The sequence below is a fragment of the Fructilactobacillus sp. X8R4C1 genome (assembly GCF_059900905.1).
The window spans coordinates 288,358-403,068 of the sequence record NZ_JBWXVJ010000001.1; the positions used below are offsets into that span (position 1 = coordinate 288,358).

The 114,711-nt window shown below is 39.5% G+C and carries 121 protein-coding genes, 1 riboswitch and 1 other annotated feature (2 of these 123 cut by a window edge); of the genes, 87 read left to right on the forward strand and 34 right to left on the reverse strand.

Annotation, left to right across the window (positions count from 1 at the left end):
- Positions 1–1,359, reverse strand: the 5' portion of a protein-coding gene (locus tag AC6UDA_RS01300; protein WP_500710867.1) for a peptide ABC transporter substrate-binding protein. It extends 282 nt beyond the left edge of the window; only the first 1,359 of its 1,641 coding nucleotides appear in the window; its start codon is at positions 1,357–1,359; its stop codon lies off the left edge, out of view.
- Positions 1,360–1,725: 366 nt separating this feature from the next.
- On the opposite strand from AC6UDA_RS01300, the gene AC6UDA_RS01305 reads away from it, so the two are divergent.
- The 5 genes from AC6UDA_RS01305 to AC6UDA_RS01325 all read left to right on the forward strand — a co-directional run bounded on the left by AC6UDA_RS01305 (position 1,726) and on the right by AC6UDA_RS01325 (position 7,252).
- Positions 1,726–3,075, forward strand: coding sequence for a C1 family peptidase (locus AC6UDA_RS01305; RefSeq protein ID WP_500693319.1), 1,350 nt, complete (start codon positions 1,726–1,728; stop codon positions 3,073–3,075).
- Between the two features lie 57 nt (positions 3,076–3,132).
- Positions 3,133–3,389 (forward strand) — a binding site (T-box leader).
- 74 nt (positions 3,390–3,463) lie between these two features.
- Positions 3,464–4,303, forward strand: coding sequence for a MetQ/NlpA family ABC transporter substrate-binding protein (locus AC6UDA_RS01310; RefSeq protein WP_500710595.1), 840 nt, complete (start codon positions 3,464–3,466; stop codon positions 4,301–4,303).
- 9 nt (positions 4,304–4,312) lie between these two features.
- The gene (locus AC6UDA_RS01315) at positions 4,313–5,368 is read left to right on the forward strand and encodes a methionine ABC transporter ATP-binding protein (protein WP_500695430.1); all 1,056 of its coding nucleotides are present in this window, start codon (positions 4,313–4,315) and stop codon (positions 5,366–5,368) included.
- Positions 5,368–6,072 carry a methionine ABC transporter permease gene (locus AC6UDA_RS01320; protein ID WP_500695429.1) on the forward strand — a complete coding sequence of 235 codons (705 nt, stop codon included), beginning with the start codon at positions 5,368–5,370 and terminating at the stop codon, positions 6,070–6,072. The genes AC6UDA_RS01315 and AC6UDA_RS01320 overlap by 1 nt, the downstream gene beginning before the upstream one ends.
- 31 nt (positions 6,073–6,103) lie before the next feature.
- On the forward strand, positions 6,104–7,252 hold the full coding sequence (locus AC6UDA_RS01325; protein WP_500710597.1) for an ArgE/DapE family deacylase: 1,149 nt from the start codon (positions 6,104–6,106) through the stop codon (positions 7,250–7,252).
- A gap of 45 nt (positions 7,253–7,297) precedes the next feature.
- On the opposite strand, the gene AC6UDA_RS01330 is transcribed toward AC6UDA_RS01325, so the two are convergent.
- The 8 genes from AC6UDA_RS01330 to greA all read right to left on the reverse strand — a co-directional run bounded on the left by AC6UDA_RS01330 (position 7,298) and on the right by greA (position 15,867).
- Complete coding sequence (locus AC6UDA_RS01330) at positions 7,298–7,663, reverse strand: hypothetical protein (protein WP_500710599.1); 366 nt, start codon at positions 7,661–7,663, stop codon at positions 7,298–7,300.
- A 403-nt stretch (positions 7,664–8,066) separates the two neighbouring features.
- Positions 8,067–8,213: a hypothetical protein gene (locus AC6UDA_RS01335; protein ID WP_500695421.1), complete on the reverse strand. Its 147-nt coding sequence runs from the start codon at positions 8,211–8,213 to the stop codon at positions 8,067–8,069.
- Between the two features lie 68 nt (positions 8,214–8,281).
- Positions 8,282–8,950 (reverse strand): type II toxin-antitoxin system death-on-curing family toxin, encoded by a 669-nt coding sequence (locus AC6UDA_RS01340; protein ID WP_500710601.1) that lies wholly within the window; start codon positions 8,948–8,950, stop codon positions 8,282–8,284.
- 87 nt (positions 8,951–9,037) lie between these two features.
- Positions 9,038–10,126: a baeRF3 domain-containing protein gene (locus tag AC6UDA_RS01345; protein WP_500698945.1), complete on the reverse strand. Its 1,089-nt coding sequence runs from the start codon at positions 10,124–10,126 to the stop codon at positions 9,038–9,040.
- An 80-nt stretch (positions 10,127–10,206) separates the two neighbouring features.
- Positions 10,207–10,866: a TVP38/TMEM64 family protein gene (locus AC6UDA_RS01350; protein WP_500696383.1), complete on the reverse strand. Its 660-nt coding sequence runs from the start codon at positions 10,864–10,866 to the stop codon at positions 10,207–10,209.
- Positions 10,867–11,000: 134 nt separating this feature from the next.
- Positions 11,001–12,917, reverse strand: a complete 1,917-nt coding sequence (locus AC6UDA_RS01355; RefSeq protein WP_500710603.1) for an acyltransferase family protein — start codon at positions 12,915–12,917, stop codon at positions 11,001–11,003.
- A 157-nt stretch (positions 12,918–13,074) separates the two neighbouring features.
- Complete coding sequence (locus AC6UDA_RS01360) at positions 13,075–15,216, reverse strand: ATP-dependent Clp protease ATP-binding subunit (RefSeq protein ID WP_500710605.1); 2,142 nt, start codon at positions 15,214–15,216, stop codon at positions 13,075–13,077.
- 162 nt (positions 15,217–15,378) lie between these two features.
- Positions 15,379–15,867: a transcription elongation factor GreA gene (greA, locus tag AC6UDA_RS01365; RefSeq protein WP_500710607.1), complete on the reverse strand. Its 489-nt coding sequence runs from the start codon at positions 15,865–15,867 to the stop codon at positions 15,379–15,381.
- Between the two features lie 172 nt (positions 15,868–16,039).
- Between greA and AC6UDA_RS01370 the strand changes: the two genes are divergently transcribed.
- The 10 genes from AC6UDA_RS01370 (at position 16,040) to AC6UDA_RS01415 (ending at position 26,172) form a co-directional block, all read left to right on the forward strand.
- Positions 16,040–17,017, forward strand: a complete 978-nt coding sequence (locus AC6UDA_RS01370) for an LCP family protein (protein ID WP_500710609.1) — start codon at positions 16,040–16,042, stop codon at positions 17,015–17,017.
- Between the two features lie 93 nt (positions 17,018–17,110).
- Complete coding sequence (locus AC6UDA_RS01375; protein WP_500693331.1) at positions 17,111–17,776, forward strand: sugar transferase; 666 nt, start codon at positions 17,111–17,113, stop codon at positions 17,774–17,776.
- A gap of 12 nt (positions 17,777–17,788) precedes the next feature.
- The gene (locus tag AC6UDA_RS01380) at positions 17,789–18,574 is read left to right on the forward strand and encodes a DUF4422 domain-containing protein (protein ID WP_500710611.1); all 786 of its coding nucleotides are present in this window, start codon (positions 17,789–17,791) and stop codon (positions 18,572–18,574) included.
- A gap of 31 nt (positions 18,575–18,605) precedes the next feature.
- Positions 18,606–19,574, forward strand: coding sequence for a glycosyltransferase family 2 protein (locus AC6UDA_RS01385; RefSeq protein WP_500710613.1), 969 nt, complete (start codon positions 18,606–18,608; stop codon positions 19,572–19,574).
- A gap of 2 nt (positions 19,575–19,576) precedes the next feature.
- On the forward strand, positions 19,577–20,416 hold the full coding sequence (locus AC6UDA_RS01390) for a GT-D fold domain-containing glycosyltransferase (protein ID WP_500710615.1): 840 nt from the start codon (positions 19,577–19,579) through the stop codon (positions 20,414–20,416).
- Between the two features lie 167 nt (positions 20,417–20,583).
- Positions 20,584–21,702, forward strand: a complete 1,119-nt coding sequence (gene glf, locus AC6UDA_RS01395; protein WP_500710618.1) for a UDP-galactopyranose mutase — start codon at positions 20,584–20,586, stop codon at positions 21,700–21,702.
- 2 nt (positions 21,703–21,704) lie between these two features.
- Positions 21,705–23,129, forward strand: coding sequence for a flippase (locus tag AC6UDA_RS01400; protein WP_500710620.1), 1,425 nt, complete (start codon positions 21,705–21,707; stop codon positions 23,127–23,129).
- A 26-nt stretch (positions 23,130–23,155) separates the two neighbouring features.
- Positions 23,156–24,280, forward strand: a complete 1,125-nt coding sequence (locus AC6UDA_RS01405; protein ID WP_500710622.1) for a glycosyltransferase family 4 protein — start codon at positions 23,156–23,158, stop codon at positions 24,278–24,280.
- Between the two features lie 29 nt (positions 24,281–24,309).
- Positions 24,310–25,341: a glycosyltransferase gene (locus AC6UDA_RS01410; protein ID WP_500708455.1), complete on the forward strand. Its 1,032-nt coding sequence runs from the start codon at positions 24,310–24,312 to the stop codon at positions 25,339–25,341.
- Between the two features lie 87 nt (positions 25,342–25,428).
- Entirely contained in the window at positions 25,429–26,172 is a 744-nt protein-coding gene (locus AC6UDA_RS01415) for an SDR family oxidoreductase (RefSeq protein WP_500708456.1), read from the forward strand.
- 35 nt (positions 26,173–26,207) lie between these two features.
- Here the strand turns inward: AC6UDA_RS01415 and AC6UDA_RS01420 are convergent, their stop codons facing one another.
- Positions 26,208–28,016: a P-loop NTPase fold protein gene (locus AC6UDA_RS01420; protein WP_500708458.1), complete on the reverse strand. Its 1,809-nt coding sequence runs from the start codon at positions 28,014–28,016 to the stop codon at positions 26,208–26,210.
- A gap of 154 nt (positions 28,017–28,170) precedes the next feature.
- Between AC6UDA_RS01420 and AC6UDA_RS01425 the strand changes: the two genes are divergently transcribed.
- The 7 genes from AC6UDA_RS01425 (at position 28,171) to AC6UDA_RS01455 (ending at position 35,376) form a co-directional block, all read left to right on the forward strand.
- Positions 28,171–28,614, forward strand: a complete 444-nt coding sequence (locus AC6UDA_RS01425; protein WP_500693341.1) for an aggregation-promoting factor C-terminal-like domain-containing protein — start codon at positions 28,171–28,173, stop codon at positions 28,612–28,614.
- A gap of 113 nt (positions 28,615–28,727) precedes the next feature.
- Complete coding sequence (locus AC6UDA_RS01430; RefSeq protein WP_500706207.1) at positions 28,728–29,486, forward strand: NADP-dependent (R)-specific alcohol dehydrogenase; 759 nt, start codon at positions 28,728–28,730, stop codon at positions 29,484–29,486.
- 269 nt (positions 29,487–29,755) lie between these two features.
- Complete coding sequence (locus AC6UDA_RS01435; RefSeq protein WP_500706208.1) at positions 29,756–30,748, forward strand: NAD(P)-dependent oxidoreductase; 993 nt, start codon at positions 29,756–29,758, stop codon at positions 30,746–30,748.
- Positions 30,749–30,759: 11 nt separating this feature from the next.
- The gene (locus AC6UDA_RS01440; protein ID WP_500706209.1) at positions 30,760–31,749 is read left to right on the forward strand and encodes an NAD(P)-dependent oxidoreductase; all 990 of its coding nucleotides are present in this window, start codon (positions 30,760–30,762) and stop codon (positions 31,747–31,749) included.
- A gap of 18 nt (positions 31,750–31,767) precedes the next feature.
- Positions 31,768–32,373, forward strand: a complete 606-nt coding sequence (locus AC6UDA_RS01445) for a nitroreductase family protein (protein ID WP_500706210.1) — start codon at positions 31,768–31,770, stop codon at positions 32,371–32,373.
- Between the two features lie 130 nt (positions 32,374–32,503).
- Positions 32,504–34,210 carry a putative glycosyltransferase family protein gene (locus AC6UDA_RS01450; protein ID WP_500708461.1) on the forward strand — a complete coding sequence of 569 codons (1,707 nt, stop codon included), beginning with the start codon at positions 32,504–32,506 and terminating at the stop codon, positions 34,208–34,210.
- Positions 34,211–34,329: 119 nt separating this feature from the next.
- On the forward strand, positions 34,330–35,376 hold the full coding sequence (locus AC6UDA_RS01455) for an acyltransferase (protein WP_500706212.1): 1,047 nt from the start codon (positions 34,330–34,332) through the stop codon (positions 35,374–35,376).
- Between the two features lie 59 nt (positions 35,377–35,435).
- Here AC6UDA_RS01455 and AC6UDA_RS01460 read toward each other — a convergent pair whose 3' ends face one another.
- Entirely contained in the window at positions 35,436–36,563 is a 1,128-nt protein-coding gene (locus AC6UDA_RS01460) for a DUF3290 family protein (protein WP_500706213.1), read from the reverse strand.
- A 368-nt stretch (positions 36,564–36,931) separates the two neighbouring features.
- On the opposite strand from AC6UDA_RS01460, the gene AC6UDA_RS01465 reads away from it, so the two are divergent.
- From AC6UDA_RS01465 to AC6UDA_RS01485, 5 genes are all read left to right on the forward strand, one after another.
- Entirely contained in the window at positions 36,932–37,465 is a 534-nt protein-coding gene (locus AC6UDA_RS01465; protein ID WP_500708463.1) for a hypothetical protein, read from the forward strand.
- The gene (locus tag AC6UDA_RS01470) at positions 37,462–38,661 is read left to right on the forward strand and encodes a hypothetical protein (RefSeq protein WP_500710625.1); all 1,200 of its coding nucleotides are present in this window, start codon (positions 37,462–37,464) and stop codon (positions 38,659–38,661) included. Before AC6UDA_RS01465 ends, AC6UDA_RS01470 begins: the two co-directional genes overlap by 4 nt.
- Positions 38,662–38,722: 61 nt before the next feature.
- Entirely contained in the window at positions 38,723–38,896 is a 174-nt protein-coding gene (locus AC6UDA_RS01475) for a hypothetical protein (protein ID WP_500710627.1), read from the forward strand.
- A complete protein-coding gene (locus AC6UDA_RS01480) occupies positions 38,896–39,156 on the forward strand; it encodes a hypothetical protein (protein WP_500710629.1) in 261 nt (86 codons plus the stop codon). The genes AC6UDA_RS01475 and AC6UDA_RS01480 overlap by 1 nt, the downstream gene beginning before the upstream one ends.
- Positions 39,157–39,263: 107 nt before the next feature.
- Positions 39,264–41,099, forward strand: a complete 1,836-nt coding sequence (locus tag AC6UDA_RS01485; protein ID WP_500710631.1) for a putative glycosyltransferase family protein — start codon at positions 39,264–39,266, stop codon at positions 41,097–41,099.
- 52 nt (positions 41,100–41,151) lie between these two features.
- Here AC6UDA_RS01485 and AC6UDA_RS01490 read toward each other — a convergent pair whose 3' ends face one another.
- Both AC6UDA_RS01490 and AC6UDA_RS01495 read right to left on the reverse strand, forming a co-directional pair.
- Complete coding sequence (locus AC6UDA_RS01490; protein WP_500710633.1) at positions 41,152–41,292, reverse strand: hypothetical protein; 141 nt, start codon at positions 41,290–41,292, stop codon at positions 41,152–41,154.
- Positions 41,282–42,328 carry a zinc-binding alcohol dehydrogenase family protein gene (locus tag AC6UDA_RS01495; protein ID WP_500696413.1) on the reverse strand — a complete coding sequence of 349 codons (1,047 nt, stop codon included), beginning with the start codon at positions 42,326–42,328 and terminating at the stop codon, positions 41,282–41,284. Before AC6UDA_RS01495 ends, AC6UDA_RS01490 begins: the two co-directional genes overlap by 11 nt.
- A 131-nt stretch (positions 42,329–42,459) precedes the next feature.
- Here AC6UDA_RS01495 and AC6UDA_RS01500 point away from each other — a divergent pair, with 131 nt between their 5' ends.
- The 10 genes from AC6UDA_RS01500 to AC6UDA_RS01545 all read left to right on the forward strand — a co-directional run bounded on the left by AC6UDA_RS01500 (position 42,460) and on the right by AC6UDA_RS01545 (position 50,229).
- Positions 42,460–42,957, forward strand: coding sequence for a methylated-DNA--[protein]-cysteine S-methyltransferase (locus AC6UDA_RS01500; RefSeq protein WP_500699003.1), 498 nt, complete (start codon positions 42,460–42,462; stop codon positions 42,955–42,957).
- A 128-nt stretch (positions 42,958–43,085) separates the two neighbouring features.
- Positions 43,086–43,844 carry a hypothetical protein gene (locus AC6UDA_RS01505; RefSeq protein WP_500708474.1) on the forward strand — a complete coding sequence of 253 codons (759 nt, stop codon included), beginning with the start codon at positions 43,086–43,088 and terminating at the stop codon, positions 43,842–43,844.
- Positions 43,845–44,403: 559 nt separating this feature from the next.
- Positions 44,404–44,817: a helix-turn-helix domain-containing protein gene (locus AC6UDA_RS01510; protein ID WP_500710635.1), complete on the forward strand. Its 414-nt coding sequence runs from the start codon at positions 44,404–44,406 to the stop codon at positions 44,815–44,817.
- Between the two features lie 36 nt (positions 44,818–44,853).
- Entirely contained in the window at positions 44,854–45,615 is a 762-nt protein-coding gene (locus AC6UDA_RS01515) for a toll/interleukin-1 receptor domain-containing protein (protein ID WP_500708477.1), read from the forward strand.
- Between the two features lie 62 nt (positions 45,616–45,677).
- Entirely contained in the window at positions 45,678–46,217 is a 540-nt protein-coding gene (locus AC6UDA_RS01520) for a hypothetical protein (RefSeq protein ID WP_500708478.1), read from the forward strand.
- 132 nt (positions 46,218–46,349) lie between these two features.
- Positions 46,350–46,922, forward strand: a complete 573-nt coding sequence (locus tag AC6UDA_RS01525; protein WP_500710637.1) for an ROK family protein — start codon at positions 46,350–46,352, stop codon at positions 46,920–46,922.
- A gap of 54 nt (positions 46,923–46,976) precedes the next feature.
- Positions 46,977–47,864: a xylulokinase gene (locus AC6UDA_RS01530; protein ID WP_500710639.1), complete on the forward strand. Its 888-nt coding sequence runs from the start codon at positions 46,977–46,979 to the stop codon at positions 47,862–47,864.
- A gap of 409 nt (positions 47,865–48,273) precedes the next feature.
- Positions 48,274–48,756 (forward strand): CPBP family intramembrane glutamic endopeptidase, encoded by a 483-nt coding sequence (locus tag AC6UDA_RS01535; RefSeq protein ID WP_500708481.1) that lies wholly within the window; start codon positions 48,274–48,276, stop codon positions 48,754–48,756.
- A gap of 76 nt (positions 48,757–48,832) precedes the next feature.
- Positions 48,833–49,876, forward strand: a complete 1,044-nt coding sequence (locus AC6UDA_RS01540; protein ID WP_500710641.1) for a ketopantoate reductase family protein — start codon at positions 48,833–48,835, stop codon at positions 49,874–49,876.
- Between the two features lie 155 nt (positions 49,877–50,031).
- A complete protein-coding gene (locus AC6UDA_RS01545) occupies positions 50,032–50,229 on the forward strand; it encodes a hypothetical protein (protein ID WP_500695384.1) in 198 nt (65 codons plus the stop codon).
- A 79-nt stretch (positions 50,230–50,308) separates the two neighbouring features.
- Here the strand turns inward: AC6UDA_RS01545 and AC6UDA_RS01550 are convergent, their stop codons facing one another.
- Both AC6UDA_RS01550 and AC6UDA_RS01555 read right to left on the reverse strand, forming a co-directional pair.
- Positions 50,309–51,637: a replication-associated recombination protein A gene (locus AC6UDA_RS01550; protein ID WP_500710644.1), complete on the reverse strand. Its 1,329-nt coding sequence runs from the start codon at positions 51,635–51,637 to the stop codon at positions 50,309–50,311.
- 133 nt (positions 51,638–51,770) lie between these two features.
- Positions 51,771–52,715 carry an NmrA family NAD(P)-binding protein gene (locus tag AC6UDA_RS01555; protein WP_500710647.1) on the reverse strand — a complete coding sequence of 315 codons (945 nt, stop codon included), beginning with the start codon at positions 52,713–52,715 and terminating at the stop codon, positions 51,771–51,773.
- Between the two features lie 146 nt (positions 52,716–52,861).
- Between AC6UDA_RS01555 and AC6UDA_RS01560 the strand changes: the two genes are divergently transcribed.
- Positions 52,862–53,035 (forward strand): hypothetical protein, encoded by a 174-nt coding sequence (locus tag AC6UDA_RS01560; RefSeq protein WP_500693369.1) that lies wholly within the window; start codon positions 52,862–52,864, stop codon positions 53,033–53,035.
- Between the two features lie 47 nt (positions 53,036–53,082).
- On the opposite strand, the gene AC6UDA_RS01565 is transcribed toward AC6UDA_RS01560, so the two are convergent.
- The gene (locus AC6UDA_RS01565; RefSeq protein WP_500693370.1) at positions 53,083–53,604 is read right to left on the reverse strand and encodes an HdeD family acid-resistance protein; all 522 of its coding nucleotides are present in this window, start codon (positions 53,602–53,604) and stop codon (positions 53,083–53,085) included.
- A gap of 314 nt (positions 53,605–53,918) precedes the next feature.
- Between AC6UDA_RS01565 and AC6UDA_RS01570 the strand changes: the two genes are divergently transcribed.
- The 4 genes from AC6UDA_RS01570 (at position 53,919) to AC6UDA_RS01585 (ending at position 58,902) form a co-directional block, all read left to right on the forward strand.
- Complete coding sequence (locus tag AC6UDA_RS01570; protein WP_500710650.1) at positions 53,919–56,582, forward strand: YfhO family protein; 2,664 nt, start codon at positions 53,919–53,921, stop codon at positions 56,580–56,582.
- Between the two features lie 82 nt (positions 56,583–56,664).
- Positions 56,665–57,324 (forward strand): histidine phosphatase family protein, encoded by a 660-nt coding sequence (locus AC6UDA_RS01575; protein ID WP_500710652.1) that lies wholly within the window; start codon positions 56,665–56,667, stop codon positions 57,322–57,324.
- Between the two features lie 104 nt (positions 57,325–57,428).
- Positions 57,429–58,544, forward strand: coding sequence for a glycerol dehydrogenase (locus AC6UDA_RS01580; RefSeq protein WP_500710654.1), 1,116 nt, complete (start codon positions 57,429–57,431; stop codon positions 58,542–58,544).
- 1 nt (position 58,545) lies between these two features.
- Positions 58,546–58,902 carry an MmcQ/YjbR family DNA-binding protein gene (locus tag AC6UDA_RS01585; protein WP_500708394.1) on the forward strand — a complete coding sequence of 119 codons (357 nt, stop codon included), beginning with the start codon at positions 58,546–58,548 and terminating at the stop codon, positions 58,900–58,902.
- Here AC6UDA_RS01585 and AC6UDA_RS01590 read toward each other — a convergent pair.
- From AC6UDA_RS01590 to AC6UDA_RS01640, 11 genes are all read right to left on the reverse strand, one after another.
- Complete coding sequence (locus AC6UDA_RS01590; protein WP_500710656.1) at positions 58,883–59,668, reverse strand: energy-coupling factor transporter transmembrane component T family protein; 786 nt, start codon at positions 59,666–59,668, stop codon at positions 58,883–58,885. The genes AC6UDA_RS01585 and AC6UDA_RS01590 overlap by 20 nt on opposite strands.
- Positions 59,661–60,212, reverse strand: a complete 552-nt coding sequence (locus AC6UDA_RS01595) for a biotin transporter BioY (RefSeq protein ID WP_500708398.1) — start codon at positions 60,210–60,212, stop codon at positions 59,661–59,663. Before AC6UDA_RS01595 ends, AC6UDA_RS01590 begins: the two co-directional genes overlap by 8 nt.
- A gap of 444 nt (positions 60,213–60,656) precedes the next feature.
- Entirely contained in the window at positions 60,657–61,004 is a 348-nt protein-coding gene (locus AC6UDA_RS01600) for a type II toxin-antitoxin system PemK/MazF family toxin (protein ID WP_500693377.1), read from the reverse strand.
- Positions 61,004–61,270, reverse strand: coding sequence for an AbrB/MazE/SpoVT family DNA-binding domain-containing protein (locus AC6UDA_RS01605; protein ID WP_500693378.1), 267 nt, complete (start codon positions 61,268–61,270; stop codon positions 61,004–61,006). The genes AC6UDA_RS01600 and AC6UDA_RS01605 overlap by 1 nt, the downstream gene beginning before the upstream one ends.
- Positions 61,271–61,340: 70 nt before the next feature.
- Entirely contained in the window at positions 61,341–61,985 is a 645-nt protein-coding gene (locus AC6UDA_RS01610) for an amino acid ABC transporter permease (RefSeq protein ID WP_500710659.1), read from the reverse strand.
- Positions 61,982–62,632, reverse strand: a complete 651-nt coding sequence (locus AC6UDA_RS01615) for an amino acid ABC transporter permease (protein ID WP_500693380.1) — start codon at positions 62,630–62,632, stop codon at positions 61,982–61,984. Before AC6UDA_RS01615 ends, AC6UDA_RS01610 begins: the two co-directional genes overlap by 4 nt.
- Positions 62,629–63,492, reverse strand: a complete 864-nt coding sequence (locus AC6UDA_RS01620) for a transporter substrate-binding domain-containing protein (RefSeq protein WP_500710661.1) — start codon at positions 63,490–63,492, stop codon at positions 62,629–62,631. The genes AC6UDA_RS01615 and AC6UDA_RS01620 overlap by 4 nt, the downstream gene beginning before the upstream one ends.
- Before the next feature lie 17 nt (positions 63,493–63,509).
- A complete protein-coding gene (locus AC6UDA_RS01625) occupies positions 63,510–64,250 on the reverse strand; it encodes an amino acid ABC transporter ATP-binding protein (protein ID WP_500693382.1) in 741 nt (246 codons plus the stop codon).
- 201 nt (positions 64,251–64,451) lie between these two features.
- Positions 64,452–65,675, reverse strand: coding sequence for a DUF2075 domain-containing protein (locus AC6UDA_RS01630; protein WP_500693383.1), 1,224 nt, complete (start codon positions 65,673–65,675; stop codon positions 64,452–64,454).
- On the reverse strand, positions 65,668–67,077 hold the full coding sequence (locus tag AC6UDA_RS01635) for an MFS transporter (protein ID WP_500710663.1): 1,410 nt from the start codon (positions 67,075–67,077) through the stop codon (positions 65,668–65,670). Before AC6UDA_RS01635 ends, AC6UDA_RS01630 begins: the two co-directional genes overlap by 8 nt.
- Positions 67,078–67,100: 23 nt before the next feature.
- On the reverse strand, positions 67,101–67,862 hold the full coding sequence (locus tag AC6UDA_RS01640) for a pyrroline-5-carboxylate reductase family protein (protein WP_500693385.1): 762 nt from the start codon (positions 67,860–67,862) through the stop codon (positions 67,101–67,103).
- A 183-nt stretch (positions 67,863–68,045) separates the two neighbouring features.
- Here AC6UDA_RS01640 and AC6UDA_RS01645 point away from each other — a divergent pair, with 183 nt between their 5' ends.
- Positions 68,046–68,546 carry a hypothetical protein gene (locus AC6UDA_RS01645; RefSeq protein ID WP_500693386.1) on the forward strand — a complete coding sequence of 167 codons (501 nt, stop codon included), beginning with the start codon at positions 68,046–68,048 and terminating at the stop codon, positions 68,544–68,546.
- Between the two features lie 50 nt (positions 68,547–68,596).
- Here AC6UDA_RS01645 and AC6UDA_RS01650 read toward each other — a convergent pair whose 3' ends face one another.
- Positions 68,597–70,336, reverse strand: a complete 1,740-nt coding sequence (locus tag AC6UDA_RS01650) for a phospho-sugar mutase (protein ID WP_500710665.1) — start codon at positions 70,334–70,336, stop codon at positions 68,597–68,599.
- Positions 70,337–70,488: 152 nt separating this feature from the next.
- On the opposite strand from AC6UDA_RS01650, the gene AC6UDA_RS01655 reads away from it, so the two are divergent.
- The 9 genes from AC6UDA_RS01655 (at position 70,489) to AC6UDA_RS01695 (ending at position 78,674) form a co-directional block, all read left to right on the forward strand.
- Positions 70,489–70,761, forward strand: coding sequence for a GNAT family N-acetyltransferase (locus AC6UDA_RS01655; protein WP_500696433.1), 273 nt, complete (start codon positions 70,489–70,491; stop codon positions 70,759–70,761).
- A gap of 12 nt (positions 70,762–70,773) precedes the next feature.
- A complete protein-coding gene (galE, locus tag AC6UDA_RS01660) occupies positions 70,774–71,766 on the forward strand; it encodes a UDP-glucose 4-epimerase GalE (protein ID WP_500710667.1) in 993 nt (330 codons plus the stop codon).
- A 14-nt stretch (positions 71,767–71,780) separates the two neighbouring features.
- On the forward strand, positions 71,781–72,692 hold the full coding sequence (locus tag AC6UDA_RS01665) for a DMT family transporter (RefSeq protein ID WP_500693390.1): 912 nt from the start codon (positions 71,781–71,783) through the stop codon (positions 72,690–72,692).
- A 132-nt stretch (positions 72,693–72,824) separates the two neighbouring features.
- Entirely contained in the window at positions 72,825–75,554 is a 2,730-nt protein-coding gene (locus AC6UDA_RS01670) for an MMPL family transporter (protein WP_500710669.1), read from the forward strand.
- Positions 75,555–75,714: 160 nt separating this feature from the next.
- Entirely contained in the window at positions 75,715–76,653 is a 939-nt protein-coding gene (locus AC6UDA_RS01675; RefSeq protein ID WP_500693392.1) for a DMT family transporter, read from the forward strand.
- A gap of 8 nt (positions 76,654–76,661) precedes the next feature.
- The gene (locus AC6UDA_RS01680; protein WP_500708407.1) at positions 76,662–76,979 is read left to right on the forward strand and encodes a DUF7671 family protein; all 318 of its coding nucleotides are present in this window, start codon (positions 76,662–76,664) and stop codon (positions 76,977–76,979) included.
- Positions 76,980–76,995: 16 nt separating this feature from the next.
- On the forward strand, positions 76,996–77,928 hold the full coding sequence (locus tag AC6UDA_RS01685; RefSeq protein WP_500693394.1) for a DMT family transporter: 933 nt from the start codon (positions 76,996–76,998) through the stop codon (positions 77,926–77,928).
- Positions 77,929–78,016: 88 nt separating this feature from the next.
- A complete protein-coding gene (locus AC6UDA_RS01690; protein ID WP_500710672.1) occupies positions 78,017–78,280 on the forward strand; it encodes a hypothetical protein in 264 nt (87 codons plus the stop codon).
- Positions 78,281–78,356: 76 nt separating this feature from the next.
- The gene (locus AC6UDA_RS01695; protein ID WP_500710674.1) at positions 78,357–78,674 is read left to right on the forward strand and encodes a winged helix-turn-helix domain-containing protein; all 318 of its coding nucleotides are present in this window, start codon (positions 78,357–78,359) and stop codon (positions 78,672–78,674) included.
- 52 nt (positions 78,675–78,726) lie between these two features.
- Here AC6UDA_RS01695 and AC6UDA_RS01700 read toward each other — a convergent pair whose 3' ends face one another.
- Positions 78,727–79,044 carry a winged helix-turn-helix transcriptional regulator gene (locus tag AC6UDA_RS01700; RefSeq protein ID WP_500710676.1) on the reverse strand — a complete coding sequence of 106 codons (318 nt, stop codon included), beginning with the start codon at positions 79,042–79,044 and terminating at the stop codon, positions 78,727–78,729.
- Positions 79,045–79,199: 155 nt separating this feature from the next.
- On the opposite strand from AC6UDA_RS01700, the gene AC6UDA_RS01705 reads away from it, so the two are divergent.
- Positions 79,200–79,901: an ABC transporter ATP-binding protein gene (locus AC6UDA_RS01705; protein WP_500695365.1), complete on the forward strand. Its 702-nt coding sequence runs from the start codon at positions 79,200–79,202 to the stop codon at positions 79,899–79,901.
- Entirely contained in the window at positions 79,898–82,192 is a 2,295-nt protein-coding gene (locus AC6UDA_RS01710; RefSeq protein WP_500710679.1) for an ABC transporter permease, read from the forward strand. Before AC6UDA_RS01705 ends, AC6UDA_RS01710 begins: the two co-directional genes overlap by 4 nt.
- 107 nt (positions 82,193–82,299) lie before the next feature.
- Here AC6UDA_RS01710 and AC6UDA_RS01715 read toward each other — a convergent pair whose 3' ends face one another.
- A complete protein-coding gene (locus tag AC6UDA_RS01715) occupies positions 82,300–82,518 on the reverse strand; it encodes a P8 family protein (protein WP_500693400.1) in 219 nt (72 codons plus the stop codon).
- A gap of 59 nt (positions 82,519–82,577) precedes the next feature.
- Entirely contained in the window at positions 82,578–83,837 is a 1,260-nt protein-coding gene (locus AC6UDA_RS01720) for an MFS transporter (protein ID WP_500710681.1), read from the reverse strand.
- A gap of 252 nt (positions 83,838–84,089) precedes the next feature.
- On the opposite strand from AC6UDA_RS01720, the gene pyrF reads away from it, so the two are divergent.
- The 7 genes from pyrF (at position 84,090) to AC6UDA_RS01755 (ending at position 90,654) form a co-directional block, all read left to right on the forward strand.
- A complete protein-coding gene (pyrF, locus tag AC6UDA_RS01725) occupies positions 84,090–84,818 on the forward strand; it encodes an orotidine-5'-phosphate decarboxylase (RefSeq protein ID WP_500710684.1) in 729 nt (242 codons plus the stop codon).
- A 2-nt stretch (positions 84,819–84,820) separates the two neighbouring features.
- Positions 84,821–85,447: an orotate phosphoribosyltransferase gene (gene pyrE / locus AC6UDA_RS01730; protein ID WP_500706243.1), complete on the forward strand. Its 627-nt coding sequence runs from the start codon at positions 84,821–84,823 to the stop codon at positions 85,445–85,447.
- A gap of 146 nt (positions 85,448–85,593) precedes the next feature.
- Positions 85,594–86,622 (forward strand): alcohol dehydrogenase AdhP, encoded by a 1,029-nt coding sequence (gene adhP / locus AC6UDA_RS01735; RefSeq protein ID WP_500696445.1) that lies wholly within the window; start codon positions 85,594–85,596, stop codon positions 86,620–86,622.
- A gap of 130 nt (positions 86,623–86,752) precedes the next feature.
- A complete protein-coding gene (locus AC6UDA_RS01740; RefSeq protein ID WP_500695359.1) occupies positions 86,753–87,946 on the forward strand; it encodes an AbrB/MazE/SpoVT family DNA-binding domain-containing protein in 1,194 nt (397 codons plus the stop codon).
- 46 nt (positions 87,947–87,992) lie between these two features.
- On the forward strand, positions 87,993–88,877 hold the full coding sequence (locus AC6UDA_RS01745; protein WP_500710686.1) for an aldo/keto reductase: 885 nt from the start codon (positions 87,993–87,995) through the stop codon (positions 88,875–88,877).
- A gap of 120 nt (positions 88,878–88,997) precedes the next feature.
- Positions 88,998–89,858 carry a hypothetical protein gene (locus AC6UDA_RS01750; protein ID WP_500710688.1) on the forward strand — a complete coding sequence of 287 codons (861 nt, stop codon included), beginning with the start codon at positions 88,998–89,000 and terminating at the stop codon, positions 89,856–89,858.
- Positions 89,859–89,964: 106 nt separating this feature from the next.
- On the forward strand, positions 89,965–90,654 hold the full coding sequence (locus AC6UDA_RS01755) for a hypothetical protein (RefSeq protein ID WP_500693408.1): 690 nt from the start codon (positions 89,965–89,967) through the stop codon (positions 90,652–90,654).
- Positions 90,655–90,704: 50 nt separating this feature from the next.
- Here AC6UDA_RS01755 and AC6UDA_RS01760 read toward each other — a convergent pair whose 3' ends face one another.
- Positions 90,705–91,640, reverse strand: a complete 936-nt coding sequence (locus AC6UDA_RS01760; protein ID WP_500693409.1) for an aldo/keto reductase — start codon at positions 91,638–91,640, stop codon at positions 90,705–90,707.
- A 14-nt stretch (positions 91,641–91,654) separates the two neighbouring features.
- On the reverse strand, positions 91,655–92,038 hold the full coding sequence (locus AC6UDA_RS01765; RefSeq protein ID WP_500696451.1) for a DUF488 domain-containing protein: 384 nt from the start codon (positions 92,036–92,038) through the stop codon (positions 91,655–91,657).
- 136 nt (positions 92,039–92,174) lie between these two features.
- Between AC6UDA_RS01765 and AC6UDA_RS01770 the strand changes: the two genes are divergently transcribed.
- From AC6UDA_RS01770 to AC6UDA_RS01885, 24 genes are all read left to right on the forward strand, one after another.
- On the forward strand, positions 92,175–92,717 hold the full coding sequence (locus AC6UDA_RS01770; protein WP_500693411.1) for a hypothetical protein: 543 nt from the start codon (positions 92,175–92,177) through the stop codon (positions 92,715–92,717).
- A gap of 55 nt (positions 92,718–92,772) precedes the next feature.
- Complete coding sequence (gene fabZ, locus AC6UDA_RS01775; RefSeq protein ID WP_500706248.1) at positions 92,773–93,219, forward strand: 3-hydroxyacyl-ACP dehydratase FabZ; 447 nt, start codon at positions 92,773–92,775, stop codon at positions 93,217–93,219.
- A 14-nt stretch (positions 93,220–93,233) separates the two neighbouring features.
- Positions 93,234–94,211: a beta-ketoacyl-ACP synthase III gene (locus AC6UDA_RS01780; RefSeq protein ID WP_500710690.1), complete on the forward strand. Its 978-nt coding sequence runs from the start codon at positions 93,234–93,236 to the stop codon at positions 94,209–94,211.
- Between the two features lie 35 nt (positions 94,212–94,246).
- Complete coding sequence (locus AC6UDA_RS01785) at positions 94,247–94,510, forward strand: acyl carrier protein (protein ID WP_500693414.1); 264 nt, start codon at positions 94,247–94,249, stop codon at positions 94,508–94,510.
- A gap of 34 nt (positions 94,511–94,544) precedes the next feature.
- Positions 94,545–95,456: an ACP S-malonyltransferase gene (locus AC6UDA_RS01790; protein ID WP_500710692.1), complete on the forward strand. Its 912-nt coding sequence runs from the start codon at positions 94,545–94,547 to the stop codon at positions 95,454–95,456.
- Between the two features lie 3 nt (positions 95,457–95,459).
- On the forward strand, positions 95,460–96,203 hold the full coding sequence (fabG, locus tag AC6UDA_RS01795; RefSeq protein ID WP_500710694.1) for a 3-oxoacyl-ACP reductase FabG: 744 nt from the start codon (positions 95,460–95,462) through the stop codon (positions 96,201–96,203).
- Positions 96,204–96,229: 26 nt separating this feature from the next.
- Positions 96,230–97,465, forward strand: coding sequence for a beta-ketoacyl-ACP synthase II (gene fabF / locus AC6UDA_RS01800; protein ID WP_500696454.1), 1,236 nt, complete (start codon positions 96,230–96,232; stop codon positions 97,463–97,465).
- Positions 97,465–97,908 carry an acetyl-CoA carboxylase biotin carboxyl carrier protein gene (locus tag AC6UDA_RS01805; RefSeq protein WP_500695350.1) on the forward strand — a complete coding sequence of 148 codons (444 nt, stop codon included), beginning with the start codon at positions 97,465–97,467 and terminating at the stop codon, positions 97,906–97,908. The genes fabF (AC6UDA_RS01800) and AC6UDA_RS01805 overlap by 1 nt, the downstream gene beginning before the upstream one ends.
- Positions 97,909–97,910: 2 nt before the next feature.
- Positions 97,911–98,327 carry a 3-hydroxyacyl-ACP dehydratase FabZ family protein gene (locus AC6UDA_RS01810; RefSeq protein WP_500707270.1) on the forward strand — a complete coding sequence of 139 codons (417 nt, stop codon included), beginning with the start codon at positions 97,911–97,913 and terminating at the stop codon, positions 98,325–98,327.
- Positions 98,328–98,345: 18 nt separating this feature from the next.
- On the forward strand, positions 98,346–99,719 hold the full coding sequence (gene accC, locus AC6UDA_RS01815) for an acetyl-CoA carboxylase biotin carboxylase subunit (RefSeq protein WP_500710696.1): 1,374 nt from the start codon (positions 98,346–98,348) through the stop codon (positions 99,717–99,719).
- Positions 99,706–100,548, forward strand: a complete 843-nt coding sequence (locus AC6UDA_RS01820; protein WP_500710699.1) for an acetyl-CoA carboxylase carboxyltransferase subunit beta — start codon at positions 99,706–99,708, stop codon at positions 100,546–100,548. Before accC ends, AC6UDA_RS01820 begins: the two co-directional genes overlap by 14 nt.
- Positions 100,541–101,311, forward strand: coding sequence for a carboxyltransferase subunit alpha (gene accA, locus AC6UDA_RS01825; RefSeq protein WP_500696459.1), 771 nt, complete (start codon positions 100,541–100,543; stop codon positions 101,309–101,311). The genes AC6UDA_RS01820 and accA (AC6UDA_RS01825) overlap by 8 nt, the downstream gene beginning before the upstream one ends.
- 65 nt (positions 101,312–101,376) lie before the next feature.
- Complete coding sequence (gene fabI, locus AC6UDA_RS01830; protein WP_500693423.1) at positions 101,377–102,141, forward strand: enoyl-ACP reductase FabI; 765 nt, start codon at positions 101,377–101,379, stop codon at positions 102,139–102,141.
- A gap of 272 nt (positions 102,142–102,413) precedes the next feature.
- Entirely contained in the window at positions 102,414–102,860 is a 447-nt protein-coding gene (gene fabZ, locus AC6UDA_RS01835) for a 3-hydroxyacyl-ACP dehydratase FabZ (RefSeq protein WP_500693424.1), read from the forward strand.
- 21 nt (positions 102,861–102,881) lie between these two features.
- On the forward strand, positions 102,882–103,832 hold the full coding sequence (locus AC6UDA_RS01840; RefSeq protein ID WP_500710702.1) for a beta-ketoacyl-ACP synthase III: 951 nt from the start codon (positions 102,882–102,884) through the stop codon (positions 103,830–103,832).
- A 29-nt stretch (positions 103,833–103,861) separates the two neighbouring features.
- The gene (locus AC6UDA_RS01845; protein WP_500693426.1) at positions 103,862–104,113 is read left to right on the forward strand and encodes an acyl carrier protein; all 252 of its coding nucleotides are present in this window, start codon (positions 103,862–103,864) and stop codon (positions 104,111–104,113) included.
- 36 nt (positions 104,114–104,149) lie between these two features.
- Entirely contained in the window at positions 104,150–105,388 is a 1,239-nt protein-coding gene (gene fabF, locus AC6UDA_RS01850; protein WP_500710705.1) for a beta-ketoacyl-ACP synthase II, read from the forward strand.
- The gene (locus AC6UDA_RS01855) at positions 105,388–105,831 is read left to right on the forward strand and encodes an acetyl-CoA carboxylase biotin carboxyl carrier protein (RefSeq protein ID WP_500710708.1); all 444 of its coding nucleotides are present in this window, start codon (positions 105,388–105,390) and stop codon (positions 105,829–105,831) included. The genes fabF (AC6UDA_RS01850) and AC6UDA_RS01855 overlap by 1 nt, the downstream gene beginning before the upstream one ends.
- Before the next feature lie 36 nt (positions 105,832–105,867).
- A complete protein-coding gene (locus AC6UDA_RS01860; protein ID WP_500710711.1) occupies positions 105,868–107,247 on the forward strand; it encodes an acetyl-CoA carboxylase biotin carboxylase subunit in 1,380 nt (459 codons plus the stop codon).
- Positions 107,228–108,070, forward strand: coding sequence for an acetyl-CoA carboxylase carboxyltransferase subunit beta (locus AC6UDA_RS01865; RefSeq protein WP_500710713.1), 843 nt, complete (start codon positions 107,228–107,230; stop codon positions 108,068–108,070). The genes AC6UDA_RS01860 and AC6UDA_RS01865 overlap by 20 nt, the downstream gene beginning before the upstream one ends.
- Complete coding sequence (accA, locus tag AC6UDA_RS01870; protein ID WP_500710715.1) at positions 108,063–108,833, forward strand: carboxyltransferase subunit alpha; 771 nt, start codon at positions 108,063–108,065, stop codon at positions 108,831–108,833. The genes AC6UDA_RS01865 and accA (AC6UDA_RS01870) overlap by 8 nt, the downstream gene beginning before the upstream one ends.
- Positions 108,834–108,948: 115 nt before the next feature.
- Positions 108,949–109,530 (forward strand): 4'-phosphopantetheinyl transferase family protein, encoded by a 582-nt coding sequence (locus tag AC6UDA_RS01875; RefSeq protein WP_500699148.1) that lies wholly within the window; start codon positions 108,949–108,951, stop codon positions 109,528–109,530.
- A 3-nt stretch (positions 109,531–109,533) separates the two neighbouring features.
- Positions 109,534–110,316: a biotin--[acetyl-CoA-carboxylase] ligase gene (locus AC6UDA_RS01880; protein ID WP_500710718.1), complete on the forward strand. Its 783-nt coding sequence runs from the start codon at positions 109,534–109,536 to the stop codon at positions 110,314–110,316.
- A 75-nt stretch (positions 110,317–110,391) separates the two neighbouring features.
- Positions 110,392–111,489, forward strand: coding sequence for a M24 family metallopeptidase (locus AC6UDA_RS01885; RefSeq protein ID WP_500706261.1), 1,098 nt, complete (start codon positions 110,392–110,394; stop codon positions 111,487–111,489).
- A gap of 45 nt (positions 111,490–111,534) precedes the next feature.
- On the opposite strand, the gene AC6UDA_RS01890 is transcribed toward AC6UDA_RS01885, so the two are convergent.
- Positions 111,535–112,803: an adenylosuccinate synthase gene (locus AC6UDA_RS01890; protein WP_500710720.1), complete on the reverse strand. Its 1,269-nt coding sequence runs from the start codon at positions 112,801–112,803 to the stop codon at positions 111,535–111,537.
- 204 nt (positions 112,804–113,007) lie between these two features.
- Here AC6UDA_RS01890 and purB point away from each other — a divergent pair, with 204 nt between their 5' ends.
- Positions 113,008–114,303, forward strand: coding sequence for an adenylosuccinate lyase (gene purB / locus AC6UDA_RS01895; protein ID WP_500708074.1), 1,296 nt, complete (start codon positions 113,008–113,010; stop codon positions 114,301–114,303).
- An 81-nt stretch (positions 114,304–114,384) separates the two neighbouring features.
- Positions 114,385–114,475, forward strand: a riboswitch (TPP riboswitch).
- Positions 114,476–114,543: 68 nt separating this feature from the next.
- Positions 114,544–114,711, forward strand: partial view of an ECF transporter S component gene (locus AC6UDA_RS01900; protein WP_500696470.1) — the beginning only. Its footprint extends 396 nt past the window's final position; only the first 168 of its 564 coding nucleotides appear in the window; it begins with the start codon at positions 114,544–114,546; its stop codon lies beyond the right edge, outside the window.

Sequence of the window (114,711 nt, forward strand, 5' to 3'; positions counted from 1 at the left end):
TGGATCTGGGAAGTCGGCGTTCCAAGCTGAGACAACCATGTCGAAGTCACCACTAGATGAACGTTGAAGTCGGTTCTTAAACGGCACGTTTGAAAGGGTGACCTTCAATCCAGGTAGTTTCTGTAGTTCAGCTTGCAAGAATTCGGATTGCTTTAGGGATGAATCGGTATCGTCACCCAATAAGGTTAAGTTGAGGTTCTTCTTCCCGGTCTCTTTTAGACCCTCAGTCCAAAGCTTCTTAGCTAACTTGGGATTATAGTCGTTATAACTTGCATCCTGTTTGCTTTGGCTTTCGTTTTTGAAATCAACCCCCGTTTGTTTATTCCAACTCATCTTAGCTGGCACGACACTTGAATCCGGTGTAGCAGTCTTACCTAACACTTGGTTAGAGAGGAGTTGCCGATTGATTGAATGCCCAATGGCCTGTCTAATCTTGGTGTTCTTGAAGAACGGATCCTTCTTCTCGTTCATCTCAATGTAGAAAGTACTTGAAGTTGGTTTCGTTGAGAAGTCTTTTTCGTTTTTCAGTTGGTTAGCTGAATCACCGGTTAGGCCGTTGTACTGGTCAATTACGTGACTAGAGTACAGGTTCAAGCCGGTGTTAGGATCTTTAACAACGTAGTACTTAACGGCGTTTAGCCTAATGTTCTTTTGGTTCCAGTACGAGTGGTTCTTACTCTCGGTCCAGGCGGTGTTTCCGACCTGCCATTTATCTAACTTGAATGGTCCATCGAATACCATGTCCTTACTGTTTAATCCATATTGACTTCCAGCCTTTTCAACCACTTTTTGGTTGAGTGGCAAGTATGACGCACCAGTTAAGAGAGAATTGAAGTAGGGAATTGGTTGCGACAGGTTAACTTGTAACTTATGGGGACCAATGGCCTTAACGCCTAAGGTCTTTGGTGAAGCCTTCCCGTTGGTAATCTTGTCAGCGTTTTTAACTCCCTCAAAAATGTAGGAGTATTGAGAAGCTGTCTTTGGATCAACGATTCTTCTCCATGCGTAGACAAAGTCATACGCGGTCACGGGGTCTCCATTTGACCATTTGGCGTTTCTCAGATCGAAATTATACTGAGTCCCACCTTTGGTTGGGGTAACGACTTTGGTCGCAATGCCAGGTTCAATCTTGCGGTTATTGTAGCGATAAAGACCTTCCATCGTGTTGTTTAGGTTTTGCGCTCCAATACTATCCGTTACCATACTTGAGTCCATCGTAGAAATAATATCGCTGGAGTTGACTGCCATGTCCTTACTCCCCGATTTACTACTTCCAGAAGAACAACCAGTAAGCATTAGCGCTAAAGCGGCACCAATGAATGCTACTGAAAATATCTTCTTATGGTTCAAATGAAACACCTCCATGTTTGCTGTTTTGCTTTTTGTCGAATATACGCGCGTGTTTCACAAAAGTAAATACGTTTTTTATATTTTTCTTAAGAATCTTAATAAATATTTAAAGCAAGTGACGTTATATCAACGTTTTTGCTTGACGTTACAAAACTTGTGACATGAGTAAGGGGAGTTAAATAATGAAAATGATACATATCTTTGATTATGTAACTTTTAGCGGATGAGAATCCCTTTGTGAAGGGGTTTAGTTATGCAAGTTTTTGATTAACGATTGAAATTGAGGTTTGATTAGGATTGGTCAAGTTAAAAGTGTCTCAAACGAGAGGACAAGTGATACAATACTGACAAGAAAAATATTAAGGAGTGATCATTTTGGATAAGAAAGCAATTAATCCGCAAGACCTGGAATGGTATGAAAAAAGTTATGAAGACAAAGACGACAGTCTGGTCTTAGAACGGGCCGTTTCTCATAATGGGATTAACAACAGTGCTGCTGATTACAAGGCTGATGAAAAAATGAAACGAGTTTTCTCAGTCGAAGTTCCCGAACAACACGTTGCTGATCAGAAGCAAAGTGGAAGGTGCTGGATGTTTTCAGCACTTAACACCATGCGTTTTAAGATTGCCGAAAACTACAAGGTTTCACCAAAATTTGAATTATCACAAAACTACGTTAACTTCTGGGATAAGTTTGAAAAATCAAACTACTTCTTAGAAAACGTGATTAAAACCGCTGATCAACCCTTAGGTTCACGCAAGATCGACTTCTTAATGGAAACCCCACAACAAGACGGGGGCCAATGGGACATGTTGTGCGCCATCATTGAAAAGTACGGAGTTGTTCCAAGTTCAACCATGGTTGAAACTTACAATAGTAATCGCTCTGATGAATTGAATCAGACTTTAAACCTGAAATTACGTCGGGATGCGGAAGAATTGCGTAAAATGGTGAAGGACGGTGCGACCGAAGAAAAGCTTGAATCAACTAAGAGTGAGATGCTAAACGATGTTTACCGCATTTTGGCATACTCGCTGGGTCGCCCAACGAAGCGCTTTGATTTTGAATACCGTGATACTGACAACAAGTACCACATTGACAAAGATCTGACTCCGAAAGAATTCTTTGATAAGTACGTCAACATCAACCTGGAAGACTACGTTTCTTTGATTAACTCACCAACTGGTGACAAGCCCTTTGATCAGACCTACACGATTGAAATGTTAGGGAACGTGGTTGGTGGCAGACAGGTTAAGCATTTAAACCTGAAGATTGATGAATTGAAAGACTTAGCTATTAAGCAATTAAAAAACGGTGAAGCGGTTTGGTTCGGCTGTGACGTTGTCCAAGATTCTGACCGTAAAAAGGGCATCATGGATACGCACTTGTACCACAAGGATGCTTTGTTCAGCACTGACCTGAAAATGAGTAAGGGTGCAAGACTTGACTACAAGGAAAGCATGATGACCCACGCCATGGTGATTACCGGCGTTGACCTAGTCGATGATCAACCAACCAAGTGGAAGGTTGAAAACAGCTGGGGTGAAAAAGTCGGTGAAAAAGGTTACTTTGTCATGAGTGACGACTGGTTCAACGAATTTGTTTACCAGACCGTTATCAACAAGAAGTACATGTCAGACAAGCAACTTGAGGAACAAAAGCAAGCTCCTAAGATGCTAGAACCTTGGGACCCAATGGGTTCACTAGCTAGTTTTAAAAAATAATTAAAATTTTTGTTGACAGATATTGGTCGACGGATTAGTATACTTACAACAAATTAAATAAACGAGATGGAAAAGCTGAGTACCCGTTGAATTTTCTAAGAGAGTCTCTGGTCGGTGTGAAGGGATGAGATGAATTCGGGGAATATGGACTTTTAATCATTTGTTGGCGAGATTTTCAAACCAGCGACGGGATTGCTACCGATATCATCGCAAGGCTCTTCTAGTTCAGACGTCGACTAGAGCAGTCTTTGAGGCAGTTACTTGAAAGGGTAACTGTAAACTAAGGTGGTAACACGAAAGCATTCGTCCTTTTTAATTAAAGGGCGGATGCTTTTTTTATTTAATTTAATGAATTAAGCAATCAAATAAAAATTAGGAAGTGGACATCATGAGGAGAAGTACTAAGTGGATTATTGGAATTATCATTGTGGTTGTGATCGTTGGGTTAGGTTGGTTTAGTTTTGCACATCACTCGGCTGAAAGTAAAAAGACCGTTAACGTCGGTCTAATGAGCGGCTCTAAATCAGACGATGAGATTTGGAAGTCAGTCGCTGAGACTGCCAAGAAGAAGTATGGGGTTAACGTTAAGTTCACTCACTTCACTGATTACACACAACCGAACAAGGCTTTGACTCAACACGAGATTGATTTGAACTCATTTCAACATTATGCCTTCTTAGACAACTGGAATAAGCAAAATCATTCTGACATTGTTTCCGTTGGTAACACTTACATCGCTCCTATCAGACTTTATTCAAAGAAGTACAAGAACGTTAAGGATATTCCGGATGGTGGGACGATTGCCGTTCCAAACGATACTTCCAATGAGAGTCGTTCGCTTTACCTCCTTAAGAACGCGGGACTTATCACTTTGAAAAACCAGAAGGGCTTTTTAGGATTAAACGCCATTCAGAGTAATCCCAAGCACTTGAATTTTAAGGAAGTGGACGCATCACAAACCCCACGAGTACTAAACAGTGTGGACGGTGCTGTTATTAATAACACCTACGCTGTTCCCGCTCACTTAGGTGATAAGGAAACGATCTTTACCGAACCACTCAACAATGATTCGAAACAGTGGATCAATTTGATTGCTGCTAACAAGGACCAGAAGAATAACAAGAACTACAAAGACGTTGTAAAATCATTCCAGACCAAGAAGACCGAGCAACTGGTCAAGAAGTATTATGGAAACACCGAAATTCCTGCTTGGAATCGTAAATTTTAGGAGGAACTAATGAGTAATAATATTGTTCAATTCAAGGACGTCTCAGTTACGTTCAAACAAAAAAAGAATGTGATTCACGCCGTTTCAGACGTATCGTTGAAAATTCCCAAAGGTGAAATCTTCGGAATTGCTGGCTACTCCGGTGCCGGTAAATCGACGTTAGTTCGAACCATTAACCTGCTACAAAAACCAACCGACGGGGAAGTCGATGTGTTTGGGAAAACCTTCTATAAAAAAGAAGGCGACCAAGTTTCTTCAATTAATACGAAAGAGTTGCGTGATGAACGGCGTCAAATTGGAATGATTTTTCAGCATTTTAATCTGCTAGAAGAACAAAACGTCCAACGCAACGTTGAGTTCGGATTGAAGCACAGTGGTTTAAAGGAAAAAGAACGTGAGGCCAAAGCCAAGAAGATGCTCGACATTGTTGGTTTGGGTGATTATCTAAAAGCCTATCCATCCCAACTCTCTGGTGGTCAACAGCAACGAGTAGCGATTGCTAGAGCGCTCGCTAACGACCCTAAGATTTTGATTTCTGACGAAGCTACTTCCGCACTTGACCCTAAAAATACCGATCAAATCTTGGATTTACTGAAAGAATTGAACGAGAAATATGGCTTAACGATTATCTTGATCACTCATGAAATGGAAGCCATCAAACGGATTTGTCAGGAAGTTGCCATCATGAGTCAAGGAAAAGTTGTTGACGTTGGCAATCTACTTGATATCTTCGTTGATTCGAAGAATCCAACTACCAGAAAGATTGTTGGAAACAGTTTTAACGCACTTGAAATCTTGAAGTCGATGAACATTGACGTTAATAAGCGAAATCTAGTTCAGTTGACGTATCTATCAGATGACATTAGCGATCCAATCATCGTTAGCCTGTACGAGAAGTTCCATATTTCGGCAAGTATCATCTACAGTAATATTGAAAAATTGGGTGAGCAGGTCGTTGGAACGTTGATTGTTGATTTACTTGGAAGTCAAGAGGATCAAGAAGCAGCGGTTAAGTACCTTAATGGTCAAGACATCAAGGTCACTGAATTGAAGGAGGCAGAATAATGGGAGCTTGGTTTGCAACTCATTTTCCCAACGTGGTTTCACAGGGATTAAATGGTGAAGAAGGCTGGATCACAGCTGTTAATCAGACAATTTACATGACGTTTTGGTCCGCAATCTTTGGTGGGATTGCAGGAATCATCTTTGGAGTTTGCTTAGTGATTTTTGCGGATAACGGGATTATGCCATGTCATCCACTGTTCTGGATCATCGACAAAGTCGTATCACTGTTCCGTGCCGTTCCATTTATCATCTTGCTGGCCTTCATTGCGCCAGTGACGCAAAAGATCGTTGGAACCCAAATCGGGACGACGGCCGCTTTAGTACCTCTATCGGTCGGAGTCTTTCCGTTTTATGCGCGGCAGGTCCAAGTCGCCTTGGAGAGTGTCGATCATGGCATCATTGAATCAGCGGAATCACTAGGGGCCACGAACTGGGACTTAATCTTCGGGGTGTACCTTAGTGAAGCGCGTTCAGAGTTGATTCGAGTATCAACCGTAACTTTGATTAGTTTAGTTGGTTTAACCGCAATGGCCGGTGCCATTGGTGCTGGTGGCCTTGGTAACATGGCCATCTCATACGGGTACAACCGTTTCGCAAACGACACGACCTTGGTCGCAACAATCCTAGTTGTCATCATGGTTCTGATTATTCAAGTTGTTGGTGATGTCTGGGCCAAGTTCGCTAACCACGCCGATCGCGGTTAATAAATAAGAATTTAAAGAAGGGTGTTTAAGAATGGAAAAAGCAGAGAAAATCAAAATTCTACAGGATTTAATTCAGATTAAGTCCGTCAACGGTAATGAAATTGAGATCTCAGAGTACTTGTCGAAGCTGCTGAAAAAGCACGGCATTGACAGTAAGATTTTTCCGTTTGGCGACGGCCGCTCCAACTTGATTGCTGAACTTGGAACTGGTGAATCTGGGAAAGTACTGGCTTTAGAGGGACACCAAGACACGGTGGCGGTTGCTCATCCGGAAAATTGGAAGCATGATCCGTTTAAGGGTGAAATCGTGGGTGACAAGATCTACGGTCGTGGTGCCGCTGACATGAAGAGTGGGCTAGCGGCCGAGGTGATTGCGCTCTGTGAGTTAGCTGATAAGGGCGAGGTTCCTGATGGAAAGATTCGTTTGATTGCGACTTCAGGAGAAGAATTCGGTGCTCCTGGTGCTTATAAGATTGAACCAAAGTATATTGATGATGTGGACGCTATGATTGTTGGTGAACCTTCCGATGGGGATGTCACCTATGCCCATTCTGGAAGTCTGAACTATCAGATTACTAGTACTGGAAAACCAGCGCACAGTTCGACTCCTGATTTGGGGTTGAACGCCATTACTGGTTTGGTTAAATACATTCAAGCTGAGCCGGATTTCTTCAACGATTTACCAGTTGATCCAGTGCTTGGCAAAGTCCAACACAGTATCACCGTCATTAACGGTGGGGAACAGGTTAATATCATTCCTGGTTCGGCTAGTTTGCTTGGAAATGTCCGACCGACCCCTTCATTTAATAACGACAACGTGATTGAATTGATTCAAACAATCGTTGATAAAGTGAACGACGAGACCCCATATCACCTCGAATTTAAGTTGGTTCACAACTTTTATCCAATTGAAACCGATAAGGACAATCAGTTCGTCCAGGATGCTTATGAGGTTACCAAAAAGGATTATCAGAATCGCAAGCCCGAGTTGATTGTCAATAACGGTGCGACTGATGCGAGTGTTTACGTTCAGGAAAACGAGAAGATGGCAGTCATCTTGTTAGGCCCCGATAAGAACAACACTTCACATCAAATTAACGAGTATACGACACTTTCGAGTTATCTCGATACGATTAATGCTTATCAGGATATTGCGAACGATTTCTTTGCAAAGAAGTAAAAATAAAGGCCTTGAACTGTGGAGTTCAAGGCCTTTTTGTGTGGCTTAAATTGATTGTATCTGTTTTATAATTATGTTATCTATAAGTACTGTGTCACTAAGTGTAATATCACCATCAATAAGAATGATAACATTAAACTCAGTGGATTTTCCTTTATCAACATTTACTTCCATAAGTGAAAATTTGTTTAACTTTTTTGGATCAACTTGTTTTTCCCATCCATTATCACTAATTATCTTATTTTCCATTTGTGTTCTGGAAAGACTATGAGAATAACATACATGGATGTTATTACCCCAATTGGCCCATTTGATGTTTGGTTCATCTTTTTCCTTTAAATCACTATACGATTGAGCACCTACGGTTGGTCCATTCATTAATGTACCTTTAAGTTCTTCTTTATCAAACATATTGTATTCTCCTTATAAAAGATAAAAGTATTATTAGTTTCAATTATTTTACGTATAAAATAATGAAAGCGATAACTATTTAGTATGCTTAGTTTAGCACTTAATATTGAAGAGTGCTAGTAAAAGAAACCTTATACGAGATGAATACTCATAATTATTAGATTATGTCTAACAATTATGGGGCACTTCAGATAATGTTCCCCACAGAAAGTTATTTTAATTTCTTAAAACGAGAGCGTTTGAATCGAACTAAATTATTGTTTTTAACTATGTTAAATTAATGGTTCAGGAATATATTAATACCAAACGAATTTCGAATAAAAAAAGACTCACGCCGATTGAATATTGGTATGAATCTTTAAAGTTATAAATTTGGATAAATATCTAACTTTTATATTGAACTTTATATCTTAGAAAGCATCTTGAGTGCTTTTATTACCTTAGGGTTATCTGTTACTTTCTTATTAGCTTCTTCATTAATTCTTTTACGGTTTTTGGGATCCATTAATTTATCGAATAATTGGTTCAGCTCTTTATCGGTTATATTCATATTAATTTCTCCTTTCTTAAACCACTATCTATGCTTTCAATACATGCTATTTTATAAATTTAGTTTTGTCAAACGCCAAATGTAGATTGCATTAAATCTAAGTCTAAATAACAATGGGAGGTAACATATTCTTTTAATTCAGCTTGTGACATACTTTTTTGAGCAATTGCAACGGAAATTTTATAGAGAGTCATGTCATCATATATATCAAATGTATAATAATTATTACTAAGAAAGGTGAGAGCAGCTAACATGGCTGTTCTTTTGTTACCATTCGTAAAGAATTGGTAGCTTGCTATGGAATACCAAATATAAGTTGCCTTATCAATAATGGTAGGATGAAGGTCTTTGTTAAATAAATATTGGTTAATTTGGCCCAAAATTCGTTCTAAACCTGCCTGATCCTTTAAACCGTAGATAGTTTTTTCTTTAATTAGGATTTCGGCTTGTTTATTGATATTTTTCATTTCAGGTACACATAAATTAAATTGTGGCAAAGTTAAGACTAATCTGTCAGTTAAATGATTATGGACGTTAAAAACTGATAATTTAAGTGCGTTTTTTTCATTGGTTATTGATTTGTAAAAATGGAGATTAATTTTTGTTATTTCTTTTATATTAAGTGTTTTTTTGAGTAATTTTTTATACTCATTAATCTGTTCTGTTTTACTGTTTTGATAGTTTGTGATTATTAAAACTTGAGGTAATTCCCTGTTTAGCTGCTCATCTATTGACATATTTAAATTCCCTTAATATACATACGCTAAAAATATATTAAATTTGCGCATAAAAAAAGAGCTTGGTTACCAAGCTCTTTTTTAAAATTACCATCTTAAAATAGCTGCAACTTTCTTGTCAGTTGGCATATCGTCAGCAGGCAATACAGTAACATCACCATCAAGGCCAAGAACTGTCAATGCTAATGAGTTTAATTCATTAGATGGACGTGAACCTTCGGCGTTAACTTCAACGTCCTCACCGTTGTCCTTGCTTTGAACGTAAGCATCTTGTTGGATGATTAAGTTAGCAATTCGGTCGTCAATGGCAGCCTTCAAGATTTCATCGTAGTCATCAGTGGTTTTCTTAGCACCGTCGGCTTTGTCATAGACGTCTTTCATTGATTTCTCACCATCTGAAACGAAGTTATCATGGATGGTTTGAGCAACTTCTTGAACGTTTTCGCCAGCGTTTTTAACGGCAGCATCCATTTCAACGTGCTTGTCTTCAACTACGTATGGGTTGTGAGTAGCACGGTTGAAACGGCCTTCGTCTTCAGCGTTTGCAACAACTACTAATGGATTGTGGTCCTTGTTTGAAACATGCTTTTGAACATATTTGTCAACCAATTCGTAGTATTCGTGAGTGTCCCACTTAGCTCCGTTCTTTCTAGGATCATCTTGGGTCTCAGTCTCAGTCTTGTCTGAGTCAAATGGATCTGGGGTATCGGTGTCATCATCAACAACGCTCAAGTCGTTAACGTGAAATACTTTGAAGTCGTCACGTTGTAAGAACAACATGTCAAAGTCAGGAACGAATTGGTATTGTCTTACGATTGGTAAGATTTGCAATTTGTCTGAGAATGAGAATGCTGTTTGTGGAGCGTAGTTCAATTGAGCAACTTCGATGGAATCGTTAGTTACGTACATGATGATCCCCTTAGCAATGGTTGCCTTAGGTTGTAAAGTCTTTAGGTAGTTCTTAATTTGAAAATCATAGGCGTTCCAAAGTTCTGGTTTGTATTGTTTTTGAAATGCTTTTTTAGCAGTGTCAACCAAACTGTTGATTTGGGTGTTGTCTCTACGAGTATTGTCTTCCTTAGGATCCAAGGGTACAGTGATTGTTAAAACTGGACCGTTATCGGATTCCAAGTCAAGCAAGTTTTTAATTTGATCTTTTTTGTCATGCTTAGCCATGGTAAAACCTCCATTAATAAATTGTTACTATACTCTACTATATTACCATTTTTAAAAACAATTGGAAACGGGTACCTCGATTAGAGTTTATCGGTTACCAGTCGTTTAATTAAAAAGAACACAATGAGGGCAAAAACGACGATGATACCGATTAACACCATCAGTTTCTTGAAACTCCCCTGCAAAATCGTGTCACCACCAAGCGAGTAGATGATTGAGATGGGAATGCTTCCCAGAATCGTCGCAATCTTCACTTTCTTGTCTGGAAACCGTTTCTTATCCTGATTGGCCTGAAAACTGACTAGAAACGTCGGAATAAATGGGATCGAATATCCGATAATCAGACCGAGGAGGGGATGTTTTAAGTGTTTAAAATGTTTGGCGTACTTATTGTTCTCGTATTTTCTAGCAATCCCCTTAAATGATGAAACAATCTTAGTCGTTCCAAAGTTCCCGGCTGAAAGTCCAATCACGTTGATGATAATGCCAAGCCATTTTCCAAAACAAATCCCAGTGATAACGCCGACAACTGCGACTGGTGCCCCTGGAATCATGGTCAAGATGTACAACAAGAAGATCAATAAGACAGCATCAATTAGACCGTGGTCACGGATTTCTTGAATCGCCGTGCCGCGGGTAGCTGGATTGAACATCATTTTAATCTCTGGCCAATAATCCATGAATAGGATGTAAAAGAAGAGGACGGCGATGACAATGCCAAGGTATTTTAAAATGTCCATGCGATGTTCTTTAATGAATTCTACGATGATAAAAGACTCCTCCAAATGTTATAGCTATATCTTATAAGAAAATCTTAGCCACGTCTATTCTTTCGAAAAAAAATAAGCCAACCGTTTAGGGGTTGGTTTATTGATTATTTTTCGGCGTGTTTCAAAACGTTTTGGGCAATGAAGGAAGCGTACTTCGGCGTTCCTTGCACGTTAGGGTGCGTCTGGTCTTGATAGAGGTACTGTGGATGTGACTTAGCATAATTATACCAGTCGATCACATACAAGTTCTTATACTTCTTTTGAGCCTTATTTAGAAACGAGTTAACTTGATTCTGCCATGGTTGAGTTGGAACGTAGGTGTTAATCCAGAAGACGTGCCGGTTCTTTCCCGCAATTTCCATGTATTGCTTCAGCGTCTCGTCACTGATAGCCCCGTTAGTTCCAAGGCCGATAATGACGTTTTTACCCAGCAAACCTTGTTGTTGCATACTCTTCATGATGGCAACTCCATCTTGAGGGTGACGCGAGGTGGCAGCGTCAATGTATAGTTTTGGAAAGATCTTTTGCAGATTATCGCGTCCAGACAGCATGACCGAGTCACCAATTGCACTTCCAGAGAGGTTCTGAGCTTCTTGGAGTTGTTGCTTGGTTAGTCCGTCTTTTTCCAGCTTCTTATTGACTTTCGTGTTCTTTGATTTTTTACCGGATTTGATTTCTTTGGCTAGTTTTTCGTTGTGCTTATCTTGCGCCTTAGAGTTCTTTTGAATTCGGTTGGCCAGTTGCGTGTGATTGGCGGCCTTTGGATTAACCGTGGTTGATTGTAAGATACCAACCGTGCCAATGGTTAATACAATAATTGCTAGGACTTTTAGGACCATGTGATGTTTAAAGCACGAGGTCAGCCAATCTTTAATCTGGTTAAGACTCATCTTGTAAACGTTGAAGAGAGTCTTGAAAAACTCAGGGACCCGATGGTAATCGTATTTAGCGAGCGGAACCTCAATGAAGCGGTACGATAATTCTGAGATAATGATGATAATCGCAATTTCGATAAGAGCGTACAACCATTGATGATCAGCTACATCTTTAAATTTGTCGGCAAAGAAAACAAAAACAGGGAACTGATAAACATAGATTTCATAACTTCTAGAACCAATCCAATCAAATAACTTGTTGGTTAGGATGCGGTTCCAGTGACTATTAGGATGAACAACCGCCATCATGGCCATTATGGTAAAGATCGAGAACAGTGCCATGCCACCACGATACAAAAATGGTGACTGTGAACCAGTGGTAACGATGATCCAGCCCATTCCTACCATTCCGATTAGACCAAAGACGTCCAGTAGAAATGACTTTTGGTTGTCATTATCGCGTTTCTGGGTACTCGGCCAGAAGACGGCGAGGGCAGCGCCAAAAAGAATTGAGAACATTCGGGTGTCAGTCCCGTAGTAAACTCGACTAGGATCACTACCGGGATGATACAGAACGGCCATTAAAAGGACTGAAAGAACTGATAATAAAATGGCAGTGTAAAAAATGGGGTGTTTGTTTCCGTGGAATTTTTTAAGTAAGAAGTAGGCAATTAGTGGCCAAATTAGGTAAAATTGACCTTCAATTGCAAGGGTCCAAAGGTGGGTAAATGGGGAAGCACTTCCAGCAAAGTTCTGAAAGTACGATTGACCATTCATGATTTCCCACCAGTTATATACGTAAGCTAAGTTAGATACGACGCTCTGCCATAGATTCGCTAGTAGATTACGTTGAAACAATGTTATGTATGCAGCGGTCGCAAATAACATCGTAATGAGGGTGGGATACAGCCGCTTTAATCGTTTTGACCAAAAGTAGCCGTAGCGGAAATGGTTCGTTTCATGGTACTCGGTAATCAGATGATCGGTAACCAAATATCCTGACAACGTCAAAAACACCGGAACCCCTAGGTATCCTCCGGTAAATACGCTAGGTGACAGGTGATATAAGATGACACAGATAACGGCAAGTGCCCGTAAGCCGGTGAAGCCGGTAATAAACCGACGTTTTGTAGTTTTATTATTCATATTATTGGATCCCTAATTATTAGTTTGTATAACAGCAAGTCTAGCACGCAAAGACCGCACTGTATACGGGTTTCAGCAAATCTTAAGAAAAAGATTTTGGGCACAAAAAAACATCTACCAGAATTGGTAGATGTTTTTAAAAATATAACTAACTTAATTAGTCACCACTAGCAAGTTTAGTCTTGTCAGTGTTCTTAGTGATTTCGATGGTGTCTTTTCTGAGGTCAGCCTTAAGATGTTTAACATCTTGGTGATCCAAGTAGTACATCGCAATCTTATCTCTTAATTGTTGTTCGATTACTCGACGTAATGGACGAGCACCCATGGCTTCGTCGTAACCTTGGTCCATCAACCATTTCTTAGCATCTGGAGTTACGTAAAGTTCCATGTCTTTTTGAGCTAAGGTGTCGTTTAAGTTACCGATCATTAGGTCAACAATCTTGCTTAAGTCTTCCTTAGTCAGGTGTGAGAATTCAACAATGGCATTGAATCGGTTCAAGAATTCAGGTCTGAAGTATGGAGCCAAACGGTCCATAATTGACATGTCCTTCTTGTTGTTCTTGCTCATCGAATCGTTTCCGAATCCGGCATTTGAAGTAGCAATGATAACAGTGTTCTTAAAGTCAACTACGTTACCTTGACCATCAGTCAAACGACCATCGTCCATAACTTGAAGTAATAGGGTAATTACTTGTGGGTTAGCCTTTTCAATTTCATCAAGCAATACGATTGAGTATGGGTTTCTTCTTACTTGTTCAGTAAGGGTATTACCATTGTCACCGTAACCAACGTAACCAGCTGAAGTACCAATCATCTTGGATACAGCAGTTACATCTTGGTATTCTGACATATCAAGTCTGATGATTGAGTTTTCATCGTTGAACATGTCTTTAGCCAATTGCTTAACTAATTCAGTTTTACCAACACCAGTAGGTCCAACGAATAAGAATGAACCAATTGGACGGTTCCCTTCGTCAAAACCGGCACGGTTTCTTCGAATAGCGTTAACAACTAGGTCAACAGCTTGGTCTTGGCCAATGACACGGCCTTTAAGACGAGTATCCATGCCTTTCAATCTTTCAAGGTCGTTAGCACTCATTTGTGAAACTGGAATACCAGTTAATCTTTCAACTGAGTCAGCAATGTCTGATACCTTTGCAACAGGACGGTCAGTGTTAGTGTCGTCACTCTTAAGTTTCTTTTCGATATCTTCGATCTTAGTCTTTGCTTTAGCTGCATCTTCGTACTTTTCAGCTTTAGCTGCGTCTTCTTTTTCCTTCTTAGCGTCCTTTAATTCACTTTCAAGGGTAACCTTGTCAGTAACAGGGTGCTTTGCGGCTAAGTGAGCAGCGGTCATATCGATCAAGTCAATGGCCTTGTCAGGTAATGAACGTTGAGGGATGTATTGAACTGAGTAGTCAACGGCAGCTTTTAAAACATCGTCAGGTAAGGTAACTTGGTGATGGTCTTCGTAAGCTTTCTTGATGCCCTTCAAGATTTCAAGGGTAGTAGTTTTACTTGGAGCGTCAACAGTAACGTCATTGAAACGACGTGCAAGTGCAGAGTCTTTCATAATGGTGTTTCTGTATTCGTCTTGAGTAGTGGCACCAATAACTGAGATTTCACCACGGCTCAAAGCTGGTTTGATCATGTCAGCTAACCCTTTGCTTCCAGATTCGTCACCAGAAGCACCGGCACCGACGATTTGATGAATTTCATCAAAGAATAGGATAACGTTTTTACGTTCTTCAACTTCTTTGATTAATTTTTGAATATTTTCTTCGTATGAACCACGGTATTGAGTACCGGCTTCAAGAGAAGATAAATCGATTGAAATGATTTGCTTGTCTTTTATTGCGCCAGGGACATCACCCTTAACGATCTTTTGAGCTAAACCTTCAACGATGGCAGTCTTACCAACACCAGCGTCACCAACTAAAATTGGGTTGTTTTTGATACGACGACTCAAAATTTCAGCGGTTTCTTGGATTTCTTTGTCACGTCCAATAACTGGGTCAAGTAAACCTTGTTTAGCTTCATCAGTTAGGTTTCGACCAACTTTATCCAAGTAACTTTCAGCTTTCTTTTGTTGCTTGGCGTTGTTGCCTCCGCCGTTTCTACCACGACGACCAGGAATTTGACCTGATTTTCTCATTGCTTCAACTTCTTCAGGAGTAAGTTCGTGACCGTTAACAACGTAACGAGCATTAGGGTTTTGACCCATTCCTCCATTCATTAGACTATTAAATAAATCGTCCATTCCGTTTCCGAATGGATCATTTCCAAAATTGTCTGCCATGTGCAATTTCCCTCTTTCCTATTTTCACCACTTGGTGAGTTTATAACTACATAAGATAAACAATAGGAACATATCTCAAGTTCCAATTCTAATTATACCAGTTTTGAATCGAATGCATAGTAATTAGCTCATATCTACCGGGTTTGGTCAACGTTGGTCAAACTATTTCCCTTGACTGGTGCCGATTTGCAAGATTTTTAATTTATAGTTTACTTCGGGGGCTTTTACTGAAATTGTTTCATTAAGATGATGACCTAGTAATGATTTTCCAAGTGGAGAATCGTAAAAAATTTTGTTTTCATTTAATTTAGAGAATTCAGCTTCTTGTTTCCCCACAATAAGGAAGGAATCTAAATCACCGTCTTCTAAAAATTGCACTTTAACCTCGCTACCAATGCCGATTCGGTCATTATCAGGCTTTCTAACAATCTCAGCATATTGTTCCTGTTTTCTAAAATAACGCAAGCGACTTTCTAGTCGATGGAGTTCTCTTTTAGAGGTACTGTATTCCGCGTTTTCAGAACGGTCACCCAGAGCAGCGGCATCGTGTAAGGCTTGGATTTTTCCCGGACGATTTTTTTGCAGCTTTTTGATTTCATTTTGAATCTGTTTGTAGCCGTTGCGTGTCATTTTATTAAAGTATGTCGCCAACTTAGTTCACCTCAGTCTTTTTCCTTTTTTCGCCCAAATTTTAACATAATGTAGTTTAAATAATGGTAACAAAAGGTAACTTATTGCCTTATAAAGTTTTCATCGTTAGCAGCTTATGATATTATTACACTATGATTAATTCAAAATCGATTTTATTCTAAGGAGAAATAATATGAGAAGCCGTCACATGGAGAAGAAATCTCATAAGACTCGTAACATCATTATTCTAGTTGTGATCGTGATCGTAGCGATTGTTTTAGCGTTTTTAGGATATGGTGCTTACAAGTATAAATCTGCATCAAATGAAATTAACAAAGCTTATAAGAGTGCAGGAATCAAAAAACAACGAGATACTGACGCGCTGTTAAATCATAAAAAACCAATTTCAATCCTATTACTTGGGACTGATACGGGTGCTCTTGATCGTGATTATAAAGGTCGAACCGATACTTTAATGGTTGCCACCCTTAATCCAGAGACCAAGAAAATGACGCTCACAAGTATCCCACGTGATACTGCCGTTAATATTCCCGGATACCCACAGTATTCACCATCTAAGATTAATGCTGCTTACACTTACGGAAGTGCTGGGACTGCCATTAAGACCGTTGAAAAACTGTTAAACGTTCCAATTGATTTCTATGTCTTAATTAATATGGGTGGCTTAAAGGAAATCGTTGACCAAGTGGGTGGAGTGACTATTACACCAACGTTGTCCTTTAGTTATGAAGGCTATAACTTCAAGAAGGGTCAACCAACTAAGATGAACGGAAAAGAAGCACTTTCTTATTCAAGAATGAGATATTCTGACCCAGCTGGTGATTACGGAAGAACGATGCGGCAACGTCAGGTTCTTCAAGCAATCGCAGCTAAGGGTGGTTCAGTATCACATCTCATGAATAATGACTTCATTAGTTCAATTGCCAAGTCCAGTCAGACTGATTTGGACTCAAGTGATTTGACGAAACTTGCTACTAGTTACCGTGAACACGGTGACTTTGTTGATAATCATCTTCAGGGTGAAAACCAGATGATTGAGAACTCAGCAATGCAGGTTCCAACGGAAAGTCAATTGCAACAGACTACCAACTTCATTCGGAAGAATCTAGGGTTGCCTGCAGCAAAGACTGGAACCGCAGCTTATCACTAGATTTAAATAGCAACGAGATGTTCTCCTAAGTTTATGAGGAGAACATTTTAGCGTAAAGGGTAATTATAACTAAGTATGAGGGAGTCATGATGAATGGAAGAGAACCTAAAGAGAAAGACGATCTGGCTTGATCCCAAAAAAGTCCAGAATCGCCCAGTCTACTTTACGTGTAAAAGAATATTTGACATCACTGCCAGTCTAATTGGGCTTATCTTACTAAGTCCCTTATTCTTAGTGCTTAGCATTCTAATCAAGTGTGATGGGTCTCATGGCAAGGTTTTTTACACGCAAAAACGAGTTGGTTGTAATGGGGACGTCTTCAACATGTATAAGTTTCGGTCGATGATCCCTAACGCTGACAAAAAATTAGCTGAACTTAAAAAATTTAATGAAGTTGACGGGGCCATGTTTAAGATGAAAGATGACCCCCGAGTTACTAAAGTCGGGCGTTTCATTCGAAAGTATAGTTTGGACGAACTGCCTCAGTTAGTGAATGTTTTAATTGGTGAAATGTCATTGGTTGGGCCACGTCCACCGCTTCCAAAAGAAGTGGCCGAATACACGGACTATGATCGTCAGAGACTGCTAGTCAAACCTGGCTGCACTGGTTTGTGGCAGGTGACGGGGAGAAATAACGTCGGTTTTGATGACATGGTTTATTTGGACATCGTCTACATTATGAACAGTGGTTTCTGGTTTGACCTGAAGATCATATGCAAGACGGTTCAGATTATGGTGGTTCCAAACGCTGCTTATTAAAGAGGTTGAAGGATGAAAATTGCAATTTTGGTGGCGTCTCATAAAGACGCGCCGATGCCAAAAGATCAAGATTTGTACCGACCAGTTTTGGTTGGTGCTGACAAAAATTATAAGGGCCAAAAGGGTTTTCAACTGGATAATCGAGGTGACAACATCTCGGCCAAAAATCCCAATTACAATGAACTAACTGCCGTTTACTGGGCATGGAAGAACTTACATGACGTTGACGCGATTGGATTAGTCCACTATCGTCGTCTTTTCAGCAAACACCTTGATCGTTCGCTTGATAAGGTACTTACCAAGGAACAAGTGGAGAAAATGTTGGAGAAAGCACCAGTTGTACTTCCACGAAAGCGTTACTACGTCGTTGAAACCATTTATTCGCATTATGTGCACTCTCACTACAAAGAGCCGTTAGAGGAGACTCGTCAGGTCATTTCAGAAATCGATCCCGATTACTTAGCCAGTTTTGACCAAGTCATGCACAGTCGTTCAGCCCACATGTTTAACATGTTCATCATGAAAACAAATTACTTTGACGACTATTGTAAATGGCTCTTTAACATTCTTTTTAACGTCGAAAAACGAATTGACATTTCCAATTATTCGGTTCAAGAGGCGCGGGTCTTCGGTTATTTATCCGAAGTTTTGATGGACGTTTGGATTAATAAAAATCACGTTAAATATACCGAATGCAACTGGATTCAAATCGGTGATCGTCATTTAGTTAAAAAGGCATGGGGCTTTGTAAAACGAAAGTTCTCCAGTAACGTCGGAAAAGACGAAACACATTACTAGAAATAAAATAGGAAAATGGAGTAGAAAACGTATGGATAATTACGATTTAAGCATTATATTGACCACCTATAATTCAGAAAAAATGATTAAACATGCGTTTGATGCTTTAATAAACCAAGATACACAATATAGTTATGAAATTATTATTGTTGATGATGGATCTAGTGATAATACTATAAAAATTGCATCTTCATACACTAAAAATTATAAGAACGTTCGATTAATTCAACAACAACATGGTGGGTTATCAGAAAGTCGTAATACTGGTATTAGAAATGCAATAGGAACCTATGTTTCATTTTCAGACGATGACGATCAATATCTTTCAAATTATGTACAAGATATGCTAGATGAAATGAAATCTAATAAACTTACTATCGGTGGGATAAAAAAGGTCTTTCAAAATGGGAAAACATCTTATGAGAATACTTCAGTTCTAGAAAATTGCTCAAGTAATGAAGAAATGATTGAGTCTTATTTAACTAAGAATGAAGAAATGGATGTTGGTGCATGGAATAAAATATTTAATAAAGAAACAATAATCGATAATAATATTATTTTTACAGGTAAAACTTATTTTGAAGATAGTTTATTCATGTTGAAATATCTTGAATGCATAAATTATAATGAAATTGGTTATGTTACTCATTCCGTGTATGAGTTAAAAAAACGTAATGGTTCTATCACTAACTCATATGAACCTCAGTTATTATCTAAATGTGATCAGTATATTGATGAAGTTAAAGATATTTTGCTTCAACACAATGTAAAATTAGATTACTTTAAAAGTTTTGAGGCCAGAATCAATATTTTTTATGTACATAGAAATATTGTTAATAATGAAAAGTGGACTGCAAAGAAACAAAAAGACTTTTTGAAAAAACGTACTAATTTTAAATCGTTTAAATATTTAACAATAAAATATAAAATTGCGTTGATTTTGGCTATGCAATTTCCAAAAGTTTATATTGATTTATATTCTAAGAGAAATGAGGAATAAAGTTGAAATTAACTTCTTTTTTTTATAAAGCATATAATGACGTATTATATATTCCTGTTTATCAAGTTAAATTTAAAAGTAAATATAAATCTTTAAAAATCGAATCGATTAAGCAGACAATTGATGCAATAACAAATGATCATATTTCAATTAGTCGTTTTGGTGATGGTGAATTTAAATGGATTTATAAGATTTATCAGGAATCATATGAGCATGATTCTAATGAATTGAGTAAACGGCTCTTAGATGTTTTACACTCAAATATTAGTGATTTAGCCGTTGGACTACCTCAGGCGTTTCGTGACCCTCAAGCTATGACTGCCCATAAATATTGGAAACGTGAAATGGGGAAGTATGGTTCTGAGTGGCTTAAGGATTTAAACCAAAATAAGATTTACTATAATACCAGTGTGACACGTCCGTATATGGATTTAAAAGATAAGAACATTGCTAAGTACGTTTTTAATGAATTTAAAAAGTATGTCTCAGATAAAAAGATATTAGTAATTGAGGGTGACCAAACCCACTTTGGCAAGGGAAACGATTTGTTAGAAAGTGCCAGTGAGGTCTTGAGGCTAGAATGCCCAAGTCACAATGCCTTTGAACAATATGATGATATCCTCACGCGATCGAAGAGCCTCATCATAAAAGAAAATCCAGACTTAGTCCTAGTTGCACTGGGACCAACGGCGACCATTCTTTCGTATGACCTGACTAAAACCTTAAACAAACAGGTTCTTGATATCGGCCATTTCGATGTAGAGTATACTTGGTTTTTAAACGGGGATAAAAAAAGAACCAAAATTAATGGGAAAGCTGTTAATGAAGTAAAGGATAGTTAATTGACATTACAATCTTAATTGCATTGTTGCTTGTATCATTATTCTTTACTATTATTGATAAAGTAAGACTATCTATTAATTTAGTAAGTTATTTGTACATTTCAGACAGAAAATAAAACATTTAAGCAGGGCTTGCCCTAGTAAATTAATACATTTTGGAGGATAACATGACTGATTATTTAGTGGTTGGTTCTGGATTATTTGGATCAACCTTTGCATACGAAGCTGCTAAACGCGGCAATCACGTTGAGGTGATCGAGAAACGTGATCACGTTGGTGGCAATATCTATACCAAAGAAGTAGAGGGCATCCAAGTTCACGAATATGGAGCTCATATTTTTCATACCAAAATGAAAGACATCTGGGATTACGTGCATCAATTTGCGGACTTTAACAACTACGTTAACAGTCCGATTGCTAACTATCACGGTGAGATTTATAACATGCCATTTAACATGAACACCTTTAACAAACTATGGGGTGTTAGAACGCCGGCAGAAGCTAAGGCTAAGATTGAGGAACAGAAGCGGAGTGCTAATATTCCGGATAAGCCCACTAACTTGGAGGAACAGGCTATCTCACTGGTGGGTCCTGACTTGTATGAGAAATTAGTAAAGGGTTACACCGAAAAGCAGTGGGGCAGAAAAGCCACTGATCTCCCGGCCTTTATCATCAGAAGAATCCCAGTTCGCTTCATTTATGATAACAACTACTTTAGTGATCCATACCAGGGAATTCCAATTGGTGGGTACACTCAAATTATCGAAAAGATGCTTGCTAGTGACTTAATCGATGTTAAAACTAACACTGACTTCTTTGATAAAAAGGATGAGTATCTAAAATCCGGCAAGCGTATCATCTTTACCGGAATGATTGACCAGTTCTTTGAATATCAGTTGGGAGCTCTGGAGTACCGTAGCTTGAAGTTTGATACTGAAGTGAAAGACGTTGATAACTACCAAGGAAACGCGGTAGTCAACTATACCGATGCTGAAACTCCTTACACTAGAGTCATTGAACACAAACACTTTGAATTTGGTAAGGGTAACAAGAATAAGACCGTCATTACTCATGAGTATCCCAAAACCTGGCACCGTGGGGATGAACCATACTATCCAATCGATGATAAAAAGAATCGTTCTTTGTACAAGAATTATGTCGAATTAGCTGAAAAAGATGCGCCAAACGTTGTCTTTGGTGGCCGGTTAGGTCAGTACCGTTACTACAACATGGATCAGACCATCATGTCAGCTTTGAGACTAGTTAAAAACGAATTTGGTGAATAAATTTGGGTAAAGTAATTAAGAATTATTTGTATAACGCGTCCTATCAACTATTCGTGTTGATAGTTCCTTTAATCACCACTCCATACTTGTCCCGTGTTTTGGGACCACAAGGGGTTGGTATTAATTCGTATACAAATGCTAATATTCAATATTTCATTATCTTTGGAAGTGTTGGGGTCGCACTCTACGGTAATCGGCAGATTGCGTATGTGCGAAATAATAAGCAAAAGCTAACCAACACTTTTTATGAAATATTCTTTATGCGAATGGTAACGATTGGAGTGGCGTACATTGCCTTCTTTATTTTTTTGGCATTTGTGCATCGCTTTCACAGTTACTACATTGCCCAATCTTTTTCATTGCTTGCGGCAGCTTTTGATATCTCTTGGTTCTTTCAGGGGGTCGAAAACTTTGCTGTGACCGTTTTAAGAAACTTTGTTGTTAAAATAATCACGCTTTTCAGTATTTTTGCGTTCGTTAAGTCATATAGTGACTTGTGGTTATACATATTTATACTGTCTATGTCGCTATTGATTGGAAATCTGACCTTATTCCCAAGTTTGAGAAGATATTTAGGAAAAGTGGACTGGAAAAACTTTCACTGGTTTAGGCATTTTTGGCCGTCGATGGTTCTTTTTGTTCCAGAAATTGCCACGCAAATTTATTTAGTGGTTAATAAGACGATGCTGGGGGCAATGACCTCTGTTACGGCAGCTGGTTACTTTGATCAGTCGGATAAGATCGTCAAGCTATCATTAGCGGTCGTTACTGCGACGGGAACCGTCATGCTTCCGCACGTGGCAAATGCCTTCATGCAAGGAAAACACGAGAAGGTTAAAGACTACTTGTATCAGAGCTTTGAGTTTGTGACGGCGTTGTCCATTCCCATTGCGTTTGGAATTGCGGCAGTTGCTCCGAGCTTTGTTCCACTTTTTTTCGGTCCGAAATTTATGGCAGTTGTTCCACTGATGATGATTGAGTCAATTGTGGTCGTCATGATTGCGTGGAGTAATGCGATTGGAGTCCAATACTTGGTTCCGACCAACCAAAACAAGGCCTATAATTATTCGGTTATTATTGGTGCAATTGTTAACATCGTTGCTAATGTTCCTTTAATTTTACTGTGGGGAGCAGTGGGAACCGCGATTGCGACGGTTCTTTCAGAAGCCATTGTCACTCTAGTCCAACTATATGCTGTTAAGGATGAAATTGACTTTAGAAAGTTGTACCACGGATTCTTTAAGTACTTTATTGCTGGTCTCATAATGTTTGCGATCGTTTCTGTCCTAGACATGACTCTAAATGTTAAATGGATTGATCTGATCATCGAAGTTGGGATTGGAATTATAATTTATGGTCTCCTGATCTTTTTGTTTAAAACAAAGGTTTCAAAGGATATAATTACCATTGTTAAAAAGAAATTCTAGTTAAAATAATAAGAGGTTAAGAGCCAATGAAGATTGCTTTTATTAGTGAGGATAAATTAACTGATGTCTCGGTTTGGTCTGGTACGACCAGCAACATTTATGACGTCATTGCTAAACAAAACCAAGTTGTCTCAGTGCGTCCATCTGGTATTAAGTTATTTTTGGGAAAAGTCTTTCGAAAGTTTACCAAGTGGTTTAAGTTACCTGATTTAAAAGCTTTTTCTGACGAGTGGATTGCAAGAGTTGAAGGTCAATCTTTACAGCAGAAGTTGAAGCATGAATCTGATATTGATTTTATCTTCGTTGCGGCTGAAGATAACCTCGTTGAATTTTTGCAGACTGACTTACCAATCGTTTTTTTAAATGATGCGACATTTAGCGAAATGATTAATTATTATTACTTCAATTTAACGAAAAAGAAAATTGAAGTACACACCCGCATGGACAAAGTCACCCTTGAAAAAGCTTCCTTGATTTTAATGGCCAGTGAATGGGCCAAAGAGGGTGCCATTGAATCTTATGGAATTGATGAAAACAAGGTCAAAGTGTTACCTTTTGGCGCTAATTTACCAGATAAATTTGTAGCTCACAAAGCTGACCCAGACAGTAAAATTAGATTATTGTTTGTTGGTGTTGAGTGGAAACGAAAGGGAATGGATCTCATCTGTGCCATGATGGACAAGCTGAACGAACGATTCCCAGATAAGTTTATGATTAACGTCATTGGTCTTAATCAGCCAACTGACCAAGATTTACCCAACAACATTAAGTTTCATGGTTTCGTCTCTAAACATACAGACTCTGGTCTTAACAAGATGATTCAACTTTATAATGAGAGTGATTTGTTTGTTTTGCCAACAAAGGCAGAGTGTGCGGGAATTGCGTTTGCGGAAGCTTCCGAATATGGTCTGCCTTCTATTACGTATGATACTGGTGGAATTGGTACCTATGTCATTAATGATTACAATGGTTATCGGCTCAATAAGAACGCCACGGCAATGGATTTTGCCGATGCAGTGATCGATCTGACACAGTCACCAGAAAAGTTGAAAACGATGTCTAAAAACGCGCGAAAATTATATAAAACCAAATTGAACTGGAAGGCGTGGGAACGCGGTTTTAACGAATTAACCCAAAAGTTTAATAATTAGGTAGACCTTGAAGGAGTTTAGTAGAACTGATGAAAAAATTGATTATTGATGTGGTCCGGTCAAAAGCTAATGACGGGATTGGCAAGCCTAAAGAGGACATTAATGAAGTCCTTGAAAAGAATTATGGCTTCCAAATGGCTTACTTAAAGCAGTATAAATACGGTAAATTTGATCGTCATTTTTTGATTAATTATCGAATTAATAAACTGGATAAGTATCACCTAAAATCAACTGATGTAATCGTTATTCAATATCCAATTTATTCTGGAAAACAGTTTGAAGAAACCCTTTTAAGATATCTCAATGGCCGTCACGTCAAGACAGTGGCAGTAATCCATGATATTGATTCACTACGTTTTCCTAACAGCACCTTTTCCACCGTTAAGGAAGAAGCCGGGTTTTTAAATAACTTTACGGCCGTTATTTCACCGAATAGTACGATGTCAGATACGTTAAAAGAAAATGGATTAAACGTTCCCTGTGTGGACCTTGAAATCTTTGACTACTTTTCTGACGTTCAAAGTCAAAAAAACGGGGTAAAATACAAAGATAACGTGACGTTTGCGGGAAACTTGAATAAGTCAGTCTTTTTAAAATATCTAAACGTTTCAAAGGCAGTTAAATGCGAAGTCTTTGGAAATATTAATGATCCAAATACACTGAATTCCTCATTAGAGTACATGGGAAGTGTGTCACCGGACGTGTTATCAAAGAAGTTAGGCCATGGTTACGGATTAGTGTGGGATGGCAATAGTGTTGATACTGTTGATGGCAAGATTGGCGACTATTTGCGCTACAATAACCCCTATAAGGCGTCGTCGTATTTAAGTGCTGGGATGCCTGTGATTGTCTGGGAAGAATCAGCCGTGGCGAAATTTGTAAAACAACATCACGTTGGCTTATCAGTGGATTCCATTTCTAACCTAGCTTCATCGCTTAAAAAAGTAACTAATGAAGATTTTACCCAAATGGTTGATAATGCACATGAAATTTCAAAAAAACTTCATGATGGCTTTTACACTAAACAAGCCTTTAGTCAGGTGTTTGAGAAAATTAAGTAAAACAAATTAGAAACGACGTGTTAATCTATTAGTTAATATTATTAGCTAATGATCATCACGTCGTTATTTTCTTATGGGAGTGATTTTATGATAAAAGTATTGGTACTGGGTTCAACTGGTCAGTTAGGTCGGACTTTTTTAAATTTACTAAAGGAGAAGCAAATTGAATTTGAGGCACCTTCTTCAAAAGAAGTTGATGTAACTAATCAGAAACAAGTAACGGATTATTTTCAGGTCCATCAACCAGAAGTTGTTTTTGATTGCGTTGGATACACTGACACTATTAACGCCGAAAGGGAGCCGGGTAAAACCATCAACAAGAACGTGAACTTTCTTGGCACCGAGTATGTGGCGTTAGCCGCTAGAGATGTGAATGCAACGCTAGTCCATATCAGTACGAATCGGGTGTTTGACGGAAATGATAATTCTAAATCACATGAGATAACGGACATTCCCAATCCAGTAAGTGAGTACGGTAAGCAGAAACGCATGGCAGAACGTGCCATTGAAGAGATTAGTACGAAATATTATACGATTCGAACGGCTAATCTATATGATAAAAATGGAAGTAAATTGGTGGACGAATTACTAAAAAGCGGTGAGATTAAGACTAATAACCAACTAATGCAGGTAACCGATACCCGAAGATTGGCGGAGTTTATGTTGTTTGTAATCCAAAGTGATTTACCATATGGGATGTATCATTTAACGAATGAAGAAGAAATCACTTCATATGAGTTTGCAAGATCAGTTTTGAATAATAAAGGATTAAACGTGAAATTCATTAAATTAAATCATATTGGAATGGTAGACACACCACTTCTTGCATAAATAACCTGAGTTTATATTGAAGTTTAATACCAAAATTATTTTTCTTTAATCTTTTCTATTGATTTAATTAAAGCTTTAAAATAATATGTTTTTACTTTATCTGATTGACTTTCCGCGTTTTGATTCATATGATTTAATGTTTTTTCAATTTGTTCTTTAACTTCTAAAGATAACTGTTGTTTAAACGGTAAAATTTGGTTATTAATATATGCTGTTAAATTTTCACTTTCATTTGCATTATCAAGAAGTCTATTAATATAAGTGTTTTCATCTAAAAAAGTTAAAAGATTTGTTCGTTGAACATTACCACTATTCGGGTTCCATTTTCCTTCTATGATATGAATAAATAGTTTTTCTTGAGAGCTTTTCTTAACGGCTTTAATTCTTGAATTAATTGCTTCTTTTATATGAGGATTCAGATCATATGTTCTGCTTTGTATTATTAATTTTAGGTAGTTAATATCATCTGTTGTATTTATTGTTTTAATTACATTTGGCTCTAAATTATTAATATTCTCAAATTGTTCTGTAATTGGGAGATTTCTCTCTTTTAACTCGTTGAAAGTTATATAAATACTCATCATGTCGTTTAATGATATGTAATTATTTTCACTTTTCTTAATAGTATTAATTACTGCATTCTCTAATTTCATTAATTGGGAATCTGATTTGTAGTGTCCATGTAAGAACGTATCAATTGAATTATCAACTTTTTTTTGATCAGAGAAAGACTGTTTTATTTGATATAGGTAATTTTTTACTGAAAAGATATCATGTGCTGCATTGTTAAAAATTTCATCTGAAAACATGATGTTTGAAGTATATTCCTGGTAGTTAGATAGAGTTGAATTGTATTCTTCTAAAAACTTAAATTCATTTAACGAAGATATTTTTTTGCGGAGTGGAATATATTTTAATCCATTAATTTCTTCCAAGCTATTTTCTTGGATTTTAGATGATCTTAGTCCCAGGGTTAATATTAAGTTTGACAAATATGCCGTCTTAATTGATTGATCCTCAAAATTATTATTATTTTTTTTATAGAAAGATCGTATTTCGGAAATTATTTCATTAAACGAATCTAGTGAGCTTTCAACTGATCTGATGTTAATGTTTCCCTTCACTGATAATACTTCATCTGAAATTTCAACAATCCAAGTTGACAATTCTTTATTTATTATGTTTTTAGGATTATTTATATATTTTTTAATAATTTGAGTAGCAATATCTTTATTATATTCACCAAAATGTATAGTTTTGTTTATTATTTTTTCTTTCGTAAATTTAAATCTAACATTTGTATTATTGCTTGAAGATAATTGGTTTTCGTTAGATATTATTATTATTTTTAGATTTTTATTTAACATGTTTTGTATAAATCCAGTAATTTCATTGCTTGTTATTGAGTCATCCAATCTTTCTAGATCATCAAGTATAACTATATTTTTATTTTTATTATCAGAAATTATTTTATTAGCTGTTTCATCCATTTTTTGGTTTATGAAAGAAGTAATATTTTTAGTAGGTATTCCTTTTATTTTATTTGGTATATTCTTCGTTATTTTTTTAACTTTTTTAAGCACTTCCCCACTGTCGTTTAGAAGTTGATATATTATTTCATAATATTTTTCATTTAGGTCTTTTGTTCCACTTAGGGAAACATAAGAAAAATTATATGGCTTTTTGTTTTTTTCACTTTCTTCTATAAATCCTTCTATGTAGCACGTTTTTCCTGTTCCCCAGTCTCCGTTAATTTGGAAAGCAAGTTTATCATCTGAATCTATATATCTTTTAACAGCCTCATCAGTTGATTTTAAACTTTCAAATTCATTGTTTTCTGTCAATTGCTTATACCTCAACATTTATAATGGTTTTAATATACATAAAATAATACTAAATCCCAATTTCTGCAATGTTTTTTAACATCCGTGTAATATTTTCCTAATATTGTTGAAATTTCTACCCCTTAACGTATTGACTGTTGAGAGGAGGAACAAAATGGAGTGGAAACATATTATTCTTACAGCAGTTAGCGTTACAGCTATTTTTACCACGGGCATAGCAGTCGCAAATAGCTCACGCGCTAATGTTAATGCTGATTCATCGCGCTACACCACCGTTAATAAGCTAGTCAAATTTCGAAAAGCACCACACGCCAATAAACCTGTCAAAGTTATAAAATCAGAAAGTTCAGTGTCGAAATTAAGTCCGTCAGAGATGACAGCTAAGAATTGGATTGCTTATCATGAATCACGTGGTGAGTATCATGCTGAAAATCCAACTAATCCACAAGTGTATGGCAAGTATCAATTGACTAAGACTTACCTTCACGGGGATTACTCGAAGGAGAATCAGGAACGTACTGCTGACAACTACGTTCACGATCGTTATGGTTCATGGCAAAATGCTAAAAAGCATTGGGAAAGTAATAACTGGTACTAAATTAGTTTTAGCGCGGAAGGCTCATGATGAAAGTCATGAGCCTTTTTGTGTGCGTTTATAAGGGTTCATGATACAGTTAAGTCGGTAAATGACTAAGTAATGGAGGGATAAATATGACAGACAGATTAAAGAACAAAGTTGCAGTTGTTACTGGTGGAACTCATGGCATTGGTTACGCCATTGCTAAGATGTTTGCAAAAGAAGGGGCCAAGGTTACCATTACCGGACGTAATGAGGATAAAGGCCGTCAAGCCGCTGATGAAATTAATAAAACTTATCCTGATTCAGTAAAATTTATTACCCAAGATGTTTCTGACCCAGATCGTTGGCCAGAGGTGTTTGAAGAAACCGAAAAAGATTTCGGACAAGTAACTACCCTAGTTAACAATGCTGGGATTGCTATCGGGAAATCCATTGAAGATACTACGACCGAAGAATGGCACAAGGTCTTAAACATTGACCTTGATGGAGTTTTTTATGGAATGCGTGAAGGCATCAAGCAAATGAAAAACAAGAACGTTGGTGCTTCAATTGTGAATATGTCATCGATCGAAGGCTTAGTTGGCGACCCTGGTTTAGGAGCATACTGTGCGGCTAAAGGTGGCGTTCGGATGATGTCGAAATCTGCAGCAATTGATTGTGCACTAAAAGATTATGGCATTCGGGTCAATTCAATTCATCCGGGTGGCATTCAAACCCCACTAATTAAGCCTGATTTTGCTAAATATGTGTCTCAACGTTCTAAAACCCCAATGGGACACTTAGGTAAGCCAGAAGACATCGCATATGCAGCAGTTTACTTGGCTTCTGATGAATCTGAATTCACGACTGGTAGTGAGTTAGTGGTCGATGGTGGATACACGGCTCAATAAAAATCTGCGTGAAAAAAGACGACTTTTTTGAAAAGTCGCCTTTTTATTTCGTTAAAATTGCGTAAATACCAGCGATGACCAAGATGATCATTACCACCGCCATTACAACGATTCGTTTAACTTGAGTTTTGTGAAAATTATTAAATTTGTTTGCCATACTATTCTCCTCTGATTGGTTATGAACATTTTAGCATTTAATAAGAGAAAAGAATTGCATTTTAACCACGATTTAATTCATAATTGGGTTGTTAAGATAAGGAGATAGTTTAATGTTTAAAATAACAATTTACCATGCTGATGCGATGCAGAAGCAATACTTTGAAGATTATAATCAAACAGAATTCGACTTAAAGTTTGTCAATGAAAAGTTAACGATGGCCAATGTAAGTCAGGCTCAGGGATCAAACGGGGTTTTGATTGATGGGATGTGCGACGCTGATGGTACAATCGTTGACCACTTAGCCGATTATGGCGTTGAGTACTTGTTTACTCGTTCGGTTGGAGTTAATAATATTGACATTAAGCGGGCGACTGAAAAGGGCATTAAAGTTGCTAACGTGCCCGACTATTCACCACATTCGGTAGCAGGATTGGCGTTTACTCTTGGAATGACGCTTTTTAGACATGTTGCTCAAGCAACCGCCAACACGCATGACGCTGATTTTCGTATCTTACCACTGTACTTTAGTCGTGAGATTCACGATTCAACGGTTGGAATCATTGGGGCCGGTAGGATCGGAACGGCTGAAGCCCAGATGTATGATGCAGTTGGGGCAAACGTTTTGGCTTATCAACGTCACGCTGATCCGGACAATCATTCCGTTAAATTTGTTGACATGGATGAATTACTCACAAAGTCTGATATTGTATCCATTCACGTTCCACTAACTTCCGGGACCGAGAAGTTAATTGGCAAGACCGAACTCGATCAGATGAAGAACGATGCCATCCTGGTTAATACAGCTCGGGGCGGTGTGGTTGACAACAACGCGGTTGCTGATGCCGTTGAAAACTTTGAAATTGGTGGTTATGGAACCGATGTCCTACTAGATGAAGGTCAGATTATGGGTAAAGAATTCAATAGTTTGGATGATGTTCCTAATGCTGAAGACAAGAAGTTGATGAAGAACTATCCTAATGTGATTGTAACGCCACACATGGGTTCATTTACCGAGGAAGCCAATAAGGATATGGTTCGCATCAGTTTTGAGAACTTTCAAAAAGTGATTGAGACCGGGAAACCACTTCATCCATTAAACTAAGGAGAGATATAATGGCAAAGATTACTGCTTATGACGTAAGGCCATTTGAAAAAGAATACTTTGTGGATTTAAATTCATATGACTTTGATTTAAATTTGGTTGAAAGACCATTGAAGATTGATACGGTTGACGAGGCAATGGGCACGGATGCCATCCTGATTGACGGTTCCTGTGTCGCTGATAAAGATGTCTTGGATAAAGTCAAGGATATGGGAATTAAGTATCTGTTTACCCGTTTTGTTGGTTACAACAACATTGACCTAGATGCTGCTAAAGCAGACGGAATTATGGTTGCTAACGTTCCTAGTTATTCACCATATTCCGTTGCCGAATTAGCACTGACGATGGGAATGGACCTATTCAGACACGTTGCCCAGGCAACTGTAAATACAAATAACGCTGACTTTCGGGTTCTGCCAACGTATTTCAGTAATGAAATTCATGATGCAACCGTCGGAATTATCGGAGTTGGTCACATGGGGAGTGCTGAGGCTAAGTTGTATCACAATCTTGGTGCCAACGTGCTTGGCTATCAACGTCATCCAAATGACAATCCCGATGTAACCTTCGTTGATGAAGATGAGTTGTTAAAGAAGTCGGATATTGTTTCCATTCACGTTCCTTACGTACCGGGTGAAAATGACGAGATGATTGGTGCTCCAGAGTTAGCCAAGATGAAACGAAACGCTATTTTAGTCAACACTGCGCGTGGTGAGCTGGTTGATACTAAGGCCGTTACGATTGCATTGTCTGGTAGTAACATTGGTGGCTACGCTGCTGACGTGATTATTGATGAGAATCAGATTGATGGTAACGAGTTCAACTCATTAGATGACCTTCCAAACAAAGACGTGTTAGAATTGATGAAGCGTTATCCAAATGTTATTATTACTCCGCACATGGGTTATCTGACTAAGCCAGCCACGGTCGACATGATCAAGGTTAGCTATGATAATTTCCACGAAGCAATGACAACGGGAAAGACCAAGAATCAAATTTGACGAAAGAAGTTTTGGAACATGGAATTAAAGAAACAATTCTTAGATCTTGAGAAGAATCGACGAACTATCTATGACTTGGGTAAGGATGTACCTTTCTCACAGGACGATCTATATACTTATATCAAGGAATTAATTAAATACACACCAAGTGCCTTTAATGGGCAGACGGTTCGAGCTGTGGTACTTTTTAACGAAAACCATGATAAGTTGTGGGATATCGTTGAAGATGCACTAAGAGAAAAGGTACCTGCCGACGGCTTCCTTCGCACCAAGGCAAAAATCTCAACTTTTAGGGATGCCTACGCATCAATTTTGTTTTTCACTGATATGGACAAGGTCAAAGAATTGCAAGGTCAATTTAAGACCTATCAATACGAAATGTACAACTGGTCTGAAGAAGGACAAGGAAATGCGCAGTTCGCTGTTTGGACCGGCCTTGAAGAAAATGGACTTGGCGTTAACATTCAACACTATGATCCATTGATTAATGCTCAAGTAGCTTCAACCTTTGATATTCCGGATCATTGGCAGTTACGGGCTGAGATGAACTTCGGTTCAATCAACACTCCAGCTAGCGAAAAAGATTTTATGGAAGATAGCAAGCGATTTAGAGTGCTTAAATAGAATAATACGTAAAAGAGCGTGAAGATTTTGTCTTCACGCTCTTTTTGTATGTAAAATTAAATTTCTTATTTTGGAAGAATTCTGATATGATTAATGTATATTCTATTAATTAGAGGTGCTTTTTATCGTAATGTGTAAAAGAATTCTTCATAAACATCCTAATCTGTTTGTAATTTTATTGTTTGTATTACTGAGTATTTTGATTGTGTTACCGTACTATAATACTCCGATTGTCTCATGGGATTTGCCTTTTCATCTTGCTCCGCTAAATGAAACATTTGAATACATTAAAAATGGAAATTTGATCCATCTATTTCCAGATATTTTAACTAAAACTGGCGGATCAATTGGTTATCCTTTGAATTTATTTTATCCGCAGTTAATCCTTTTACCTGAACTATTTTTTAGAATGATAGGGTTTGGTGCATATAATTCTTATTTAATATTTTTATTTTTAATTACTTTGTTTACTTTCATTTCTATGTACTTAGTATCGTATAAGATTAGTGAAAATAAGTTTTCTGGATTAGTAAGTTCACTCCTATATGGATTTGCGCAATACAGAACTTTTGATATGTTTTTGAGACAAGATATTTCAGAAGCTATGGTATTTGTCTTCTTACCAATTTGTTTTTATGGGATATACCAGATATTATGTAAGAATTATAAAAAGTGGTGGATTCTTTCAATTGGAATGATTCTGGTTCTTTTAACTCATATTTTGTCTGCTGTTATTATCAGCGTTTTTATGTTTCTATCACTTGGGCTATTATTTTTAAATTCAAGTAGTGTTAAAGATAAAATAAAACGTTTAGTGTATTTAGTTTTATCCGCTCTTATTTCTGTTTTAGGAGCTGCAATTTTTCTTTTTCCATTGATGTGGAATCATCATTTGTACTCCCCTCTAATAATAGAAAGCCAGGAAACTTATTTACTTAGAGATTCTTTAAACATTAGTACCATAGTTTTTGGTGGACTTTCAGCATATGATTTAGGAATTGGAATTATCTTGCTTGTTACGTTTATTTTTTCTGCTTTTTGGTTTAGAAAAATGAACAATATGTTTAAATATTTGTTTATTGAAGCCATTGTATTTATTTTATTAATTTCTAATTTATTTCCCTGGAATGCTTTCCAACCTATTTTTAAAATGATTCAATTTCCAAATCGATTTTATCTGATTGCGGTTTTCTTGATTTCATTAATTGGTGGTAAATGTATTAATGATATTTTAAGTGAATCTGCACTAGGTGATTTAGTTAGGAACAAAAGTATCTTTCTTACTTTATTTATATTACTTTGTTTGTGTATATCATTGTCTTCTTCAGAGAAAATTAAATCAAATCCAACTGAACTAACTGGTTTTTCTGTTATTACTTCAAAGGATGGATTTGAAAATGAAACATCAAATTTTCATGATATTTTTGATTACTTACCAGCTAAATCAAAGAATACAATCCCAATGCTTCTAAGACATTCAGTACCAGCTATGAATGGTAAGAATTCCAGGATTAAACAAGTTGGCAGAAGTACTTCCTATAATAAGATTAGCTATGATCTTTTAAGTGCGAATAATACTAATTGGATAAAAATACCTAACATTTATTACCATGGTTTCCATGTTTATAATAATGGTAAAGAGATTCCAATTAAAGTTGATTATGAAAAAGTAATTCAAGTTAAATTGAACAAAGGTCGTAATAACTTAGATGTTGTTTATAAAAAGACTACCTTACAAATTATTTCAATTTGGATTAGTTTAATTACATGGATTTTTCTTTTGTTTTTACTTGTTAGAAACTTCTTAGTTAACCGAAGAAAGAAATTGAATAACTAATTTTAAAGGAGTGAAGAAATATTTCTTCGCTCCTTTATTTGATTAAAATTATATTTTTTGTTAGTTAAAAATCTGATACCATTGTAATTGTGTTAAAAATTACATAATTAGGAGATAGTATGAAAAAAAGATTAACTTATATTGATGTAATCAATATTATTGCGATTATATTTGTTTTATTTATTCATTCATCTTGGGATTTTACTCCAAGTGCCTTAGGAATATTTGATTCAGCGGTAAGAGCAATTGTTGCACCAGCTGTATTTCTGTTTTTAATGAATTCTGGAGCAACATTACTTGGGTATCGTGATAAGTATGACACACAAGTATTTTTTAAAAAGAGGTTTTTTAGGGTTGTAGTTCCATTGATTGTGTGGAGTATTGTCTATTATATAGTTGACTCGATGCTTAAAAATCCACTTCCAGATGTTAATTATGTTCATCCCAATCCTAGTATTGGAGATTTTATTACTAGCTTTTTCTCTGGAAATATTAATGGGGCTTTCTGGTTCTTTTACTGCATTATTGCATTGTATTTACTTACACCAATTTTATCGGTGCTTTCTAAAAATCATAAAAATGTTTTATTTTACATTGTAGTATTAGACTTTCTATTTAATAGTTTGTTTTTATATTTGAATAATAACTTATTCCATATGGATTTATCCCCATATATTTTCCCAATTACTTCTACGAGCTATGTTGGATTTTTCATTATGGGGTATTTAATCAAAGTAGGTTACTTCGATCGAAAATGGTTAAAGATTATGAAATGGGTTGCACTTTTATCCTTAATCATTTCTTTCGTCATTGCATTACTTATATTTAAGGGATTGCCGCCAGTTATCAATAACTTAAAAGAATATGGTGGACCATTATTGTTCATATATGTAATTGGACTTTATCTTTGGATTAAGGATTTTGTTGAATCACACAAAGTCTTTGTTAAGCCTAAGTTTCAAACTTTGTTAGCTAAAGTTGCTTCAGTTAGTTTAGGAATTTATATCTTGCATCCTTTCTTTTTGAAGTTATTTATGTACGTGACAAAAACAACCTTTAGTAGTTGGCTTGATATTCTGGTAATGCCATTATTTACTTACGTAGTTTGTGGATTAGTGGTTTATGTAATTAAAAAGGTTCCGTTTGTAAAAGATATTTTGCCTTAACGATATATATATATAAAAATAAGCCCAATCCATCTGGATTAGGCTTATTTATTTACTATCTATTTAGTTTTCTTCAAACTCTTTCTCTTCTTTGGATACAACACAAGATCAAGATCTCCCTTAGATCCAAACTGACCTAAGTAGACATCCTGAATGGTGCATCCTTGTTTCTCACACATTTGTTCAACTTGATCGTCGTTTAAGTTACGACGTTTAGCAACGTTTTCGTTTAATTGACCATCGGTAATAATCGGGTAGTTCATAGTAGGTTCATCGTTTAACGTTACGGTCAACTGACCGTTTTCTTCAAGGGTGGCGTTCTTAACGTCCTTGAAGTCGTTAACTCCATGAGTTCTTAGTTTGAAAGCAAGCTGATTAGCAGTTAAACCGTTCCGCAATGCACGGTTGACGTTTACGACACCATTTAAAATCAGTATCTGCGGACTTCCGTTAATCAGCTTGTTCAGCGTATTACTCGTTCCGGTTAAGAACTTACTTGCAAAGACGATGACGGACCAGATTAACAGAATAATGACAAATTGAATTGGAGTGATGTCTTGGTTGTAAATAACACCACCAATAATTCCACCAAGAATATAGTTTTGTAGTTGGTCGACGGCGTTTGACGGAGCCAGGTTACCTTTGCCAGAAAGGTTAATCTGTAAGACAATCATGATGAATCCAATCAGGAACTTCAAGAAGATGGTCCAATATTGAGAGTCACTACTACTCCACGTGAAGCCACCCTTGTTGATATGCTTGGGTTTAGATACTAGTTTTGTTGGGGTGACCGTGTAGTTGGTCATGTCAGTATTGAAGTGAACCACGTAGGCGTCTTTTCCCGCTTGAATCGTCATTCCATCAACCAGATTATTGCTACTAGCATACATCTGGTTTAGCGGAACTTTCTTTTGCTTACTGATGTTTTTCATGATTTGGACGGTCTGAGTAGTTTGACTATCAGCGTTTTTTTGCTGAAAGACTCGGCCCGTCTGCATCGCGATAATGAGTGCCCCTAACATCGTAACTAGGATGAACAGGCTTCGAAATCTTAGATTACTTCTATTTCGATAATAGAAGATCCCAGTTCCAATGATGACCAACGCAATCACAATGATTAAACCAATAAAGATGTAGTTGGTAAAATTGAAATTGTGGGAAATAAATGAATATGAATAAAGCTTCACTACTCTCACTCCAGTTCTGTATTAGTTATGTAACAATTATACTCAATTCAAGCGGTTTGTGTTTTATATTTAGCAAGAAATTAACTTTTTGTTTATTTTATTATCTGGCAGGACGTGAAAATGGTATTAATCTAAAGCTTATGAAAGTGATACAATGGTTTGTGCTATAATATCTGTATTATTAACGTATCTATTAATTAAAAATAATATATACATTAATCGCATTATCATTTATAAGTAGGAGTGGTATTATCAAATATTCAAATACGCAATGGGTTATATACAAAGCCTCTGAGCTACTATCTAGCAAACTATTTGTATTATTAATATTACTGGTAGCGTTTGTTATTTTAGTCCTCGGATATGTTTTGATCAGAAATAGTTACTATCAAGACAAGGCAAGCAATAGCCATGGCATCAAACCAAATCATAAAAAAACAGGTGTATGGCTGGTTTGTATTGGGATCGTCTTCATCGGGATCTTTTTTGTTGGTTCTAAGTATGTTAAGGATAAAGCAGTGGACCCGAACGAGATTGAAAGAACGAATCAAGTTAACTTTGATGAGACTGGTACGATCACCAACATTAATCAATCTGATGATAATTACTTGTATGAGATTAAAGTTAACGGTAAACGTAAAAATCAGACCGTCTATGTTTCGATGCTGGATAAGCCTGTTAGCATGGACGTTCAGCCACCGATTCATCCCTTCAGTGGGACGATAATTACGCAACCAGTGATTAGTAATGCAACGGTGGGCAGTAAAGTAACATTAAGGTCATGTAAATACGACTTTAAGTATAAAAACCATAAGGATTTTGTGCCTAATGACGATTCTGCTAATAAACAATTGAAATTATTAAATGAGAATTACGTAAATGGAGTTGTAACCGAAAAATGATAAAAGATTCAATTTATTTTTTAAAAAAACATGAATCTTCTTTGTATCTGTGTGCTCTGGTAGTCGGAATCCTCGATGCATTAGTTGGGACCACGATGATCATTAAAATGCACCCAGTCATTGGACACGTGCTACATTTGGTGCTCCTGTTGGCGTTTGTTTATGTGTTTTTTAAGATTTTTTTCTTTGATAACTTAAAGCCGATTTATTTGGTGGGAATTTTCGTCCTAATTACCTTCATATTCATAAATGGTCATTTTGCCAGAGACCAAAGTTTGTTATATACGATGGTGTTTCTTGTTGGTATGAAGGACGTTCCGATTAAACGGATTATTAAAACGGAAATAATTGTTACGATCTGTGTGATTGGGGTAGTTATTTTATTTTCCGCATTTGGTATTTTGCCAAACCTGCAATTCCCACGAAACGGATTAATTCGCAATAGTTTAGGATTCGTTTACCCATTATTATTGTCCTCAGCGGTCTTTTTCTTAAACGTTGCGTTAGCGAGTTATTTATTGATTAATAAAATATCGTTTAAGAACAAGCTGATTGGTGCATTAATAATGGCAGTTGGAACGATTGCCATTTACTTGATTACTGATTCCAGAACCGATCTGTTGCTTAACATCGCGATCGTGATTGTTATCATCCTTTCATGTTTTTCCATTAATTTAAGAAATCGATACACGAAGATATTGGCGGAACTGACACCGCTCTTGATTGCCTTCTGGACCATCATATCAATGATTTTTTATAAAAATGATAGTCTTGGGTTAACTTTAAATAAGCTGTTTAGTAACCGGTTGGCTTTGGTGCATGAAGCCTATTTAAAGTACATGCCAGGCATGTTTGGTCAATACATTAAGCAGCGTGGAAATGGCGGTAAGGTGAGTGATGTCTTACATTACTTTTACATTGATTCCAGTTTTTCACGGGTGCTGTTTATGGATGGCTACATTGTGTTTGTAATATTGATGGTTTTAATTACCATTGGACTTGTTCGTTTATTGTCGAAAGACAGTGCGGTGGCCTCATATTTAGCCTTGATTATTATCATTACACTAATCGAAGGGGTCTTTACCGACCACATGTTTTATGCTAATAACGTCGCCTTGTTTATGATCGCTGGTCAGATCATGGAACTAATCAGTCAACGTGGTGCTAGTGAGAACCTTTTGAAGAGTGCCATATAAAGTTTATTGAAGTGTTTTGTAATTACTAGGGTGAATCTAGGAGTTACAGAGCGCTTTTTTTGTGAGTAAATTTGTTTCAAGCATGCTTAATCGGATTGAAAATGATAAAATAATTCAAACGAAACAACAGGATAATTTATTTAAAGCTGCGCAAAATTCAACAATCTTTAACACGTGGACGACTGATCATCACGATTTTGCTACCAAAACGGGGAAACTAAAGGAGTCTTTTTAATGGAGTCAAAAAGTAAAGAGAAAGCATTAAACAAAAAGATTAAGAATCTGCATAACTTTGCGAATTGGGGTTTAACGCCACTGGTTGTGATCTTTATCGTGGTTTACTTTTTAACCAAGCCAACCTCGATCTGGACGATTTTATTGGCATTACTAGTGGTCTTTACGACGTTTATCGTCTGTGTAATGGCGCTAGTTTACATTCACCAGAAGAAGAAACTCCAAAAGGAAGCCAATCAACAGAATTCTGATCAAAAATAGCGAGATAATGGCGGTACGATAGGTAACCGTCTTTTTTTGTGGCAATTAATTAGTGTATAATTGATGATAATTAAGAAGTTAATCACAATTACTTATAAGAGGAAATCATGAAGAAAAATAAATATGCTAAAACGACGCTAGCGGTTCTTTTAATTTTGTTGGCGGCCTTTTTCTTAGTTGCGCTTCAGTACTTTTCACACAGTATCCTACTGGGAAATGACTCGCTCTTTCATTTTAATCGCATTTATGACGTTGAAAGACAGCTTCAGACTGGTAACTTCAACTATTTCATGACTAACTATGGCTTCAATCAGACCGGGCGAATCGTCAACGCGGTCTATGGACCTTACATGGCCTTTATTTTGGGCGTAGTTTTGCTAGCGACTAAGAGTTGGTTTAGCTTCCAGCTGGTAACGAGTTTTGTTCTGTATGTCATTGCCGGACTGGGTTCGTACGGCTTGTTTCGCCGGGTCAAGGTCAATCGTTTTTTTGCCACGGCTGGCGCCGTTATTTATTTGTCACAGAACTTCATTACCGGTTGGCAGACTGATGCCCAGTTTCTAGTCTGGGGTGCAGCGATTCTGCCCTTTGCGGTGATGGTGGCTATTGATTTAATGGATGGTTCACCGAAGAAAATCCACGTGACGTTAGCGTCAGTCGTTGCGATTTTACTTGAGATGCACATCTTGAGTGCCTTGTTCACAGTCATTATGTTAGTCCCGTTTGCGATCGTTGGTCTTTGGCGTTCTCGAGCTAAGTGGCAGTATCTAGGGAAGATTGCGTTGAACGTGCTCTTAACGTTGATTTTGGCTGGAAACTACTTCGTGGGCTTCTTGAACATTTTCGGGAAAAACGAACTCATGCCACCATTTATGATGAAGGACATGAGTACGTATTCGGCTAATTTTAATTTCTATAATAACTTACCCAATGAAGTTGGAATCGTGCTGACACTGATTTGTGTCTTCCAGTTGGGTTACATGGTTATTGCCAAAAAGAAGAATCTGACTAACATCGTGGTCACAATTGTGGGCGGCTTGTTTCTTATAGTGTCATCGGCAATGCTACCTTGGAACGCGATGGGTGAGAAGTGGACTTACATGCAGAACTTCATCCAGTTTCCATACCGTTTCTTTCCGTATGCGGCAATTTTGTTGATGGTGGGCTTCTTCATGTCAGTTAATCAGATTAGTCGTGACTGGTACGAAAAAATCAGCGCATCGCACGGCGATATTCGCTATAACTACATGAAGATTTTCATGGGAATTGTGGTATCTGTCATGTCGGTTTTGGCCCTCTGGTTTGCATATTCAAACGTTCAGTATGGCGTTGATGTTTGGCATAACCCGACAAGTTCCCCGATTAAACGCAATATGATTCGTGCCCTTCCAAACGTGGAGACGCCACGCAAGTACCTGCCACCTGCTAAAAGTCCATTTAAGAAGGATTTGAGCGTGAAACAGGTTCGCTTAGACTTTATAAGTGGTAACCTTGATAAGCCATTGCGCGACGTTTCTGAGTCAAACGGAGACTACTTGCCAAATGATTCTGGTAATCCCAACTTTAATGCGGTTGGATCGCAGTACCATACGGATGTCATGAATAATCATGGCTTTAAAAAACAAGTGAACCATAATGGTGATTTAACCGTTAAGTGGAACGCTGATGCCATTCAGACGAAGAATGGCTATCGGATGGTTCCGGTAATCTTGTACCATAATTCTACGGTTAAACTGAACGGGACCAAGCTTAGTCGTAATCAATATCGCGTTTCCGATATTGGAGCGGCAAGGTTTAAAGAAAAACCTGGTCAGAATCAGCTGATGGTTGGATACCAAAAGCCAGCACATTTCATGGCAGTAGTTGCTCTGTCTGTATTGGCATGGATTGTGACGGTCGGATACGTGATTGTTAGAGGAATCTATCATTGGTTAAAAAAATAATAGACATACAAAAAGGATTGAGCCGTTGAAAAAAGTTCAATCCTTTTTAATGTTAAAGATTATTCCAGTTAATTCCTTTACTAATATCAGAATAGTGATCTGGATTCTGGTCTTTTTGGCCTTCAAGTGCCTCTTTGAGTTGACCATTCTTTTTTAGTTCTTCGGTTTCCCTTGTGGCACTATTATTTTTCATTTTCATCATTGGCCACCACAACCTTACCAATCATTTGCTTACTTTCGACTAACTTGGTAGCTTTTCGTAAATTTTCGGCATTGATGGGACCAAACTGCTTGGTCATGGTGCTTACTAAATTCCCCTCATCGAGCATGATACTAATCTTATCCAGGATTTCGTGTTGGGTGATCATGTCAGGAGTATGGAATTCGGATTTGGTAAACATGTATTCCCAGGCGAAGCGAGCACGTTTTTCCTTTAACTTACTCATGTCGAGTGACTTACCCGAGCCGGTGATTGAAACGATCGTGCCAGATGGGGCAATTAACTCACAGATTTCGTCCCAATAAGCGTCAATGTTACGTAAATCTAAGATGTAGTCAACGTAATTAAAGCCCTGGTCGTGAATCTTTGAAACGATGTCATCGTGGTAGTCAACGACGATGTCGGCGCCGTGATCGAGTTCCCACTGTTTCGTCTCATCTTTTCCGGCAGTGGCAATGACTTTGAGGTTAGCGCGGTGAGCCAATTGGGTCGCAATTGAACCCACTCCACCAGCACCATTGATGATTAAGATTGATTTATTATGGTTCTGTTCGTCACGGTCGTAAAAGTCAATGTTCATCTGTTCAAACATGGCTTCCCATGCCGTCAGGCTAGTTAGTGGCATGGCGGCAGCGTGGGCATTGTCTAACTTCTTCGGGGCAATGCCAACGATGCGTTCATCAACCACCTGATACTCACTATCGCTACCTGGACGAACGTGTGAGCCAGCATAAAAGACGCGGTCACCGACACTGAAACGATTGGTTTTAGAGCCAACTGCTTCAACGGTTCCAACGGCGTCCCATCCGATAATTTTCGGTTCTTTTAGTGGCTCTTTTTGAGCTTCACGGGTGAAAACGTCCACGGGGTTAACCGAAACGGCAGCCACTTTTACTAACAGGTCGTGTGGTTCCGGCTTGGGTACTTCGGTGGTGAAATCAAACAGACTCTTGGGGTCATCAATTGGTAGATATTTTGTGTAACCAACGGCATTCATTTCTTTAGTCATAAGCGTTCTCCTTTTTCGTATTCTACCCCTAGGATACCACGCAGACGGCGATAATTGTTTCCCTGGAGTTAGGTTACCATCACATTTTATGATAAAATGATGATATGGAAAGAGTGGGATGAGGTAAAAAAATGCAAAGATTGTATTGGGATTCCGTTCATGTTAACGGGGATAAAGTCTTCTTCACGATTGACGATCATGGATTGAATTTCGTAAGCAGTCCAGGTCAAGGAGTGTCTCAACTGCTTGATTTTTATACGAATGATCATTTTGAGTACGCCAAAAATAGTGAGCACAGCTTGCAGTATCGTAAAACAATTAAAAACTATTTGCGAGGTAAGTCAACCAGTCTTGATTTGCCAACTGATTTTATGGGGTACGGTTCTGATGAAGACCGGTTGGTTTGGAACGAAATTGCCCAGATCCCGTTTGGTGAATTAGTTACGGTTTCCGATCTGGCAGACCGTTCTGGTGTTAGTCAGGATAAAGTGGAGGCTGCCATTTCAAGAAGTCCCATCTGGATCGTGTTGCCACTTCACCGGGTAACGGATCGAAACGGACGTTATCCATACCGGACAAACGAAATGACCCGTGATTTCTTGGTAAATCTTGAGCATCCTAAAAAGTAAATAATGAATCGAGATTTCAGTCGTGAAGTCTCTTTTATTTTCGATAAATTGATGTGAAATGACTTTTGTAAAAATGTGTGATGTTGTATAGTCATAATCACAATCAATTAATGAATGGAGTATTTAAAATGAAACATATTATTAAGGCAGATAACGGGCGAGTGTTTAAACGATTGGTAGCGACAGGAGTCAACGATAACAGTAATCAGTTTGATTTCAACAAGGTCAGACCGATTCCGCAACAAATTAGGGACGTAATCGTCGATAATTATTTGTCAAACGCTGCGATTGGGGTGTACATGGTTAACGTTGACTTCAACCGGGATGACATTCCGTCGACGGTGGAGGCTCTTGCGGCTGATATGAATCACAATGGGGACGAATTCTACGACCACGTCCAACGTGACCAGCAGAAGTTCCTTTCAACTTTCATGGAGGTCTACGGTCAATTTGAACAACCCATGGATGACAAGATGAAAGAGGCCACCATTGCTTCACTTCAACGTGGTTACATTGGGGCTAAAAAGTATTTGATTAAGGACAACATTGATTTAGAGGTCTTTCAGCCATATGATCCAGAGAAAATTTTGCAGCCGGACTTAAGGGAGGGTTTTCAAGGCATTGACCTGAACGTACTTGCTTGGTTGTCCAAACAAGGTGAGATGTTGATTAATAACTACATTGCCTTTCAGGCCTTTAATCAGGAAGACTGGACCAACGAGAACTGGCGTATTACTGAAAATGCGTTTGATACTGAGATTGATAAAAAAGAAAACACCATTACTTTTCATACCAATGAAATTGTCGGTTTAACCGATTTATTTGAGACCTTGTTGATTAAGTCCGATGCCCAGGCGGATGATGTGAAGTATATGTATGAGTTGTAGGATGTAACAGAAAAGTATTTTTTATGAAAAAGTCTCTGTGAAGATAAGTAATTAATGCGTATATGCACGATGTAAACCATTTAGTTAATTAATTTAACTAAATGGTTTTTATTATGGGTTAATTTATTGTTTTGTTTCTGATTAGAAACAAATGGTATAATGATATTAGCCAAGGGAGATATGGTGATAAGCACCATGAATAATGCATCTAAGCGTAAAGTTAAAAGTGTTTTAAAGAAGATCGAACAAAATCGATCAACTTGGTAGGTAAGCAGACGCTCTAAAAACCTGGAAACTCAAATTAAATTAGATATGGATTCAGTAGGAATCATGAATTTTATTTATGACAATCTTTCTTGGAAGGATTATGTTTGTGGTCCAGAAAGTGATAACCACATTCCATCAATTTTTGGAGACATTTGGGTATTCGGGTTAACTAGATTAAATTATGATCTGTATTTAAAATTTCAATTGAAGGAGAATTCAGTATATTGGATTTCAATTCATATTGCTGAATATCCAATACATTATCGTTATAAGTAGAAAGGAGAAAATAATGATGAAATTATTATATAATCCAGAAACAGACCAAACTGGTCAATACCAAGATGTCTACGAAAATAAAACTGTTATTTTTAAGGGTGTAGATGTTAGTGTTAACGAACATTTTCTCGTCGATAATGCTGGTGAAAAATGGCTTGATTTTAACAAGCCTGATGAAAATATTCATAAAATATTTGATGCTTATCGTAAATTAAAGGGTTTTATGGTGCCAACAGATGTTAGAAAACTCAGGAAAAGTTATGGATTGTCTAGTAGGGACTTTGCTAAAACATTGGGAATGGGATATGGAACACTGAACCAGATTGAAAATAACCACATTGTGCAAAGTACTCAACAAGATGCATTGTTTCAGATGGCTAAGAACAAGAGTGCTTTTGAGAGATTAGTGATTGAACATCAATTAATATGATTGCATTATTAGAATATAGATGGAAGGTTTTAACTTATGATTAAAGGTTTTAGAATTAGTAAATCTGTTGTAAATGAGATAGTGAATCAGTATTCAGCTCCACAAAGAAAAGATAATTCAATTAAGCTGGAAAATGCCTTTAGTAAGGGAATTGTAAAAAAATCTCTTGATAAAGACACTAATTCTGATCAAGAAGTATTACTTAATGGAGATAAAATAATTAATGAGTGGTTTAAGAATAATATAGAAGCAAATATTTTTATATCTCATTCGCATAAAGATTTAGAAGTGGTAGAGAAATTTGCTGAATTTTTAAAAAATCAATCTAAAAATACACGTATGGATTTCCATCCCTTTATCGATGCAGATGTTTGGGGAAATTCTAAAGATTTGATTGCTGATATTGTTGATGATTATTGTGATAAACGAGAGAACGGATATGATTATAATGAAGCGATGTTTGTCGCATCTAATGTAAATTTGATGCTTGTTAGTGCTTTAAACCAAATGATTAATAATTGCAATGCATTTATATTTATAGATACGGATAATTCAATTGAAAATGGATTGACGTATTCACCATGGATTATGGAAGAGTTAAAGACTTTTCATCAATTTTTTCAAAGTAATAAAGTTAATTTACTAAAAGAATTTGATAAAATAAACAAGAAAATAGCGATAACAAATGAGATTCCAGAATTTAATTATAATGTTGAGAAGTGCATGCAAGAGTTAACTAATGTTGAAAATAAAGATGATTTAATTAATGAGCTAAAACAAGTTATACCTATGGTGTGACTATGACATTACGTAGATAGGAGATATTTACTATTAAAAATGATAAAGTTGAATATCTTAAAATGATAGAAAATGTAATTGATCGATTGGCCGGTGACTCATTTAAAACTAAGGGACTGTGTATTACTCTTTTAGCAGCAGTTTTTACGTTTATAAAATCTACTAGTCCACAATTTAATAAGAATCAGTTATTTATTCTTTTAATAGGGATTATTATATTGTTTGAATTTATAGGAACTGAATATTCTTCCTTAGAGGTTTCTTATCGAAAATTATACAATGTTAGTAGAAATAAAGAGTATATTAATTTCAATATGTACACAGGTAATTATAGGTGTGGTTCTATGATTAAAGCATGGTCTTCTATAATTAACGTTTTATTCTACAATGGTCTAATGATATTAATGACTACTTTAGCATATTGGCCTATTTTACATTCAAAAATATACTGGGGTTTAATGGTTATTGAAGTTGTCTGGAGTGTCACCCTAATCTTTATTCATTATCGTTTGATTAAATTTATTAAGAAATACAAGGAAAACAAAAAGAAACATTGTTCATTTGTTTCAATTTTATTGGCTTTTAAGTCAATTATTTTTTAATATTAAGTATACTAGAACCCTATTTCAACAATCTTTTAACCCAATGAATGTTCACTCATTAACAAATTACACCCAATAAGCTAAACTTAAGTCATCAAAACAGCTCACTTTATTTCTCAAAGGAGACTTCCCATGACCCAATACATTTTAGGAATTGATATCGGCACCTCAAGCACCAAAGCCATCTTGATGACGACCACTGGTGAAATTATTGCTCAAGACAAAGCTTCATATCAGTTAGAAACACCACATCCAGAGTGGGCGCAAGAGAATGCTGACGACTGGCTTCAGGCGGTGACGTTCTTGATTAAAAAATTAGCCCAAAAAGTCGATAGTACCCGCATCATTGGTATTGGCATCGACGGTCTCTATGGTGGTTCTGGGGTTCCAATTGATAAAAATGGTCAACCACTCGGTCCTGCTTTGATTTGGATGGATCGTCGGGCTACAAAAGAAACTTCAGAAGCACTGAAACTCGTTAGTAAATCAGAACTGATGGACGTCACTGGCAACCTGGCTGACCCGTACTACGGTTACACTAAAATTATGTGGTTGAAACAAAACAAGTCGGAGTTGTACCGCGACACCTATCAATTTTTGCCACCCGAATCGTACGTCATTTACAAGTTAACGGGGAATATCAGCATTAATTATTCCGCGGCTGGTAACTTAGCTGGAATTTTCAACATTAATGATGATGAGTAGTCACCTGAACTGGCCGCTAAATTAGGCATTGATTTAAATAAATTACCGCAGAAGATGATTGCTAGCACGGATGTCGCCGGTCAAGTCACTGACAAGTGGGCGCAAGAACTAGGCGTTAAAGTTGGGACACCAATCTTTAATACTGGAGTTGACGTTGGGCCAGCGACGGTCGGAACTGGTGTTCTTGGCACCGGTCGTATGACGATTGCACTAGGAACGTCAATGAATGCGGCACTTGTGACCAACAAGCCACTTAAAGATGACAATCTTATTATTTGGCCTTACGCTTATAAACCAAAGGAATACTACTATAACTTTGCCGGAGCTAACACGGCTGGCGCGGTAATTGCGTGGTTTACCCGTGAATTCGCCCAAGAAGTTGATAATAATAACAGTACGAAAATGCTGGACGAAGAAAGTGAACACGTTCCCGCTGGTAGTAATGGCTTGATTGTTTTACCATACTTTATGGGTGAACGCAGTCCGGTCTGGGACTCCAACGTTCGGGGAACCATCTTTGGGATTTCAATGACGACAAAGCGTTACGAGTTATTTAAGGCGTTTCAGGAGGCCATTGCCTATTCCGTTCGTCAGAGTATTGAACAGTTTGGTGATCACATTGGCGACTCGTTTACTCTAGTTGGTGGCGTTAGCAGTTCTAAAAAAATGGTCCAAATCATTGCGGACGTGACGGTTAAGACCGTCAAAACGACTGATTCTGGTGGTGAAGCCGACCTCGGAAGTGCCATTCTGGCTGGAATTGGATTGAATCAAATTCAACCTCAAGCAGTCCAAAAGTGGGTCAAGATTAATGAAAAGATTGAACCCAATCCTGAAAGAAATGAAGAGTATAACAAGTACTATGAGCTGTATCGTTTGGCGTATAAGGATACGAAGGGTTTTTATAAGAAGTACAATGAGCTAGTTAATAATCATGATTAACTAAATTTCACACTGAAAGATGTTTTATTATTTCATAATTAAAAGATAAAATGAGTGCCTATCAACACTCATTTTTTATACCTAAATACTTAAGGATGTGTTTTCAATTAAGTCGTTAACCAAAAATTATTTATTTCAATTAATTGTGTTTTACTTTGCTATTTTAATATCATTTCCATGTATTCACTTAATTTATGAACTTACCGATAAGGGAATTGCTGTATTTGCGGTTACATACGTCGTTTTATTTTTGTTTTTCTATTTGGTAAATTTTTGGTGGTTAAAACAACCAGTTTACTTAAAATCAAACGTTCCATTTAAAAAGCAGTGGATAATTGATTTAATAATACTAATTTTTATTTGCTTAGTTGTATTGCAACTGTCTTCCGTAGATTTATTTAGAACGGCAATGATTAAGCCATTGATAATTTCGTTAGGCTCAGGCGTTTTAGAGGAATTTCTTTTTAGAGGAGTCATTTTGACAATGTTACTGTCAATCTTGCTTTCCGTTCTAAAAAATAAACCCCATCTTTTTTGCCTCATAGCGGTCGTGGTTAGTAGTCTGATGTTCTCGGGAACTCATTTAATTAACATTGAAACCCTTCATCAAGGATTATGGGTAACGCTGGTTCAGATACTGTTCACGCTCTCAATGGGAATCATTAATGGTGTGATTTATCTTCGGACCAGAACCATTCTTTTGCCGATGTTGATGCACTTTTTATGGAATTTTACGACTTCAGCTAATAATGGAATTCAGGAGGTGATTCCCGCTAGTGAAATTGTCTCAGCTGTTACGACGATGTCAATTGTGGTACTGGTTAGTTTATTGTTTATGGTTTGCTTTATTAGAAAATCTAATTCACAAGATATCATTAACGATTTTTTATAAGCCCACATTTTTGACATTCCCACTTCACAGCGACATACTTCCCATGTATTCCAAAAAAGAAAGAAGTATGGTAATAATGAAAATTGCAGTCTATGGCGCTGGTTCACTTGGAACTATTATTGGTGCTTATCTTACCAAAGCATACGGCAAAGACAACGTGGATTTGATTGCCGACAATCCCCAGCACGTTAAGGATTTAAATGATCAGGGTGCTACGGTCACCGGGACGGCTAATTTTACCGTTCCTGTCACCGCCAAAACTCCGGATGAATTAAAATCGGACGAGTATGATCTCGTCTTACTTTTAACCAAGCAGACTCATAATGATGAAGTTCTTTCCAAGGTTAAAGAAGTGTTGAAACCAAATGGAACTTTGGTTTCGCTTCAAAACGGGGTTCCGGAAATTGCGATTTCAAAGGTCATTGATCCCGCAAACATTGTTGCTGGTTCGGTTGAATTTGGTGGGACCCAACTTAACCACACGGAGTCGGAATTGACCACGGCACTTCCAGCTTTTGAAAATGCGGCGTTTCAGATTGGTGAACTTGACGGAAAGGATACCGACCGCATTAAGAAGGTCAAAGACGTGCTGAGTCACGTTGGTGGCACCGCCATTTCCGATAATTTACTTGGAACCAAATGGTCTAAACTTTTGGTTAACTCATCGTTTAGTGGGTTATCAGCCGCAAGTGATGCTACGTTTGGCCAGGTTGCTGATAGTGAGGTGGGCTTAAAGAGTGCGCTAAAAATCGTCAATGAAGGATTAAAGGTCGGTCATGCTGACGGTGTTAAATTTGCCAAAATGGGAAATCATGACCTCAGTTCACTTACTAGTGAACATCCCAATGATGAACCAGCACAGTTGGCCTACTTGAAGTCCGCGATGAACAACAGTAAGAACCTAAAGGCTAGTATGCTACAAGATTTGGAGAAGGGCAGAAAGACTGAGGTTCATGACATCAATGGGGTAATCTCCGAGACGGGCAAGAAATATGGAATCAAGACTCCATTTAACGACTTGGTCATTAAGATTGTTGAAAACGCCCAGGATACTGGTAAATTACCGAAGTTTGAGGATACCATGGACCAGTTTCGGCAGTTACTTGATAGCAAATTATAATTATTGTAATGAGGCTTCTTACAGTATGTTATAATTATTCGTTGTTTACTTTTAAAATATGTAATATTATGAATCTCTAAAGGAACTTTGAGAGGTTCATTTTTTGTGTTTAAATATAAAGTGTATGAATTAATCGTATCTTAGAAAGGCGAAAAATGACTGTTGCAATATCAATCTTTATTTTTTTGTTTCTGGTCTGGCTACTGTTTGAGTTTATCAGCAGTGCCGCTTGTGGTTGTCTTTTGTTGATGTTTCTATTAGCCGCTACGATTGGTTTGTTTGCGGCCAATTTTTGGATTCTCGGACTGATTATGTTGGTATTAGTTGTATTTGGAGCGTTATTTAATTATTAGTAGCGTCGATTTTTCTTAAAATTACAGTAAATTAAAATTGTCAGCTCTGATTAAATTATCGGGCTGGCAATTTTTTGGCTTAATTTTTATTATCGTGTTGTTCATGCCACTTCTTGATTTGTTTAAGGCGTTCTTTAAACCGGATCTCATGACCTTCACTCGTGGGTTTGTAGTAGACGTGGCCTTCAACGGATGGTGGCATCGTTTTCATCGTCGTTAGTTTGTCTTGATAGTTATGCGCGAGTTCATATCCTTTCCCGTAGCCCAAGTTTTTCATTAACTTAGTGGGAGCGTTTCTGATTTGCAGTGGAACGGGATCATCAGCGGTTTCCTTGACGTCTTTCTTGGCCGCTAGTCGTGCCTTATAGAGGGCGTTTGATTTTGGTGCGAGTGAGAGGTACGTAACGGCCTCTACGAGGTGGACGTCACACTCTGGCATCCCCAGAAACTGACAGGCTTGAAACACGTTAATGGCAACGTTTAAAGCATTCGTGTCAGCTAAGCCAACGTCTTCACTGGCAAACCGCACCAGTCGTCTCGCAATGTAAAGCGGGTCTTCTCCACCATCTAGCATACGAGAAAGCCAGTAAATGGCTGCGTCAACGTCACTATTACGCATCGATTTATGCAAAGCTGAGATAATGTTGTAGTGTTCTTCACCATTTTTGTCATATAGCACAAACTTGTTACCAATCAGTTGTTTCAGACCATCTAACGTTATTTTAGTGACACCGTCTTTTTTGTCACCGTTGAGGACAGCCATTTCCAGGGTGTTTAACGCTTTTCGGGCGTCACCGTTAGCAAAATTAGCAATCTCGTTAATTTCATCCTGACCGATTTTGATGTTCTGTTTGCCAAAGCCATCCGGATTCTTTAAGGCGTTGCTTAAGAGCCTAACCACGTCAGACGGTTTTAAGGCGTGTAGAACGAAGACCTTACAGCGTGATAGTAACGCCGAATTGACTTCAAACGACGGATTCTCGGTGGTAGCTCCAATCAAGATGATGCTACCCTGTTCGACGTAGGGTAAAAAGGCGTCCTGTTGGGCTTTGTTAAAACGGTGAATTTCGTCGACAAAGACAATCGTTTTTTGCCCAATTGCTTGATCTTGCTCAGCCTGACGCATGATTTTTTTAATTTTGCTGATGCTGCTGTCGGCCGCACTAAAACTATAAAAGTTTGATTGCGTTTTTCTGGCGATAATTTCGGCCAAAGTGGTTTTACCAACCCCAGGTGGTCCCCAGAAAATCATGGAAGAAACCTGGTCGTTTTCAATTAGTTCTCTTAAAATTTTTCCCTTTCCAAGGAGATTTTGCTGTCCCACAAATTGGTCTAAAGTCTTGGGACGAACCCGACTGGCCAAGGGGACGTTTTGGTCTTGATTGTTAAAGAGTGATTCTTGCCGCATGGTTACTCACTTCGATTCTGCTAGAAAGTTTAGTAGTTAATTAAGTTTAAGTTAATACACTTGGGGAAATCATGCAATCAATGGGTTTAAAAAAGTTCTCTGACTAAAATTTTAATCAAAGAACTTCTTTTGCTTAGATTTCGTATGATGGTTTAGTGGATAATAAATCTTTAACCTGTTCATCAAGGGTTGGTAATGGTCTACCAATGACCTGCGGCAGGTCCGGATCGTTGTCAGTATTGTTTTCTAGGATTTCTTGATGAGTCATGCCAAATTTGACGGCTTGTTCGTCGATGTTTTCATCTAAGACCCCGGCCCTGATCATGTCTTGAACGCCGACCATGAAATTAATTGAACCCTTGTCATAGCCACGTTTTGCTAAAGCTTGGCGGTAGTTGTCATCGTTTAACAAGTTAACCTTAAAGTCCCTGTTGGTGTTGGCAATGACTGAGGCTGCTAAGTCAGCGTAGGTGTGTTCGTTTCCATAGAACTCATAGACATCCTTGGTCTTTTCGTCGCTTGCCATGACCTTGGCCGCCGCAAACGCGTAGTATTTCTCTTCGGCCCAGCCAACTTTGCCGTCACCAGCGGAGAAGATAAAGTCTGCTCCCTTAGCGGAACGTTTGATGAGGTCGAGGTCGTTTTCTAGGTACCAGTTGTTTCTAAGAAAGGAATGGTTGATGCCAGTTGCTTCAATTAATTTTTCGGTCTTGGCGTGGTCCTCTGCTAGTGGCACTTTGGCGATGTCAGCGTGGGGGAAGCTTGTATAAGCGATAAACTTGACCTTAGCTTTGACGGCGGCGTTGGCCACGTTTTCGTGTTGGACGTAGCGAGGATGTTCTGGATCAGGTTGAGATGAGACAAACAGGAGCTTGTCAATTCCACTAAAGGCCTGATTCAGGCTCTTTGTGTCGTTATAGTCACCCTTTCTGATTTCCACTCCCGCAGGATACATCTTTTTGGCTTTCTCAGTATTTCTGGCAATTACGACGATGTCTTCGACAGGGACCAGTCGAATTAATCCCAAGATAGCACGTTCACCGAAACGACCCGTTCCGGCAGTAACTCCATATTTCATAGTATTTTCTCCTTCATTTTCGTTATCTAGAAACTAGCATGAATCTTTTCAAAAGGCAATTAAACCATTTTTGGAAATGATTCTTTATGAAAGCCACGATGATAATGATATAATGGGAACGTATAAACAGAAGAGGAGGGTTTAGTATGAGTGACAGAAGACCTAGTGAAAAACAAGAAAAGAACTTATTGCATAAGTTAGAAAAAGACGATCACAAAAAAGATCGTGGCCATGAAAACCGTTCAACCGATGGGAAAGAGATTCATAAACACATCGAACGTAGTGACCGTCCTGAAGAACCAAATAAGGATCGCAAATAATTAATGGTACAAAAAAAGATCGCGAATCCGCGATCTTTTATTTTGGTTTAGAATGAACGAACAATTAACAGAATTCCAAAGAACATGAAGTAAAATGCCACTAAGAATAATGCAACTGACATTGCCATGGCTGGTTGGAATAATAGAACAATTCCTAAGATCAAGCCAATAATACCAAGAATGACTTCAAACCAGAAGTAACCCTTGTGGTTTCTTTCGGCAAATCGACTGTACCATAGTTCAAACAATGAATCGATGATGAACCAGATTGATAACATCAACCAGATGTAGATTCCACCAACGGCAGGGTCTAAGAAGATCAAGATACCAATGATGATATCAAGCACACCGTTAATGACAAGCCAAACTGGTGACATCCCTAATGATTTGTCTAGTTGAGAAATTTCAGCAATCTTGAAGATCCCTTCAACGATTGACAAGATGGCAATGACGAAAACTAATGCCTTAAATGAGTTCAATGGATTCTTCAAAATGAAGAGTGATAAGATCACACTCAGGATTCCGATAACCAGTGAAAACGGGTCAAAGCCCTTTGTTTTACTAAACATATGAACACTCCTTTTTATTTATTAGCCTAAGCTTAAATTCATTTTACCAAAATTTAAGAAATAAACCACCATTGAAATGTTAAATGACGTAATTTAGGGAGATATTTAACTTTAAGGGAAGTTAATTGGAATAATTGACGTATCCTAGTTATGAAAGCTAGCTGGTTTTGTCAAAGACGCTAGCGTTAAATGATTGAACTAACAAATTATTCCTAAAGAATTGTCACATTTGTTAGGTTACGTCACAAAAATATAATACAATGAACTGTGGTTACATAATTTTACAAATATTAATATCGAGGGATTTTTTAGCTATGAAAAAGAAAATGCATGTTTGGAAATACTACGCGGCCGCTTTTATCATTCCGGTCGTAGTGGCTTCCATCGTCTTCGCAATTTACGGAATAACACCATTTGGTAACCATAATCTACTTATCAGTGATTTGCTCACGCAGTACATGCCATTTTTTAAGTTACTTCGTGATCAAATGCTCCATCATACCTTTAGTGCATACTCGTTTTTGGTCTCGATTGGTGATAATACCGTTCCGATCTACACTTACTATTTAATGAGTCCTCTGAACTTATTGGTTTCATGGTTCAGTGTGGTTCACATGCCAATTCTGATCTCAATCATCATTTTGATTAAGATCGGACTAATTGGTTGGTCAATGGCCTTCTTTTTGAAGGTAAAGTATCACAGACAGGACATGATGCAAATCATGGCTGCCGTAGCATACAGTTTGAGTGGTTACGTTGCCCTTTACTTTTATGATTTCATGTGGCTTGAAGCCTTAATGATTCTGCCACTTTTAACCCTTGGAATTGAACGGCTGTTTTATAAGGGGAAATGGGGCGGATACGTCGTCGCTTTGACGGCCATCATTATCATGAATTACTACATGGGCTATATGCTATGTATTTACTCTGTGATCTATTTTGTTTACCTCGTTTTTTTGAACCGTCCGGATCACACCGGATTTTGGCATTACTTAAAGGTTCATGGTTCCATGACGTGTAAGTACGTCGTTAGTTCGATCATTGCCGCCCTGTTGTCGTGTTTCATGTTGATTCCATCAATTGTGGGGATGCTTTCAACCAGTAAGGGATTATTCAAGATCTGGGACTTTCTGCCTTATCCAAGGTTTAGTCCCGCAGTCTTTGTTAATCTTGGGGTGGGAGCCAATAACTTTATGGGACGTTTGTCCCATGATCCTAGTATTTTTGTGGGCACGATCTTCATCATGGGCCTCCTGGTGTTCTGGTTATCGAAGAAGATTACGAAACGACAGAAACACGCTTCCTTCTGGCTAGTTGGGGCAATTTTCGTCGGGATGTGGATTACCACTTTCAACACTATTTGGCACATGTTCCAAAATCCAGCTGGATTCCCGTATCGGGAAGCCTTCATGTTTGGCTTTGTGACCATCATGTTTGCCTATGAAGCTTACATTAACGGAGCGTTTAAGGACAATCGAGTTGTTAAAAACGCTGGTTTAATCGTTTCCTTCCTGTTAGTAATTGGTTATGGTTGCGGCGATTTGGTTGCCTTATTTAACCACATGCATCAGTATGGCATTCAGCTTATTGCTGGGAATTCTCACTTAATCTACGCCTTAATCTTTGTCTTGGTAACCACGTTGTTGTTAATGGCAACGAATCGCTACGGTAAAAAGATTTGGTACCTGCTTTTCGCAGTCCTGTGTGTTGAGATGGGGGTTAACCTCTATCTTTCACTTCAGGGGCGACGGATTGATGCGTTTAGAAATGCTCCCGCAATGTTTGGAAACCAAAAGAAATTTGAAAATGCTTACAACCAATCTAAGGGCATTATTGACCAAAAAGTTGACAATAAGAAGAATCAAACGACGTTCCATCGTAATGACGTGAATAATCAACTGTACAGTGGGATCTTTGATCAGGATTACAACCAGTATAATGATGGAATTATCTTTAATTACCGTGGGGTAAGTGGCTATAGTTCAACTTTAAACATGCATACTCAAGCAGTCCTTTCTAATCTGGGATTATCGTCAAGAAACGTGCGCCGGGTTAGCGTGATTGGTAGTTCGCCGATTACCGACCAACTACTTGGAGTTACTAACCGGTTAACCATTTTGAAAAATGGTCAGACGATCAATAAAAAGAATGAACGCTATAGTGGACTGGGCTATGCGGTTTCTGATCGGATTGTTAAGACCAAACTAAACAAGGGGCATGTTTTTAAGAACCTGAATCGTTTCGTTCAAGACGAGTCCGGAATCAAGAAGAAGTTCATGCATGAGGCTCAGGTTACCGTTAATGATTCTGGTAAGTACCGTTATCAGACGGTTGATCCATATGATACTAGACAAATGGATACGGTGGACGGATACAAGTATAATTTGACGGTTAATCCGGCTATTTTCGGTAACCAATACATGTATCTGAGTCAGGCCAACCTCTACAAGGATAAAATCTTTGTGAATGGCAAGAAGATTCCTGAAAGATACCGGATGATCGGGACTGAAAACGTTAAGTTAGGTCATTTTGATAAAGGACAGAAATTTACGGTTAAGATTATTTCTTCTAATAGTCTGAAGGAGAAGAGTCTATTAAAGAGCTTCTCTGGCTTAGACGGTGTGGCTTTCAATCAATTTGTTGACGAAACTCAGCCATACAAACTGAGAGTGGATCATCCTGAGAACCTGAAACTTTCAGGAGCCGATTTCACTGGTCACGTTAAGACGAGTTCAAAGCGTAACGTGCTCTTATTGAGTATTCCTTATGACAAGGGATGGCACGTGACTGAGAATGATAAGAAAGTCAAGACTTTGATGGTTGCTGACGGCCTTACTGGGGTAAAATTAAAGCCCGGTAAACACACCCTTCACTTCCATTATCGTACTCCAGGATTGATTCTGGGATTGCTTTTGACCCTAATTGGAATTTTGGGGGCATTCTGCGAGTGGCTATTCTACCGAAAACGAAATAAATAGAAATTAGCATTCCCAAAATACTTTGGGAATGTTTTTTGTTATAATTGGGTTAGAGTTAAGGAAACGAGTGAGGTAATAAATTATGAAAGTAACTGCATACTTAGTACGACACGGACAAACTTATATGAATTTTTATAACAAGGTACAAGGTTGGATTGATTCACCCTTGACCAAAAAGGGACTTGAGGACGCCGATAACGCTGGTGAACGATTGAAGGACATCAATTTTGATGCGGCCTTTAGTAGTGATTCTGGTCGAGCCATTCAAACCGCCCACCATATTTTGCAAGCCAACAACAATAACATTAACATCATTAGTTATCAGTTCCCCGAATTACGGGAACAGTTCCACGGCTACTTTGAGGGTGAAAACTTGGAGCAGATGTGGCAGTTTGTTGGTGAGCAGGTCAAGACGACTTCTGAGGCTGGGGTGCTCAAAAACTTTGGTCTTGAAAAGGCTCGTGATTTGATTGCCAGAGCCGATTTGTACAATAATGCGGAGGACAACAAGACGTTTTGGAAGCGAGTTGACCGTGGAATTGATCGAATCCGAAAAAACACCAAGGATGGTGACAAGATCCTGATTGTTTCTCATGGGATGACCATTCGTTCCATTGTTGATCGGTATAATCCAGCGCTTGATATTGGTGAACCAGCTAAGAACGGTAGTATCACTAAGCTGATTATTACTGATAAAGATATCAAGGTTGAGTATTTTAATAGTTTAGATGAACAAGTCTAAAAAGTCGGGACAAGCGTCTCGGCTTTTTCTTATGCCTTTTTCAAATGGTTTACTTCTTAATTTGTGAATAATATAATTATGACAGTTTAAAGGAGGAGTAAAAAATGGTTGAATTATATGCAAGTCCTAGTAATTATGTCCAAGGTTCAGATGTATTAATGAACAGTGCGGACCGAATTGGTAAGTTTGGGAAAAAGGTGCTACTTCTATCGAGTGGGACGGCACTAAAAATGGTTGGAAATGACTTTGCTGATTACTTGAAACAACATGACTTTGACGTAACCGTCGTTGATTTTGCCGGGGAATCATCTGAAAGTGAGATTGATCGGGTCACTAAGATTGGGCAAAATAACGATGATGACATTGTCATTGGTCTGGGCGGTGGCAAGGTGTCCGATAGTGCCAAAGCGATTGCTGACAACTTGAACACGACCGTAGTGATTGCCCCAACGATTGCCTCGACGGATGCGCCATGTTCGCGTCTATCGGTAATCTACACTGATAGTGGTCAATTTGACCACTATCGTTTTTATAAGAAGAATCCCGACATGGTGATTCTTGATACCAAGGTGATTAGTCAGGCGCCAGTCAAGTTTCTGATTTCAGGAATGGCTGATGCCATGGCGACTAATATTGAGGCGACAGATACCCGCAAGTCGAACGGGACGAACATGCTGGGTGGAAAATCAACCCTTGCTGGCGAAGCGATTGGACAAATGTGTGAACAAACGTTGTTTAAATATGGCAGTTTAGCAGTGGCTTCAAACGTGGTTGGATCGGCTACTTCCGAACTTGATAAAGTCGCTGAAGCCAACACGCTTCTTAGTGGAATTGGTTTTGAAAGTGGTGGATTAGCAGCTGCTCACGCCATTTATAATGGCTTTACGGCTTTAAGTGGTGAGATTGACCAGTTATCTCACGGACAGAAGGTCGCCTTTGGAACCCTATGTGAGTTGGTTCTGACTGGTTCTGATCACTGTCAATTTGAGAAGTATTTGAAATTTGATCTTGAGTTTGGCTTACCAACGACGCTAGCGGATCTGAAGTTAGGGAAAGCTAGTGATGAAGAGTTAATGAAGGCAGCCACTCAAGCATGTGATCCAAGTGACACCATGGCTAATTTACCAGTTTCAGTAACACCAATAGATGTGATGAACGCTATGAAAGCTGTTTCTGAATTTAGTCATGAATATCAGGTCAAGAATGGATTAGGGAATTAAAATGAATAATCGTGATGATGTCGTTGAATACATTAAAAAGCAGTTTGACGTGGAACCAGACCGGCCCTTTAAAGAATATCCAAAGTACTTGGCATTTCGTCACAAAGATGACCAGAAGTGGTTTGGCCTAGTCATGAACGTGCCTGAAAACAAATTAGGCTTAAACGGAACCGATGAGATCGATGTCTTAGACGTGAAAGTGGATCCAGATGTTGCCGGACTTTTGAAACAGTCTAAGGGTTATCTACCGGCTTATCACATGAACAAGGAGCACTGGATTACGGTTGTGCTTGGTGAAGTTGATTCAAAACAGGTCCAAAAGATGATTCAGGATAGTTTTAAAATGACTTTAAAGTAAGAATTAAAGCTAAGTAGATGATGACACAGCCGCCAAAGATAGTATCTCGCATACTAAACTGGGTTTCGTGATATCTAGTTGATTGGGATTTAGGCGTGTAGCCACGGGCATCTAAAGTATTGGCTAGCTTATTAGCGTGGTTTGTGACCGCGTACAACAGTGGAATAATGAGTTGAACGTGGAGTTTGATTTTCTTGGTCAATTTTGATGAAGTAAAGTCAACCCCACGGCTGGTTTGGGCAACTTTCAGGTCGTTTAGTTCACCTAAAATGATGGGAATAAACTGCAGGGTGAGGGTAATCATTAACGAAAACTCAGATACAGGTAGATGCAGATAAGTTAATGGTCTCAGTAGTCGCGAGATTGCCTGCGATAAATCGGATGGACTGGTCGTAAACGATAAAAGGGCGGCCACCAGAAGTAGAAGGATGATTTTAACGCAAAGCTTACTTCCATAAAGCCAACCACCCACGTTCATTTGATTTATATATAAATTGTGATTGGTTGGAAAAATTCCATGATAAATTAAAATAAACACTAAAATAAATAAAATGGGCTTGATGGAACTAAGTGCCATGCTTAGTTTGATGTGTGCCAAGTGATACAGTCCAATTAGTCCTAAAGCACTGATTCCAATTTGAATGGTCGTGGTTGACCACATGAACGTGATCGTTACGAGCGTGATACCGATGAGCTTGATTCGCGGATCTAATTGCTGCATGAAGGAATGATTGTTTGCGTATGTGCCAAAGATAAAATTATTCATGTTTGAGTTGTGACACCAGACTAATTTTCTTGGTGGAAGCACAGATTAGACTAACGATCACGGCTTTGATGATATCACCAGGGATGAAGGCTAAGTTTGAAACTAGTGAGGCCGTTACTGACATGTGGGCAATCACTGAAAGGTACAGGGCCCCAAAAACATCAATCAGAATCACACCACCGGTGACATTAGCAACAAGATACTTCCAGAAATTAATCTTCTTCCATGATATTTCGACCAAAAGCCCAATGAGAAAGGCGGCAATGGGCCAAATAATGAAGTAACCACCGGTTGGTCCAGCTAAAATTCCTAAGCCGCCACGTCCACCTGAAAGGACTGGCAGTCCAATTAAGACCAGGATAACTACCAGTAGGGCACTTAGAAAGCCGTTTTTCTTACCTAGAAAGCTTCCCTGAAGCATGATGCCCATACTTTGTAGCGTAATGGGAACTGGGATAAACGGCAGTGTCAACGGTGGAAAGAGGCCTAAGACAACGACGATTGCGGCAAATAGTGCGTCATAAACAAGTTCTTTGGTTTTCATGATTGTTGCTCTCCTTAATTAATTACTTAAATGTCTTTAATTAAGATTATCGATTAAATTCATGAGAAACAATCATTTCATTAAATGATGTAGGCCAAATGTTGTTGGAACAATTATTTATCCGAAAATAAAATTGAGCCACATATTTATTTTTGCAACCTATGCCATCTGCATATGACTTATTAATACAAGAAAGCAGTAGACAGGTTGTCCGTTGCTTTTTATATCGTTTAGAATAAATAAAAAACATGGTTTATTCTAAATTGACGAATTGATTGCTATAATAAAAATGAAGTTGCATTAGAGTTATCCAATTGTATGTGACTTTTGTGGAGTCGTTATCATGCAATGAAGCTCAGTGTCTTCTTTTCTAGTCAATTGACCAGAAAGGGGATCCATATAAAAAAGAGGTCACACCTTCGTGTGGCCTCTTTTTCGTATCCTTTAAAAGAACTGTTTAATATTATTAGTAATTTTCCGCATGTCCCGATCGTCTAATTTCGCGACCAACTTGGTTTCACTTCTAACTTCCATGTCCACGGTTCGGACGTGCTGAAGCATGGCAGTCCCATGAACGTTTTTGTTATTGACCTGAAAGTATAGTGGTGATTTCACGTACTTCTTTTCTTCCAAGTACTTAGCGGAAGAACTGATTGGGATTACAATCACCGTGTTCATTAGATGATTATAGTGATTGTTACTAACCACCAGACACGGACGTTTTTTCTTGGTTTCGGTGCCAAGTGCCGGTTCAAGATTAACGAAGTAAATCTCACCTTGTTTATAATTCATTAATCGATAACCTCCGACCCCTGATCAGGGCCCCAATCTTGTTCCGAACTGCTGACGTTACCGTATTTCTTTTCCTGATCTTCAACTATTTTCCAAAACCCTTCAAAGGATTCTTTAGGTGCCATTGTTACCGAACCATCTTTTTGAATTGTAAATTCCAGTTGGTCGTTTTGCTTAAGATTGAGAATGTCACGGACGGTTTTTGGAATCGTAATTTGATTCTTACTCGTCATTGTTGCTGTGATTTTAATTTTGTTTGTCAACATGCATTAACCTCCCATATGCCCTCATCCAATGTAGCTCAAAATCAAGGGAAAGGGAAGCAATTTGTGCAGGCTAGACCATTCTTTTGTCAAACCATTTTGCAAGTAAGGAGAGTCCGTAGTTAATAATGAAGTACATAATGGCAATCGTGACAAACATCGGGATCATGTAGTTAGGGTTCTGACCGTATATGACCTGAGACCTAAAGGTTAGTTCTGGAAGGACAATGGCGGTTGCTAACGAAGTATCCTTAACTAGTGAAATAAACTGAGAAATCAGTGGTGGAATGGACTTCTTTAGGGCCTGTGGCAACAGGATGTGCCATAACGTTTGGGCCTTATTCATTCCGGTAGAAAGGGCACCTTCATCCTGGTCAACTCCAACTGAGAGTAAGCCACCACGGATAATCTCGCCAACCATACTGGCTTCAAAGACCGACATGGCAACTACCGTGGCCGCAAAGGAATTCAACTCGACCCCTAACTTTGGTAAAGCGAAGAAGGTGAAGAAGATAAGAAGCAGTAAGGGAAGATTTCTGATGGTGTTGGAAATGAAACGAACCGTTTTGGTAAAGTAGGGAACTTTTTCAAATAGGATAATTCCGATTAGAGTTCCTAGGATAAAACTAATAATAATTGAAATCACTGATACCAGAATGGTAACCACTAGACCACCCAGTAAATAGTGCATGTTAATTAAACTAAATGCTCCACTCATTGTGTGACACCTCCGTTCACTTTGCGCTCAATCACGCTCATGCATTTGGAAACAGAGACGGTAATGATGAGGTACAAAATTCCAACGATGATGTAGGTGTTAAACGGATCAAGATTTTCACCAGAGATAACGTTGGCCTGGTACATCAAATCAAATCCGGCCACAAATGACAGAATTGATGAGTTTTTAACCAGGTTAATGAACTGGTTTCCAAGTGATGGGATCGCCAGTTTGAATCCTTGGGGTAAGACCACTTGAATCATAGCCTGAGTGTACGTTAATCCGTTCGCTCTGGCACCTTCCATCTGACCCGGATCAACTGAATCAACGCCACCTCTAATACACTCAGCGATAAACGCAGACGTATAGAGGATTAATCCAATGGTCCCAGACCAAAATCCAGAAATGTGAAAATCAGCTGCGACCACCACGTAGAAGAATAAGGTGATGACCAGAAGTGGGATGTTTCTAAAGAATTCGACAAACGCACTTCCGATGAATTTAAGTAATTTATTTGGAGCCATTTCTAGAAGGGCAAAGATGGTCCCCAAGACTAGTGATCCAACTAATCCAATGATTGAGGATAGGATGGTAATCCAGAAGCCGTCTAGAAGAGTTTTCCAATTTTCAAGAAAGATATTTATCATTTTTCAAGACTCCTCCAATCTAATCCAGGCACGTTTGAGAACCATTTCTTAATCAACTTGTTGTAAGTTCCGTCGGAAATGACTTGTTCTAAAGCTTTATCCATGGCGGCCTTCAGTTCAGGTTGGTGCTTGTTCATTGCTAGTCCGTAGGGTTGATTAGTGAATGGTTTTCCAACAACCTTGGTGGAATGATTTTGATCAGCTAGACCATATAGAATGGCGTTATCGGTAGTCACGGCCACTCCCTGACCAGATTCAAGAGCACTTAAGGCCTGGGAGTTATCTGGCATCGAGATGACCTTCGCCTTGGGAGCAAACTGTTTCATGGTTTGAATCGCAGTGGTTCCAATCGTCGTGATCACAGTGTATTTAGGATTGTTTAACTGACGAATGTCCTTAATTGGGGAATCTTTTTTAACCAGAATTGATTGGCCAGCTGGAAAATACGGTTTGGTAAAGTCAATCACTTTGGCTCTCTCGGGTGTGATGGTCATCGTTGCGGCTACTGCTTCAACCTGATTGTTTTTTAGTAATTGGATTTTAGAGTTAGTGGTGACCGAAGTGAACTCGGGCTTGATTTTCGTTCCGGCGTCCTTGGCCATTTGGGCGGTGACGGCGCGTGCCATGTCGACATCAAATCCTTCACTTTGACCGGTCTTGGGACTGATTAAGCCAAACAGTCTGGTATCACCCTTAACGCCCCAGTGCATGACGTGGCTGTCCTTGATCCTGGCGTAGTCATTGGTTGCGACCGATTGATGTTTCTTGGCCTCGAGACCAGTAAAGATACCGCCAATGATTATGACGATTAAGATGACGGAGGCAATCAAACCCACTCGTTTTAACTTAAATTTACTCATGGAATCTACCTCACTTTTTATTTATGTTCAACTTGTGATAGGAATTTGCGAGCTCGTTCGGTCTTAGGGTGATCGAAAAATTCATCGGTTTTAGAATTTTCCAGGATTTTCCCGTCAGCCATGAAAATAACGCGATCAGCAACGGATCTGGCAAAGCCCATTTCATGAGTAACAACGAGGGTCGTCATGTCAGATGTGTTAGCAATGTCTTGCATGATGTCTAACACGCTTCCTACCATCTCGGGATCAAGGGCAGAGGTTGGTTCGTCAAACAGCAACACCTTAGGATTCATTGCCAGGGAGCGGGCAATGGCAATTCGTTGTTGTTGACCACCAGATAATTGAGCTGGGTATTTGGCTCCTTGTTCCGGTAGGTTAACTCGTTCAAGTAGTTTTTTTGCTACCTCTTCGTTTTCAGCTTGAGGACGTTTTAAGACGATTCGTGGAGCCAACGTGATGTTTTCGGTGATGGTTTTGTTGTTGTAAAGGTTGAAATGTTGAAAGACCATCCCAACGTCAGTTCTAAGTTTATTGAGGTTGGTTTTGTTGCTTGACAGATCTTTGCCGTCAACAATGAGTTGTCCCTGTTGAATGGTCTCTAGTCCATTAATGGTTCTAAGTAAAGTTGATTTACCCGATCCAGATGGTCCGATTAACACAACGTTTTCACCTTCGTGAATATCAAGGTTAATGTTGGTTAACGCGTGAAATTTGCCGTAGTACTTTTCTACGTCTTTGAATTGAATGATTGATCCCATTAAATTGTCCTCCTTATCATAAGCTCCAAGAAATGTATTTTGGGGTTATGACTAGATTATACGCATTGAAAGGAAATTACTAGCACTGATGGCACATTTTGTTACACAAAAGTAAATTTTTTTATCAGAACAACCAAAAAGGTCCCAAAATGCGAACATTATGGGGCCTTTTAGCTTAATTATCTTTAAAATGGAACTTACTTAGTGGTTGATCTTTTGAAATGATTTCATCAATGCTTCTCTAAGCTTCGGATCGTGAGCAAAGATGAAAGTCCCAAAGACACCGCGCTTCATCAACACGTTCACGGAGTTCAGGATGATTTGCCGCCTTATTTGTGCAAATTCTTTTTGATCCGTGATGTCTTTTCGGTGTTTTTTGCTTTCAACATCGGTTTGCTTTTTTAAGTCAACCTTTACGCGATGGTCTTTAGGGTCAAGATAGATTGGTGGCCCTAAAATAATGCCAACGTAGTTCAAATCAAATCCCTGACAGGTGTAAATGGAACCAACCTCATTGATGGTCTGGGGAATTTCCGCCCACGGGGTACTGGTGTAATTGTACTGATCCCACGGCATTTTGAAACCGCCAAGCTCTTTGATGTAATGTTTTCCGCCATCTAAAGTTGATGGATAGCCGGTGGTCGAAACAATTCGGGATAAGCCCACCTCATGGTTTTTCTTCACAATCGCTTGGCGCATTTTTTCAGCGTCATCAAAGATTTGAAAGTCGTAACCAGTATCGGCGTCCTTGGGGATTGGCAGCAACTTGCCTCTCGTAAATTCATTGATCCAGTGAACCAAGTCTGGTTTAGCGGTCATGCGAAACTGATGGGTCAGTTGATAACTTTCGTGATAGTAGGGTTCAAGTAGTTTGTTTAAACGTTGCTTGTCCCAGTAACACTTGGTTCGTAGTACCTGATTCATGTCAAAGACGGCAATGACGACCTTGCTTGACTTAATGATTTCTTCTAACTGGTTTTCCTGGTAGAAATTATTGTAATGGTCTGGTGAAGACAGTAGTAAATGGGCCTCATCAACAATCACAACGTCAGCACGTTCGTTTCGCTTGTGCATTTGGTTAATAAATGAGGTAGGACGCATAAAGTTCTTTTTTAAAACATTATCTTCGGATCCAGCAATTTGTTTGTAAACCTTCAAAATTTCTGGATGGTTAACTAAGAAGTAGTTCTTAGTGTCATGAAGCTTGCCTTTTTTCTTTGCGGCTTGTTGAATGTTGAAAAAGAGTTGACTCAAAATGACACTTTTACCCGTACCGGCATCTCCAAAGATCGTGAAAACGGACGGTTGTTTTTGATCGATTTGTTGATTAATAAATTGTTCGATTTGATTAATTAATTGTTCCTGTTCCGTAGTTAAATGGTGAAGGTTCGGAGCAAGTTTCTTAATTGCTTGATTGTTATGCATTTTTTGCGAGGTGCTTTCTTTGAATGGTCCAGTTAACTAGCGCAAGGATTAAGCCGAAAACGGCCAGTACGAACAGGAGTAAGAAGTCCATGTGACCACCCATGACCGTTTTTGAGACATATTGGGCAGCACTGTGAGCCTGGTTCTGGTTAAAGGCATAGATCGTTGCCAGGACACTGGTACCGATTGAACCAGCGTATTGTTGGAGCATGTTGAATAACGAGTTCACGTCGGCTGAATCAGATTGTGGTGCGGTTTCTTGAGCATTGGTAATGGTACAGGAGAACGCGCAGTTAAATCCAATTCGTAAAAGTGTGAATAACAGTGTCAATACGACCACCGTGAAGGCCGCCGTCATGGAACTAAATAAGAACGTGGCGATTGACAGCAGAACCATCCCAATCATGATTGGTTTAAAGGCTCCGAACCGGTCATAAGCGCCTCCCGCAAATGGCGAAATGAGTCCACCAATGATTGAACCTGGAAGCAGGATCAGTCCGGCAACCATGGCACTGGTATGAAGAACGGTCTCAGCGTAAATTGGAATTACGAATGACGCCCCAATATTAATGAACATCAACAAGAAGTAGTTCACGGCGTTCAGTGAAACCGTGGGGATCTTGAGTGGGTGAAGCGACATTAGCTGGGAATCACCATGACCATTGAGGTAGATAAATAAGACCAGGGTGATTAATCCAATGACGATGGGAATGAAGCCACTCATAAACGTTGCACCCTTGACGCCAAACTGATTAGCACCCCAAACAAATGAGAATAGGGTCACGATCAAGAGGGCAAAGCTAACGAAATCAAATCGTTTGGAGATTCCCGGAGCTTTAAGATCAATGCTCTTAAGTCCGATAAACAGGGTAATTAGGACGATTGGGAAAGCCACGATGAAGATGTAACGCCATGAAAGTAGTGATGATAGCGTTCCCCCGTAAGTTGGTCCCAGTGCGGGAGCTAGTGAGATAACCATTGAAGCAATTCCAGTGTAAAAACCGATTTTTGGTCGGGGTACTTCAGCAAAAATGATTTGATACATCATCGGAAGTGAGATTCCGGTGGCAGCTGCTTGAATTAGTCGTCCGACTAATAGGAGCCAGAAGTTGGGTGCGACCGCACACAAAATATCACCAAGGATAAACGCGGTGACCGCAAAGACGAAAATGTTTTTTAGTGGGAATTTCTTTAGGAGGTATGCTGTCGTTGCCATGGTAATGGTAACGACTAGTAGGTATCCAGTTGAAATCCACTGAACTAAGTTTAACGAAATGTGAAAAATTTGTGAGAGTTCTGGAAACGTAACGTTCATTGAAGTTTCTAATAGAATTCCACAAAATGATAGTAACGCGGTGGCGAGGATCGCGATTTTGGTTTTTAAGCTTACTTTTGAATCCAAATAATTTCCTCCATTACCGTATTTTATTTGTTGGCGTCGTTAACCGCCTTGTTGACGGCATTTCTAAAGCCGGTGGCGTCTAAAGCAACCACCCCACGAATGGTAGAACCACCAGGTGAGGTAACTTGGTCTTTCAAAGTTGCCGGTGAAATGCCAGTATCGAGTGCTAATTTGCCACTACCTTGAACCATACTTGCAGCGACCTTAAAGGCGGTCTCACGGTCAAGGCCATTTTGAACGGCGGCGTCAGCTAAGGCGTCCATGAAGACGTCGACAAAAGCCGGGCCACATCCAGCAACCGTTCCCACGATGCCAAGGTTTTGGTTACTGGTCTTAATGAGCGTTCCTAGGTTAGTGACAACGTCTAAAGCCGACTTAACGTCTGCTTCATTAGCATTCTTAGATTTACCAACGGCGATGCAACCGGCGTTCACGGCAACCGGGATGTTAGGTACGATACAAACCACTGAGTTGTTTTGGTGCACGTCATTAATGGCTTGTTCACTAACCCCCTGGGCCGCTGAAACGATCACAGTTTGGTCTGGCAATTTGGTGTTCTTCAGCACTGCCACTGTGATTGGTGCGGGAGTTGTTACAAATAGGACGTTTAAGTCACTTGGAAAATCATCGGTGACAATTGTGAAGCCAAGGTCTTTTGAGAAGTTTTTGAGCTCGTCGGTTACGTGATGTCCCTTTACTAAAATGTCACTCGCGTTATATTTGTTGACAAGTCCTTTAATGATGGCGCTGCCCATATGGCCGGCACCTAATACTCCAATTTTCATGTGATTCACTCCTTAATTTATCATTATGATAATAATGATACATCATTGTTAATTGGTTATGTAAGCAAGAATTAACAAACCAATGATTTTACCGGGAGAAAGTTACTATTGGTAAGCGCTTACAGCTAATGATATAATGAAAGTAATAATTCACAAACCAAACATCAGAAAGGGGTTGGCAATTTGAGCTTAAAAAGTTGGTTTAGTAATTTGACGGATAAGGAGACCCCGAGCCTTTCGGATTCGAAACTAGCGGATAACGTTCAATTCATTGATAACGAAGGAAAATACCTTGAAACGGTTGTTAATAGTTTTAAAGATAACTCCGGGTTAGTTCATTATCGTGGTGATGGTTACACCGTTGAGAATTCATTTGCGTTTGCGATTGGTGACCTAGTCAATGACGATAACTTGCTTGAAAAATGCGCTTATTCGATTAAATTGTTAAAGAGAATGGACGCACCCAAAAAATCAAAGTTGGCCTCCTTAATTGCGCAGTTGATTAAGATGATTACGTATGTTTCTGATTATGTTACGGGAATGCGGCGTGATATGCGCCAGGGAACAACTGGTCATGCTGCGATCCAGATGTTCTGGCGTAGTGAGAAGGCCATTAAGGAATTTAAGGTTGAAAAAGTGTACACGGTCGCACTTGTTAATGCTGATGAACCAGTAACTAAATGAAAGTATCAAAAAACTGGACTCAAACGAGTCCAGTTTTTGTTTGCTTAAAATTATTTATTTAATAGTTCATCGTCAACGGCTTGAGTGTAGCTCTCGAGTTTTTGATCAGCTGCCTTTGCTGTATCAGCTTTAACACCGATGTAAAACTTGATCTTGGGTTCAGTTCCAGAAGGACGAATTGCAAGCCAAGTCCCATCATCAAGCCAATACTTTAAAACGTTCGATTGTGGTAACTCAATCTTTTGGGTTGAACCATCAGCCATCGTCGTGGTGGAAGTCTGGAAGTCTTCAAGCTTAATCACCTTGGCGCCATTGAATGTTGTCATGGGATGGTCTCTAAAGTCTTTCATGATTGCAGCCATCTTGGATTTACCCTCTAGACCATCGAATTCCTTGGAGATGGTCTTTTCTCTAAAGTAACCGTACTTCTTGTAGATATCCTGAAGACCGTCGTACAGGGTCATCCCCCTTTCCCGGTAGTAAGCAGCAACTTCAGCAAGCAGTAAGGTCGACTGAATGGCGTCCTTATCCCTTACAAACGGTTTGATAAGATAACCGTAGCTTTCTTCAAATCCAAAGAGGAAGGTATGATCGTGATTTTGTTCAAAGTTTTTGATTTGTTCCGCAATAAACTTGAACCCGGTTAGGACGTTCTTCATCTCGATCCCGTAATTCTTGGCAATATCGGTGGCGAGTTCAGTTGAAACGATTGATTTGACCACTACTCCATTCTTTGGAAGGGTACCAGCGTCTTTTTTGGCTTGAAGAATATAATTTAAAAGAACACTGGCAATTTGGTTTCCAGTCATGAGTTTGTACTCACCATCGGGTTGTCTAACGGCGGCTCCCAAACGGTCAGCGTCAGGGTCGGTCGCAATCAGAACGTCCGCATCTTCTTTTTTACCCAATTTAATGGCAAGATCGAAGGTTTGCGGGAATTCTGGATTAGGAAATGGTGTAGTAGGAAATTCAGGGTCGGCGATGGTTTGTTCAACAACCGCGTCATAGTTCTTGAACCCAGCGTCTGAGAGTGCCCGTCTAGCAATGATTTTGCCAGTGCCATGAAGGGGGGTGTAGACAAACTTCAGGTCTTTTCCTACCTTATTAATCAGGTCATGGTTCACGTTGACCGTTTGAACTGCTTCTAGATAAGGAACGTCGACGTTTTCACCAACGATACTCATGAGCCCATTCTTTCTAAGGTCCTTTTCCTCTGAAACTGGAATTTTGAAGAGGTCGTTGACCTTGCGGATGTAAGTAGTTATTAGATCGGATTCTTTGGGTGGCATTTGACCACCATCTTCACCGTAAATCTTGTAACCATTGTATTGTTTTGGATTGTGACTAGCGGTAATCATGATTCCGGCGTAAGTGTGTAAGTGACGCACAGCAAATGAAAGTTCCGGAGTTGGGCGAATGTCATCAAAAACAAACGTCTTGATGCCATGAGCACCAAGTACCCGAGCCGCTTCGTGAGCAAAGAGTTGCGAATTGTATCGGGGATCAAAACTAATAACAACCCCACGCTTTTTTACCTCAGGGGCAAGGGTGTCCATCAATTGGGCGAGACCCTCAGTGGCCTGTCTAACGGTATAAATGTTCATCCGGTTCGTTCCAGCACCGAGCGTTCCACGCATTCCGGCCGTTCCAAATGAAAGTGATGACCCAAAAGCGTCTTCAATTTGTTCCGAATCGTTTCTCATTTTGGCTAAATCGATTTTTAATTCTGCCGGCATATCTTCTTGAGAAACCCAGTTATCATATTCCTGTTTAGTATCTGTTGCACTCATAATTTTCCTCCTGGAAATAATTTTTCCACGTCGAATAGTTTGAATTGTAACTTCTAATATGGATTATAATTAAAGTCCGACACTCCGTCAATGTAAGCGCCTTTATATTGATGTCAAGACTGTGATATACTTACTCTAAGGTGGTGAGACAAATGAAATTTGATTATGAACCAGGCCGTTTCTATGCTAACGATGTCCATGGTGATTTAATTGCTGAAGTTACTTTTACTGAAGATAATGGAGTAGTCTCCATTAACGAAACATTTGTGAACCCAAGTTATCGTGGCCAGGGTCTAGCTGGAAAGTTAATTATGGTAATGATTGATTACGCCAAAGAAAACCATGATTTAATCAAACCAGTTTGTTCCTTTGCCGTTAAATTTTTCGAAAAAAATACTCAATATGATGATTTATTAGATAAATAGGAGGTAATTAAGATGGCTGTATTAGTTGCTGGAGGAGCTGGATACATTGGCTCACACATGGTCGATCAATTAATTAATAAAGGTTACGATGTTGTAGTGGTTGATAATTTGTCAACGGGACACCGCAAGGCCGTTAATCCTAAAGCAAAGTTTTATGAGGGGGATACTCGTGATTCTGACTTTTTGGATGACGTTTTCGCTAAGGAAAATATCGATGCTGTAATCCACATGGACGCTTTCTCACTGGTTCCAGAATCAATGAAGGATCCTTTGAAGTATTTTGATAACAACGTGATTGGGATGATTAAGCTGTTAGAGTCAATGAAGAAAGCTGGGATTAAGTACCTGGTCTTTTCTTCCACAGCTGCTACTTATGGTAATCCAGAGCGAATTCCAATCTATGAAAAGGATCGAAAAGACCCCATCAACCCTTATGGTGAAAGCAAGTTAATCATGGAGCACATTATGAAGTGGGTTGATGAAGCTTACGGAATTAAGTTTGTTGCTCTTAGATACTTTAACGCTGCCGGAGCCAAGGAAGACGGCTCCATTGGGGAGGATCATCATCCAGAAACCCATTTAATTCCCATCGTCTTAAAGGTTGCCGCAGGTCAGCAGGATATCATGAAGATTTTTGGGGATGACTATGACACGCCAGACGGGACCAACGTTCGTGATTACGTGCACGTCCTTGATTTAGCGGACGCTCATATTTTAGCCATGAAGTATCTGGAAAAGGGTAATCCAAGTAACATCTTTAACCTCGGTTCATCAACTGGTTTTTCCAATAAACAGATCGTTGATGCCGCTCGAAAGGTTACTGGTAAGAAGATTCCGGTTGAAATTGACGCAAGACGTGGTGGCGATCCTGATACCTTGATTGCTAACTCTGACAAGGCGAGAGAAGTTCTTGGTTGGAAACCACAGTTTGATAACGTTGAAGAAATCATTAAAACCGCTTGGACCTGGAAGACTAAGCATCCAAATGGTTACGAAGATAAGTAAATGGGGCACAAATATTGAAGAAAAGTAAAACTTACATTGGTGTCATCCTAGCAATTGCTGGAGCCATCATGTGGGGAATTCAAGGACCTGTTTCGCAGTTCTTGTTTCAAGATAAGAATTTTTCAACGGAATGGTTAATGGGAGTTAAGATGTCGGTTGCCGGCATCTTAATTCTTTTATTTACAAAGTTTGTTCAAAGAAATAGGATTTTAAAGATTTGGCACACCGGATATAGCTGGGTCATCCTGCTCTGTTATGCGATTTTTGGTTTATCGGCCGTTCAGTACCTATACTTACTGACAACGAGAGCCAGTAATGCGGCAACTTCAACTATCATGCAGAGCCTTGGAACGGTCATCATTATGATTTTGACGGTGATTGTGTACAAAAAAGCACCAACGATTCAGCAGGGTGTCGCTGTAGTGGTAGCCCTACTTGGAACGTGGTTACTGGTAACAAAGGGAGATTTGACCCATCTCGCAATGAGTCCTAAAGCGTTTACGCTTGGCCTCTGCCTGGCCTTTGCTGGCGCGCTTCAGACCATGCTGCCGGTCAAACTCCAGGAAAAGTTCAGCACGTTTGTCATCATTGGATGGGCAATGATCGTTGGCGGAGTGATCTTCACCTGCGTTCATCCCTTTTGGGTGGATGTTCCCAAGCTTTCTCTTGGTGGCATTTTGGGAGTGGCCTTCATTGTGCTTTTTGGCACAATGTTGTCATTTCTATGCTTCACATCGAGTTTAAGGTACGTGTCCGCTACGACTGCCGGCCTACTCGATACTTTTGAACCTTTGTCGGCAACGATTGGAACCGTGGTTTTCTTACATACCAGTTTCAATATCTATGAAATCATTGGTGGCATTTTGGTCTTGAGTACCGTTTTTATCTTGGCAATCAGACCCAGAAAAGCATCACTTCAGCACTGACTAATCGGTTGGTGCTTTTTTGATTGAACTGCTTTTGGCGGATTGCTTGTTTGTGATCAATTTTGTATAATTGGAAACGTTATGAATGAATTAATGTTTTAAGTAAAATATTAAACATTGAGGAGGAGTTTGATGAATAGGTTCGTCAAAAAATACATATTTTTTGCGATATTTTGGGTTCTTGCCGTTTTAGCTGCCATTTTCTTTTTGCCTAGCATTTCACAGGTAACTGCACAACATGGACAAACTAAGATTCCAGCTAACATGCAGAGTCAGGTTGCTGAAAATATTCAAAAGCATTGGGGCCATCACATTAGCGATACCAGACAAGTTGTACTGGTATATAACAACGGCAATAAACGCATTAATGCTAGTAAACAGGCTAACATCGATCGAACCGTTTCGAAGCTAAAAAATGATGCCGATTACTATGGAATTAAGGGTGTTACCTCAGCAAACGAGAATGCCGCCGCCAAGAAACAACTGATTTCAAAGGACGGTACGACTGAATTAGTTCAACTGAATGTTTCGAAAAAGGACTCGGTTGAAACGATGAACAATAAACTCAAAAAGGGTGCGAAAACGGCGAACTTGAAGTCGTACGTGACGGGATCCGATGTCTTAGATGACGACATGCGGCAGTCAATGATCGACGGCATCAAGCAAACCGAAATCATTGCGGCAGTTTTCATTTTGATTGTGTTGATCATTGTCTTTAGGTCCCCAATCGTTCCGTTGATTTCACTTTTGACCGTGGGAGTTTCTTTCATTGTCTCTTTGAGTGTCGTCATGAATTTGGCGAAGTATATGGGCTTTCCACTCTCAAACTTTACCCAGGTCTTTATGGTGGTAGTGCTGTTTGGAATTGGGACTGACTACAATATCCTGCTGTACGACCGGTTTAAGGATAATCTGGGACAAGGAATGGACAAAGTGGAGGCAACGGTCGATGCCAGAAGACGAGCTGGTAAGACCATTCTCTACAGTGGTGGATCGGTTCTGATTGGTTTCTTTGCCCTTGGACTAGCCAAGTTCTCAATTTACCAGTCCGGAGTGGCAGTTGCCATCGGAGTGGTAGTACTATTACTGGTACTTCTCTCATTAAATCCATTCTTTATGGCGCTCCTTGGTAAGACCATGTACTGGCCAGCTAAGAATTTGTCACCAAAGAAACGGGGTAGTCGAATCTGGTACTTCTTGTCCAGTCATTCAGTTGCACATCCGGTGATGGCGATTGCCTTGGTTTTAGTTTTGACTTTGCCGTTGATTTTCTTTACGGGAAAAAGCAGCTTGAACTACGATAATTCGGTTGAATTAAGTAATTCATTGCCTTCAAAACAAGGATTAAATACGGTATCCAAGCATTTCTCAAAGGGAACTGCTGAACCGTCAACGATTTATATTCAATCCAAACACAAGGTCAATAACGAGAAGTCAATGATGGAAATTGATCGGATTACTCGTCAATTGGAGAAAAATAAGGAAATTAAGACGGTTGCTTCGGTCACCCAGCCAAGTGGCGAACCAATTAACCAACTCTACTTAAACGATCAGCTGGGGACTTTGAACAGCAAGATGCAACAGGCTAATGCTGGTTTAACCCAACTTCAGAGTGGGGCTAACAGTGGTTCATTTAATGCCGATCAACTAAAGGCAATTGGGGCTTCGGCACAATCAATTGGAGATCATTTAAAGATCATTCAAGGCGCTAGTGGAGCAAGTACCGCTCCTGGTCAAACTTCGGGTCAGCAAGTCATCGCCCAGATGCAACAACAAGCCACCGCTATGGGGTCACCAATGAGTCCCCAGCAGTTACAAATTGTTGCTTCCGGTCTTCAAAGTGTTAGTTCCAAGGTACAAATGCAACAAGCCGCTTCTATGTCAGGTCTTCAAAATGAATTGGCCGGGATTGCCTCAGATACTCAAAACATTGGTGCAAATGCTCAGGCGATGGGGCAACAACTCCAGGGTGTTCAAGCCCAATTGACGCAGGCAAATGATGGCCTAAGTAAGATTAATAAGGGCATGCAACAGTCAAATGAATACTTGACCGGTTTACAGAACTCAGCTGCGGCTGCGAACACGTTCTACATTCCTAATCAGGTGCTTCAAAGTGATACTTTCAAGCAAGCCTTAAACAACTACGTTTCTTCTAATGACAAGATTACAAGCATCACCTTTGTCTTAAAAGATAACCCATCAAACGCTAAGTCGATGAACTTGGTTAAGGATGTTCAAAATCAAGTTAAACAGTCACTGAAGGGAACTAGTTTAAATGATGCAACCGTTGCAATTGGGGGAGAGACAGCAACCATGTCTGACACCCATGATATTGCCTCACAAGACTTCTTCAGAACGGCTGTCATCATGTTAGTCGGAATCCTGATCGCACTGATGTTTGTAACCCGTTCAATTCTACAACCACTTTATATTGAAGGAACATTAATTTTGACGTACTTCACTTCATTGACGTTGACACGGATCTTCTCGGATATTTTCCTTGGACAGAGCATGTTGACCTGGAACACGCCGTTCTTCACCTTTATCATGTTGATTGCGTTGGGTGTTGATTACAGTATCTTCTTGATGATGAGGTATAGAGAGACTAAGGACGGAACGCCTGCGAAACGAATCGTTAATTCGGCCAACTATATTGGAGTAGTGGTATTATCTGCTGCTGTGATTTTAGGTGGTACGTTTGCCGCACTGATTCCATCAGGAATTTTGACACTGATTCAGGTTGCCATCGGGGTAATCATTGGTTTGATTATCTTAGTAATCATCTTGCCAATCCTGTTACCAGCTGCCATTCGGTTAACGTATCAACCAATGAGTTTTAAACGAGATAAAAACGAAGATTAGTTTTTAATTTAAAAGCGAAACCAGGTAAAATTGGTTTCGCTTTTTTATGTTAGATAAAATGACATGGACTATTGACCGCCCTGTTCTTTACGCCTAAAATTAAACTATTAAATTGATGTGTAAAAAAATAAATCGGTTTATGCCGAGTTAGGGTGAAAATATGAGTGAAGAAAAGACTAGCATTGGAAAAAGTAAAGTATTAAAGGGCATTGCTTGGGCAACCCTTGCATCCACTTTTTGGGGTATTTCTGGGGTTGTTTTGCAGTTTGTCTCACAAAATGCCGCTATTCCGGCTTCATGGTTCTTGTCCGTCAGAACTATTTTTTCCGGGATTCTACTTTTAGCAATTGGTTCGATTATGTATGGGAAAAAAATCTTCCATGTTTTTAAGGACTGGAAATCGATTATTTGTATTGTGGCATATGGAATCATTGGCTTAGGTGCCAACCTGATGTCGTTTTACCTTAGTGTTCAGGACGGAAACGCAGCATCAGCAACCATCTTGCAGTATTTATCACCACTGTTCATCCTTTTAGGGGGCTTTTTGTTCTTTCATAAACGTCCCTATAAGATTGATTTAATCGTGTTCCTGTTGGCACTTGTCGGGGTGTTTTTGGCAATTACCAAGGGTGACATTAATCAGTTAGCCATTCCGCTGCCAGCGTTACTTTGGGGAATTGTTTCAGGAATCACGGCCGCATGCTACGTTGTCATCCCTCGGCCATTAATGGAAGAAAATTCACCAATTGTCGTCCTTGGATGGGGAACCTTGATTGCCGGATTGGTCTTTAACATTCATCAACCAGTTTGGGTTGGTGTACCTCACTTAACGATGGGTGCGATCATTGGGATTGGTGCCATTGTTATCATTGGAACCGTAATCCCATTTGCATGTTTGCTTCACAGTTTACACTTTGCTTCCTCTGAAGATGTTAGTTTAGTTGACGCCGTTCAGCCAGTAGTGACTTTCATTTTGAGTGTTATCTTCTTGCACACCAAGATTAGTTTAATGGAAATTGTCGGATCCGCCTTGGTAATTCTTGCCATCTACATCTTGCAGGATTCCAAGCGTCGCAATATTAAACAACAGAAGCTTTAGCCGAGATCATGGCAGATAAATATAAAGTAATTCGTTTTACCGGGGTTCCAGTTAAACTGGATGACTCTGGTAATTACGTAATTAAGAGGGATGAGCAGGGTAATTTTAAACTTCATACTTGGCGGATCGGGAAACATACTAAGGGACATTTTCAGCGCATTGGTCAGGTTTTTTTGACGGAAAATAAATTAAGGGTTGCCATTGTGGCGGATTTTAGTGTATCTTTTAAAAAACGACATTTGTACACACCGATGGAACGTTTTTTAAATGATTACGTTGATTTGAAGTTGATTGATGAGGCAAAGTCACATTTAGATCAAGAGTAGACTGTGAGGAGAGAATATGAAAAGTAAAACGGGTAAGATGAGCAACACCGTTAAAGGAATTAGTTTAGCGGCGTTTGCTTCAACTTCATGGGGTGTTGCTGGCGTTATTACGCAGTACGTTTCACAAAACGTTGGGATTCCAGCTGCCTGGTTTTTGTCAGCACGGACTACCGGGGCTGCCATTGTATTATTACTAGTCAGTGCCATTATTTACGGAAAGGGCATTTTTAGTGTTTTCCGTTCATGGAAATCAATCATGTGGCTAGTTTTATACGGTTTGTTCGGTTTGGCTGCCAACATGGGAAGTTTCTACGTTAGTATCCAGACTGGAAACGCCGCTGCTACCACGATTTTGCAGTACCTGTCACCGCTATTCATCCTACTGGGTGGTTTTCTGTTCATGCACAAAAAGCCCATGAAGATGGACATCGTGGTCTTCATTTTGGCGCTAGCTGGAGTTTTCCTTTCAATTACTAAGGGGGACCTTTCGCAATTATCCATTCCCTTTGACTCGTTTTTCTGGGGGATCATTTCTGGAATCACTGCTGCTTTGTACGTGGTGCTTCCAAGGCCACTGGCTCACGACAACTCACCAATCGTGGTTCTTGGCTGGGGAACTCTGATTGCCAGTTTAGCCTTTAACATCAATCATCCCGTTTGGACCAACGTGCCCCACTTAGGAATGGGTGGAGTCCTTGGTGTTTGTGGGATCATCCTCTTTGGAACCCTCCTGACATTCTCATCACTGATCTACGCTTCCCGCTTTACTTCATCAGAAGTTATCAGTTTACTAGACGCCATTCAACCGGTAGCAACCTTTATCTTGAGTGTGATCTTTTTACACACGCACATCAGTTGGATTGAAGTCCTTGGTGCCGTTCTGGTTATTTTGGCCGTTTACATTCTGCAGTACGTTCAGCGACACAAGAATCAAGAAGAACTCTTATAACTTTCTTAAACCCTTGAGCATATTGGTTTGAACCCCTGATATTTCAAGATATAATGATGTCATACTTAAATAAAGGGGAGAGATTGTTATGTCAGACGAAAGTAAAGAAACAAAAGCATTAGATAAGATTTCAGGAATTATGAACGAACTCCAAAAAACTTTGGACAAGGAAGGCACTGAATCACAAGAGGGCCACAAAGTTCATCGTTGGTTAGAAGAACACCGTGCCATTCATGAAATTAAACGCACCCTTCATGAAGTTGGTAAGTTCGACAAGTTCGATTCTGCTGCTTATGATAAATTTATGAAAGATTACAAAAAGGTTGTCGACGATTTGGACGACAACGATTAATAAGATCTAAAAGGAGGCTACTTGGTAGCTTCCTTTTTTTGTGACAATTTTAATAAATAAAATCGGAGATGAGAATTTGGTAGATAAAAGTAATGGATTTAGTTTTGATGGGTTCACTTTAAATCCGGCAGTGGGAGAACTAAGCAGTAATACACAGTCGATTAAGCTAACTCCAACGGAAACCTCACTAATGGTCCTTTTCATTGAGCATAAGAATAAGTTAGTATCCAAAAAGGAATTGATGACGTTTCTGTGGGCGAACGGAAGTTTTATTGACGAGGATGCCATTGAAGATGACATTAGTTTACTTCGACGCAAGTTAGATCAAGTTGGATTAAAAGAAAAGATTAAGACGGTGCCAATGCGGGGATATAAGCTGGTTACTGATCGTTAACAATTTAATATAAAAAATAGAAGCAAAATGACTTTTGGAAGTCATTTTGCTTCTATTTTTTATATCGTTCTGACCATTTCTTCATTGACTTTAAAATAGGGGCTAAATCCATTCCACGTTTAGTTAAATTATATTCTACAGTGGGAGGGTTTGTATTAAAGACTTTGCGCGTAACGATTTGCTTGTCTTCTAACATTTTTAATCTTGTTGATAATGTTCTGGTACTAATTCCAGGTAATGCCCGCGTGATACCACCATAATGATTATTTCCATTATAAATTTCCCAGAGAATGTATGAGGTCCATTTTCCACTAATGATGTCCACAACTGGTTGAATAGGACAGTCATCGATGATGTTATTGTTTTCCATAAGTGCCTCCAGTTTACTTTTATGCTGATACTTTAAAAAATTACCCTACTTTTATTTTTAAACTTATAAATATATTATACAAATAACACCTACAAATCAAAGGTGCAAATAAAATATTTTCATACTTTTAATAATTAATCATGGAGGTACCACTTATGCTCAGCTTAAAACATGTCAGTAAAAGTTATCAAAATGGATCTGAAACAACTCATGCTTTAGACGACGTTAGTTTTGATATTGATTCGAATAAAGTAACGGTGATTTTGGGACCAAGTGGGTCCGGTAAAAGTACAACTTTAAATATCTTAGGTGGGATGGATAAACCAACGTCAGGTAAAGTTTTATATAATGATGATCTTATTAACACAGAGTCAGATAAGCAATTGACAGTTTATCGAAGAGACGTTGTCGGATTTGTGTTTCAATTTTATAATTTAATTTCTAATCTTACGGCATTTGAAAATGTGGCAATTTCGGCACAATTAAAAAACAAGAAGTACAAGAAAGTGTCGGAAGAATATTTGAAAAAGGTTGGTCTTTTAAAACAAAGAAATAATTTTCCTGATCAGTTATCTGGAGGGGAAATGCAACGTGTTTCGATTGCGAGAGCCTTGGCTAAAGATCCCAGAGTACTTCTTTGTGATGAACCTACTGGTGCACTTGATACTGAAACCTCAAAACGAGTTTTTAAAATTCTAAAGGGTAGTAAAAATGAAAATACGGCCGTGGTGATCGTCACCCATAATCCATTAGTTGCTCCAATTGCTGATCGAGTTATCAATATTAAAGATGGCAAAATAGATAAGATCGTTGACAATCCAACTCCGCTTGAAGTTGAGGAGGTTGATTGGGGATGAAGTTTTTATTTAAGAAATTAACCCGCACGGTTGTGAAAAATTGGACTCAATTCTTTTCCGTTTTTTTGATGGCGTTTCTAAGTGTTCTTTTTTATACCGGTTTAGAAGGTACATGGAATGGTATGAAACAAAATATTAATCAGTATACGAGTGAAACCCATTTGGCTACATCGACATTACAATCGACAGGATTGAGCAATAAAGAACTAAATACAATTAAGTCGATTCCAAGTGTTTCAAAGACATCGGCTAAAACAGAAATTAGTACCACGGCACAATTAAAGGGGGATAAACGTTATTTAGAGATTGATACTCCTGGAACCCAAGAAATTTCTCGTACATTTCAAACTAATGGCAAGAATATAAATAAAAATACTAAGGGCATTTATTTGAATGAGAAGTTTGCTAAAAAGAATGGGTTAAAGAAAGGAAAACAAGTCACTATTAATTTCAATAACCAACCCATTAAATTAATAGTGGTCGGTATGATAAATTCTCCGAACAAGATGTATTATACCGGGACCAATGATTTCATATCTCCTCAAGAACAAAAATATGGGTATGGAATCATTAGTGAAAAGACATTGTTCAATAAATTTAAATTGCCAGCCCTTAATAATATTGTCGATATTAAAGACAGTGATAATTCTAAAACTGAAAGTAAAATTAGAGATATCACTGGTAGTAAATTTATCACTTTGCAAACTCAAAAATCCGATGTTGGCATCTCAACAGCTGTTGATCGAGTAAAACAAATACGTAATCTTTCAATTTTGTTTTCAATTATCTTTATTCTATTAGCGGTCTTGGCCATGTATACCACTATTAGAAAAATAATTGATCAGCAACAAAAGGACATGGCAACTTTACAGTCATTAGGATATTCCAATATAGCATTGTCCATGTATTACTCAATGTATGGTCTTTTTGTTGGAGGAATTGGTGCAATTGCTGGTTTGATAGTAGCTCCAGCACTTTCAACATTTGTAATGAATTCACAGAAATCTATGTTTTCGCTTCCTTCATGGCAAATTGCCTATACTACCGCACCGGTCTACGTTGCTGTGGGGGTAATAATTATATGTATTTTTTCAGCACTACTAGCGGCGCAAGTGAATCATGGGTTAACACCAGCCCAGGCATTTAGGAAGGGTAGTACTGCTAAAAATGGTAAACGAGTCTTTCTCGAAAAATTTCCTCGAATTTGGAATAAAATTCCTATTGGTAATCGTTGGTCAATTAGAGATAATCTTGGTAATAAAATTCAAATGCTGATGGGATTAATCGGCGTTATTGGTGGACTAGCTTTGGTGATGACTGGATTTGGTACGAAAAATTCAATGGACAATCAGGCTAATCAAACGTATGGACATGAGTATAACTATGCTAAAAAGATTAATTTAAACCAAAAGACTAGTGAGACAGAGATTAATCGAATTGTTAACAAAACTAACGGACAGAAGATTGAAACATCTTACGCTAGTTTAAGTCCAAATGGGAAATTTGATCGTCCACTTACTGTCTTGGGTTCTGGATCTCAAATCAATCTTAAAACCGATGATGGTCAAGGAATTAAGGATGGTGGTATATATCTAGCTGAGGGAATTGCTAAAACTGCTAACGTTAAGAAAAATGATACCGTTTTTATCAAACCGTCGTTAAGTACGAATAAATTGAAGCTGAAAGTAAAGGGCATCGTTAAATCAAATGCACCACAAGGAATGTATGTAACTAAACAGACGTGGACCAATAATGGGTTGAAATTTCAACCAACGTCAATTTTGACAAATCATCAAGACGTTTCAAATTCAATTAAGAAGAGTCCAGATGTTAGTCAGATTGTTAGTTTGAAAGAACAAAAAAGTAATGCTAAAAGTATGGTAAATAATTTGAGTAGTATTTTCTTGATGATTCAAATTTTTGGAATCCTTTTGACCATTGTAATTCTTTATAATTTGGGATCTCTAAGCTTTACAGAAAGGTCAAGAAGTTATGCCACTCTTGAGATATTAGGATTCTCTCGTAAACAGATCCGAAATTTAACGATTATTGAGAGTTTAACAATTACGGTAGTTGGTTGGTTTTTGGGAATTCCGTTTGGATACTGGTTCCTATCCAAGTACGTAACTACTTTTAATACCAGTCAGATAATTTATTATCCGTTTATTTCTATTACTAGTATCGTTCTAGCTTCATTGATTGTTGTTCTAGCTGCTTTGTCTACAATTATAATGATTAGGAGCAGATTAAAAAAACTAGATATGATATCTTCAACTAAGGGCGTAGAATAAGACGAATCGTTAACAATTAATTCTAAATAAAAGAGATGACAATTCAGTCATCTCTTTTTATATAAAAAAGAACCCATCAATTAGTGATGAGTTCTAAGAATCAAAAACTATTTCTTAAGTAACTTTTCAGCATCAGCTTTAACATCGTCATCGCTCATGTTTAAGTACTTTTCCATATCAGATTCAGTCTTCATGGTATCATGACTGTTATCTTCCATGTAGTGATCCCATAATGCATCACGTACTGGAGTTGAGTCGTCGCTCCAATCAAATACTTCTGACATCTTTTCGTCTAATACGCGTGGTGTTTCAAAATCATCAGCCATGTTATATATCCCCTTTTTCATTTATTCATGTCTATTTTAGTTCTTTTGGGTTAAAAATGTTAGTTATTTGCACTTAATTTAGTGTTTTTACTTAATTTTTTAATGCCAGGGATGCTGATCATGGTGACAAAGCTGATTAAATATAAAATAGAGAGGAAAATCATCACTACGTACAGGTTGTACTGATCCATTAAAATCCCGATAATGACCGATGACATCCCACCAACTGCTCGACCAACACCCACGATGATGTTGTTAGCGCTACTTCTGACCTCAGTGGGATAGAGCTGGCTCACGACCGCACCATAGCCGCCGTACATCCCGTTTGAGAAGAAACCAACAATGGCACCAATCACCAGTAAAGCAATCGTCGTGTGAGCTAGGACCAATAAATAAACCATGATTGATGAGGCAATCAGGAAGATTCCAAATGAAAGCCGGGGACCAATGTGATCAAGAATCATGCCAAACACCATCATGCCAACACTCATCCCAATAATAGTGGAAATCATCCACAGTGAGGATCCAGCAACGTTTAAACCACTTTGCTTTTGAACGATGGTTGGAAGCCAGTTCATTAACCCAAAGTATCCAGCAATCTGAACGGTGGTCATAATCATCAAACCGACACTTTGATAGGCAGTCTTAAAGTCTGAAAACATGTATTTTTTAATGGCTTCGCCAGTTGAAATGGTCTGTTCCTGCTTTGATTCAAGAAACTCGTCTGACTCATGCAAGTGGCGTCTAACGAAGAAGATTAGGATAATCGGAATGAGGCCAAATAGGTATAACGCATGCCAGCCAAGGTGTGGAATAACAAAGGCGGCCAGGATTGCTGCAAGTAAGGCACCGACTTGCCCGCCGACAGATGCAATTGACGACATTTTACCTAACTTATTCTTGGGGAAGGCTTCGGCTAGTAAAGTAATGCCAAGTCCATACTCACCACCAGCTCCAATCCCGGTCAACAGTCTTAGAAAGTAGATTAAGTAGATGTTGTTGGCAAACCCCATTAGAGCGGTCGCAAACGCAAAGATGAAGATGGTGTAGGTAAACGTCTTGACTCGACCAAAACGGTCACCTAGAAATCCAAAAATCACGCCACCAAGCAGCATTCCCCAGTTGGTGATGGTTCCAATTAACCCGGCCGCTCCAGCTGAGATGTGTAAGGATGCGATGATGGAACTCATTGTAAAAGACAGAAAAAGCACGTCCATGTTTTCAAGACCAAAGCCAGAACTAGACGATAGTAAGACTAGTTTCTGGTTCTTGCTCATTGATGCATGGCTGTGCTCAGTATTATTGCTTATTTTATCCATAATTTCCTCCAAATTAAGACTCGCTGGTCTTGTTTATTTGACGCTGTTAGTGATTATTACATAGTAAAATTGTTTTGACAAGATGAACTTTTACCTTGACGGCCCCACCGATATTCCCTATATTTAGAGTAATAATTAATTAAGTTGGTTCAGAGAAACCAAGATTATGTTTATTAACTGATATAAATTTAATTTTAAAGGACCATTCTCTGACACCCGTCTGTGATTGGTCCTTTTTTGCGAGGTAAGAAAATGAAGAAGACAATGATGATTGCGCTGGATTTTCCGACGCAGATGGACGTAAATACGTTTTTGGATCAATTTGCGTACCCAAGTCAGTTGACGGTCAAGATTGGCATGGAACTTTTCTATCGATACGGTCCTGAGACGGTCAAAGAAATCAAAAATAAGGGGTGTTCAATCTTTTTAGACCTGAAGTTAATGGACATTCCTAATACTGTATACGCGGGTATGTTTCAGCTTGCTCAACTTGGAGTTGACTACGTGACCGTACACATGCTTGGTGGAAGTGAAATGATGAGGGCTGCCAAAAGGGGATTGGTTGATGGCAGTAATCAATCTCATAATCAGGTTCCCGAGTTATTAGGGGTGACCGAATTAACTTCTATTTCGCAAAAAGGACTCGCTAATGAACAAAATTGTTCTTTGAGCATGAATGAGCAGGTGGTTTCTCTAGCTAAGTTAGCGAAAGATTCTGGTTGCGAGGGAGTCATTACCTCCGCTAAAGAACTACTCGATTTAGTGAAACAAGTTGGTGATGATTTTGATTACGTTGTGCCGGGAATCAGAAGTAAAGACGACGCCAGTGAAGATCAAAAACGGGTGGCAACACCAGAACAAGCAAGACGTGATGGTGCGTCTGCCATTGTGGTAGGACGTCCAATTACGCAGAATGAACATCCCTATCGGGCTTATCAAAAATACAATGATGAATGGAATTTAAAAAAGGGGACAGATTAGTTATGAATAGTACAACTGAGATTTTAGAAGACCTGATTAACGACCAAATCGTTCAACTGAATCCAGGACGCCCCTTTACGTTTGCCAGTGGGATTAAGTCGCCAATTTATACCGACCTACGTTTAACGATTTCGTATCCAAAACTAAGAAAAAAGATTTATCAGGCCCTTGGTCAATTAATTCAGACTAATTTTCCGAACGTCACGGTCATTGGCGGAGTGGCAACAGCTGGAATCCCGCACGCGGCTTGGGTAGCTGAAGCAATGAAGTTACCGATGATCTACGTTAGATCTAAACCAAAAGATCATGGAACCAGTAAACAGATTGAGGGGAAAGTAAGGAAAAATGATCATATTGTGCTCATTGATGATCTAATCTCAACTGGCGGAAGCGTGATTAAGGCGGCTCAGGCAGTTCAAAATGACGGCCATCAAGTTGATGGGGTAGTTTCCATCTTCTCCTATGGTTTTAGTGATGCCGACGATAATTTTAACAAGGCCGATTTAAGATTTGTTCCGCTGTTAACTTATCCTGAACTAATTAAGCAAATGCTTAACAACGGTCAAATCGAAAATGATCAGTACGAGCGACTTAATAAATGGCATCAAGACCCCTGGGCATGGAAATAAATCACTTTTTTAATTCTTCGTTTTTTAAGGATATATTACAATCTGTTATCGCTTACAATTCCCTGTTGACACGTGAAAATTTTAACTATATGATAGGAATTGTTGATAGATAGACGACTATAAATCATGGGAATAGGAGAATTAATATGGTAAAAGCAGCAGTTGTTAGAGATAATTCAGATGGATACGTTGATGTTAAAGATGTCAAACTTCGTCCAATTCACGAGGGTGAAGCTTTAGTTAAAGTTGAGTATTGTGGACTCTGTCATACCGACCTCCACGTTGCCTCGGGTGACTTCGGTGAAGTTCCGGGCCGAATCATTGGTCACGAAGGAGTTGGACGTGTAACTCAAGTTGCTGACGACGTTACCGACTTAAAAGTTGGTGACCGAGTTTCAATCGCTTGGTTCTACTCAGCTGACGGTACTTGTGAGTACTGTGTTACTGGTAATGAGACCTTATGTCGTAACGTTAAAAACTCTGGTTTCACCGTTAACGGTGCCATGGCAGAAGAATGTATCGTTGATGCTAAGTACGCCGTTAAGGTTCCTGAAGGATTGGACCCCGTTGAAGCAACTTCATTAACTTGTGCCGGTGTTACCACTTACAAGGCTTTAAAGATTGGTGACACGAGACCCGGCAAGTGGGTTGAAATCGTTGGTGCCGGTGGATTAGGTAACCTGGGTGTTCAACTTGCCAAAAACGTCTTTGGTGCTCCAGTTGTAGTTGTGGATGGAGATCCTAAGAAGTTAGAAGCTGCTAAAGAAAATGGTGCCGATGTTTTGATTAACAGACATGACGGTAACGTTGCCGAACAAGTTCAAGATAAAGTTGGTGGGGTTTACGATTCAATCGTTACTGCCGTTAACAAGGATGCTTTCACTCAATCAGTTAACGCTTTACGTCCTGATGGAACCTTAGTTGCGGTTGCTCTACCAAAGGGTGATATGGCACTTAACATCGACAAGACCGTTCTTGACGGTATTAAAGTTGCTGGTTCACTAGTTGGAACTAGACAAGATCTTAGAGAAACCTTCCAGTTCGGTGCTGAAGGTAAGGTTAAACCAATCGTTAGAACTGACAAGTTAGAAAATATCAACAACGTAATTGATGACATGAAGGCTGGTAAGATTGTTGGCCGTGTTGTTTTCGATTTCACTGGTGATGACAAATAAATTAAAATTATCAACTAACTTAAGAAGTAGAATTCATAGAATTCTGCTTCTTTTTTTAATAATTAGTCCTGGGTCCGTTATAATAGAAGAATAAAACTATTTTCAAATTCATAACGAACGAGGAATCATAATGACGGAACCAAAGTATAAAATTGCAATCCCAAATCAGGTCGTTGAACGTCTCCATATTAAGCCGGGAGCCAAATTGAACTTGACACTGCGAAGACAGGGCATGACGGTAGAGAAAGTTAACGATGGCACGCCGAATTCGTGGAACGTTTCGATCTGGTGGTCGCTGGTTCCGGCGGTGATGACCGCGTTAATCGCACTGATCTTTTTTAAGTATCGGCACTTTCAGATCGTCCCCATCAGTGGTAAATATTCGATTGCCAGTGGCACCATTGTATTGGGACTGTTTTTTGGTGCTTTACTGTTTACGATTTTTCTCATTAAAAGTCGCAAGAATCCACAAAATACCATTTATCGCAATATTTACTGGCGAAACTTTCCAACGATTGTTCTATCCTTTACTGCCAGTTTATTGGTTGGGCTGCTTGGGGTATTTTGGATTCTGGGAATTGCTTTTAAAGGCGCCACTTTCGATGTGTATACGGCGACCATCATCATTGCCATTTTAGAGGGAATCGTGAACTACGTCATGATTAGTGTGGCAGTGGCTCTAACGCCAACTTTATTAGTCGATCTTTTGAACCTAATCATTGTTTCTGGTGTTCTGATCTCCATGTCGTCAAACAGTCATCGCTACTGGTGGCGCCATAATCTGAGCTTTTTGGGGACGAGTCGAGCAACCGACAGTTGGCAGTTTAACTTGACCATTATCTTTTCCGCTTTATTGATGTGGGCTGTGATTGATTTCTTGTTTGTTTCGTTAAAATCAGTTCAAAGACCAACCATTCAAACTTGGATTTTACGAACCCTTTTGACGTTAATGGCGTTTAACGTGGCCGCTATCGGGATTATTCCCAATGACATTCAGATTCCGTGGATGCATTTTTGGCACACTCAGTTTGGCTGGTCGTTAGTTTGGATTATTATTATTCTGATTGCTGGAATTCGTTGGCTTTGGCCTGGAATTTCTAAAAACTTCCTGAAAACGTCGTATTTGATTGGACTACTACTAGTGCTGGCCAGTATCCTCTTTCAAGTTGTGCACTACTTCTCACTAACAGCCTTTGAGATTACTTCGTTCACGTTGGCCTTTTCTTGGATTATGATGTTATTTCAGTACATCTTAGACGTCGTGAACAAGGGAACGCTTGATTTTACCGTGACGCTCGCTAAAAATAACAAACAAAATTCATGAAATAAATAACGTGATATCCTACAATTAGTTCATGGAGGTGTTAAGTATGAGTAGAGATTTAGAATCAAAAGTACGTTTAAATAATGGCGTTGAAATGCCCCAATTAGGAATGGGTGTTTGGAAGAGTGATAATAAAACCGCCGCTCAATCCGTTGAATGGGCACTAAATGATGGTTATCGAGCAATCGATACCGCTAAACAATATGGAAATGAAGCCGGTGTTGGTGAAGGTCTGAAAAAAGGTCTGGCTGACAACGGATTAAAACGTGAAGATGTTTTTCTAACGACTAAAGTATTTAATGGTGACCAAGGATATGATTCAACTCTTGAAGCTTTTGAAGGCCAATTAAAGCGTCTTCAAACCCCATACGTTGACTTGTTACTAATTCACTGGCCAGTTAATGGCAAGTACAAGGAAACTTGGCGCGCTCTTGAAAAGATTTACCATGAGGGTAAAGCACGTGCCATTGGAGTTTCAAACTTCAATATTCGTCGTCTAAGAGACTTGATGAAGCATGCTTCCGTAAAGCCAGCTGTCAACCAAATGGAATTTCATCCATTAGAACAAGAAGCTGACATTAAAGAATACTGTGACTTAAATGACATTAAGCTTGAAGCATGGTCACCACTTGGTGGTGGAGCTGCTTTAAACAATCCACTTGTTAAGAAAGTTGCTGAAAAGTACGGTAAATCAACCGCACAAATCATCATTCGTTGGGACATGCAACGAGGCATTATCTCAATTCCAAAGTCAGCTCACGAAAAATACATTAAAGCCAATGCTGACATCTTTGACTTTGAACTTGACGATGATGACATTCGCCTAATTAATAGCCTTAACGTTGATAAGCGTTCAATTTGGTACGGTGACTTCCGTTGGAATGGGAATCCTGATGCTCCAGTTGACACTGTTGACCAATGGGATGACTAATTTAGTCAAAAGAGAAGCGTGTGCTTCTTTTTTTTATTGGTTGTGATTGTGACTGATAGCCTTTTTATTAAGATTTCGTTATAATGAAATTGTAAATAAATTAACAAAGGGAGAATTATTATGATTATTAAAGCAATTAAAAGTGCCCTTAACGTAACCAAAAAGCATTTTTGGATTTTGTTAGCAATGGTTGTTCCTGCGATCTTAATATCCGCTGTTCTGGGTGGATTGGTTAGCAGCCTGCAAAATTCTGAGGCTTTGAGTTTAAGTTATAGTTTGGGTGCCAGTTTTAGTATCTGGTTAATCTCGATCATCGTTGGAATTATTGGGATTGTATTATTTGAGTCAGCAGCGATGGGATACCTGACTGGTGACGAGACCAATACGTTTAAATTTGAAGATGCCTTTGTGGCATTTAAACAAGGAAACACTTGGTTAGTGGCAGCATTGTATGCCGCTTTTATGGATTTGATTAGTTTCATTTTTGGTGCATTATTTGTTGCCTCTGCTGGTGTGATTAGTGCTTCATTTGTTCCTCAAGTCTTTGGTTTTAACACCACCACCGCTCAAGTGGTCGCTTTGATCATTGTTGGAATTGTGATTCTAGCATTAGTTGGAATTGCTTGGATCTTCGTTGCTACTGGGTTAGCGTTCATTTACTTAACCTACTTTGATGCTCAACGAGATGGTAAAAAGGTTCACTTGATGGATGGCTTTTCAGCTTCATGGAAACTCATGACTGGCAATCGTTGGGGTCTGATTGGTTTGAAAGTTTTGAACCTAATCATTGCCATCGTAACCTACGCGGTAATTGTCCTGGTAGGTGCACTTCTCTGGTGGATCTTTGCCTCAATGTTGACATGGACCGTCTTTGCAATTGTGCTTGAAGTCATTTTGACGGTGCTCGCCATCGCAATTTCAATCTTTTACATGGTATGGTTCTCAATGGCTAACATTAAATTCTACGAAGAAATTAAATAGTTAATCATTAGTTACAAAAAGAGAAGCAAGTTGCTTCTCTTTTTTTACGTTGTCAAAAAGAACTCGGCGTGTAATAATTCTAGTAACGAAAAATGGAGGAATACATATGATTGCAAATGCAATGACAAAGTCGTGGGGAATCGTTAAGAAGAACTGGTGGATGATGTTTTTAATGGGCATCCCAGCTGGGGTCGTGGGAGCTTTTTCGGATCCAATGATGTTGTTCAAGCTTCAAGGCATGCAAAGAGCCCTTTTCTCAATCTTTGAATTAATCGTTGGTCTGGTGGGAATCTTATTTGCTGCCTCTCTGGCCATGGGATACGCCAAGAGTATTCAAAATGATAGTTTTAAGTTTAAGAATGCTTTTGTGGCTTTTAATCGTAAGTACAATTGGCCTGTCATCATTCTGGTAGGACTATTAATGACACTTGCAGAGGCCTTTGCAACCCTCCTATTGATTGTTCCCGGCGTCATCTTGTCGGTTGGATGGGGTCTTTGGATGTATTCGTATCAAGATGAAATTGAGACCGGAAAAGAAGTTGGGATTACTCAAGCATTTACCGATGCTTGGCAAACAACGAAGGGTTACAAGTGGAACTTTTTTTATCTGCAGCTGTTATTTTTCTGTATGTATTTCGTATTAACCATTTTGATGACAGCCGTTACAACCGTTGTGAAGGGTAATTCTATTTTAGCCGCGGTGGTTTCTGTGATTGTATATGTTCCAATGATTTTCATTAGTTTCTGGAATTCAGCGGCTCAAATCATTTTCTACCGTGAAATTAAAAATAAATAAGTGTCAAAAAAGCGTTCATCATTTGATGAACGCTTTTAATTTTTCTATCTTTATTTAAACAGGGTGTTAATTTGATCATACTCGGCGTGGCTAAGGTCAATATCTAACGCTTTAGCATTGCTTTTGACTTGCTCTGGCTTTTTGGCACCCGGAATAACAACCGTGATATCAGGATTCTTGATGTACCAAGCAATGACGATTTGAGCAACGGTAGCGTCATGCTTGTCGGCAATTGGCTTTAGTTGGTCAACTTTTTCAACAATCTTTTTGAACTCTTTGCCTTTAAAGTCGGGATTGTCATGTCTGATATCATCCTCTGGGAACTTAGTCTCTTTGCTGTACTTGCCGGTCAAGAGTCCAGATGCAAGTGGGAAGAATGGAACAAATGAAATATCGTGTTCCTTTAGATATGGGAATCTTTCCCTTTCGGCTGAGCGATCAATCAAGTTGTATTCTTCTTCATCAATGTCAACCAGCCCGTCAAGGTTGGCCTGCTTTAATTGTTTCATTGACATGTTTGAAACTCCGATGGCACGAATCTTACCGGCTTTTTTCATTTCGTTTAAAGCAGCCACTGATTCGTTTAATGGGGTGTGATCATCTGGAAAATGGATGTAGAAGATATCAACGTAGTCGGTTTGAAGTCGTTTCAAACTATCTTCGACGCATTGTTTTAAGTATTCCGGAGAGTCATCAATAACAACGCTTCCATCGCTTTGAACCTTTTGACAACCCTTAGTAGCGATCTGAATCTTAGAACGATCGTATCCCTTGATGGCTTCACCGATTAGTTTTTCTGATTCGCCCATGCCATACGCAAAGGCAGTATCTAGCAGGGTAATGCCAGAGTCTAAAGCTGTTTTAACGATTTCGATTCCGGTTTGGTCACTTAAGTTTGGAAATAAGTTGTGACCACCAACGGCATTAGTGCCTAAGCCTAGTGGGACTGTTGTTACATCTGATTTGCCAATTTCTACTGTTTTCATGTTAAATCCCTCCGTTACTGATTGAGTTCTGCTTTAATCTCAGGTTGGGCAAGCAAATAGTGATAGATAATGATCGCTTGATTATGCTTGGTATCTTTTGCTCCATACAACAAAATTACGTTACCCGATTTTAAATGGGTGGAAATTAATGATATAAATCCGGGCATTTGTGGATTATTTTTTAGTTCATCCAAATACTTTTGTTTGAATTCCTCAAACTTGGCGGGGTCGTGTCCGAACCATTTTCTTAGTTCGGTACTTGGAGCGATTGATTTGAACCAAATATCTAGATCGGCGTTAACCTTCGAGATTCCACGAGGCCAGAGACGATCAACTAGGATTCGGTATCCATCCTTATCGACGGGCTTGGTATAGATTCGTTCAAGCTTCAATTCCATTTTTCTTACCTACCTTCATTGATTATTTGATCTCTTATACTATAAGCAAGTATACGATACCTTGGTGCCCAAACGTTAGAATTTAGTCTTCAATGTGGTAAAATCAAGTGTAAAAAAATTAAGGAGGGACAGTATCATGGTTAGAAAAAATCGGATTTCGGATGGTATTTCCAAATTGCACGGTTCGGCCAATGAATTCTTGAAAAAATTTCAAACTGAAATCGATGAAAAACGACATCCTAATAAACAGAGAGTGATTGATGGGACAGATATTGAGCTGGCGCCACGGCAAAAGATTGAACGTCATCGTTATCCAGATTTGGTGGACTATGGCACCTATTATTCCGCAATCATGGATAATGGGCATACTGTTCTGGTCAACCCAGATTACCTTGAGTACAGCGTTGAGGTTATGCCCGGTTCCTATGATCAAGAGCATCATTTCATAAATGACACTAATCACTGGCGGATGTACTATGTTGATGGTGTTGGAATCGATCGTTACTCGGCTCCCATCCCAGAATCCTATGATTATCTACAGGATATGGATAATGATGAGGCCGATAAATTCCCAGGAATTCCTGGAGATCGATACGGAAATCGATGGGCGATTGGGTATAATTCAAAGGATAAAATCCTCTTAGTAAGTAGCGAGGCACTCAGTTTGAATAAACGTTAAGATGTTACCAAACGTCACATTTGTAACGTAAAACTAAATTTTGTGAGATGAAAATATGGAACAGTTAAGCATTGATAAAATAATGGAAATTCTTCCAAACCGTAACCCAACTTTATTTGTGGACCGAGTGGATCAGCTAACTCCGGGCGAGTCAATTGATGCCGTAAAGAACGTCACCGCTAATGAAAATTATTTTCAGGGTCATTTTCCCGGATTTCCACTAATGCCAGGAGTTTTAATTGTTGAGACCTTATCGCAGGTGGCGTCAATCCTCATTTTGAAATCGCTTGATGTTGATCCTAAAAGTAAGGTTACTAAACTTAACAAAACTAAAAATGTGAAGTTTAGACACATGGTCCGACCTGGCGACATTTTGAAAGTTCACGTTGATTTAAAAGAAGTTAACGATGGAACCTACACGATGGTGGCTGATAGTGAAGTTAATGGCGATAAAGCTTGTTCGGCCACGCTTGAATTCTCGTTAGCTGACCGGGTCGATTAAGTAGGTGATAAGTAGTGAGTGCTTTTAAAATTATTTCAAGCGCCAAAAGTGTTCCTGAAAAGGTCGTCACTAATGACGACCTGGCTAAGATTATGGACACCTCTGATGAATGGATCAAGAGACGAACGGGCATTTCAAGTCGGCACATTGCGGTTAATGAATCTACAACGTCAATGAGCGTGGAAGTGGCTCAAAAGCTTTTGAAAAGTTCTGGGACTGATCCTAAAGACTTGGATTATGTAATTGTGGCCACCATGTCATCTGATTATCAGACTCCATCGACGGCTGCTAGCGTTCAGGGTGCGATTGACGCTACCAATGCGGTGGCGTTTGATATTGATGCCGCATGTACGGGTTTTGCGTTTGGAACGTCAATTCTTAATTCGTTGTTAGCAAAAAAGAACGGTAGTTGTGGGATTTTGATTGGTGCGGAAGTATTAAGTAAGTTTTTGGACTGGTCAGATCGATCAACTGCCGTGCTTTTTGGTGATGGAGCCGCTGGAATCTTGGTTAAAAATGATCCTAGTTCTGATTCGAAGGTCTTAGGAGAGTCCCTTCAAACTTATGGTGATTTGGGGTCAGCTTTAACAGCTGGACACTTTCCCTGCGTTACACCATTTGGGAAAAGTACCAACCAAGAAAATCGGTTCTTTAAGATGGATGGTCATAAAGTGTTTAACTTTGCGTTAAAGAGGGTTCCCAGTTCAATTAAGATAGCACTAACAGATGCTCATTTAGCTTTAGATGATATTGATGTTTTTGTCATGCATCAAGCTAATGCCAGAATTATTACTAGCGTTGTTAGAAGGCTTGATTTGCCGAAAAGTCGGTTCCCAATTGATATTGATGAATATGGGAATACAGCGGCAGCTAGTGAACCACTGCTATTGGCAGATTTGCTTACAAGCGGTAAAATTCAAAGAGGAAACAAAGTTGCCCTTGTCGGTTTTGGTGGCGGATTAACTACTGGAACTGTTATAATTAATTATTGAGGACAAACAAATTTTATTAAATGGAGTGATTATTTATGGCTGAAAAAGCAGATAAGAATCAGATTTTTGACAAGATTAAGGCGGTTGTTACCGACCAAACCGATATCAACCCCGATGACATTAAAATGGACGCTAACTTCAAAGATAACTTGGATTTAGATTCATTAGATATCTTTGAAATTGTGGATGCCCTAGAAGATGCCTATGACATCGAAATTGATAGTGACGAGGGCATGGAGACGGTTTCTGACCTAGTTGATTATGTTGCAAAGCAAATTGACGAAAAAAACGATAAATAATAAAGTGTTTTTTATTTTAGGAGTGTTTTAAATTTTGAAAATCGGTTATTTATTCAGTGGGCAGGGACAACAGTTTGCTAACATGGGATCTGACTTGTATCAAAATAACGATACCTATAAAAACGTGGTCGATACCGCGTCGCATACTTTAAATCTTGATCTATCCGATCCGAAGGTTTTTGACGATCCTGAAAATACGCAGATTGCCATTTTGACTTTGAGTTATGGAATTTACCAGATTTTAGCTGGTAAGCTTCCTAGAGCACAGGCAATGATGGGTCTTAGTTTAGGCGAGTATAGTGCTTTAGTATCTGCTAAAGCACTATCTTTTCAATCAGGATTAAAATTAGTGCGTGACCGAAGCCACTACATGGATGAAGCCGGAAAGCAAAATCCCGGTTCAATGGCTGCTGTGTTAAAGGTTGAGCCCAAAGTGGTGGTTGACGTAACTAACGAAGTTGATGGAGCATACCCAGCTAATTTCAATACCAGCGAACAAACTGTGATTGGTGGGACTGAGTCTGGGGTCAAAACAGCTAGTGCAGAACTTAAGAACCGGGGAGCAAAGCGAGTCGTTCCCTTAAAAGTTGCCGTTTCTTCACATACTCCGCTGATGCAACTAGCTAGTGATTTGCTTTCAAAACGAATGGAGAATGTTGCCTTTAAAACCCCGGAGGTTCCAGTGATCAGCAACACTGACGTTGACCTGTTTAACAAGGATAACCTCTCCGATACGTTAACCCGTCAGTTGGTCAATCCAACCCACTTTAAAGCGGATCTAGAATTCATGGTCAAAAACTACGGAGTGGATACGCTGATTGAGATCGGGCCGGGGAACACACTGACTAAATTTGCAAAAAAGACACTTAAAGATGTCGATGCTTATAGCGTTGACAGTTTGAAAAAATTGAATGATTTACAAGCAAAACTTGGTTTGGAGGACTAATTCATGACAACGAAAAATGATAAAAGCACAGTTTTAATTACTGGTGCTACCAAAGGAATTGGTCTGGCAACCGCCAAACGATTAGCAAAAGATCCACATAATTTTGTGATTGTGAATTCTCATCGAGAATTAAGTGATGACGAAGTAAAAAATTTAAAGTCACAGTTTGACACTGAGATTGAGATCTTGATTGGCGACGTTTCAAAAGAAGAAGACGCTGAGTCAATGGTGAACCAGATCTTAGATGAACATGATCATCTCGATGTATTGGTTAATAATGCTGGGATTACCAGGGACAAACTCTTAACGCGGATGAGCGAAGAGGATTTTAAAGCTGTGTTAGACACCAACCTCGTTGGAACGTTTAATATGACTAAGTATGCCTTAAAGACAATGCAAAAGAAACGAGCTGGTGTTATCATCAACACTTCCAGTATTTCGGGACTTCACGGAAATATGGGACAGGCGAATTATTCGGCAAGCAAATCAGGGATTGTTGGTTTAACAAAGACGACGGCACAAGAGGGATCACTTAGAGGGGTTCGTTGTAACGCCGTTGCTCCTGGCATGATCAAGACCGACATGACGGCCAAATTGAGTGACAAAATTATTTCGAGGTGGGAAGATACCATTCCCCTTCATCGTTTTGGAAGTGCTGAAGAAGTAGCCGAAACAATCGAGTTTTTGATTAATAATCAATACATTACCGGACAGGTAATCACTGTTGATGGCGGGCTCACAATGTAGTTCCGTTTATTTAAGGGAGGATTCAATTGGGTAATAGAGTTGTTGTTACGGGCATGGGTGCAGTAACCCCGATCGGGAATGATGCTGAGACTTTTATTGATAATTTGTTGGCTTCAAAGGTTGGAATCGAAAAAATCACTAGTTTTGACACCTCTGAGATTAAAGCTCACGTGGCAGCCGGCGTAAAGGACTTTGATCCAAGCAAACGCTTAGCTAAACGAGACTATCATCGAGTAGATCCATTTGCGCAATACGCACTTTACAGTGCCGTAGAGGCAATGGACCAAGCTGGGTTGAAACGAGGAGAATATGATGGAAAGGATCTTGGCGTCATCTACGGATCTGGGATTGGTGGTATTAGTACCATCGAGACGCAGGTTCTAAAAATGTACAAAAAGGGTCCCAGACGTCTTTCCCCGTTATTTATCCCAGAAACCATTATTAATATGGCTGCTGGCAATATTTCGATCTACTTTGGCGCTAAAAACACCAGTAAAGCCGTGGTTACAGCTTGTGCAACTGGAACCAACGCGATTGGCGATGCTTATGAATACCTTAAAGCCGGCAAGGCTAAAATGATGATCGCTGGTGGATCAGAGGCAGCAATTACTCCGGTTGGGATTTCAGCCTTTGCGGCCCTAACAGCTCTTTCTTCAAGTGAAGATCCAGCTCACGCTTCCATGCCATTTGATAAAGATCGGGACGGTTTCGTAATGGGCGCTGGTGCTGGAACCTTAGTGCTTGAAGATTACGATCACGCCAAAGCGCGTGATGCACATATTTTGGGTGAAATCGTTGGCTACGGCCAAACGAGTGACGCTTACAACCTTACTGCTCCGGATCCAGATGGGGAAGGGGCCATTGGGGCCATGCAACAAGCATTGGATGAAGCTCACATCAAGACTTCCGACCTTGATTACATTAATGCCCATGGCACAGCAACTCAATCTAATGATGTTTCTGAGTCAAAGGCCATTAGCAAGTTGTTTAAAGATAATGACCACGTCTTGGTTAGTTCAACCAAGGGGATGACTGGTCATGCCCTTGGGGCTGCCGGGGCCATTGAGGCCGTGGCAATTCTTGGAGCCATGAAGCACAGTCAAATGCCAGTGAATGTTGGTGTCAGTACTCAAGATCCAGAAAGTCATATCAAGCTAGTGGATAAAGAGAATGCTAAAAGACCGGTCAATACCGCCATTAGTAATTCATTTGGATTTGGTGGTCATAACGCGGTCATTGCGATAAAGAAGTGGAATCAATAATGAATGAAAAAGACATTGAAAAATTAATTACTAAATTTGATAAGTCCAACTTACAAGAATTAAAAATTGACGAAAACGGTCAACAACTTTATTTCTCAAAGATTGACAGTCATTCTAAACCAGTCACCCACGTTGAAAAAACGGCGGATGATAAATCGGATGAAAATCAGGAAAAACTTCAGTTGAATGCACCTACTAGTGGTAATTATCAACTAAAGGCACCGATGGTGGGAATATTGTACTTTGCTCCTAGTCCTGAAAAGCCCGACTTCAAAAAAGATGGTGATCGCGTTCAAAAGGGTGAAACGGTTTGTATCATTGAGGCCATGAAGATGGTCAATGAAGTTAAAAGTCCGGTGAGCGGAACCATCGTGAAACGTCTGGTTGATAATGGTTCGATGGTTGAGTATAACGAACCAGTTTATGAGATTAAGGAGGATTAGTTATGACATTGAATGTTAATGATTATATCCCTCAACGTCCCCCAATTCAGATGATTGATAAGATTGACACCATTACCCCGGGAGAGGGAGCCGAGGCCACTAAGATGTTGGCAGGAAACGAATGGTACTTTGCAAATCAAGGTAATCATCCGACACTGCCACGTCCGTTGGTGCTTGAGTCAATGGCTCAGACTGGAGTGGTTGCTCTCTTATCAATGCCAGAATACAAGGGTAAAAACGCCTTTTTTGGTGGAATCAAACAAGCTGAGTTTAAAGATGACTTTCGACCGGGCGATGTTTTACATTTAAAGGTCGATTTATTAAAGGTTAAACATAATATTGGAATTGGCAAAGGTGTTGTCACTAGGGACGGACAGGAAATCGCTAATGCAACGTTGATGTTTGCGGTTGAATCATAGTGAGTGAAAGGTGATTTAATGTTTAAAAAGGTACTGGTGGCTAATCGGGGCGAGATTGCAGTCCAGATTATCCGTGCGCTTCATGATATGAATATTAAGGCAGTGGCAGTGTATTCAACTGCTGACGCTGATAGTTTATTCGTAAAATTGGCCGATGAGTCAGTCTGTATCGGTGGACCATTTCCAGACGAGTCATATCTCAATATGGCAGCAATTGTTGATGCAGCGGTACTTACTGGTTGCGATGCTTTGCACCCGGGATATGGCTTTTTGTCTGAAAACGCTGATTTTGCGGAACTTTGCAATCAGTGTGGCATTAAGTTTATCGGTCCAAGTGCTAAGGTCATAAATTTGATGGGTAACAAGGGAAACGCCAAGGAAGCCATGAAAAAAAGTGGTGTGCCAACGATTCCTGGCAGTGATGGTTTTATTGACTCCGTGGAACAAGCCAAAGAAGTCGCTCATCAAATTGGTTATCCGGTAATGCTGAAAGCTGCTGCCGGTGGTGGTGGTAAAGGGATTCGAAAAGTTGCTGATGACGATGAACTAGCTAAGGCTTTTCAGGATACGAAACGGGAGGCTAAACTTTCCTTTGGCGATGACCGATTATACATGGAAAAAGATCTAAACGACGCCAAGCACATTGAGATGCAAGTCATTGCCGATGAGCATGGTAACGTTGTTTATTTTCCCGAACGTGATTGTTCACTTCAACGTAATCACCAGAAGATCATTGAAGAAAGTCCATGTGCCGAAATTAGTCCGGCAAAGCGAAAAGAACTTGGTCAGATCGTCGTTAACGCCACCAAAGGAATCCAGTATACAAATACAGGTACATATGAGTTCTTAATGGATCGGGATCACAACTTCTACTTTATGGAAATGAACACCAGATTGCAGGTCGAGTACACCATTACCGAAGAAGTTGCCGATGTGGAAATCATTAAAGCCCAGATCTTAGTTGCAGAAGGCGAAAAATTACCCTTCACGCAGGCTGATTGTGGCGTAAAAGGCTACGCTTTGGAGTGTCGAATTGATGCAGAAGATCCCAGCAATAATTTTGCACCATCGCCGGGTAAGATTACAAGTTTGCACCAGACCTATGGTACAAAAGGAGTTCGAGTGGACTCTGGCATCGGACAAAATGATGTCATTTCACCGTACTACGATTCGATGATTGCCAAAATCATTGTTCATTTACCCACCAAGAAACAAGCCGTCCATAAGATGCGTCGGGTTCTTAATGAGTTTCACATTGAAGGGGTCAAAACTAACCGAGATTTCTTGATTGCTTTACTAAATGACAAGCATTTCTTGGCTGGTGATTTTAACAATAATTACATTGAATGTACGTTCTTAAAAGAATGGATGAAGAAACATGGCAAAAAGTGATTTTGAGAATTTGAATTCTGATGAGCTGACCAAAAGAATGGATCAGATTCCTAATGATATTTGGGTGAAATGTCCTTATTGTGGGACTACTTTTTACAAAAAGAAACTTGGTAAGTACAAAGAATGCCCAAATTGTGGCTATGCTTTTCGGATTGGAGCCAAAGAACGCATCCAAATGATGTGCGACGACTTTGCACCCATTAATACTGATTTAAAGGCTTCCAAAAAATTTAAAGACGATAATTATGTGGCAAAACTAAAGAAGGCCAGAGAAGTTACTGGGATAAACGAAAGTGTTCTATCGGGAATCGGAACGATCAACGGTGTCAAAGTTGCGGTTACCGCAATGGACTGGCGTTTTATTATGGCCAGTCTAGGGACAGCTACTGGAGAGATTTTGGCTCGTTTATTTGAAACGGCTACTAAAAAGGGCCTGCCGGTGATTGTCTTCACTGCTTCTGGGGGTGCACGAATGCAGGAGGGAATTCATTCCTTAATGCAGATGGCCAAGGTCTCTGAGGCTGTGGCTGAACACAGTAAGGCTGGGTTGCTTTACATCAGTGTGCTTGGCGATCCTACCACTGGTGGTGTGACCGCCAGCTTTGCCATGCAGGGTGATATTTTGTTGTCAGAACCCCATGCTTTGATTGGTTTTGCTGGTCGTCGGGTGATTGAAAAAACGATCCAACAGCGTCCGCCAAAGGACTTTCAGCGGGCTGAAACGTTGCTTAAAAATGGCTTCTTGGACGATGTCATTAAACGTTCTGAATTGAAAGAAACGTTAGGAAAGTTACTAAAATGGCATCAGGTAGGTGATCTTAATGGCTAAAAAAACGGCATGGGATAAGGTACTAGCCGCTAGAGCTGCCAAAAAAATTGGGGTTGATGATTTAATCAACGGCATTACCGATGATTTTATGGAACTTCATGGTGACCGGGCCTATGGTGATGATCCGGCTGTTTATGGTGGGATTGGCACCATGGACAACATTGCCACTACGTTTGTGGGGATTAGAAAGGGATCAGACCTGAACTCTAACATTGAACGGCACTTTGGTTCAGCTGAACCAGACGGGTATCGGAAGGCTTTACGTCTGATGAAACAAGCCGAAAAGTTTAACCGGCCGATTGTCACCTTGATCAATACACCGGGAGCCTATCCTGGCGTTGATGCTGAGTATCATGGAATTGGTTATACGATTGCTCAATTAATCTTACAAGGAATGCAACTAACCGTTCCTTATATTAGTGTGATCGTTGGCGAAGGTGGCAGTGGTGGTGCTTTAGCACTGGCTGTCGGTGATTGTGTCTGGGCCTTTGAGGATAGTATTTATTCGGTGCTCTCACCTGAAGGTTACGCCACGATTTTGTGGAAAGACCCCAGTCGGATGAAAGAAGCTGCTTCAGTGATGAAATTAACGCCGGATGATTTGTTGTCTGAGGGAATCATCGATCGGATTATTCCCGAAGCTGATACGGTTGATGGTTTCGAACGTTTCAGAGGCGATCTGGTTAAAAAAATTAGGGAATTAAATGCATTATCTAAGGATGATTTGGTTGCTAAGCGACTTTCCCGTTACCGAAATTTTTAATGAATGAATTAATTTTTTGATATAATGATGTAAATTAGATATTTGGTTCTAGGAGGATTTTGAAGATGGCTGATTTATTAAAAGGAAAAAAAGTTGTTGTGATGGGTGTGGCGAATAGAAAAAGTATTGCTTGGGGATGTGCACAAGCAATTAAGTCACTTGGAGCTCAAGTTATTTTGACATACCAAAATGATCGTTTAAAGAAGAGTATTGAGAAGACCATTGGTGATGAAGAGTTCCCACTGGTTGAATGTGACGTGGCCGAAGATGCTAACGTCCAAAAGGCTTTTTCCGAAATTCATGACCGTTTTGGAAACATCGATGGGGTTATTCATGCCATTGCTTTTGCTGACAAAGAAACCCTTCAAAATGGTGTGATTAACACCAAAAAAGATGGTTACAACTTAGCCGAAGACATTAGTGCGTACTCATTTATCTCAGTTACTCGTTATGCCAGCAAGATTATGAACAAGCCTGGTAGCATTTTAACGTTAACTTATATGGGTTCAACTCGTGCCATTCCTGATTACAACATGATGGGAATTGCTAAGGCATCCCTTGAATCAGCTATGCGTTACCTTGCTTCTGAACTTGGTAAAGACCAAATTCGAGTAAACGCAATTTCTGCTGGAGCCGTTAAAACTTTGGCTGTTACCGGAATTAAGGGTCATCGTGACCTTCTTAAAATGTCACAATCATTCACCGTTGATGGTGAGAATGTAACAACTGATCAGATTGGTAACGTTGCTGCTTTCTTAGTTAGCGATTTATCAACCGGTGTTACTGGTGACATTATCTACGTTGACAAGGGTGTTCATTTACTTGCCTAAATTAAAATTAATTTAAATATCCCATAGTCGTTGATCGGCTATGGGATTTTTTTGACTCAAAGGTGGGAGTTTGGTCATGATTACACATTAAAACAAGTGTAACCAGACACATACTTGCTGTAAAAAGTTGATGTGCCGGGCTTTTGTGCCGGAATTATTCTAACTGGAATGGTTTTTGATTGCTAAATAATCAAAACTTGTGGAATATGAACACATGGTAATTATGCGAAGTACCATACTTGAATCAAATTAGATTAATAGAGGTGAATAATTTGAGTTTAATGAATGCAAAAGAAATTATGGATCTGATTCCTAATCGTTACCCGATTTTATTTATTGATCGGGTCGATGCGATGGACCCAGGTAAGTCAATTACGGCTACCAAGAATGTTACGATTAACGAAAATTATTTCCAAGGACATTTTCCTGGTAATCCGGTTATGCCCGGTGTTTTGATTATTGAATCGATGGCCCAGGTTGCTTCAATTCTGATTTTGAAGTCGCCCCAGTTTAAGAACAAAACGGTTTATATGGGTAGCATCCGCAACGCGAAGTTCAGAAAGATGGTGGAGCCTGGTGATGTGCTACGCTTTGAGGTTAAGATTGATAAGGTTAGAGGAAGTGCCGGCTCAGTTTCGTGTGTGGCATACGTTGGCGATAAAAAGGCTTGTGACGCTCAGTTGACCTTTATCGTAAGTAACAAGGAAAGAGAACAATAAAATAGGTAATAGGAGTCGCAAATGGGTAGTTTTTCAATCTTAGAAACGGCAAGGTCAACGCCCAATAATGTTGTTACTAATCATGATTTAACTAAAATCATGGATACCTCTGATGAGTGGATCAAACGACGGACCGGTATTCACGCCCGTCACATTTCTAAGTCAGAGACTAATACTTCCATGTGTACTGATGTTGCAACTAAGCTCATTAATAAGGTCAATATTTCTGCAAGTGACGTTGATTTCATCATCGTAGCCACCATGTCATCAGACTTTCAAACTCCCTCAACTGCAGCAGCGGTTCAGGGAAATCTTCATGCCGACAATGCAGTTGCCTTTGATCTGAACGCCGCTTGTTCCGGATTTGCTTACGGAATTTACGTCTTGAATGCGTTGCTTGCAAATAAGCCGCATGCAAAGGGAATTTTAATTGGCGGTGAGAAGCTAAGCAAGTACATTGATTGGTCGGACCGTTCAACGGCGGTCCTGTTTGGGGATGGTGCTGCGGGAATTCTAGCTACCAATGATGGAAGTGAGTCAAAAGTACTTGCTAGTGACTTAGAAACAGTTGGAGAACTTGGTAATTCGCTAACGGCTGGGCACTTCGCTGATGATACGCACCAGTCTTATTTCAAGATGGATGGTCATGAAGTGTATCGTTTTGCTACTCAAAGAGTTCCCAAGTCCATCAAACTGGCGCTTTCAAAAGCAAACATTGACTTAAATGATGTGAAGTACTTTATCGTTCATCAAGCAAATGAACGAATTATTAAAAGTATTGCTAACAAATTAGGTTTATCGATGGAAAAGTTTCCCGTTAATATCAATAAATATGGCAATACCGCTGCGGCAAGCGAACCACTGCTATTAAGTGAAATGGTAGAGGAGCATCAGATTAACCGTGGTGACAATCTTGTTTTAACCGGTTTTGGTGGGGGATTAACCATTGGAACCGTAGTAATTAGATACTAAATACAAAAAATATTATGGAGTGATAAATTATGGCAGACCAAAACGAAATTTTTAACAAAATCAAGGACTTAATCGCAAAACAAACTGATGTACCAGCATCAGACATCAAGATGGACACTAACCTTAAAGAAGACGTTGATATTGATAGTCTTGACTTCTTTGAAGTGGTTGACGGACTTGAAAACGAATATGACATCGAAATTGAAAGTGATGAAGACATCAACACCGTCCAACAATTAGTTGACTACATTCAAAAGAAGATTGCGGAGAACGATAAATAATCAGTAAAATTATTTATTTGAACAGGAGGAAATCATTTGAGTAATCGAGTAGTTGTAACAGGGATGGGAGCTGTCACCCCCATCGGAAATGATGCCGAAACCTTTTCCAACAATTTGTTCAATTCTAAAGTGGGGATTGCACCAATTACCAAATTTGATGCTAGTAACACGGGCGTGACGGTAGCTGCTGAAGTTAAAGACTTTGATCCAAGCAAGCGTTTAGATAAACGTGCCTACAAACGAATTGATCTTTTTTCACAGTACGCTTTGTATAGTGCTAAAGAGGCCATGGATCAAGCTGGCCTGAAACAGGGTGATTACGAACCCGAGGACCTTGGTGTCATGTACGGAAATGGAATTGGTGGTCTTACTACTATTGAGAGTGACATCATCAAGATGCACGAAAAGGGACCAAAGCGAGTTTCACCACTTTTTGTTCCTAAAGCCATTGCTAACATGGCGGCTGGAAATGTTTCCATGTACTTTGATGCGGAAAACACGTCTCAGACCATCGTGACCGCTTGTGCTTCAGCTAATAATGCCATTGGAAACGCTTTTGAACTAATTAAACAAGGGAAAGCCAAGATGATGATTGCTGGTGGAACTGAAGCTGCCATCACCGAGATTGGAATTGCTGGATTTGCTAAATTGACCGCTCTTTCAACAGCTGAAAAAGTGGAAGATGCCTCAATGCCATTTGATAAAGACCGCAATGGCTTTGTCATGGGAGAAGGGGCTGGCACTCTTGTACTTGAGGATTATGACCATGCTAAAGCGCGTGGTGCTAATATTTTGGCCGAAGTGGTTGGATACGGTGCTACTAGTGATGCGTACCACATGACTGCTCCGAACCCCTCTGGAAAAGGTGCCATTAGAGCCATGAAGGAAGCCATTGACGAAGGTCACATTAAAACTAGTGAACTTGATTACGTTAATGCGCACGGTACCAGCACTCACGCTAATGACGTGGCTGAAGCTGGTGCGATTGAAAAGTTGTTTAAGGATAACGATCACGTCAAAGTTAGTTCCATTAAAGGAATGGTGGGACACTCCCTAGGTGCCGCCGGTGGACTTGAAGCGGTTGCTTTAGTTGCTGCCCTTCAAAATGATCAGATGCCAGTTAACGTGGGGATGAAGCATAAGGATCCTGAGATTCACGTTGATTTGGTTAATGAAGATAACAAAAGGGCACCCGTTAATACTGCCATTAGTAATGCCTTTGGCTTTGGTGGTCACAATGCGGTAATTGCAATGAAGAAGTGGAATGAAGATTAGTGAATGAACAAGATATTGAAAAATTAATTGATAAATTTGAGCAATCGAGTTTACAAGAAATTAAGATTAATCAGAATGAAGGGGCCGTTTACTTATCCAAAATTCCTGATCACGACAGCTTGCATGCAAGTGAGTCAGTTAATGAATCCAGAAAGCCGGCTCAACTTGAATCTGCGTCAATTGATGCAACTGACGACTCCGATAATTATCAATTGAAAGCTCCAATGGTTGGAATTCTTTATTACGCTCCAAGCCCAGAAAGGGCCGACTTTAAGCAAGATGGTGATCATGTTAAAAAGGGTGAGACCATTTGTGTAATTGAAGCCATGAAGTTGGTTAATGAGGTTAAAAGTCCAGTGAGTGGGACCATCGTTAAACGAATGCCTGAAAGTGGTTCGATGGTGGAATACAATGAACCAATTTTTGAAATTAAGGAAGACTAGAAAGCTCAATTCATATTATTTTAAAAAGGTGATTTAATGTTTAAAAAAGTGCTGGTGGCAAACCGCGGCGAAATCGCGGTTCAAATCATCCGTGCACTTCACGAAATGAACATCAAGGCGGTGGCGGTTTATTCAACCGCCGATGCTGATAGTTTATTTGTAAAATTAGCTGATGAATCCGTATGTATTGGTGGACCGTTTCCAGATGAGTCATACCTAAACATGGCAGCAATTATTGATTCCGCGGTTCTTTGCGGATGTGATGCGCTCCATCCTGGGTATGGCTTTTTGTCTGAAAACGCTGATTTTGCTGAGTTATGTGAACAGTGCGGAATTAAATTTATTGGACCCACCGCTTCGGTGATTAACCTGATGGGGAATAAGGGTAATGCCAAAGAAGCAATGAAAAAGAATGGCGTTCCAACTATCCCTGGTAGCGATGGGTTTGTTGATACTTACGACCAGGCTAAAGAAGTGGCCCAAAAAACTGGTTATCCCGTGATGTTAAAGGCTGCTGCCGGTGGTGGCGGTAAGGGAATTCGAAAAGTTACTAGTGAATCTGAATTAAAAAAAGCCTTTAGTGATACTAAGCGTGAAGCCAAACTTTCATTTGGGGATGACCGGCTTTATATGGAAAAAGATTTAAGTGATGCCAAACACATTGAAATGCAGATCATTGCCGATGAACACGGCCACGTGGTCTATTTTCCGGAGCGAGATTGCTCAATGCAGCGTAATCATCAAAAAATAATCGAAGAAAGTCCATGTTTAAAAATTACGCCTGAAAAACGCCAAGAACTTGGACAGACCGTGGCTAAAGCCGCTAGGGGAATTGGCTACACTAATACCGGAACCTTCGAATTTTTGATGGATAAAGAAGAACATTTTTATTTTATGGAAATGAATACGAGGCTTCAAGTCGAATATACCGTTACCGAAGAGGTTACTGGAGTAGAGATTATTAAGGCTCAGATTTTAGTGGCGGAGGGACAATCACTCCCTTTTAATCAACAAGACTGTGAGGTAAAGGGTTACTCACTTGAATGTCGGATCGATGCCGAGGATCCTAGCAATAATTTTGCTCCATCACCTGGTAAACTTCAGCAGGTGAAATTTACCCATGAATCTGATTCCATTCGAATTGATTCTGGGGTTGAAGCTGGCGACATGATTTCACCTTACTATGATTCGATGATTGCTAAAGTTATCGTGCATAAACCGACAAAACGGGAAGCCGTGTCCGAAATGAAGCAAATTTTGAACGAATTTGTTGTGAAGGGGGTCACCACCAATCGCGATTTCTTGATTGGTTTGATTTCTGATCAGCATTTTTTGACTGGTGATTTTAACAATAATTACATTGAAGGTGCGTTCTTAAAAGAATGGATGAAGCAGTATGACAAGCAAACGGTTTGAAAGTATTAGTCAAAAAGAGTTAAGTCAGCGAATGGATCAAATTCCTGATCACATCTGGGTCAAATGTCCAATCTGTCAGAAAAATTTCTACAAGAAAGACCTGGGCAGGTATAAAGAGTGTCCTAATTGTTACTATGCCTTTCGGATTGGTGCTAAAGAACGCATTGAGTTAATGTGTGATGATTTTGAACCCATTAATACTGATTTAAAGGCTTCCAAAAAGTTTAACGACGAAAAATACGTAACTAAGTTGAAGAAGGCACGCGCGGTAACTGGTCTAAATGAGAGTGTTTTGTCTGGGATTGGTACCATTGATGGAAATCAGGTAGCGATGGCTGCGATGGACTGGCGCTTTGTGATGGCAAGCCTCGGGACGGCAACGGGTGAGATTTTGGCACGGCTGTTTGAAACGGCAACGAAAAAGAAGCTTCCCGTGATTGTGTTTACTGCTTCTGGAGGAGCCCGGATGCAAGAGGGGATTCATTCCCTGATGCAGATGGCCAAAGTGTCTGAAGCGGTTGCGCAACACAGTAAAGCGGGCTTACTGTACGTCAGTGTTCCCTGTGATCCCACTACTGGTGGTGTAACTGCCAGTTTTGCAATGCAGGGCGACATTATTTTATCAGAGCCGCAAGCTTTGATTGGTTTTGCGGGACGTCGGGTGATTGAAAAGACGATTCAACAGCGCCCACCAAAAGACTTTCAACGATCAGAGACATTACTGAAAAATGGGTTTTTGGATGGGGTCGTGATACGACGCGATCTAAAAGAGACACTTAATAAAATTCTAAAGTGGCATCGGGTAGGTGACAATGATGAGTAAACCAACCGCATGGGATAGAGTTATAAATGCTAGAGCTGCGGGTAAGATTGGGGTTGATGACCTCATTAACGGAATTACTGAAGATTTTATGGAACTGCATGGTGATCGTGCTTACGGTGATGATCCCGCCGTATACGCTGGGATTGGAACCCTTGATGAAATTCCGACGACGTTGATTGGGATTAGAAAGGGCTCGGATCTAAATTCCAACATCGAACGGCACTTTGGTTCGTCTGAGCCTGACGGATACCGCAAAGCGCTGCGATTAATGAAGCAGGCCGAAAAATTCAATCGCCCAATTGTTACCTTAATTAATACTCCTGGAGCATATCCGGGAGTGGAAGCTGAGTACCACGGGATTGGATACACGATTGCGCAATTAATCTTACAGGGAATGCAACTGAAAGTTCCTTACGTAAGTGTGATTGTTGGTGAAGGTGGCAGTGGTGGTGCCTTGGCATTAGCCGTTGGTGACTGCGTCTGGGCTTTTGAGGATAGTATCTATTCGGTTCTTTCTCCAGAAGGATATGCCACCATTTTGTGGAAAGATGCTAGTCGGATGAAAGAAGCTGCTTCAGTCATGAAGTTGACTCCAGATGACTTACTAAAAGAAGGAATCATTGATCGAATTATTCCTGAAGTAAATACCGCCGATGGTTTTGAACGGTTTCGTGGTGATTTGGTGAAAAAAATTAAAGAACTAAATGCGATGCCAAAGGATGAGATGCTTAAGAAGCGGTTTGCTAGGTACCGTAATTTTTAGTCAATGACCAAGATGTATGAGAGTGTTACTATTGTATCTGTTGAAAATAGTGAGACTCTTATTTTTTATCTCTCGGACCCAATCAGGTCTAATAAAATGAAAATGAGGAATTAGCATGATTAAATTTTTAAGTGATTCGATCACCACAAAAGCATTTCAACCATACTACCAAGACTTAGAAATCACCGATAAGCCCAAAAAGCAACAGACGCTTGTGGGAAGGGTTTTGTTAGCTAAACTGGTGGGGATGCCAGTACAAGACGCCATTAAAAACGTTGACATTGATTTTGGACATTACGGGAAACCCTATTTTGTGCCAAATGGCTATCATTTTAACATTGCTCACTCTCATGACGCGGTTTTGGTGGTAATTTCTGATCAACCAATTGGAGTTGACTTAGAACAGATTCGTCCTTATGACTACACCAGGATTACCAAGGCTTTCACCCCAGCAGAACTTGATTACTTAAAGAATTTAAGGGGAGAACGGCAAGGTGAACAAGCCTTAAGATTATGGACCATCAAGGAAGCGGTCTTAAAACTTCAGGGAGTCGGATTGATCGGAAAACCCAAGTCCGTTGAGGTTTCATTACCTCACATGGAAAGTGCTAGAAGAAACGATGATTTGTACCAGATTAACTTTTTGGACGTGGGATGGAAATACATTGGGACTCTTGCTACCCAGGTGGGTGAGTAAATCATGAACGATATTTTAAACGCACGTGTAATTCACAGTTTAATTAGTAATCCCATTGATCAAATCGAGGTTTATGACCAGTTACCGTCGACTAACGAAGAGGCTCAAGTGGAGGTCTGGCATCGTCCTAGCATGATCATTGCTAACGAACAGACGAAGGGGAAAGGCCAAAATGGCCATCATTTTTATTCTCCTGCAAACAACGGCGTTTATTTTACGGTGGTGTTTCAGGCCCAACCAAGGTATCTTGATAATCCAGGTATCTTAACGCTTGGAATTGGCATTGCCGTTACGGACGCCATTAAACGGGTCTACAACATCGATACTCAATTAAAATGGGTGAATGACGTGTATCACGATGACAGTAAGGTCTGTGGGATTTTAACTGAAATTCAGAGTAACGAAGATAACGAGCCCGAGAATTTTATCATGGGCATCGGCCTCGATATTGGGATCATGCCGTTTTCACGTAATGGTGACCAAATGGTGGGAAGTTTAAACGTGGTGCCGCCACTTAAAAGGAACCAGTTAATTGCTTCGGTTTATGACCATTTGTACGAGGTCTATCATCATTGGAACGACGATCGGATTATTAATCATTATACTAAGCGACTGCTGTGGCTTAACGAACAAGTTTCCCTGATCAATCATGATAATGAAATCACTGGGAAATTAGCGGGAATCGACGAACGTGGGCACCTTTTGTTAAAGACACGGGACCAGCAAACGTTAAACCTGGATCCGAATGTGACCAGACATATTAGAAAGATGAAAGCTGACGATTGATGTTAGGTTTCTCTTTTTGTGTTGATTAAATTTAATTGTATGCTAAAATTAGCAACAAATTCAGGAGGTCTTATTATGGTTAAATTAAATGAAATGAGAGACTACGTTAACCAAAAGAAGCTTGATGTTGCTTACATCAGTAATTTTGAGGATATTAAGTACTTTACTGGTTTTGGTAGTGATCCCGTTGAACGGGTGTTGGCACTTTTTATTTTTCCTGATGCGGAACCATTTCTGTTTGCACCAGAACTCGAAGTGGAAGCCATAAAGGAGTCAGGATGGAAGTATCCCGTTTATGGTTACTTAGACCATGAAGATCCCTTTAAAATGATCGCCAAGCACATTCGTGATGTAACTCCTGATCCCAAACGATTTGGGATTGAAGACGACAACTTGGTCATTAGTCGTTATCAACAGCTTCAAGCTGAATTCCCGAAGGCTGACTTTAGCACTAACGTGGCTCCAGAAGTTAGTGAACTGCGGGTAATTAAGACGCCATATGAGATCGAACAGTTAGACGCTGCTGGAAAAGAAGCCGACTTTGCTTTTCAAGTTGGTTTTGAGACCGCTAAAGCCGGTAAAACGGAGGCAGAAGTGGCTGCTGAGATTGAGTACCAGGAAAAAATCAGAGGGGTTATGAACATGAGTTTTGATACTCTTGTTCAGACTGGACCTCACGCGGCGGAACCACATGGTGCTACTGACATGAACAAGATTAAGAACGATAACCTGTTATTATTTGATTTAGGAACGGTTCATAATGGCTACATCTCTGATGCTTCCCGGACGGTCGCTGTTGGTGATAAAATTCCGGCCAAACAAAAAGAGATTTATGACGTTTGTTTGGAAGCTCAGTTAGCTGCCCAATCTGCTGCTAAACCAGGTATTCGGGCCGAAGACCTGGATGCGGTTGCAAGAGATATCATTGACAAGGCTGGTTATGGTAAATACTTCATCCACCGTTTAGGCCACGGCATGGGGATGGGTGAGCATGAATTCCCTTCAATCATGGAGGGCAATAAGATGATTTTAAAGGAAGGCATGTGCTTTTCAATTGAACCTGGTATCTACATTCCTGGAGTAGCCGGAGTTCGAATTGAAGATTGCATTCACCTAACCAAGGATGGAAATGAACCATTTACTCACACATCCAAAGAATTACGCTATGTATAAGAGTTGACATAAAAAGACCCTGGATTTTATCCAGGGTCTTATTTTTTACATTTGATGGGTCTGTTCTCGCTTGGGACCAGTTGAGAAAGTGATTAACGGGATACCTACAAGTTCTGAAACCCGGTCAAGAAACTTTTGGGCGTTTTTAGGGAGCTTGTCGTAGGTATCACAATTAGTGATATCCTCGTTCCATCCCTGGAGCGTTTCGTAGACCGGTTTGCACTTGTCCAAGATATCCAAGTTAGCGGGGTAATAAGTGATTTTCTTACCGTCTAGTTCATATGCGGTACAAATCTTAATTTCTTTTAATCCGTCTAAAACATCCAGACAGTTTAAGGCTAGGTGGGTTAGACCAGAAACACGACGAGCGTGTCTTAAGGCAACGCTGTCAAACCAACCGATTCGTCTGGGACGCTTAGTCACAACCCCGTACTCATGGGCGGTTTCTCTGATGTAGTTACCGGTCTCGTCTAGTAGTTCCGTTGGAAATGGGCCCTCACCGACACGTGAAGTATAGGCTTTACAAGTTCCAATGACCCGATCAATCTTGCTGGGTCCAATTCCCGCACCAACGGCAGCGCCTCCGGCAACGGGGTTTGAGGAAGTGACATAGGGATAGGTTCCATGGTCAACGTCTAACATAATTCCCTGAGCACCTTCAAACAGGACGTTTTGGTTATGATCGATTTCATCGTTTAAAAGAACGGAGGTTTCGGTTACGTATGGTTTTAATCGTTTCCCGAGTTTTACGTATTCATCGTAAATGTCCGTAAAATCAAGGGGTTCATGATCGTACAGCTTGACTAAAATTTCGTTTTTTTCGGCTAAAACATCCTGCAAACGTTTCTTGAAAGTTGCCGGATCAATTAAATCAGCCACCCGAATTCCAACCCTAGCAACCTTGTCCATGTAAGCAGGGCCAATTCCCTTTTGGGTCGTCCCGATCTTATGATGTTTGTGTTCCTCTTGAAGCTTATCAAAAAGAGGATGGTATGGCATGATGACTTGAGCACGAGATGATACACGGAGGTTGTCGGTAGAAACACCATGTTCGTTTAGATAGTCGACTTCTTTAAATAGTGACTTGGGGTTCAAAACAACGCCGTTTCCAATTACTGCCAACTTGTCAGAATAGAAAATTCCGGACGGAACAAGTTGAACGTGAAAATTTTGATTGTGATACACAATGGTGTGACCAGCATTGTCACCGCCCTGATATCTAGCAATGATATCTGCGTCAGCACTTAGGGTATCGACAATCTTTCCTTTGCCCTCATCGCCCCATTGACTACCAACAACAACTGTTACAGACATAAATAGCACCTCGTAAATGAATTTTTTGACCAAGAACAGTTTACCAATCACATATGGAAAAATCAAGAACGTTCAAAATATTGTTAAAAATAATGTTCGTGTTTTATTGAATATTAGAATTATAATAAAGTAGTAGTGGCGTTGATTTGACTGAAAAGAAAACATTATGTAAGATTATCCTGTAATTATAATGAGGTGAATGAAATGATTGAGCGTTATACAAGAGCACCAATGAAGCGAATTTGGAGTAAGCAGAATCAGTATCAGACATGGCTTGAAGTTGAGATTGCGATTGATGAAGCATGGAATAAGTTAGGTAAGATTCCAGATGCTGACATTATTGCCATTAAAAGAAACGCGACCTTTGACGTGGACCGCATTGCACAGATTGAATCGGAAACTCACCATGATGTGGTGGCTTTTACTCGCGATGTTTCGGAGTCGCTTGGCCCCGAAAAAAAGTGGATCCATTACGGCGTTACTAGTACTGATGTTGTCGATACCGCTCAGGGACTTAGACTAAAGCAGGCTGACGAGATTCTTCGTCAGGATATTTTAACTTTAATGGATACCATTAAGCAGAAAGCCTTAAAATATAAGGATACGGTTGAAATCGGAAGAACCCATGGGGTTCAGGCGGAACCAATGACTTTTGGCTTGAAGATGGCACGTTGGTATTCAGAAATGAAACGAAACCTAAAACGATTTAACGAAGCAGCTGCCGAAGTGGAAGCCGGGAAAATTTCTGGAGCCGTTGGGACATTTGCTAACATTGACCCTCAGGTAGAGGCTTACGTATGCGATAAGTTAGGGCTACGTGCCCAAGAAATCACTAGTCAAGTCTTACCTCGTGATTTACATGCCGAATATATCGCCACTTTGGCATTGATTGCCACTAGTCTTGAAAATTTTGCAACGGAGATTCGTGGTTTGCAACGTTCTGAGATTCATGAAGTAGAAGAGCATTTTAATCCTGGTCAAAAGGGTTCTTCGGCAATGCCACATAAGCGGAACCCAATTGGATCAGAAAACATTTGTGGATTGGCCAGAACCATGCGTGGACTAATCACCACTGCCTACGAGAACGTTTCTTTGTGGCATGAACGTGATATTTCCCATTCTTCGGCTGAGCGAATTATTCTACCAGAGAGTACCACGCTCTTAGATTACATGCTTCATCGTTTCAATAATATTCTTTCAAACTTAGATGTTTTCCCGAAACGAATGAAGGAAAATATGAATCTAACTTATGGCCTAATTTACAGTCAACGAGTAATGCTGAAATTAATTGATAAAGGGATGAGTCGGGAAGCGGCTTACGACTTAGTTCAACCACTGACGGCTCAGTCATGGGAGAACCACGAGTCATTTGAAAAGTTAGTTAAAGCTAACGATCAGATTAATGAACGGTTGTCTGACCAAGAGATTAACGATGCGTTTGATTATCATTACCACCTTAGACACGTTGATGATATTTTCAAACGGGTCGGATTAGAATAGGTTAAATGGAGTTGCATTAATGCATCTCCATTTTGATTTTGATTGCTTTTACCATTCAATCAGTATATTATTAAAGTGAATTATATGATTCTGGGGTGCCGAAAGGCTGAGATAATACCCATTGAACCTGATCAGGTTAAGACCTGCGAAGGGATCCGACTACACTACAAGTGTCATTTTTAATCATGTGTTGAAGTTCCCGGGGTAGATCCAGGAACTTTTTTTATTGGAGGAGATCACATGAAAATTTTGAGAGAATGGCATTTAAAGGACATTATTTTAGTTACATTGATTGGTGCTTTTTGTGGAGTGATTTTTTGGGGAACTTCATTTCTCTATAATATCTTAGCTGCGGCACTTACACCATTTGGATTGCAGCCGTTGGCAAACGAAGCCACCTTTGGATTA

What these genes read in the sequence shown, in the direction of transcription:
- AC6UDA_RS01310 (WP_500710595.1), top strand. Translation starts at nt 3,464, where the DNA reads ATGAGGAGAAGTACTAAGTGGATTATTGGAATTATCATTGTGGTTGTG.
- AC6UDA_RS01315 (WP_500695430.1), top strand. Translation starts at nt 4,313, where the DNA reads ATGAGTAATAATATTGTTCAATTCAAGGACGTCTCAGTTACGTTCAAA.
- AC6UDA_RS01320 (WP_500695429.1), top strand. Translation starts at nt 5,368, where the DNA reads ATGGGAGCTTGGTTTGCAACTCATTTTCCCAACGTGGTTTCACAGGGA.
- AC6UDA_RS01325 (WP_500710597.1), top strand. Translation starts at nt 6,104, where the DNA reads ATGGAAAAAGCAGAGAAAATCAAAATTCTACAGGATTTAATTCAGATT.
- AC6UDA_RS01330 (WP_500710599.1), bottom strand. Translation starts at nt 7,663, where the DNA reads ATGTTTGATAAAGAAGAACTTAAAGGTACATTAATGAATGGACCAACC.
- AC6UDA_RS01335 (WP_500695421.1), bottom strand. Translation starts at nt 8,213, where the DNA reads ATGAATATAACCGATAAAGAGCTGAACCAATTATTCGATAAATTAATG.
- AC6UDA_RS01340 (WP_500710601.1), bottom strand. Translation starts at nt 8,950, where the DNA reads ATGTCAATAGATGAGCAGCTAAACAGGGAATTACCTCAAGTTTTAATA.
- AC6UDA_RS01345 (WP_500698945.1), bottom strand. Translation starts at nt 10,126, where the DNA reads ATGGCTAAGCATGACAAAAAAGATCAAATTAAAAACTTGCTTGACTTG.
- AC6UDA_RS01350 (WP_500696383.1), bottom strand. Translation starts at nt 10,866, where the DNA reads ATGGACATTTTAAAATACCTTGGCATTGTCATCGCCGTCCTCTTCTTT.
- AC6UDA_RS01355 (WP_500710603.1), bottom strand. Translation starts at nt 12,917, where the DNA reads ATGAATAATAAAACTACAAAACGTCGGTTTATTACCGGCTTCACCGGC.
- AC6UDA_RS01360 (WP_500710605.1), bottom strand. Translation starts at nt 15,216, where the DNA reads ATGGCAGACAATTTTGGAAATGATCCATTCGGAAACGGAATGGACGAT.
- AC6UDA_RS01370 (WP_500710609.1), top strand. Translation starts at nt 16,040, where the DNA reads ATGAGAAGCCGTCACATGGAGAAGAAATCTCATAAGACTCGTAACATC.
- AC6UDA_RS01375 (WP_500693331.1), top strand. Translation starts at nt 17,111, where the DNA reads ATGGAAGAGAACCTAAAGAGAAAGACGATCTGGCTTGATCCCAAAAAA.
- AC6UDA_RS01380 (WP_500710611.1), top strand. Translation starts at nt 17,789, where the DNA reads ATGAAAATTGCAATTTTGGTGGCGTCTCATAAAGACGCGCCGATGCCA.
- AC6UDA_RS01385 (WP_500710613.1), top strand. Translation starts at nt 18,606, where the DNA reads ATGGATAATTACGATTTAAGCATTATATTGACCACCTATAATTCAGAA.
- glf (WP_500710618.1), top strand. Translation starts at nt 20,584, where the DNA reads ATGACTGATTATTTAGTGGTTGGTTCTGGATTATTTGGATCAACCTTT.
- AC6UDA_RS01405 (WP_500710622.1), top strand. Translation starts at nt 23,156, where the DNA reads ATGAAGATTGCTTTTATTAGTGAGGATAAATTAACTGATGTCTCGGTT.
- AC6UDA_RS01410 (WP_500708455.1), top strand. Translation starts at nt 24,310, where the DNA reads ATGAAAAAATTGATTATTGATGTGGTCCGGTCAAAAGCTAATGACGGG.
- AC6UDA_RS01415 (WP_500708456.1), top strand. Translation starts at nt 25,429, where the DNA reads ATGATAAAAGTATTGGTACTGGGTTCAACTGGTCAGTTAGGTCGGACT.
- AC6UDA_RS01425 (WP_500693341.1), top strand. Translation starts at nt 28,171, where the DNA reads ATGGAGTGGAAACATATTATTCTTACAGCAGTTAGCGTTACAGCTATT.
- AC6UDA_RS01430 (WP_500706207.1), top strand. Translation starts at nt 28,728, where the DNA reads ATGACAGACAGATTAAAGAACAAAGTTGCAGTTGTTACTGGTGGAACT.
- AC6UDA_RS01435 (WP_500706208.1), top strand. Translation starts at nt 29,756, where the DNA reads ATGTTTAAAATAACAATTTACCATGCTGATGCGATGCAGAAGCAATAC.
- AC6UDA_RS01440 (WP_500706209.1), top strand. Translation starts at nt 30,760, where the DNA reads ATGGCAAAGATTACTGCTTATGACGTAAGGCCATTTGAAAAAGAATAC.
- AC6UDA_RS01445 (WP_500706210.1), top strand. Translation starts at nt 31,768, where the DNA reads ATGGAATTAAAGAAACAATTCTTAGATCTTGAGAAGAATCGACGAACT.
- AC6UDA_RS01450 (WP_500708461.1), top strand. Translation starts at nt 32,504, where the DNA reads ATGTGTAAAAGAATTCTTCATAAACATCCTAATCTGTTTGTAATTTTA.
- AC6UDA_RS01455 (WP_500706212.1), top strand. Translation starts at nt 34,330, where the DNA reads ATGAAAAAAAGATTAACTTATATTGATGTAATCAATATTATTGCGATT.
- AC6UDA_RS01470 (WP_500710625.1), top strand. Translation starts at nt 37,462, where the DNA reads ATGATAAAAGATTCAATTTATTTTTTAAAAAAACATGAATCTTCTTTG.
- AC6UDA_RS01480 (WP_500710629.1), top strand. Translation starts at nt 38,896, where the DNA reads ATGGAGTCAAAAAGTAAAGAGAAAGCATTAAACAAAAAGATTAAGAAT.
- AC6UDA_RS01485 (WP_500710631.1), top strand. Translation starts at nt 39,264, where the DNA reads ATGAAGAAAAATAAATATGCTAAAACGACGCTAGCGGTTCTTTTAATT.
- AC6UDA_RS01490 (WP_500710633.1), bottom strand. Translation starts at nt 41,292, where the DNA reads ATGAAAAATAATAGTGCCACAAGGGAAACCGAAGAACTAAAAAAGAAT.
- AC6UDA_RS01495 (WP_500696413.1), bottom strand. Translation starts at nt 42,328, where the DNA reads ATGACTAAAGAAATGAATGCCGTTGGTTACACAAAATATCTACCAATT.
- AC6UDA_RS01500 (WP_500699003.1), top strand. Translation starts at nt 42,460, where the DNA reads ATGCAAAGATTGTATTGGGATTCCGTTCATGTTAACGGGGATAAAGTC.
- AC6UDA_RS01505 (WP_500708474.1), top strand. Translation starts at nt 43,086, where the DNA reads ATGAAACATATTATTAAGGCAGATAACGGGCGAGTGTTTAAACGATTG.
- AC6UDA_RS01510 (WP_500710635.1), top strand. Translation starts at nt 44,404, where the DNA reads ATGAAATTATTATATAATCCAGAAACAGACCAAACTGGTCAATACCAA.
- AC6UDA_RS01515 (WP_500708477.1), top strand. Translation starts at nt 44,854, where the DNA reads ATGATTAAAGGTTTTAGAATTAGTAAATCTGTTGTAAATGAGATAGTG.
- AC6UDA_RS01520 (WP_500708478.1), top strand. Translation starts at nt 45,678, where the DNA reads ATGATAGAAAATGTAATTGATCGATTGGCCGGTGACTCATTTAAAACT.
- AC6UDA_RS01525 (WP_500710637.1), top strand. Translation starts at nt 46,350, where the DNA reads ATGACCCAATACATTTTAGGAATTGATATCGGCACCTCAAGCACCAAA.
- AC6UDA_RS01530 (WP_500710639.1), top strand. Translation starts at nt 46,977, where the DNA reads ATGATTGCTAGCACGGATGTCGCCGGTCAAGTCACTGACAAGTGGGCG.
- AC6UDA_RS01535 (WP_500708481.1), top strand. Translation starts at nt 48,274, where the DNA reads ATGATTAAGCCATTGATAATTTCGTTAGGCTCAGGCGTTTTAGAGGAA.
- AC6UDA_RS01540 (WP_500710641.1), top strand. Translation starts at nt 48,833, where the DNA reads ATGAAAATTGCAGTCTATGGCGCTGGTTCACTTGGAACTATTATTGGT.
- AC6UDA_RS01545 (WP_500695384.1), top strand. Translation starts at nt 50,032, where the DNA reads ATGACTGTTGCAATATCAATCTTTATTTTTTTGTTTCTGGTCTGGCTA.
- AC6UDA_RS01550 (WP_500710644.1), bottom strand. Translation starts at nt 51,637, where the DNA reads ATGCGGCAAGAATCACTCTTTAACAATCAAGACCAAAACGTCCCCTTG.
- AC6UDA_RS01555 (WP_500710647.1), bottom strand. Translation starts at nt 52,715, where the DNA reads ATGAAATATGGAGTTACTGCCGGAACGGGTCGTTTCGGTGAACGTGCT.
- AC6UDA_RS01560 (WP_500693369.1), top strand. Translation starts at nt 52,862, where the DNA reads ATGAGTGACAGAAGACCTAGTGAAAAACAAGAAAAGAACTTATTGCAT.
- AC6UDA_RS01565 (WP_500693370.1), bottom strand. Translation starts at nt 53,604, where the DNA reads ATGTTTAGTAAAACAAAGGGCTTTGACCCGTTTTCACTGGTTATCGGA.
- AC6UDA_RS01570 (WP_500710650.1), top strand. Translation starts at nt 53,919, where the DNA reads ATGAAAAAGAAAATGCATGTTTGGAAATACTACGCGGCCGCTTTTATC.
- AC6UDA_RS01575 (WP_500710652.1), top strand. Translation starts at nt 56,665, where the DNA reads ATGAAAGTAACTGCATACTTAGTACGACACGGACAAACTTATATGAAT.
- AC6UDA_RS01580 (WP_500710654.1), top strand. Translation starts at nt 57,429, where the DNA reads ATGGTTGAATTATATGCAAGTCCTAGTAATTATGTCCAAGGTTCAGAT.
- AC6UDA_RS01585 (WP_500708394.1), top strand. Translation starts at nt 58,546, where the DNA reads ATGAATAATCGTGATGATGTCGTTGAATACATTAAAAAGCAGTTTGAC.
- AC6UDA_RS01590 (WP_500710656.1), bottom strand. Translation starts at nt 59,668, where the DNA reads ATGAATAATTTTATCTTTGGCACATACGCAAACAATCATTCCTTCATG.
- AC6UDA_RS01595 (WP_500708398.1), bottom strand. Translation starts at nt 60,212, where the DNA reads ATGAAAACCAAAGAACTTGTTTATGACGCACTATTTGCCGCAATCGTC.
- AC6UDA_RS01600 (WP_500693377.1), bottom strand. Translation starts at nt 61,004, where the DNA reads ATGAATTATAAACAAGGTGAGATTTACTTCGTTAATCTTGAACCGGCA.
- AC6UDA_RS01605 (WP_500693378.1), bottom strand. Translation starts at nt 61,270, where the DNA reads ATGTTGACAAACAAAATTAAAATCACAGCAACAATGACGAGTAAGAAT.
- AC6UDA_RS01610 (WP_500710659.1), bottom strand. Translation starts at nt 61,985, where the DNA reads ATGAGTGGAGCATTTAGTTTAATTAACATGCACTATTTACTGGGTGGT.
- AC6UDA_RS01615 (WP_500693380.1), bottom strand. Translation starts at nt 62,632, where the DNA reads ATGATAAATATCTTTCTTGAAAATTGGAAAACTCTTCTAGACGGCTTC.
- AC6UDA_RS01620 (WP_500710661.1), bottom strand. Translation starts at nt 63,492, where the DNA reads ATGAGTAAATTTAAGTTAAAACGAGTGGGTTTGATTGCCTCCGTCATC.
- AC6UDA_RS01625 (WP_500693382.1), bottom strand. Translation starts at nt 64,250, where the DNA reads ATGGGATCAATCATTCAATTCAAAGACGTAGAAAAGTACTACGGCAAA.
- AC6UDA_RS01630 (WP_500693383.1), bottom strand. Translation starts at nt 65,675, where the DNA reads ATGCATAACAATCAAGCAATTAAGAAACTTGCTCCGAACCTTCACCAT.
- AC6UDA_RS01640 (WP_500693385.1), bottom strand. Translation starts at nt 67,862, where the DNA reads ATGAAAATTGGAGTATTAGGTGCCGGCCATATGGGCAGCGCCATCATT.
- AC6UDA_RS01650 (WP_500710665.1), bottom strand. Translation starts at nt 70,336, where the DNA reads ATGAGTGCAACAGATACTAAACAGGAATATGATAACTGGGTTTCTCAA.
- AC6UDA_RS01655 (WP_500696433.1), top strand. Translation starts at nt 70,489, where the DNA reads ATGAAATTTGATTATGAACCAGGCCGTTTCTATGCTAACGATGTCCAT.
- galE (WP_500710667.1), top strand. Translation starts at nt 70,774, where the DNA reads ATGGCTGTATTAGTTGCTGGAGGAGCTGGATACATTGGCTCACACATG.
- AC6UDA_RS01670 (WP_500710669.1), top strand. Translation starts at nt 72,825, where the DNA reads ATGAATAGGTTCGTCAAAAAATACATATTTTTTGCGATATTTTGGGTT.
- AC6UDA_RS01675 (WP_500693392.1), top strand. Translation starts at nt 75,715, where the DNA reads ATGAGTGAAGAAAAGACTAGCATTGGAAAAAGTAAAGTATTAAAGGGC.
- AC6UDA_RS01680 (WP_500708407.1), top strand. Translation starts at nt 76,662, where the DNA reads ATGGCAGATAAATATAAAGTAATTCGTTTTACCGGGGTTCCAGTTAAA.
- AC6UDA_RS01685 (WP_500693394.1), top strand. Translation starts at nt 76,996, where the DNA reads ATGAAAAGTAAAACGGGTAAGATGAGCAACACCGTTAAAGGAATTAGT.
- AC6UDA_RS01690 (WP_500710672.1), top strand. Translation starts at nt 78,017, where the DNA reads ATGTCAGACGAAAGTAAAGAAACAAAAGCATTAGATAAGATTTCAGGA.
- AC6UDA_RS01700 (WP_500710676.1), bottom strand. Translation starts at nt 79,044, where the DNA reads ATGGAAAACAATAACATCATCGATGACTGTCCTATTCAACCAGTTGTG.
- AC6UDA_RS01705 (WP_500695365.1), top strand. Translation starts at nt 79,200, where the DNA reads ATGCTCAGCTTAAAACATGTCAGTAAAAGTTATCAAAATGGATCTGAA.
- AC6UDA_RS01710 (WP_500710679.1), top strand. Translation starts at nt 79,898, where the DNA reads ATGAAGTTTTTATTTAAGAAATTAACCCGCACGGTTGTGAAAAATTGG.
- AC6UDA_RS01715 (WP_500693400.1), bottom strand. Translation starts at nt 82,518, where the DNA reads ATGGCTGATGATTTTGAAACACCACGCGTATTAGACGAAAAGATGTCA.
- AC6UDA_RS01720 (WP_500710681.1), bottom strand. Translation starts at nt 83,837, where the DNA reads ATGGATAAAATAAGCAATAATACTGAGCACAGCCATGCATCAATGAGC.
- pyrF (WP_500710684.1), top strand. Translation starts at nt 84,090, where the DNA reads ATGAAGAAGACAATGATGATTGCGCTGGATTTTCCGACGCAGATGGAC.
- pyrE (WP_500706243.1), top strand. Translation starts at nt 84,821, where the DNA reads ATGAATAGTACAACTGAGATTTTAGAAGACCTGATTAACGACCAAATC.
- adhP (WP_500696445.1), top strand. Translation starts at nt 85,594, where the DNA reads ATGGTAAAAGCAGCAGTTGTTAGAGATAATTCAGATGGATACGTTGAT.
- AC6UDA_RS01740 (WP_500695359.1), top strand. Translation starts at nt 86,753, where the DNA reads ATGACGGAACCAAAGTATAAAATTGCAATCCCAAATCAGGTCGTTGAA.
- AC6UDA_RS01745 (WP_500710686.1), top strand. Translation starts at nt 87,993, where the DNA reads ATGAGTAGAGATTTAGAATCAAAAGTACGTTTAAATAATGGCGTTGAA.
- AC6UDA_RS01750 (WP_500710688.1), top strand. Translation starts at nt 88,998, where the DNA reads ATGATTATTAAAGCAATTAAAAGTGCCCTTAACGTAACCAAAAAGCAT.
- AC6UDA_RS01755 (WP_500693408.1), top strand. Translation starts at nt 89,965, where the DNA reads ATGATTGCAAATGCAATGACAAAGTCGTGGGGAATCGTTAAGAAGAAC.
- AC6UDA_RS01760 (WP_500693409.1), bottom strand. Translation starts at nt 91,640, where the DNA reads ATGAAAACAGTAGAAATTGGCAAATCAGATGTAACAACAGTCCCACTA.
- AC6UDA_RS01765 (WP_500696451.1), bottom strand. Translation starts at nt 92,038, where the DNA reads ATGGAATTGAAGCTTGAACGAATCTATACCAAGCCCGTCGATAAGGAT.
- AC6UDA_RS01770 (WP_500693411.1), top strand. Translation starts at nt 92,175, where the DNA reads ATGGTTAGAAAAAATCGGATTTCGGATGGTATTTCCAAATTGCACGGT.
- fabZ (WP_500706248.1), top strand. Translation starts at nt 92,773, where the DNA reads ATGGAACAGTTAAGCATTGATAAAATAATGGAAATTCTTCCAAACCGT.
- AC6UDA_RS01785 (WP_500693414.1), top strand. Translation starts at nt 94,247, where the DNA reads ATGGCTGAAAAAGCAGATAAGAATCAGATTTTTGACAAGATTAAGGCG.
- fabG (WP_500710694.1), top strand. Translation starts at nt 95,460, where the DNA reads ATGACAACGAAAAATGATAAAAGCACAGTTTTAATTACTGGTGCTACC.
- AC6UDA_RS01805 (WP_500695350.1), top strand. Translation starts at nt 97,465, where the DNA reads ATGAATGAAAAAGACATTGAAAAATTAATTACTAAATTTGATAAGTCC.
- AC6UDA_RS01810 (WP_500707270.1), top strand. Translation starts at nt 97,911, where the DNA reads ATGACATTGAATGTTAATGATTATATCCCTCAACGTCCCCCAATTCAG.
- accC (WP_500710696.1), top strand. Translation starts at nt 98,346, where the DNA reads ATGTTTAAAAAGGTACTGGTGGCTAATCGGGGCGAGATTGCAGTCCAG.
- AC6UDA_RS01820 (WP_500710699.1), top strand. Translation starts at nt 99,706, where the DNA reads ATGGCAAAAAGTGATTTTGAGAATTTGAATTCTGATGAGCTGACCAAA.
- accA (WP_500696459.1), top strand. Translation starts at nt 100,541, where the DNA reads ATGGCTAAAAAAACGGCATGGGATAAGGTACTAGCCGCTAGAGCTGCC.
- fabI (WP_500693423.1), top strand. Translation starts at nt 101,377, where the DNA reads ATGGCTGATTTATTAAAAGGAAAAAAAGTTGTTGTGATGGGTGTGGCG.
- AC6UDA_RS01840 (WP_500710702.1), top strand. Translation starts at nt 102,882, where the DNA reads ATGGGTAGTTTTTCAATCTTAGAAACGGCAAGGTCAACGCCCAATAAT.
- AC6UDA_RS01845 (WP_500693426.1), top strand. Translation starts at nt 103,862, where the DNA reads ATGGCAGACCAAAACGAAATTTTTAACAAAATCAAGGACTTAATCGCA.
- AC6UDA_RS01860 (WP_500710711.1), top strand. Translation starts at nt 105,868, where the DNA reads ATGTTTAAAAAAGTGCTGGTGGCAAACCGCGGCGAAATCGCGGTTCAA.
- AC6UDA_RS01865 (WP_500710713.1), top strand. Translation starts at nt 107,228, where the DNA reads ATGACAAGCAAACGGTTTGAAAGTATTAGTCAAAAAGAGTTAAGTCAG.
- accA (WP_500710715.1), top strand. Translation starts at nt 108,063, where the DNA reads ATGAGTAAACCAACCGCATGGGATAGAGTTATAAATGCTAGAGCTGCG.
- AC6UDA_RS01875 (WP_500699148.1), top strand. Translation starts at nt 108,949, where the DNA reads ATGATTAAATTTTTAAGTGATTCGATCACCACAAAAGCATTTCAACCA.
- AC6UDA_RS01880 (WP_500710718.1), top strand. Translation starts at nt 109,534, where the DNA reads ATGAACGATATTTTAAACGCACGTGTAATTCACAGTTTAATTAGTAAT.
- AC6UDA_RS01885 (WP_500706261.1), top strand. Translation starts at nt 110,392, where the DNA reads ATGGTTAAATTAAATGAAATGAGAGACTACGTTAACCAAAAGAAGCTT.
- AC6UDA_RS01890 (WP_500710720.1), bottom strand. Translation starts at nt 112,803, where the DNA reads ATGTCTGTAACAGTTGTTGTTGGTAGTCAATGGGGCGATGAGGGCAAA.
- purB (WP_500708074.1), top strand. Translation starts at nt 113,008, where the DNA reads ATGATTGAGCGTTATACAAGAGCACCAATGAAGCGAATTTGGAGTAAG.